The sequence below is a fragment of the Pseudomonas sp. Tri1 genome, from assembly GCF_017968885.1.
GTDB lineage: Bacteria > Pseudomonadota > Gammaproteobacteria > Pseudomonadales > Pseudomonadaceae > Aquipseudomonas.
Genome location: NZ_CP072913.1, coordinates 5093517 through 5207708, shown reverse-complemented (window position 1 = coordinate 5207708; position 114192 = coordinate 5093517). Strand labels below are relative to the sequence as shown.

Sequence of the window (114192 nt, the reverse complement as noted above, 5' to 3'; positions counted from 1 at the left end):
AAACGCTCGCCGGCCTTGACCGACGAGCGCAGCTTGTCGACCGAGTGCAGGGGTTGCAGGCGCGCGCTGACGATCAATCGGCTGTGCACGCAAACCCACAATGTGGAGACATCCGAGGACACCATGTTGCTGAGGTTGAACACGACATCGTTCACCACGGCCAGCAATGCCGAGTCGACATGCTCGATGCGGGTCGAGCGCGAGCCTTCGTGCAGGGCTTCGAAAAACTCATCTGGCAAGGTCAGATGGCTTTTCATCCAGCGCTCGCACGCGGCATGAGCCAGGTTCAGGTGCAGCCAGAGGAACTCATCGGCCTCTTGCGGGTGTTGCAGGCTCCGTAAGGCCTGAGCCGAATCTATCTCCTGCCCGCGCTCGCCGGGTTGGAAACGGAATCCGTAGAGCAGGCCGAACAGGTCCGGATCGCGGTGGCTTTGATCAATGCTGTGGTTCATGAAGTCTCGCTGGCGGGAAGTGCCTGTCGCGGCTACAGGTTCACTTGAGCACCATCTTCGCAAGCTTTCTTGATGGTTTTGTGACAGTTGTGCAGCGCCGCCAAACCGGCAGTTACCGGGAGTTGCAATGTCCATCGATGATGGATGGCGCAGATCGCTGCGCTTTGGTTGTCGCATCGTTTTTTTGAGGTCAGACAACCGATCACTCCCGCTGGCTACCGATGGTCGGGAAGGCTCAAGAACGCCCCTGGCAGGCCGATGGTGTGTACATATTCCCGCGCATTCGGTTGCGACACGGACATGGAGGTCGGGGCGCGTCGTTCCGTGAGTTCGTTTGTTTTTTCTTCTCAAGAGATCCCCTCCATGTTTCTACAAAAATCCCTGAGAGCCCAGATTCTCGCCCTGCTGAGCGGCAGCCTGTTGGCGATGTTGCTGATCGCCCTGGCGTCCTTTCATTTCCTTTCCAACGGTGTCCAGAGCTATCGCAACCTGATCGATGGACCGTTGCGCGCCTCGCAGTTGATCGACGAGGCCAACCTGCAGTTCAAGGTGCAGGTGCAGGAATGGAAAAACGTCCTGCTGCGCGGCAAGCAGTCAGCGGACCTGGATAAATACTGGAAGCAGTTCGAGGAGCGTCAGCGTGATGTCCAGGGCATCCTGGGCGAATTGAGCGGGCGTGAAGGCGTGCCGGCGCCAATCAAGACGGGTATCGAGGCGCTGCGCGATGAGCATCGTCAGTTGGGCGCGGCCTACCAAAAGGGCCGTGATGCCTTTATCGCCTCCGGTGGCGATCCGGCGGCAGGCGATGCGGCGGTCAAGGGTGTGGACCGTGCGGCCAGTGAACAAATGAGTGCGTTGGTGGTGCAGTTGCGCCAGTTGGGCACCGAGCAATCGATGCTGATCAGCGCCGGTGCCGATCGCACGATTATGCTCGGCACCGTGGTCATGCTGGTGTCGGGTGCGCTGATTGGATTGTTCAGCTTGTGGCTGGTCAATCGCAACCTGGTTCAGCCGATCCGTAACCTGATCGAATACGTGACCCGACTGAGTCATGGGCGTTTCGCCGAGCGTGTGACGAGCAACCGTCAGGACGAGTTGGGCAATCTGGCGGTAGCGGCCAACACATTGCGTGATTTCCTGGCCGAAACCTTTACCCGCCTGCAACGCAGTGCCACGGAGCTGGACAGTGCCAGCGGTGAGCTCAATGCCATCGCCAGCCTGATGAGCCAGGGCACCAGCGAGCAATTCGAACGCACCGATCAGGTGGCGACGGCGATGAACGAAATGTCCGCCACGGCCCAAGAAGTGGCCCGTCATGCCGCCGACGCGGCGCGGGCAGCCGATGACGCCGACCAATCGGCGCAACAGGGCGAGAAGGTCATGCAAGGGACTATCCACACCATCACCCGGATGCGTGGCGAAATCGCCAACACAGCCACGGTCATCCGTCAGTTGGAAACCGACAGCGGGCGTATCGGCAAGGTGCTGGAAGTGATCCGCGGGATCGCCGAACAGACCAACCTGCTGGCCCTCAATGCTGCCATTGAAGCAGCGCGGGCCGGGGAGGCGGGGCGCGGTTTCGCGGTGGTCGCCGATGAGGTACGCAGCCTGGCCCAGCGTACGGCCTCGTCGATCATCGAGATCAACCAGATCATCCAGACAGTACAAACGGGTGCGGTGGACGCGGCCCACGCCATTGAGAGCGGGCAGTCCCGCAGCGAAGAAAGTGTGGAGCAAGTGACCCAGGCCGGTGCGATGCTCGAACGCATTACCCAGGCTGTCGAAGCGATTCGCGACATGAACCGCCAGATCGCCACCGCAGCCGAAGAGCAGACCTCCGTGGCCGAAGATATTTCGCGCAACCTGACTGAAATCACCTGCATCGCCAGCACTAACCTGGACAATGTGCAACGCACCGAAGCCGCCAGTCGGGATCTGCACGGCTTGTCGGGGCAGTTGAATGAAGTGACGGCTCGGTTGAGCGCCTGACGGTCGTTTTCGTTAGTTATCGAAAAATGCAAAAGAGCCGCGCAACCCTAAAGTTGCGCGGCTCTTTTTTTCTGACGGATCAAGTATCTTGCTTGTTGCTCAAGACTTTGCCGGTCGTGGCATCGAAATCAACATCGAACTCTTTGCCATCGGCAGTTTTCAATTCGACTTCATACTCATAACCGTTGAAGTGGTTATCCAGGTCGGTGTCGGTGATGGTCGCGCCCGGGTGCAACTTCAGGGCTTCTTCGTTCATCGACTCAAGCGACTTGATCTTGCCTTCCTTGACCAGTTGTGGGATCTGGTCAACTCGCACATCCGCTTGGGCCAGGCCAGCGGTGAGGGTCAGGGCGGCAGCGGTGAACAGGGCAGTCAAAGTTTTCATAAGTTCTTTCCTTGGTGTCATTAAGGGGTGAGTCGTTCAAGTGGGGCCAGATTATCTCTGGCAACTTAATTCACCCTTAATTCGAAAAAACATCTGAAGTGCCGAGTAGGGCCTATGGGGAAAAGTCTTTACCCCATAGGCATGTTTGGGGTGGTCAGTAGCCGTTCTTTTCCAGCAACTGCGCGACGCTGCCAGTCTCGGGGCGCTTGAAGTAGTTGAGCAGTTCACTGGTGCGGTTGGTGAAGATGCCATCGACGCCTGCATCCATGACTTTCTTGAAGTCCACCGCTTCATCCACGGTGTAGACATGCACCAGCAGGCCCTGGTCATGGGTGTACTGGTTCATCCACGGTTGCACCAGGTCCGAGTAGCTCTGGCTGCCGCCATGGGTCAACGCTGCGGATGGTCCGGTACCGATGGCGCCCAGAGCCTTGGCGGACTGTACCCATTTTTCGAATTCAGCCCTGTCCTTGGGCTCCTGCTTGGCGTAATAAACTGCCTTGTCGGTTTCGCCGGACTCGGCAAAAGGCACCTTGGACTTGGGCTCGATGTTGCCTTCGCCCACCCATAGCAGCAGGATCTTCGGCACTTTCGGCATCTCTTTGTGCAGCAACTCGAGGCTGCTCTTTTCGAAGGTCTGCAAGACCACTTTGCCCTTGCCCTGGCCCACTCCGGTGGCGCGCTTGGCCAGTTTTGAGCCGGCCGGGCTCAGCCAGCCGCGGTCTTGCAATTTATCCTTCAGGTCGCGTTCGATGCCGGGGAACAGCTTCGGCTCCTTGGTTTCGATGTACAGCCCGGGTTTTTGCTGAGGGTTGCCCTCGGCGATATTGATCACTTCATCGAGGGTCAGGATTTTCAGGCCCACAAACGAAGGGCGGGCGCGGTCCGGATAGGCCGCGTTGAACCAACTGCCGGCGTCGAGGGTTTTGAGCTCCGCCATGGTGAACTGGTTGGCGGCGCTGTCCTTGCGCTCGGGAAACTTGGTCGCGACATCTGTAGTGCGCAGCAAGCTGTCGTCATGCAGGACGAACAAGACGCCATCCTTGCTGCGTTGCAGGTCCAGTTCCAAGTAGTCGGCGCCCAGGTCGCGGGCCAGTTTGTAGGAGGCTGCGGTGGATTCCGGCGCGTCGAACGAGGCGCCGCGGTGGGCGATCACTGCCGGGTGGGGGATGCCCTGTAGGGCCGCCAAGGCCTTGGGGCTTGGGGCCTCGGAGGCCTGTGTCTGGCCGAAGCCGAGCAACAGGCTCAGCATCAACGCACTGCGGGTGAAGGTGACTGGCATGCTCGAGATCCTTTCGTAGGTTTTGCAAAGACCTATCTTTTAACAACTGAAGGCTATCGGCGCTATCGCTATACCGACATAAATATGTGTAAAGCAGATTTTTCTCACGCATTTTCGGGATGCTTTGCAGTACCCTTAGCCGCACCAGTTTCCCCGGCAGAGGGAAACCTGAAACCATCGTTCACTTGCCTTGTGTGTAAACCATCGATCAGACGTCCTGCGAGACGCATCCGTGAGGTTTACCATGCGCACCACTTCGACATTCATCTGCCAGGCCGCCGACCAGCTCAAGGGTTTTGTCGGCCTGAACCGCAAGACCGGCCAATACATCGTACGTTTCAGCGAAGACGCTTTCGGCATGGACGTGGCCGACGACGGCATCATCCCCACCTGCGAATTTGTCTGGGCCCCTGTGGCGGACGGCACCATGGCCCTCAAGCGCGAGCGGATCCAGTTGCTGCTGGACCAGCACATCGACGACCGAATCAACCTTACCGAACCTTTGCGGGTGTATATGGCGCGCAGCGACCTGCCGGAGATCGTGGCGGTGCGGCAGTTGGTGACAGGCTGAAGCCGGGATCTTGAGTTGAACAAGAAACACTGTGGGAGCAAGCTCAGCTCCCACAGTGGATTGTGGTGAAGGCAGGCTCTGTGAACACCCGAGATTCAGTGTGGGAGCGGGCTTGCTCGCGAAGACGGCGGAACATTCAGCACCGATTCAAGCATCAGGTTTGGCGTTGGAACGCATAATCGCGTTCAACCTTGCATACTCGCGTGTGGCAATGGGCATACCAGGTAGAACGGCCGCGCTCGCGGATTGCGCTATGTTCGGGGTGTTGTTTCCAGGCCAGGATTGCCGCTTCGCTGCTCCAGTAGGACACGGTGATGCCCAAGCCATCTTCGCCACGGGCCGACTCGACGCCGAGGAACCCCGGCTGCTCTCGCGCAAGGGCCAGCATGCGTTCGGCGGCTTCGGCGTAGCCTTGGTCTCCCTCGGTGCGCAGGGAGGTGAAAATCACCGCATAGTAATGGGCGCTCATGGCGTTGTCCTGGCGCAGGCTTCGACAAACGCATTGACCAGCGGTGGTATGCGACCCTCCAGCGCAGCACGTTCCGGCTGAAATAGCGTCGCGACAAAGAAAGGATGGTCACGCAGTTCCAGGGCCCGCAGGTCGCCGGCCGAGTCTCGGGCAACGGCGTGCAGTCGTCCGCCGCTCAACAGATCCTTTTCAAACTGTGGATTGACCCCATAGCTGCAACGATAACCCTCGAAAATCGTCCTCCGACCATAAGCCCTGGCAATCAACGAGTCCCCATCAAGCTGAAGGCTATCGATGGTTTCGACCAGGGCACAACTGAGTGGTGTCAACAGCGCCCGTTCAGCCTCGGGAGCGGTTTCACCGTGGGCGGCATCGGCCCAACCCATCACATTGCGAGCGTATTCCAGCACCGCATGCTGAAAACCACCGCAGGTGCCGAGGAAAGGGCGACGCTGTTCGCGGGCAAAACGAATCGCTTGCACGGCGCCGTCTTCACTTCGGTAAGGACTGCCGGGCACGCACCAGACGCCGTTGAAGTCATTTAGAACGCTTTTGTCAGCGATGGAGCCGGTTGCCAACCATTGGAAACGAATGTCATGGCCGGTCTGCCTGGCAATGAGCTCAAGGGCGAGGGGGATTGCCCGATGAGCCGTTATCTGTGGGTCATAGTCGCCGACCAAAGCAATGTGTAAAGGACGCTGGTTTTCCATGAGAGACTCGCCGCTTGTTGATTCCTGGTGGCCAATATAGATTGGCGTTCACGCAATCAATATTGGCGTTTACCCAAGTGTTCAATGCATCGACGCACTATCGTCTGGACTACCCCGATCTGTCCCTGATCCTGGCGTTAGTCCGTGGCGGCTCGTTGGCCCGAGCCGCGCGACTGCTGCATGTGGACGTGTCCACGGTATTCCGCTCGGTACGCCGGCTCGAGGCAGCGCTAGGCCAACCCTTGTTCGAAAAAAGTCGTTCCGGGTACTTGCCTACGAGTCTGGCCCAGGCGTTGGCTGAGCAGGCCGAGCGTGCCGAGCAGGCCTTGGAAGCAGCGCGGATCGGTGTGGAGCAGGGTGGCGAGGTTGTCAGCGGCACGGTACGACTGACGTGCACCGACTCAGTCCTGCAAGCATTGCTGCTGCCCGCATTGGCGCGGTTCATGCCCGACTACCCGGCATTGACCCTTGAGCTGAGCACCTCGAACGACTTCGCCAACCTGAGTCGCCGTGATGCCGACATTGCGTTGCGCTTGACCCGTACGCCGCCGGAACACTTGGTTGGGCGAAATCTGGGCCGTGTGACTTACCGGGTATGTGCCGGCGCGGCGTATCTGCGCTCGGCGAATCCGGATGATCTGGCCTCCATGACCTGGATCGCGCCGGACGATTTTCTTCCCGATCACCCTACCGTGGCCTGGCGCCGTCAATCGCTACCCGGCGTGGTGCCTGCCTATCGCTGCAACAGCATGCTTTCGGTCACCGAGCTGGTGCGGGCCGGCTTGGGGGTTGCGGCGCTGCCGGACTTTCTGATCGATGAAAGCCAGGGCCTGATGCCTCTTGGCGAACCATTGGAGGGATACGACACGGCACTTTGGCTCCTGACCCGCCCGGACTGCCGAGCCTTGCGTTCGGTGGTGACCTTGTTCGACGAACTGGGGCGAAATCTGCGCAGATGCTGATTTTTAACGAGCAGGGCGTGCTTGACTCAATGGAGGATGATCCCCCAGCGGTTATAGTGCCTTAAGCCCTAGCCCCAGGCGGAGATCATCACGATGACGAAACCCTCGCAACCTCCTACCACCGCTCCAGTTGACCACTTGCGTTTTCATCGCCCTCACGCTCATCTGGCGCCGACCTTTGGCAATGACCGCTTTGCGCTGCGCGCGGAGGCGTTCGCGCGTTTTTTCGGGACGCCGATGTTCCTCGGTGCGCAAACCCTGATCGTGCTGCTATGGATCAGCCTGAACCTGATGGGCGTCTTTCATTTCGATGCCTACCCATTCATTTTGCTGAATCTGGCGTTCAGTCTGCAGTCGGCCTATGCCGCCCCACTGATCCTGCTGGCGCAAACCCGACAGGCTGCTCGGGATAAAGCCCAGGCGGAAGCCGACGCTCAACATCGTGAAGCCTTGGCGATTGCTAACAGTGAGCGTCAGGCCCAGGCCGCGCAGAACACCGCACAGTTGCTCGAGTTGTTGGAGCAGAACACCCGCCTGACGGAAATGACCAAGGCATTGACCGAGCGTATCGACAGCCTGACCACTGAAATGCACCAGAAATTTGTCAGCAAGCCTTCGCTGCAGTAGTCCTTTTCGCAGTCAACTGATGCTCAGGCCTGGTAGCGGGCCAGGAACATGTCGAGGGCCGATTCGATCACCTGTGTCTGTTCATCCTGGGTCAGGCTGGGCTGGCCCATGGAGATCTGCGGCCAGAAGGCGAATGTCTTGAGCAGACCATGCATTTGCTGGGCGGCAAATGCCGGTTCTACGGGTTTCAATCGACCATCAGCCAGAGCCAGACGAATCCAGGCGGTCAAGCCTTCTTCGCGCTGGCCCATGCGCGCGACCATATCCTGCGCCCGCTCAGGGGAGTGAATCGTTGCGGCGATGGCGATGCGTGCCAGGTCGAGGAAGTTATCGTCCGCCAGCATGTGTAATTTGGCTTGCAGCAACGTTCGAAGTTGCTCCCGTAAGGGCTTTTTTGAATTGTAGGGAGTGTCCTGTTCTGCGGTAATGCTGTTCCATAACCGATTCAGAATTTCGGCAAACAGTTCTTCCTTGCTCGGGAAGTGGTTGTACACCGTGCGCTTCGATACGCCGGCCGTCGCCGCGATCTTGTCCATGCTGGTGATCTCGAAACCGCTGCTACGAAATTCAGCAATCGCGGCCTGAAGGATGGCTTCGCGTTTTCGCTCGGTGAGGCGCTGCGGTACGGTCATGGGCATTCGTCGGCAGGGAAGAGGAACTTACACTCGGCAGTTTACTTGCTCCCGGGATTCATGCAATCTAGAAACTACACCGAGCGGTGTAGTTTGTGCCTCGAGCGGCTGAGCGTGCATGCAACGGCCATCCAGCGTCCCACAACGGCGAATCGGAGTTCCGACGATGCCCTTGGAGTTATCGCACCATGACCATCCCTTCTTTTCCCACCGACAATCCGTCTGCCCACCCTTCATCCCGGCAGGAACAGGGTAAGTATCGCAATCACGCTTTCACTCCGCGGCAAGGGTTTGGCACCACCCTGCGCATCATCTGGAACATGACCTTCCACAAGCCGCGCACCACCCGGCCTGCAGGCACCATCGAGGTTCAACCGTTGACGCGCGCCGCCCTGCTGGCCGCGCCGAACAACAGCGTCTGGCGCCTGGGCCATTCCACTGTTCTGCTCAAGCTGCGGGACAAATTCTGGCTGACCGACCCGGTGTTCTCCGATCGCGCCTCCCCCGTGCAATGGGTCGGCCCCAAGCGTTTTCATCAGCCACCCATCAGCCTGGAAGAGCTGCCGCCGATTGAAGCGGTGATCCTTTCTCATGATCACTACGACCACCTCGATTATCAGGCCATTCTCAAACTGGCCGCTAAAACTCGCCACTTCCTCACCCCTCTTGGCGTGGGTGACACGCTGGTCAAATGGGGCATCGACGCCAGCAAGGTACGTCAGTTGGACTGGTGGCAAGGCACCGAAGTGGACGGAATCGAGTTCATTGCCACGCCCTCCCAGCACTTTTCCGGTCGTGGCCTGTTCGACAGTAACGGCACGTTATGGGCCTCGTGGGTGATGATCGACGGCGGCAGCCGGATTTTCTTCAGCGGCGACACTGGTTATTTCGACGGTTTCAAACGCATCGGCGAACAATACGGGCCCTTTGACCTGACGCTGATGGAAACCGGCGCCTATAACGTCGATTGGCCGCATGTCCACATGCAACCGGAGCAAACCCTGCAGGCTCATATCGACCTCAAGGGCCGCTGGCTGCTGCCGATCCACAACGGTACGTTCGACCTGGCGATGCACGCCTGGTACGAACCCTTCGACCGCATCCTGGCCCTGGCCTGGGAGCGCAACATTTGCATCACCACGCCGCAAATGGGCGAAGCATTCACCTTGGCGCAGCCGCAACGCGGCCGAGCCTGGTGGTTGGATGTGGAGCCTTCGGTTTATCAGGATCAGCCCGACATGGCCTGATTATCGATTATTCGATCATTGAGTAGTCTGCCCGTCCCATCGGATCCGGCGTGGCGCCCTTGATATTCATGCCGCGTCCCGGTGCGAACCCGGGGAAGAACACCAGGCCTTCGGCTTCCAGCCGGAAGGCCAGGGCCAGGCGGGTCACGTCGAGCAGTTCGCCGCCGGCCTCGAAGCGCCGGATGGCCTGGACCGAAACACCGGACTGCCGGGACAGCTCCTCGACACTCCAGCCCAGCATGGCTCGGGCCTGTGCGCTGTGGGCGGGGGTGAATTGATAGACAGCGATGCGTTCCAGAGTGGTTTTGATTGCGAGAGAGGCCATGGGAGTTCTCCAAAGCTGTGGATTCAAAAAATACTGTGTTTTTGTACAGTTGTTTTGAACCCGGATCAATCTCATTTTTTTGATCGATGACCAGTGGTATTCGCCAACCAGGCACTTGGGGCGTGGCCCAGTACCCGGCGGAACATGGTGGAGAACGCGGCGGGACTGTCGTAGCCCAGATCCAGAGCGATACGGGTTATCGAATCTCCTACGACCAATCGGGACAATGCCGACATCACACATGCCTGCTGCCGCCATTGGCTGAAACTCAACCCGGTTTGCCGGCTGAACAGGCGATTGAATGAGCGCAAGCTGACAGGTAATTGCGCCGCCCACTGTACGGGCGAGGCGTGGGCGTGCGGGTATTTCAGAAACGCCTGACACAAACCAAGCAGGCGCGGGTCCTTGGGCAGTGGAAGGTGCAGCGGCAAATGAGCGCTGCGCAACAGTTCGTGCAGCAACAGATTGATTAGCGCACCGTCCCGCCCAGCCTCGTCGTAATCAGGCGCAAGTTCCACGGCTTCCAACAGCAACTGGCGCATCAGGGGGGACACGTTGATGACCTGGCAGCGGGCGTCCATGGCCGCTACCGCTGCCGGTTCGATGTACAAACTGCGGGTGCTGACCCCCAGCATCAGCACTTCATGGGCCACCCCTGGTGGAATCCACACCGCCCGTTGCGGTGGCACCACCCAATTGCCATCCTCGGTGCTCACCTGCATCACGCCAGTGGCGCCGTACAGTAACTGCGCCCGGCGATGGTGGTGCAATGGCAATAAATGTCCGTGGGGGTAATCGGTGCCAATCGCGACGACTTCCCTGGGCATCGCATCCAATAAGTCGATCGAAGTGTTGCGCATCGATGAGCCACTCGTGATTGGCGTAAGCGCGAACATTATTGACCTATTTGCTACAGCAGGCCAGGCTTCGCTTACCTATCGTGGGCACCTCCCTTTTCATGGATTCGCCTCGATGTTCTATGTATTGCTCGCGTGTTTCGGCTGCCTGAGTGGCGTGACGGCGGTGCTGTTCGGTTTCGGTGGTGGCTTCGTCGTAGTGCCCTTGATGTATCGCATGCTCACAGCCAGCCACGGTGTTGACGACCCCATCGGCCAATCGGCGATGCACATTGCCGTGGCCACCTCCACCTGCGTGATGGTGGTCAACGGGCTGATTGCCACCGCAAAGCATCACCGCGCCGGTAACCTCATTCGCTATTACCTTTGGCCGTTGGCCGGCTATATCGGCCTGGGCGCAGTCGTAGGAGCCGTGGCAGCGATATGGGTGAGCGGCGAAGTGATTCGCTATGGTTTCATCGTTTATCTGGGAATCACGATTCTGGACTGCCTGTTCAGACGCGGTTTTCTTACACACTCTGACGCTGTAGCCCCACGCCCATTGGGCAGGGCAGAAGTAGGGGGAGGTGGAGTTGTCATCGGCGCCATTGCTACGTTTCTGGGCGTAGGAGGTAGCGTCATGACTGTGCCGTTGCTGCGCCGTCGTGGGCTGAGTATGTCCCAGGCAACATCTATGGCGAACCCATTGAGTTTGCCGGTTGCGGTGGCCGGAACGCTGACTTACATGGCCGTGGCGGGGGTTACCAGGGATTTGGGGCCCTGGCTTGTCGGGTATGTGGATTTGCAGGCGTTCGCGGTTTTGACGATAGGATCGTTAGTGGGGATTCGCCTTGCTACGCCTTGGATCGGGCGCATGTCGGATCGACTTCATGCGCGGGTTTATCTCGGCTTGCTAGTGGTCGTGATGCTGGGCGTATCGGCACAGTAACTCGCTACTCGGCGTTGTTTAAATTCCCACGATGAAGAGTGACATATCGATTCCCGAATGCAGATTCGCCATACTTCGCGCCACTCTTTTCCCGAGCGAACGCTCGCTGCTTTCCAGGAAGATTCTATGTTCAAAGGACTGTTGCTTCTTGCATCCAGTGTCACGTGCCTGCTCGCGCTCTGTTCGACAGCCAGTGCCGAAGGAGGCAGTCGCGTCTTTACCGGCACCTTGGGCAAGATGCCGATTGTGCTGGGGCTCAACACCGCTCAAGAGGACGAAGTCATCGGTCGCTATTTCTATGAGAAATATCATCGTGATTTGGGGTTGAGTGGCTCGCTGAAAGAAAAGACCCTGACGCTGGTCGAGGGCGGTACCCGTTACGACGACGGCCAATCGCTGCCGACCCTGACGCTGCAAAAAACGGCCAACGGCTGGCAGGGTGAATGGAAAAGTCTCAAGGGCAAAGTTCTGCCCGTGCAGTTGACCGAAGCCAGGCTCCCGGCACCTGGGGCCGATCTTCTCCCCGTTATCGCCGAGCTGCAAAAAAGTGACCCTTATGAGTATCTCCGCCTGCAAGGCTTGAAACTCAAACCGGGCAAGAAAGAATCTTTCATGGGCCATGACTTGCAATGGTGGACGGAGCCACAATCCGGTATTTCCATGTTCAGCGTCGAGTCCGGCTACTCGAAAGACGAGCTACAGCGGGTCAATCGACAATTGTTGGGGCGCCTCTGGACCGAAGTCATCAGCTACTACGGTTGTCTGTTGCAGGGTGCCGATAATGCCGAGTTCGACCAAGGCGTCGCGCCCAAATACCTATCGCCCGATGTGATCAGCCTGAACATTTCCACCAGCTATTACTGCGGCGGCGTCCACCCGGATTTTGGCAATTCGCCGCTCACGCTCGACGCGCACACCGGCCACACTCTGTCGCTGGAAGACGTGCTCTGGGCTGGCACAGACAAGCCACCGCTGCACGCCGGCCACGACGACGCGGGTGATGCCTCGTTGACCGATGAAGAGAGCAGGGCGCGATACACTTACCAACGCGAAGTATTCGCGCCATGGCTGATCAAGCAATTCACCACGCTGTACCCCGACGAGATGCTGAAACCAACGGATGAGGACAGCTGCGACTACACCGATGAAGGCGTCTGGGGCTATTCCAATTGGTACTTCACCGAAAAAGGTTTGTACCTGGGACCGTTCTTCGCCCGCGCGCAACGCGTCTGTGATGACCCCGGCTGGTCGGTGCTGCCGTACGCCGTCGTAAAACAACACCCCGGTGCGGTCAAGCTGCAATTGCCCCTGGACTAGCCCTCAGCCAACCCCGGTGCCTCTCGAATAATGAAGTGATCCAGGTTCTCGATATTGGCACTGAACACCCCGAACGTCTGCTCGGGGTTTTTCTTGCTCGGCACCTGTTTCAACTCCGGCGTCACGCCATAAAAGAAGCAATACAAATCCCGCTCACTGTCGACGGCATGCTTGATCTCTTCCAGAAACGCTTTGCGCTTGCGGTAGTTGTCGATCAGCTTCTTGCTCAGGTAAACGTTGACCGAGTATGGCTTTTTCTTCGCCTCGTCCGGTTGCTTGAACCAGACCTTGGCTTCGAAGTCGATTCGAAAGCTTTGCGTGTAATCCTTGATCTCCTTGATCTTGCCCCAGTAAATCAACCCCTTGTTGTCCAGCAGGTAATCGATCTTCTTGAAGAACGAGGCATAGGGCGCCGTGTGCTCGCCAATCTTCAGCGGCATGCGCTTGAGCAGGTCCTTGTTGTCGAAGTTCGATACGAAGCACTCCACTGGATGGGCGAAGACGCTGGTCTTGTCCGGCGACGAGTCGCGGTTCGGGTGCTCGACATGGTTGGCGACCGAGGGCACTCGCTCGTTGCGCAGAACGTCCGCCGCTACCGTCGGGCTGGACGGCTTACGCACATACTCACGCCGAGTCAGCAACAACTCTGACGGGAAATGTTCCTCCCGACTGTCATCCGTTTCCCCTCCATCCGCCTCTAGGCCCGACGCCGGAGTTTTCAGGCTGGCATAAGGACAACCCTCGATATGCCGCGTACTGGGAATATTCTTGAAGTGCGGCGTGCGCACGTAATTTACATTCTTGGCGTTGAACGTCCCCAACACATTCATCGCGTCAAACGCCGTTCGACAGGCATCGTTGGGGCATTGGAACTGTTCTTTCGCGGAGTCGAACGCCATCGTCTCGTCGAAATTCAAATCGCGCACGTCATAGATCGACAGCTTATCGTCGAGGCTGAGGCAGTAGGCGAGGTCGAATTTCATGGTGGGCTCGGGTCCTTGAGTGGGGAAGGGTATTAATAGCGGGAGGCGGAGTGGGTTGCACTGAATGTTTTTGCCACAGCGCAAAACCCGCAGCAATGCATGGGTCAGTGGGCAACAGTCTGAGATGACATCTTGTCTATGTTTGAGAGTTGGCTTTGGGTTAAATGCGACTTTGGTTCTGTAGGATACAAAAAACCCCGTTTTCACGGGGTTTTCAGTCAAGCGTGCAGCCTAGGGTTTTTCTTTCGAATCAATCCCAGCTCAAAGCCCCACCCGTTTGATACTCAATCACTCGCGTCTCAAAGAAGTTCTTCTCTTTCTTCAAGTCCATGATCTCGCTCATCCAAGGGAACGGGTTAGTCGTCCCTGGGTACTCTTCCTTCAGACCAATCTGCGACAGGCGACGGTTAGCGATGAACTTGAGGTAGTCCTCCATCATCGCCGCGTTCATGCCCAGCACGCCGCGAGGCATGGTGTCGCGGGCGTATTCGATCTCCAGCTGGGTCCCTTGCAGGATCATCTGGGTCGCTTCTTCCTTCATCTCGGCATCCCACAAGTGCGGGTTTTCGATTTTGATCTGGTTGATCACGTCGATGCCGAAGTTCAGGTGCATGGATTCGTCGCGCAGGATGTATTGGAACTGCTCGGCGACGCCGGTCATCTTGTTGCGACGGCCCATGGACAGGATCTGGGTGAAGCCGCAGTAGAAGAAGATGCCTTCCAGAACGCAGTAGTAGGCGATCAGGTTGCGCAGCAACTCTTTGTCGGTGTCCGGGGTGCCGGTTTCGAACTTCGGATCGGAGATCGAACGGGTGTATTTCAGGCCCCAGGCGGCTTTTTTCGCGACCGATGGGATCTCGTGGTACATGTTGAAGATCTCGCCTTCATCCATGGCCAGCGATTCGATGCAGTACTGGTAGGCGTGGGTGTGGATCGCCTCTTCGAAGGCCTGGCGCAGGATGTACTGGCGGCACTCCGGGTTGGTGATCAGGCGGTACACGGCCAGGACCAGGTTGTTGGCAACCAGGGAGTCGGCGGTGGAGAAGAAACCCAGGTTGCGCATCACGATGCGGCGTTCGTCGTCGGTCAGGCCTTCCGGGTTTTTCCAGAGGGCGATGTCGGCGGTCATGTTGACTTCTTGCGGCATCCAGTGGTTCGCGCAGCCGTCCAGGTACTTCTGCCAGGCCCAGTCGTATTTGAACGGCACGAGCTGGTTGAGGTCGGCGCGGCAGTTGATCATGCGCTTTTCATCGACGGCGACACGGGCAGAGGCGCCTTCGAGTTCAGCGAGGCCTTCGGCGACGTCGAGTTTGTCGAGGGCGGCCTTGGCGCGAATGATCGCGGCCGAGTCGCTGGCCGTCACGGCCCGGGCTTCGAGGGCGGCGGCACCGCCGGCGCTGTCGAGGCGGTCCATGTTGGCTTCAGAAGCGTGGCCCGCGTTGGCGCCTTTGACAGCGACTTCGCCGTCTTCTTTGTCGAATTCGTCCCAGCTCAGCATGACGTGTCGTCTCCTGCGTGAGGGCCAGATGCCCGATGAAGGCCTACTGGCCGCGGTGGATCTTGAAAAAACGTTTGTTGCAGCAGCTGACGCAGGCAATAAACAGAAAAATGTACGGGTCATTCCGGAGCTGCTGTGAACGCGAGGCGATGATTGGCCCTCGCGTGGGCTCCAGGCTGGCGTGATCCCCTGTAAGGGAATATTGCAGGCCCGTTTGAGGCGGCATTATAAGGACTTTTTTGCCTACGTGCTGCGGCGAAATGGCTCACAGAAGGGGGAGCGACGGGCATATCCGCTTGGGAGCGAGTATTTACAAGGCTTTGGCCGCCGAAGATTTTTTTTGCATGGGTCGGCTGACGGTTTTTTTTGATCAAAAAACCAGCGTTTTTTGCGGTTTTGCACTACATGTTGTGTTTTCGGCGGGTTTTGAGCGCCTCCAGACACAACCAGGCCCGATCGAAATCGGGCCGTGGAAAATGCCAGTAATGATCAATCGGTATGGGCGGAACCGGTGTGATCGCTGCCATCGGAGGCGATGGTGGTTGGTCCCGCGGTGTTGTAGTCGTCAGTGGCGATGCTGGCGGAATCCGCCACGTCGTACCGACTGATCGCGGCGGCGGAGCCGGTGCGATCGAACCCGTCGGCGGCGAAGGTATTGGTGCCCAGTACGGACAAGGTCAGGGCGAGGATCAGTTTGGTTTTCATGGTGGTTGCTCCAAATTCCTTTATGTAGTCAATCAGCCGTTGGAGCAGCCGTTGCCCATGACGCTGTAGCGCAGAATGTGGCGCTGGCCCTTGGAGTCGTCGTATTCCATCTTCGCCGGGACCACTTCGCAGACATTGGGGATTTCGCTCATGGAGATGACTTTGGCGATGTCCAGGTGGGTGGAGTAGGTGTACTCCTCAATGGCCGGTTTTTGCTGTGCGACATCGGTCGGGGCCTCGTCTGCCATCGCGCTGGCGCAGAGGCTGCCGAGGACCAGAACCCATAAAGCTTTCATCTAATTCACCTTTCTTGAGGTCGAGTGGGGTCACGCAACCTTTTGGGGTTGCGTGTGGAGCTTGGTTTTGGAGGTTGGATTAACGGCCTTCGTGGGGGCTGTGTTGCGTTAATCGTGTTTGCCGGTTGGCGAGGTGAATTCTAGGAGGTGGCGTTAATCGCAAAAAGACCGGGTTTTGATAAACACTGTTGGTTGATCTGGTAATAATCGCTGCAGGTGGCGGGGGTTGTCTGTTGCATCTATGTTGGATTTGCCGCCGCCATCGCGAGCGAGCTCGCTCCCGCAGGAGAATGCCCGCAGGCAGGGCCTTGCACGTTAGTACCGACATTTTGTAGGGACTTGTTACTACCATCGTCGAATGGTTCTATAGGCCCGCCCCGGGCTACAACGGGACCATACAAAAACAACTATTGTCACCGAGGTAAGAAAGATGAGTGCGGCTTCTGTGTATCCCGTTCGTCCCGAGGTTGCGGCCAATACGCTGACTGACGAGGCGACCTACAAGGCGATGTACCAGCAGTCGGTGGTCAACCCGGACGGCTTCTGGCGCGAGCAGGCCAAGCGCCTGGACTGGATCAAGCCTTTCACCACGGTGAAGCAAACGTCCTTCGACGATCACCATGTCGATATCAAGTGGTTTGCCGATGGCACCTTGAACGTTTCCTACAACTGCCTCGACCGCCATCTGGCCGAGCGCGGTGATCAGGTTGCGATCATCTGGGAAGGCGACGACCCTGCCGAGAGCCGCAACATCACCTATCGTGAACTGCATGAGGAAGTCTGCAAGTTCGCCAACGCCTTGCGTGGCCAGGACGTGCATCGCGGCGACGTGGTGACGATCTACATGCCGATGATCCCCGAAGCCGTGGTCGCGATGCTGGCCTGTGCCCGGATCGGTGCGATCCACTCGGTGGTGTTCGGCGGTTTCTCGCCTGAAGCGCTGGCTGGTCGGATCATCGACTGCAAATCCAAAGTGGTGATCACTGCCGACGAAGGTGTTCGCGCCGGCAAGAAGATTCCGCTCAAGGCCAACGTCGATGACGCGTTGACCAACCCGGAAACCAGCAGCATCCAGAAAGTCATCGTGTGCAAGCGCACCGCTGGCAACATCAAGTGGAACCAGCACCGCGACATCTGGTACGAAGACCTGATGAAGGTGGCCGGCACCGTTTGCGCGCCGAAGGAAATGGGCGCCGAAGAAGCGCTGTTCATCCTCTACACCTCCGGTTCCACCGGCAAGCCCAAGGGCGTGCAGCACACCACGGCCGGCTATTTGCTGTATGCGGCGCTGACCCATGAGCGGGTGTTCGACTACAAGCCGGGCGAGGTCTACTGGTGCACCGCTGACGTGGGTTGGGTCACCGGCCACAGCTACATCGTCTACGGCCCGCTGGCCAACGGCGCGACCACGCTGCTGTTTGAAGGCGTGCCGAACTACCCGGATATCACTCGGGTGGCCAAGGTCGTCGACAAGCATAAGGTCAGCATCCTCTACACCGCGCCGACTGCCATCCGCGCGATGATGGCCTCGGGCACCGCCGCTGTCGAAGGCGCCGATGGCAGCAGCCTGCGCCTGTTGGGTTCGGTGGGCGAGCCGATCAATCCGGAAGCCTGGGACTGGTACTACAAGAACGTCGGCAAGGAACGTTGCCCGATCGTCGACACCTGGTGGCAGACCGAAACCGGTGGCGTGCTGATCAGCCCGCTGCCGGGCGCCACGGCGTTGAAACCAGGCTCGGCCACCCGTCCATTCTTCGGTGTGGTGCCGGCGCTGGTGGATAACCTTGGCAACCTGATCGAAGGCCCGGCCGAAGGCAACCTGGTGATCCTCGATTCGTGGCCAGGCCAGGCGCGTACCCTGTACGGCGACCACGACCGTTTCGTCGACACTTACTTCAAGACCTTCAGCGGCATGTATTTCACCGGTGACGGTGCGCGTCGTGACGAGGACGGCTACTACTGGATCACCGGTCGGGTGGATGACGTGCTCAACGTGTCCGGTCACCGCATGGGCACCGCCGAGATCGAAAGCGCCATGGTCGCCCACCCGAAAGTCGCCGAAGCGGCGGTGGTGGGTGTGCCGCACGACATCAAGGGGCAGGGCATTTATGTCTATGTCACTCTCAATGCCGGCGAAGAAACCAGCGAGGCCTTGCGCCTGGAACTGAAGAACTGGGTGCGCAAGGAAATCGGTCCGATTGCTTCACCGGATGTTATCCAGTGGGCGCCGGGCTTGCCGAAAACCCGTTCCGGCAAGATCATGCGCCGCATCCTGCGCAAGATCGCCACGGCGGAGTACGACGGGTTGGGTGATATCTCCACCCTGGCCGATCCGAGTGTGGTGGCGCATCTGATCGAGACGCACAAGACCATGAACGTCGCCTGACGGTAGCCAGTAACACCGAAAGCCCCGCCGGGAATTTTCCAGGCGGGGCTTTTTTGTATCCGGCGCAGACCTTTGTGGCGAGGGGGGGTATCCCCTCGCCACAGGTTTTGTGCATGGCTGACATCATCTACGAATAAATATCGATCTTCAAAGTCGGACGCTTCCGAACGTTACCCATGTTTCGAAATGTGTAACCAAAGGCGCCACAACGGGGCAACGGGAAACGCAAAGCCCCGTTTCAGGGCCTTTGCGCACCCCTCATAAAATAAGCCGACACGCTGTGCTTGCCGGATTAGAAGGGTTTGCGAATAATGGGCCCGCTATTTGCAGCATAGATCGGTTTCCCTTCTTTTGCTCTTGCATGAATTTGCGAAGCTGTCAATGAGCTCGATCCGCTTTCTCGGTGCTTCTGTAATTTGTTGTCGCATTGAAGAAATATCGGCTTCGGGCCTGTCGTTAGAATGCCGATCACTCGCTCGTCGTGGCTCGCGTTGAATAAAGCGTGAGCTTCCTAGGACGCAGCACCAAAGTTCGTTTCACCCATTCGCATATTGGGCTGTTGCTCACTCTGCCGTTTTCGCCCTATACCGATGGAGTTCCAAGATGAAGAAACTTGTGCTGCTTGGCGCCCTGGCACTGTCCGTGCTGTCCCTGCCGACCTTCGCCGATGAAAAGCCTCTGAAGATCGGTATCGAAGCGGCCTACCCTCCGTTTGCCTCGAAAGCTCCGGATGGCAGCATCGTCGGTTTCGACTACGACATCGGCAATGCGCTGTGTGAAGAGATGAAGGTCAAGTGCGTGTGGGTCGAGCAGGAGTTCGACGGCCTGATCCCGGCACTCAAGGTGCGCAAGATCGACGCGATCCTGTCGTCCATGTCGATCACTGAAGATCGCAAGAAGTCTGTTGATTTCACCAACAAGTATTACAACACTCCGGCCCGCCTGGTCATGAAGGCGGGTGCCCAGGTCAGCGACGGCCTGACCGAGCTCAAGGGCAAGAACATCGGCGTGCAGCGCGGTTCGATCCACGAGCGTTTCGCCCGTGAAGTCCTGGCCCCGCTGGGTGCCGAGATCAAGCCATACGGTTCGCAGAACGAGATCTACCTGGACGTGTCCGCCGGCCGTCTCGACGGCACCGTGGCCGACGCCACCCTGCTGGATGACGGCTTCCTCAAGACCGACGCCGGCAAGGGTTTTGCCTTCGTGGGCCCGGCCTTCACCGACGTCAAATACTTCGGTGATGGCGTAGGGATCGCGGTTCGCAAGGGTGATGCGCTGAAAGACAAGATCAACAGCGCGATCGCCGCTATTCGCCAGAACGGCAAATACAAGCAAATCCAGGACAAGTACTTCGCCTTCGATATCTACGGCCAGTAACAACGTCCCGCCACTCGTGCGAAATGGCGCAAGCAACAGGGTCTCTGCGGTTTGCGCCATTTTTTCATCCCACTTTCGAGGACCTGAATCATGTTGAAAGGCTACGGGGCTGTCATCCTCGATGGCGCATGGTTGACGCTTCAGCTCGCCTTGTCGTCCATGGCCCTGGCCATCGTCCTGGGGCTGATCGGTGTTGCCTTGCGCCTCTCGCCGGTGCGTTGGCTGGCGTGGCTGGGCGACCTGTATGCCACGGTCATTCGCGGCATTCCCGACCTGGTGCTGATCCTGCTGATTTTCTACGGCGGCCAGGACCTGCTCAATCGCGTGGCTCCAATGCTCGGTTATGACGATTACATCGACCTGAACCCGCTGGCGGCCGGTATCGGTACCCTGGGCTTTATCTTCGGTGCGTATCTGTCGGAAACCTTTCGCGGCGCGTTCATGGCGATCCCCAAGGGGCAGGCCGAGGCGGGCATGGCGTACGGCATGAATGGCTTCCAGGTGTTTTTCCGGGTGTTGGTGCCGCAGATGATTCGCTTGGCCATCCCGGGCTTCACCAACAATTGGCTGGTGTTGACCAAGGCCACCGCGCTGATTTCGGTGGTGGGCCTGCAAGACATGATGTTCAAGGCCAAGCAGGCGGCGGATGCCACGCGCGAGCCTTTCACCTTCTTCCTGGCAGTGGCGGCGATGTACCTGGTGATCACCAGTGTCTCGTTGCTGGCATTGCGTCACCTTGAGAAGCGCTATTCGGTAGGCGTAAGGGCGGCTGATCTATGATCTTCGACTACAACGTCATCTATGAAGCCTTGCCGCTGTACTTCAGTGGCCTGCTGACCACTTTGAAGCTGCTGGCACTGTCGCTGTTCTTCGGTCTGCTGGCGGCGTTGCCCCTGGGGCTGATGCGCGTCTCGAAGCAGCCGCTCGTCAACATGACGGCGTGGCTCTACACCTACGTGATTCGCGGCACGCCGATGCTGGTGCAGCTGTTCTTGATCTATTACGGGTTGGCGCAGTTCGAGTTCGTGCGCGAGAGTTTCCTCTGGCCGTGGCTGTCCAGTGCGACCTTCTGTGCATGCCTGGCGTTCGCTATCAACACCAGTGCCTACACCGCCGAAATCATCGCCGGCAGCCTGCGGGCCACGCCTAACGGTGAGATCGAAGCGGCCAAGGCCATGGGTATGTCGCGCTATAAGTTGTATCGCCGGATCCTGCTGCCGTCGGCCTTGCGCCGGGCGCTGCCACAATACAGCAACGAAGTGATCATGATGCTGCAGACCACCAGCCTGGCGTCCATCGTGACCCTGATCGACATCACCGGTGCCGCGCGCACGGTGAATGCGCAGTACTACTTGCCGTTCGAGGCTTACATCACGGCCGGCGTTTTCTACCTGTGCCTGACCTTCATCCTGGTGCGCCTGTTCAAACTGGCCGAACGCCGCTGGCTGGGTTACCTGGCCCCGCGCAAGCACTGATAACGCATCGATCCGATCGACTGCTCAACGACTGACGTTTTGTGAGAACCGACCGCATGTACAAGCTTGAAGTCCAAGACCTGCATAAACGCTATGGCAGTCACGAAGTGCTCAAGGGCGTGTCCCTGAAAGCCGCCGCCGGCGATGTGATCAGCATCATCGGCTCCAGTGGCTCCGGCAAAAGTACCTTCCTGCGTTGCATCAACCTGCTTGAGCAACCCCACGCCGGCAAGATTCTGCTCAACAATGAAGAGCTGAAGCTGGTGGCCGGCAAGGATGGCGCCTTGAAGGCTGCGGACGCCAAGCAGCTGCAGCGCATGCGTTCGCGGCTGTCGATGGTGTTCCAGCATTTCAACCTGTGGTCCCACATGACCGCGCTGGAAAACATCATGGAAGCGCCGGTGCATGTGTTGGGCGTGGCCAAGGCCGAGGCTCGCGAAAAGGCCGAGTATTACTTGAACAAGGTTGGCGTGGCGCATCGCAAGGACGCTTATCCGGGCCATATGTCCGGCGGCGAACAGCAGCGCGTGGCGATTGCCCGGGCGCTGGCGGTGGAGCCAGAGGTGATGCTGTTCGACGAACCGACCTCGGCCCTTGACCCGGAGCTGGTGGGTGACGTGCTCAAAGTGATGCAGGCCCTGGCCCTGGAAGGCCGGACCATGGTGGTGGTGACCCACGAAATGGGCTTTGCCCGGGAAGTGTCGAACCAGTTGGTGTTCCTGCACAAAGGCCTCGTCGAAGAAAGCGGCAACCCGCGCGAAGTGCTGGTCAATCCGCAATCGGAGCGTCTGCAACAATTTCTTTCGGGCAGCCTCAAGTAATCGCTCCCGTTACGCACCTGATTTGGGTCATGCTGCGCACCGCGCGCCAGATGGTCTAATTTGGTTGCAGCCGCTTTTGGCTTTAACACTGTTTTCGCTTCGGATTGCCCGCCATGACTGCCCATCGAATTGGTTTCCTGATTTGGCCCAGCACTAAAGCCTTGACGCTGGCGCTGGCCGAGGAGGCCTTGCGTGTCGCTCAGTGGGTGCATCCGGACGTGGTCTACGAACTGTCGTTCTTGCAGGCCGAGCCGCCGGTCGACGGCGCCTGGCAACTGCCGGGTGAGCCTTGGGCCGGCAAGCTCGAGGGTTTCCAGAAGCTGTTCCTGCTGGCCGATGAGCCACCGACCGCGCTGGCCTCGTCTCTGAGCAGTGCCCTCAAGCAGTTGGTGCGTGCCGGTTGTGTGATCGGTGGTTTGTCCGCCGGGGTCTATCCCTTGGCCCAGCTGGGTTTGCTCGACGGTTACCGGGCCGCCGTGCATTGGCGCTGGCAGGACGACTTCTCCGAACGCTTCCCCAAGGTCATCGCCACCAGCCATCTGTTCGACTGGGACCGTGATCGCCTGAGCGCTTGCGGCGGCATGTCGGTGCTTGACCTGTTGCTGGCGGTGTTGGCGCGCGATCATGGCGCGGAACTGGCCGGTGCGGTGTCGGAAGAGTTGGTGGTCGAGCGCATCCGTGAGGGTGGCGAGCGCCAGCGCATCCCGCTGCAGAATCGTCTCGGCTCCAGCCATCCGAAGCTCACCCAGGCCGTGTTGCTGATGGAAGCCAACATCGAAGAGCCGCTGACCACCGATGAAATCGCCCAGCATGTGTGCGTGTCCCGTCGGCAATTGGAGCGGATCTTCAAGCAATACCTCAACCGCGTGCCGAGCCAGTACTACCTGGAACTGCGCCTGAACAAGGCCCGGCAGATGCTGATGCAGACCAGTAAGTCCATCATCCAGATCGGTCTGTCCTGCGGTTTCTCCTCGGGGCCACACTTCTCCAGCGCCTACCGCAACTTCTTCGGCGCCACGCCGCGGGAAGATCGGAACCAGCGGCGCAGCAGCAGCCCATTCGAATTGTCGTCGGTGCCGTCCGAGCGCGGCTAGGCGGCAAGACTGCGGATAGGGCGGTCAGCACAAAAAATTGTGGGGGCGAGCTTGCTCGCGATAGGGGTGTATCAGCCACCTACTTTGTAGCTGACCCACTTCTATCGCGAGCAAGCTCGCTCCCACAGGTGTTTTTTGCCTGGCAGCGGAAATGTGGATGCAGGTCCCTCAAATCCCTTGGCAACGTTTAAACTGCGCCTTTGCGACGCTATTTGTCGCATTGCCGTAAACCCGCGAAAAACGTGGGTTGGCGCTATAAGAAGTTGTCGCTTGGCGGCAAGGCCGGGCTGAAAACTGTCCTTACAATCCTCACCAAGCCCGCCAGTTTCAGGCGGGTGTTCCTTTTCAGGAGACTCCGATGTCCGTTGAGCAAGCTGCGGTACAACGCGCCGATTTCGACCAGGTTATGGTTCCCAACTATGCACCTGCTGCCTTCATCCCGGTGCGTGGCGCCGGTTCCCGCGTATGGGACCAGTCCGGCCGCGAGTTGATCGACTTTGCCGGCGGTATTGCAGTCAACGTACTGGGCCACACCCACCCGGTGCTGGTCGCAGCCTTGACCGAGCAGGCCAACAAGCTGTGGCATGTGTCCAACGTATTTACCAACGAACCGGCCCTGCGCCTGGCCCATAAGCTGGTCAACGCAACCTTTGCCGAGCGCGCGTTTTTCTGCAACTCCGGCGCTGAAGCCAACGAGGCCGCCTTCAAGCTGGCCCGTCGTGTCGCGTTCGATCGTTTCGGCAGCGAAAAATACGAAATCATCGCTGCGCTCAACAGCTTCCACGGCCGCACCCTGTTCACCGTCAATGTCGGTGGGCAGTCGAAGTACTCCGACGGTTTCGGTCCTAAAATTACCGGCATCACCCACGTTCCTTACAACGACCTGGCGGCTTTGAAAGCGGCTATCTCGGACAAGACCTGCGCCGTGGTGCTGGAGCCGATCCAGGGTGAGGGCGGCGTGCTGCCGGCCGAGCAGGCTTACCTGCAAGGTGCCCGCGACCTGTGCGATGCCCATGACGCGCTGCTGGTGTTCGACGAAGTGCAGACTGGCATGGGCCGAAGCGGCCACCTGTTCGCCTACATGCATTACGGCGTGGTCCCGGACATCCTCACCAGTGCCAAGAGCCTGGGCGGTGGTTTCCCGATCGCGGCGATGCTCACCACCGAAGCGCTGGCCAAGCATCTGGTCGTCGGCACTCACGGCACGACGTATGGCGGCAACCCGCTGGCCTGCGCGGTGGCCGAAGCGGTGATCGATGTGGTCAATACCCCTGAGGTGCTTGCTGGTGTCAAAGCCAAGCATCACAAGTTCAAGGTTCGCCTGGAGCAGATCGGCGAGAAGTACGGCCTGTTCACCCAGGTGCGTGGTCTGGGCCTGTTGATCGGTTGCGTGCTGAACGATGCCTGGAAAGGCAAGGCCAAGGACATTTTCAACGCCGCCGAACAGGAAGGCCTGATGATTCTGCAAGCCGGCCCGGACGTGATTCGTTTCGCCCCGAGCCTGGTGGTGGAAGACGCCGATATCGATGCCGGCCTGGACCGCTTCGAGCGGGCTGCGGCGAAGCTGACGCAAGCCTGAGGCTCTAAAGGCTGAACCGGATTCCTGTGGGAGCGCGCTTGCTCGCGATGGCGCCGGTTCAGCTTGCACTGAGGTTGAATGTACCGCTGCTATCGCGAGCAAGCTCGCTCCCACAGGGGCCTTGCAGTGACTGAAAAATCGAATACCGCCGCAGATGCAATGCGAGCCTGTGTGTTCGTTTAGTTTTTTCCTGTGTATCGACCCGACGGTCGAACCGTTTATTTCAAGTTAAGGAGTGACACCATGCTGGTGATGCGCCCCGCGCAAATGGCTGATCTGGGCGAGGTACAGCGTCTGGCTGCGGACAGTCCGATCGGTGTCACTTCCTTGCCGGATGACGTGGAACGCCTGAGCGACAAGATCGCCGCAAGCGAAGCTTCGTTTGCTGCCGAAGTCAGCTTCAATGGTGAAGAAAGCTATTTCTTTGTCCTCGAGGACACTGCGACCGGCAAGCTGGCAGGCTGTTCGGCCATCGTCGCTTCGGCCGGCTATTCCGAACCGTTCTACAGCTTTCGTAACGAGACCTTCGTCCACGCCTCCCGTGAGCTGAAGATCCACAACAAGATCCACGTGCTCTCCCAATGTCACGACCTGACCGGCAACAGCCTGTTGACCAGTTTCTATGTGGTGCCCGAGTTGGTCGGCTCGCCATGGTCGGAACTCAATTCCCGCGGGCGCTTGTTGTTCGTCGCCAGCCATCCGGAGCGGTTTGCCGATTCGGTGGTGACCGAGATCGTCGGCTACAGCGATGAGAATGGCGACTCGCCGTTCTGGGATGCCATCGGTCGCAATTTCTTCGACCTCAATTACGCCGCCGCCGAGCGCCTGTGCGGGCTGAAAAGCCGCACCTTCCTCGCCGAGCTGATGCCCCATTACCCGATCTATGTGCCGTTGTTGCCGGACGCCGCCCAGGAAGCCATGGGCCAGGTTCATCCGCGGGCGCAGATCACCTTCGACATCCTGATGCGCGAGGGTTTCGAGACCGATCATTACATCGACATCTTTGACGGTGGCCCGACCTTGCATGCCCGTGTCTCGGGGATCCGCTCGATTGCCCAGAGCCGCGTGGTGCCGGTCAAGATCGGCGAACCGGTCAAGGGCGTTGGCCGGCAATACCTGGTGGCCAATGCTCAGTTGCAGGATTACCGCGCCGTGCTGCTCGAGCTCGACTACGCGCCGGGCAAGCCGGTGACCCTGGACATGGAAGCAGCCGAAGCCCTGGGTGTTGGCGAAGGTGCCAGCGTGCGCCTGGTAGCGGTTTAACGCCAGTTTCGCGGGTGGCGCAAGCGACCCGTTTGAGGAGATAGCATGATCGTTCGTCCCGTACGCAGCAGTGACTTACCCGCTCTAATTGCCCTGGCCCGCAGCACCGGCACCGGCCTGACCACCTTGCCGGCTAACGAAGAGCGCCTGGCCCATCGGGTCGGCTGGGCCGAGAAGACCTTTCGCGGCGAAGCCGGGCGCGGTGACGCGGACTACCTGTTCGTGCTCGAAGACGACGACGGTCGGGTGGTCGGTATTTCCGCCATTGCGGGCGCCGTGGGGCTGCGTGAGCCCTGGTACAACTTCCGGGTCGGCCTGACGGTCAGCGCCTCCCAGGAACTGAATATCTACCGGGAAATTCCGACGCTGTTTTTGGCCAACGACCTGACTGGCAATTCCGAGCTGTGCTCGCTGTTCCTGCACGCCGACTTCCGTACCGGCCTCAATGGCCGGATGCTGGCCAAGGCGCGGCTGTTGTTCATTGCCGAATTCCCACAATTGTTCGGCAACAAGATCATCGCCGAGATGCGCGGCATGTCTGACGACAACGGTCGTTCGCCGTTCTGGGAAAGCCTGGGCCGACACTTCTTCAAGATGGAATTCAGTCAGGCCGATTACCTGACCGGCGTGGGCAACAAGGCGTTCATCGCCGAGCTGATGCCCAAGTTTCCGCTGTACACGTGCTTTCTGTCTGAAGATGCCCGGGCCGTGATCGGCCAGGTTCACCCAGACACCGAGCCCGCGCTGTCGATGCTCAAGAGCGAAGGTTTCAGCTACCAGGGTTACGTCGACATCTTCGACGCCGGCCCGGCGGTGGAATGTGAAACCGGCAAGATCCGCGCGGTTCGCGACAGCCAGGCGCTGGTCCTGGCCATCGGCACGCCGGGCGACGATGCCACGCCGTTCCTGATTCATAACCGCAAGCGCGAAGACTGCCGCATTACCGCCGCACCGGCGCGCCTCGCTGCGGGCACCCTGGTGGTCGACCCGCTGACCGCCAAACGTCTTCAACTCAACGCTGGCGATCAGGTGCGTGCCGTCGCGTTGTCTGCTGCTCGGGAGTCGAAATAATGAATTCGCTGTACATCGCAGGAAGTTGGCTGGAAGGCCAGGGCGACGTATTTGAGTCGTTGAACCCGGTGACCCAGCAGGTGCTGTGGTCTGGCAAGGGGGCCACGGCCGCGCAGGTGGAATCGGCGGTGCAGGCGGCGCGCCAGGCCTTCCCGGATTGGGCCCGGCGTTCTCTGGACGAGCGCATCCAGGTGCTGGAAGCCTTTGCCGCGAGCCTGAAAAAACACGCTGACGAACTGGCCCATTGCATCGGTGAGGAAACCGGCAAGCCGTTGTGGGAAGCGGCCACCGAAGTCACCAGCATGGTCAACAAGGTCGCTATCTCGGTGCAGAGCTATCGCGAGCGTACCGGCGAAAAGAGCGGTCCCCTGGGCGACGCCACCGCCGTGCTGCGCCACAAGCCTCACGGTGTGGTCGCAGTGTTTGGGCCCTACAACTTCCCCGGCCACTTGCCCAACGGGCACATTGTCCCGGCCCTGCTGGCCGGCAATTGCGTGCTGTTCAAACCCAGCGAGCTGACGCCGAAAGTCGCCGAGTTGACGGTCAAGTGCTGGGTCGAGGCCGGTCTGCCGGCGGGCGTGCTGAACCTGCTGCAAGGGGCGCGGGAAACCGGTATCGCCCTGGCGGCCAACCCGGGCATCGACGGGCTGTTTTTCACCGGCTCCAGTCGCACCGGCAATCTGTTGCATCAACAGTTTTCCGGTCGTCCGGACAAGATCCTGGCGCTGGAAATGGGCGGTAACAACCCGTTGGTGGTGGATGAGGTGGCCGATGTCGACGCGGCGGTCTACACCATCATTCAGTCCGCCTTCATTTCCGCCGGCCAGCGTTGCACCTGTGCGCGCCGCCTGCTGGTACCGGAAGGCGCGTGGGGCGATGCCTTGCTGGCGCGCCTGGTGGCGGTCAGCTCGACCATCGAGGTTGGGGCCTTCGACCAGCAACCGGCGCCGTTCATGGGCTCGGTGATTTCCCTGGGCGCCGCGAAAGCCTTGATGGATGCGCAAGACCATTTGCTCGGCCTGGGTGCCGTGCCGCTGTTGGCAATGACCCAACCCCAGGCCCAGGCGGCCTTGCTGACGCCGGGTATCCTCGACGTGACAGCGGTGGCCGAACGTCCTGACGAGGAGCTGTTCGGGCCGTTGCTGCAGGTGATTCGCTACACGGATTTCCCAGCGGCGATCGCCGAGGCCAACAATACTCAATATGGCCTGGCCGCCGGGTTGCTGTCGGACTCCCAGGCGCGTTACCAGCAGTTTTGGCTCGAGAGCCGTGCCGGTATCGTCAACTGGAACAAACAGCTGACGGGGGCTGCCAGCAGCGCACCGTTCGGCGGTGTCGGCGCTTCGGGCAACCATCGCGCCAGCGCTTATTACGCGGCGGATTATTGCGCCTACCCGGTGGCTTCCCTGGAAACCCCGAGCCTTGTCATGCCGGCTGCCCTGACCCCTGGCGTGAGAATGGTGTGAGCCCCAATCGCGAGCAAGCTCGCTCCCACGGGGTTTTGCGCAATCCTTTGTGGGAGCGAGCTTGCTCGCGATGGCCGCACCGCAGTTGTTATTGATGCCTATAAAAAACAGATTCTCGTGGAGCCTCGCTGATGAAATCCTATGAAGTCAACTTTGACGGTCTAGTGGGGCCGACCCATAACTACGGCGGGCTCTCGTACGGCAACGTCGCGTCCCAGAGCAACAGCCAGCAGTCCTCCAACCCCAAGGAAGCGGCGTTGCAGGGCCTGGCAAAAATGAAAGCGCTGATGGACATGGGTTTCCAGCAAGGGGTGCTGGCGCCACAGGAGCGCCCGGACGTAGCAGCCCTGCGTCGGTTGGGCTTTGCCGGCAGCGATGCGCAGGTGATTCAGCAGGCCGCGAAAGAAGCGATGCCGCTGCTGGTCGCCAGTTGCTCGGCCTCCAGCATGTGGGTGGCCAACGCCGCGACCGTCAGCCCGAGCGCCGACACCGCTGACGGTCGCGTGCATTTCACTGCCGCCAACCTGAACTGCAAATACCACCGCAGCATCGAACACCCGACCACCAGCCGCGTGCTGGGAGCGATGTTTGCTGACCAGCAGCACTTCGCCCATCACGCCGCCTTGCCGGCAGTGGCGCAGTTCGGCGACGAAGGCGCGGCTAACCATACCCGTTTCTGTCGCGCCTACGGCGAGGCCGGCGTGGAGTTTTTCGTATTCGGCCGCAGTGCCTTTGACACCCGTTACCCCGCACCGCAGAAATACCCGGCGCGCCAGACCCTGGAAGCCTCCCAGGCTGTCGCGCGTCTGCATGGGCTGAGGGAGGAGGGCGTGGTGTATGCCCAGCAAAACCCGTCGGTGATCGATCAGGGCGTGTTCCACAACGACGTGATCGCGGTGGGCAACGGCGAAGTGTTGTTCTACCACGAGGATGCGTTCCTCGAGACCGACAAGATGCTGGCCGAGTTGAGCCGCAAACTCGCCAAGGTCGGTGGGAAATTCCAGTCGGTGTGTGTGCCACGTTCAGCGGTGACTGTCGATGACGCCGTGCGCTCCTACCTGTTCAATAGCCAGCTGCTGTCGCGTCCCGACGGCTCGATGCTGTTGATCGTGCCGGAAGAGTGCCGCAGCAACGAACGCGTCTGGCAATACCTGCAAGGCCTGACGGGCGCTGGCGGGGTGATTCGCGAGGTCAAGGTCTTCGATCTCAAGCAAAGCATGCAGAACGGTGGCGGCCCAGCCTGCCTGAGGTTACGCGTGGCCCTCAATGAAACCGAGCTGGCGGCCGTCAACCCAGGGGTTATCATGACCGCGCCGTTGTACGATTCGCTGACCCAATGGGTTGAGCGACACTACCGCGACCGCATGACCGAAAACGATCTGGCAGACCCGCAGTTACTGCTCGAATGCCGTGCGGCTCTGGATGAACTGACACAAATCCTTAAACTTGGCGCGGTTTATCCTTTCCAGATCAATTGAAAGCGCGCGCGACCTGACTACAGTCAAAGCAGGGCGCGTTGCCTTATCCCCAGACGAGAACGTTAAAACATGAGCGATACTCTGCAGCTGATCCTTGAAGACACCGACGGCACCCAACTGGAAACCTCCTGCACTCGCGTTGCGGTGATGTGGCAAGGCAAGGAATTGTGGATCCAGCAGGACGGCCGCGGCCAGTTGCTGATCGGCGTCGATGTCGAGGAAGGGGATGAGGAATACGCCAACCTGTTGTTGCGTCCATTGGCGACCAACCTGGTCAGCCTGCAACTGGAAATGGAACCGGCGGACGTCGGCGACGATGACCATGTCCATGGCCCGGATTGCGGCCACGACCATTAAGGAAACCGCGCTATGCTCGCCCTCGGCAAACTGCTTGAACTGACCCTCGCCGGCCGTGAACCGGCGGAGAAGACTCAACTGACTGTCGAAGGCGTACGGATGCGCTGGTTGAGCGAGGGCGCGCTGGAGGTCAAGCCGCCCGAAGCCCGGGATAACGGCTTGGACCTGCTGCTGTCGGCCGGTATCCACGGCAACGAAACCGCGCCCATCGAATTGCTCGACCGTCTACTGCATGACATTGCCCGAGGCCATTTGAAACCGCGGGCACGCATTCTGTTTTTGTTCGGCAACCCCGAGGCCATCCGACGCGGTGAGCGTTTTGTCGAACAGGACGTCAATCGGCTGTTCAACGGCCGCCATGAACTGAGCGGCGGCGCCGAGGCGTTGCGGGCTTGCGAACTGGAGCGACTGGCCGCGAGTTTCTTCAGTCGGCCAGAACGCAGCCGTTTGCATTACGACCTGCACACCGCTATTCGCGGTTCGAAGATCGAGCAGTTCGCCTTGTACCCGTGGAAGGAAGGTCGCCAGCACTCACGCCGTGAGCTGGCGCGCCTGCGTGCTGCGGGCATGGAAGCGGTGTTGCTGCAGAACAAGCCGTCCATTGTGTTCAGCGCCTACACCTACGATCAGCTCGGTGCCGAATCCTTCACCCTGGAACTGGGCAAGGCCCGGCCGTTCGGGCAGAACGACGGCGTCAACGTCAGCCTGCTGGAAACCCGCCTGCAACGGATCATCGAAGGCAACGAGCCTGAGCTGGATGAAGGGCTCGATGGCTTGCAGCTATTCAGCGTGGCGCGGGAAATCATCAAGCACAGCGACAGCTTCCGCTTGAACCTGCCGGCGGACGTCGAGAATTTCTCGGAACTGGGCAAAGGCTATGTGCTGGCCGAAGACATCGCCCAGACGCGTTGGGTGATCGAAGAGGAGGGGGCTCGGATCATCTTTCCCAACCCCAAGGTCAAGAATGGCTTGCGGGCCGGCATCCTGATCGTGCCGGCGACAGACGAAAATCTGATCTGAAGTCCCTACAAAACCAATGTGGGAGCGAGCTTGCTCGCGATAGCGGTGTATCAGTCAATCCTTAAAGTGACTGACACTCCACTATCGCGAGCAAGCTCGCTCCCACAGGTTTTTTGCAACTTTTAGACTGCTACCGCCCGCTGCTCACTACGCCGCAACGCCCGGGTCTTGTGCAACGTATCGGCACAGGTCTTCGCTGCTTCCTGGCCCTTGTGCACGAAATGCTCGAAGAAGAACTTCTGATGCTCTTCCCCGGCATGGAAGTGATGCGGCGTAAGCACGACCGAGAATACCGGCACTTCGGTTTCCAGTTGAACCTGCATCAGGCCGCTGATCACCGATTGGGCGACGAACTCGTGACGGTAGATGCCGCCATCCACCACCAGGCCGGCGGCGACGATGCCAGCGTAACGGCCTGACTTGGCCAGCAGCTTGGCGTGCAGCGGGATCTCGAAGGCGCCGCCGACTTCGAAGAAGTCGATGTCGCTTTCCTGATAACCCTGGACGATCATTTCGGCGACGAAGCCCTTACGGCTCTGGTCGACGATTTCCTTGTGCCAGCAGGCCTGGATGAACGCGACGCGCTCGCCCGGATGACTTTTGCTTTTGCTGTCGATTGCAGTGGGTTGCATGTTCTGGTTCCTGTTTGTGTGAAAAACAGGGCGTCATGAATCGAAGGGGATTCGAGGGTACGTGCGCGCAGACAGCCGCAGACGGCCCTTGGGTGCCAATCCCGTTCTCTCTTCATCCGGACTATGACCGTCGGCCCCGGAATCACACCGGGTCTGCTGACCTTGCCGCTACACCGTGAAAACCATGTATCGCCAAGCGCTCGCGGGCTATGCACGTTGCGTGCAATTACCGCCGGTGGGGAATTACACCCCGCCCTGAGAACGTTTTTGCCGCCATGGTTTGTGGCGGCGGAGGATTTTTAACACATAACCCCTTGTGGGAGCGAGCCTGCTCGCGAGAGCGGAGTGTCAGTCGCCGTCGATGCTGCCTGGAGTTCCGCTATCGCGAGCAGGCTCGCTCCCACAGGTGTTTCGAATAATCTGTTGGCTCGTGTGTCTTTTCCCTCCACCGGTCTTGATTATTTCACGCCATGCCCGCAGTAATTGCCCTTCGAAAGGGATTTCCCGCCACCTGAACCCGAGGCCAGAATCATGAGTGTTATCGATCTTCGCAGCGACACGGTCACCCAGCCCTCCGCCGGCATGCTCGATGCCATGGCCAGTGCGCCGACCGGCGACGATGTGTATGGCGAAGACCCTACCGTCAATCGACTCGAAGCCGAACTGGCCGAGCGCCTGGGGTTCGCGGCGGCGCTGTTCGTGCCGACGGGCACCATGAGCAACCTGCTGGGGTTGATGGCCCATTGCGAGCGCGGCGATGAATACATCGTCGGCCAGCAGGCCCACACCTATAAGTACGAAGGCGGCGGTGCGGCTGTGCTTGGTTCGATCCAGCCTCAGCCTCTTGAGGTGCAAGCGGACGGCTCCCTGGACCTGGCGCAAGTCGCCGCGGCGATCAAACCCGATGATTTCCATTTTGCCCGCACCCGCTTGCTGGCCCTGGAAAACACTATGCAGGGCAAGGTCCTGCCGCTGGATTACCTGGCTCGGGCCCGGCAGTTCACCCGGGAGCATGGCCTGGCCCTGCACCTGGACGGCGCGCGGCTGTACAACGCTGCGGTCAAGTTGAATGTCGATGCTCGGGAGATCACGCAATATTTCGATTCAGTATCGGTGTGCCTGTCCAAAGGCCTTGGCGCGCCCATTGGCTCGGTCCTGTGCGGTAGCGTCGAGTTGATCGGCAAGGCGCGTCGGCTGCGCAAGATGGTCGGCGGCGGTATGCGCCAGGCTGGGATCCTCGCGGCGGCGGGGCTGTATGCCCTGGAGCACCAGGTCCAGCGCTTGGCCGAGGACCACGCCAATGCCCAGCGCCTGGCCGAGGGCTTGCGGGCAGCGGGTTACGAGGTCGAGCCGGTGCAGACCAACATGGTCTACGTGCAAATGGGCGAGCGGGCCGAGGCGATCAAGACCTTTGCCGCTGAGCGTGACGTCAAGCTCAGTGCTGCACCACGCCTGCGCATGGTGACGCACATGGACGTGGACAGGGCGCAAATCGACCAAGTGATCGCCACTTTCGTCGATTTTTCCCGCCACTGACCCGTCAAGCGCGCCAATTGAGCGTTTCTATCGCATAAACACGCTGTACCCCGCGCGAAGGGCCGATATAATGCGGCCCTTTGCCGTTGCTTCGTCTGTTGACGTTTTGCACAGGCCTTTGGCCGCAGCCTCCGTGGAAGAACCTAATGAAAAGCGCAGAAATCCGTGAAGCCTTCCTTCGCTTCTTCGAAGAGCAAGGCCACACCCGAGTAGCCTCCAGCTCTTTGATTCCGGGCAACGACCCGACCCTGCTGTTCACCAACGCGGGGATGAACCAGTTCAAGGATTGCTTCCTGGGCCAGGAAAAACGTGCCTACACCCGTGCGGTAAGCAGCCAGAAATGCGTGCGCGCCGGCGGCAAGCACAACGACCTGGAAAACGTCGGCTATACCGCTCGTCACCACACCTTCTTCGAAATGCTGGGTAACTTCAGCTTTGGTGATTATTTCAAGCGCGACGCCATTACCTTCGCCTGGACCTTCCTGACCTCCGACAAGTGGCTGAACCTGCCCAAGGAGAAGCTTTGGGTAACGGTCTACGCCACCGATGACGAAGCCTATGACATCTGGACCAAAGAGGTCGGTGTCCCGGCAGAGCGCATGGTGCGCATTGGCGACAACAAAGGCGCGCCTTACGCTTCCGATAACTTCTGGACCATGGGCGACACCGGCCCGTGCGGCCCGTGCACCGAGATTTTCTACGATCACGGCGCTGACATCTGGGGCGGCCCACCCGGCTCGCCGGAAGAAGACGGCGACCGCTACATCGAGATCTGGAACAACGTGTTCATGCAGTTCAACCGCACCGCCGATGGCGTGTTGCATCCGTTGCCAGCGCCGTCGGTCGATACCGGCATGGGCCTGGAGCGGATCAGTGCGGTGTTGCAGCACGTCCATTCCAACTACGAAATCGACCTGTTCCAGAGCCTGCTGAGCGCTTCGGCCAAGGCCATCGGTTGCACCAACGACAACCAGGCTTCGCTGAAAGTCGTGGCCGACCACATCCGCTCCTGCGGTTTCCTGATTGCCGACGGTGTGTTGCCGTCCAACGAGGGTCGCGGCTATGTGCTGCGTCGGATCATCCGCCGCGCCTGCCGTCACGGCAACAAACTGGGCGCCAAGGGCAGCTTCTTCTATCAGATCGTCGCGGCGCTGGTGGCCGAGATGGGCGAAGCCTTCCCGGAGCTCAAGTCCCAGCAGGCGCACATCGAGCGTGTGCTCAAGGCTGAAGAAGAGCAATTCGCCAAGACCCTGGAGCAAGGCCTGAAGATCCTCGAGCAGGACCTGGCCGAACTCAAGGGCAACGTGGTTCCGGGCGACGTGGTGTTCAAGTTGTACGACACCTACGGTTTCCCGATGGACCTGACCGGCGACATCGCCCGCGAACGCAACCTGACCCTCGATGAGGAAGGTTTCGAGCGTGAGATGGAAGCCCAGCGGGTGCGTGCGCGTTCCGCCAGCTCCTTCGGCATGGACTACAACAGCCTGGTCAAGGTTGACGTGGCCACCGAGTTCACCGGCTATGCCGGCACCACCGGTTCGGCCAAGATCGTGGCTATCTATAAGGACGGTCAGTCGGTCGACATCCTGAGCGAAGGCCAGGAAGGCGTGATCGTGCTGGACAAGACGCCGTTCTACGCCGAATCCGGCGGCCAGATCGGCGACAGCGGCTATCTGCAGGCCGGCAACTCGCGTTTCGACGTGCGTGACACCACCAAGACCGGCGGCGCGTTCCTGCATCACGGTGTGCTGGCTTCGGGCAGCCTGATGATCGCAGCCCCGGTGGCCGCTCATGTCGATGCCGACGTTCGTCACGCCACGTCGCTGAACCACTCCGCCACGCACTTGCTGCACGCAGCATTGCGCCAGGTGCTGGGTGATCACGTCCAGCAGAAGGGCTCGTTGGTCGACAGTCAGCGCCTGCGCTTTGACTTCAGCCATTTCGAGGCCATCAAGCCTGAGCAACTCAAGGCGCTGGAAGACATCGTCAACGCCGAGATTCGCAAGAACTCTCCGGTAGAAACCGAAGAAACCGACATCGAGACCGCCAAGCGCAAAGGTGCGATGGCGTTGTTCGGCGAGAAGTACGGCGACAGCGTACGTGTACTGAGCATGGGCGACTTCTCTGTTGAGCTGTGCGGTGGCATCCACGCCAATCGGACAGGCGACATCGGCCTGATGAAAATCATCAGCGAAGGCGGCGTGGCGTCCGGCGTGCGCCGCATCGAGGCGGTCACCGGCGCTGCGGCCCTGGCGTACCTCAACGCGGCTGAAGAACAACTCAAGGAAGCGGCGAGCCTGATCAAGGGCAGCCGTGAGAACCTGATCGACAAGCTGTCGGCTGTGCTAGAGCGCAACCGCCTGCTGGAAAAGCAACTCGAGCAGTTGCAAGCCAAGGCTGCCAGCGCCGCAGGCGACGATCTGTCGGCCCAGGCCGTGGATGTCAAGGGCGTGAAAGTACTGGCCGTGCGTCTCGACGGCCAGGATGGCAAGGCCCTGCTGGGGCTGGTCGATCAGTTGAAGAACAAACTCGGTCGCGCAGTGATCCTGCTCGGCAGTGTCCATGAGGAAAAGGTCGTTCTCGTCGCAGGCGTGACCAAAGACCTGACTGGCCAACTCAAAGCCGGTGATTTGATGAAGCAGGCCGCTGCGGCAGTGGGCGGCAAGGGCGGTGGTCGTCCGGACATGGCGCAAGGCGGCGGTACCGACGTCGGCGCACTGGATGCGGCACTGGCCCAGACCGTTGCATTTGTAGAGCAGGGTATTTAAGGCAGCGCTCCGGGCTCGCGGTCTAGTAGCGTGCCCGGCCGTTGTTGAGTGATTATTGGGCGCCCTTCACGGGCAGAGGCGGCTTTGAAATGGCTTTGATCGTACAGAAATTTGGAGGCACCTCGGTCGGCACTGTCGAGAGAATCGAACAGGTCGCCGACAAGGTTAAGAAATTCCGTGATGCGGGCGATGACCTGGTGGTTGTGCTGTCGGCAATGAGCGGCGAGACCAACCGTCTGATCGATCTGGCCAAGCAAATCAGCGGCGATCAGCAACCGGTTCCCCGCGAACTGGACGTGATCGTTTCCACTGGCGAGCAGGTGACCATCGCCTTGCTGGCCATGGCGCTGATCAAGCGTGGCGTGCCGGCAGTGTCCTATACCGGCAATCAGGTTCGTATCCTGACAGACAGCGCGCACAACAAAGCGCGTATTCTGCAAATCGACGATCAGAAAATTCGCGGCGACCTGAAGGCTGGCCGCGTTGTGGTTGTCGCCGGTTTCCAGGGCGTGGACGAGCACGGCAACATTACCACCCTCGGCCGTGGCGGTTCCGACACTACCGGCGTGGCACTGGCGGCGGCCCTCAAGGCTGACGAGTGCCAGATCTACACCGATGTGGATGGTGTCTACACCACTGACCCACGGGTAGTGCCTGTGGCTCAGCGCCTGGACAAGATCACCTTTGAAGAAATGCTGGAAATGGCCAGTCTCGGTTCCAAGGTGTTGCAGATCCGGGCGGTCGAATTCGCCGGCAAGTACAACGTTCCGCTGCGCGTTCTGCACAGCTTCAAAGAGGGTCCGGGCACCCTCATTACTATTGATGAAGAGGAATCCATGGAACAGCCGATCATTTCCGGCATCGCTTTCAACCGCGATGAAGCCAAGCTGACCATCCGTGGCGTGCCAGACACCCCCGGCGTGGCGTTCAAGATTCTCGGCCCGATCAGTGCCGCGAACATCGAAGTCGACATGATCGTGCAGAACGTCGCGCACGATAACACCACCGACTTCACCTTCACCGTGCACCGCAACGACTACCAGGCTGCTGAAGCCGTATTGAAGAAGACCGCCAGCGAGATCGGTGCCCGGGAAGTGGTCGGGGACACCAAGATCGCCAAGGTTTCGATCGTCGGTGTCGGCATGCGCTCCCACGCAGGCGTGGCCAGCCGCATGTTCGAATCCCTGGCCAAGGAAAGCATCAACATCCAGATGATCTCTACCTCGGAAATCAAGGTTTCCGTGGTGATCGAAGAGAAGTACCTGGAACTGGCCGTGCGCGCCCTGCACACGGCTTTCGAACTCGACGCTGCCGCCCGACAGGGCGAGTAAGGCGTTGCCTTGAGGGCGCGGCTTGACCGCGCCCTTTGTTTTTCTGAATGGCGCGTTCCAAAACTGTTCTTTTGCGCGCGCTGGTCAATACTAGGCCTATAGGCTGCGACCGTTTCGGTTGTCGGTCCAATGCCTTTTTTTTGCAGACTGTTGTCCCTTTACTGAATTGTGTGAGGAGAAAGGTATGCTGATTCTGACTCGTCGGTGTGCGGAAAGCCTGATTATTGGTGATGGCGAGATCACCGTGACCGTGCTCGGCGTCAAAGGAAACCAAGTGCGTATTGGCGTCAACGCCCCGAAAGAGGTCGCTGTGCACCGGGAGGAAATTTACCTGCGTATCAAGAAAGAGAAGGACGACGAACCAAGCCATTAATTTTTATCGATTTTTATGTTTGCAAACGGGGATGAAGGTGGTTAATATACGCCCCGTGTTGCGGAGAGCTGGCCGAGTGGCCGAAGGCGCTCCCCTGCTAAGGGAGTACACCTCAAAAGGGTGTCGGGGGTTCGAATCCCCCGTTCTCCGCCATTATTTATTTAGTGCGACGCAATCTGGCTTCTTCGGTAAGTTGTTGAAATTACTGGAAAAAAGCGCTTTACAAAAAGATTCGACGACCTATAATGCGCGGCAACAAATGCACTCGTAGCTCAGCTGGATAGAGTACTCGGCTACGAACCGAGCGGTCACAGGTTCGAATCCTGTCGAGTGCACCATTTAAGAGTTGTTTGCAGCAATGCAAATAACTTGGCTTCAACCAGTTGTGATCTGGTATAAAACCACAACTTGCACTCGTAGCTCAGCTGGATAGAGTACTCGGCTACGAACCGAGCGGTCACAGGTTCGAATCCTGTCGAGTGCACCAAACACCAAAAAGCCCGCGTTAAACGCGGGCTTTTTGCTGTCTACGATTTGCCTTTTACGCATCCTCTTTCATCAAACACGATCTCTGCGCTGCGACCTTTCTTCGCTTTGTAGGTATACCGTGTGCTCGAATTCCTTATTTTGATTGAGTCGGGTTTGCCCAGGGCGCTCTCTACATCCTGCTGGCTCATGCCGGCGATGATGCGCTGGTTCATGATCGCTTCGCGGCGTTGCCTGGCGTCGATCAGATTGGCGCAGCGGTCTTCGAACTGGCCGACAACTGTCAGTTCCTTGCGTGTGGTTTTGTTGCCGGATGTTTGTCGGGATTCTGCTTCGGGCAGTATCGGCTCGGTCATGCCAGGGCTAAACGAATGGATCTGCTGCAGCGACAGGCTTTCTCCCGGACTACAGCTCAACGTTGTGAATGTAACGTGCCCCGCGAGACTTTCGCAGCGATGCACGGTTTGCCCAGCGGCCCACAAAGGCAGGCAGGGCAGGGTGGCGAGCAACAACAGATAGCGGCTGGCAGGCATCCGAGCGTCCTCCTTGACGATGAATCAGGGAAGGGTAGCTGCTGCATTTTTACCAGGGCGTGTGTTTTCTTTTCAGGATAAGTCGTCGTAAAAACATAGGTTCAGCCTGCGTTCAGGTTTGTCTCGCAAGCGCTTGTTCTTGCCATGATTTTTTAACGTTTTAAAGCGTCAAGCGGTGTATGATTGCGCCCGTCAGCCCCGCCGGGGCTTTGGAATATCTCCATGGACTTACCCAGTAGTTACTCAATATCAAGTTTTGCCAATCATGAATTAACTGATTGATCCTTCCGGCGTGCTCCACTGCTGGGAGTGGAGTTCGCCTATGACCCAAGTAGAAGTAAAAAAAACGCAGGAAAGCCTTCAGGACCGCCTCGCTCAAGTCGTTGAGCTGCTGCAGCGCCAGCGAGTCGTAGAAGACCTGACGCATCGCCAGGAAGGCCCGCATCACGACCGGGTCGAGAACCTGGTCCACCGGCAGAATCTCGTCGAGCTGCAACGCAAGCTCGATGATCTGCACTCCGCCGACGTCGCCTACATTCTTGAAGCCTTGCCCCTGGAAGAGCGTCTGACGGTCTGGCAGTTGGTCAAGGCTGATCGTGACGGTGACATCCTGCTCGAAGTGTCCGACTCGGTTCGTGAAACCCTGATCGCCGACATGGATGACCACGAGTTGCTGGCGGCGGCCAAGGAAATGGACGCCGACGAGCTCGCCGACCTTGCGCCCGAACTGCCTCGGGACGTTGTCCACGAACTGATGGAAACCCTCGACGGCCAGCAACGTGAGCGTGTGCGCTCGGCGCTGTCTTATGACGAGGAGCAGGTCGGTGCGCTGATGGACTTCGAGATGGTGACGATCCGTGAGGATGTCAGCCTTGAAGTGGTCTTGCGTTACCTGCGTCGCCTCAAGGAGCTGCCGGGGCATACCGACAAGCTGTTTGTGGTCGATTACGACGGCGTGCTCAAGGGCGTGCTGCCAATCAAGCGATTGCTCGTCAATGACCCGGAAAAGCAAGTGGCCGAGGTCATGGCCAGTGATCCGGTGAGTTTCCACCCGGACGAGGACGCGTATGACGCGGCCCAGGCGTTCGAGCGTTATGACTTGATTTCTGCACCGGTGGTCGACAAGAACGGCAAGCTGATCGGCCGTCTGACCATCGATGAAATGGTCGACTTGATTCGTGAGGAAAGCGAAAGCGAAGTCCTTAACATGGCCGGTCTGCGCGAAGAAGAAGACATCTTCGCTTCGGTCTGGAAATCGCTGCGCAACCGTTGGGCCTGGCTGGCGATCAATCTGATTACGGCTTTTGTCGCCTCTCGGGTGATCGGGTTGTTCGAGGGTTCCATCGAGAAGCTGGTGGCGCTCGCTGCGCTGATGCCGATCGTTGCCGGCATCGGTGGCAACTCCGGCAACCAGACCATCACCATGATCGTCCGTGCCATGGCGCTGGACCAGGTCAGTACCGGCAACACCTCGCGATTGATGCGCAAGGAGCTGGCCGTGTCCTTGATCAACGGCGTGATTTGGGGGGGCGTGATCGGTGTGGTCGCTTATCTGCTCTATGGCAGCTGGTCGTTGGGGGTGGTCATGACTGCCGCGATGACACTCAACTTGCTGTTGGCGGCTTTGATGGGGGTATTGATTCCCATGACCCTGGCCCGAATGGGACGTGACCCGGCCATGGGCGCCAGCGTAATGATTACCGCCGTGACCGACAGCGGCGGGTTCTTTATTTTCCTGGGATTGGCGACGATTTTCCTACTCTGAATCGCTCATCGAAAAGCCCGCCTATCTGGCGGGCTTTTTCATGGGGCTCGAAAATTCAGCTCAAGGCCAAACGCCAGGCAAAAAAAAGCCAGCACAAGGCTGGCTTCAAGATATTGGGTGCGATCAGGACGCGTCTGCGGCCATTTCTACATCATGGGCAATCAGCGAAACGAGGGCGTTTTGCTGGCGATGGGAAAGTTGTCGGAATCGTTGCAGCAGCTCGCGCTCGTGCAGTGACAGCTCCGGGCTGTCCAGACGCATGCTGAGCTCTTCACCCAGCGCGCCTTCCTGAATAAGGCTTTGCTCAAGGCGCGCGATGATTTCAGAGTTCATGCTGCGGTGATGATTGCGAGCCACCTCGGCAATGCGTTCACGCATTCCGTCTGGCAGACGTACGACAAACTTGTCAGCCGTACGGCTGGAATAAACTGCCTGTTTCAATGGGCGCATATATTTAACCGGTTAGTTCAGGGGAGCGGTTCTCGGGATTGGCCGCAGGATGTCGATAGGACAAGGCCCTTAGCCAAATGTTCAACCTGAATTGTTAAGAGGCCCGCATCATGCCTCAAAATTGCCAGATCATTGGCGCCAATTCTGTGACAAATATTGATCCGGGTAAAGGCGTTATGCCAGTACCCTTCATCAAAAAATGCGGACTAGTTTGAAAAATCAACAGGTCTGCATCTGTGACCACTGCATCGTGTCTATGTGCCATACCGTCCGGCGGATAACCGGAGCGGGGCAAAGGCGTTTGCTGTCCTTGGTATGTATAGGATAGTGGCAAATGGCCGATTTACTAGCTTAAGCTCGCCTGGGACAGATGAGCGGCGATCGGTTACTCGGTGTCGTCGACCTCCAGAGCTGGCGAGGGTAGCCTTTGCCTACACTTAAAAAACCATGGACGACATGACAAACCCAGGGCTGACCGTTAACATGCACGCCGTCCTTCGTACCGCGGTTCTCGCGGTCGACTTGTGTCTCAGTAGCTCAATTGGATAGAGCATCCCCCTCCTAAGGGGAAGGTTGGCAGTTCGAACCTGCCCTGGGACACCACATTTCCTCGCCGCAATCCCTTCCCGGCTTCTTCCATGCGATCGGCTTAACGGAACACCATTTTCGGCCGATAACCTGACGAGCCCTGTTTTCTCCGGCGTTTCGGCGTGCAGGAACGGCTCGCAATGTGCGCTATGACACAGCCACGACAAGAGGTTCGCAAAACCCTTGATCGTAAGTAGCTGGTGGCTATTATCTGCGCGCCTTGCTGGGCTATGAGACGGCGTTTCGTTGCTTGCCATTGGGTTATTTTCTTACTTGCCTGGACATCCTCGATGCTGGCGTACCACCAAAAAAGTTTTCTGATCGTCGATGATTTCTCGGATTTCCGCAGCTCCGTCCGGTCCATGCTGCGTGAGCTGGGCGTCAAGGACGTGGACACCGCTGACACCGGTGAAGTGGCGCTGCGCATGTGTTCGCAGAAGCGTTATGACTTCATTTTGCAGGATTATCACCTGGGCGACGGCCGCAAGAACGGCCAGCAGGTGCTTGAAGACCTGATGGTCGAGAAGCTGATCAGCCATGAAAGCGTGTTTCTCATGGTGACCGCTGAAAGCAGCCAGGCGATGGTGCTCAGTGCCTTGGAGCATGAGCCCGATGCGTACCTGACCAAGCCGTTCAATCGCTCTGGCCTGGCTCAGCGGCTGGAACGGTTGGAGCAGCGCAAGACCCTGCTCAAGCCGATCCTGCAGGCCCTTGATCGCGGCAAGCCGATGGAAGTGCTCAATGCCTGCATCGCCCTGTGCAAGCAGGATCCACGTTATGGACCGTTGTGCCTGCGTTATCGGGCCGACGCGCTGCGCGACTTGAATCAGAACGAAGCCCTGGAGCGTCTGTACAACACCATCCTCGCTGACCGCCCGTTGCCGTGGGCCTATGCGGGCCTGGGGAAGCTGCTGTTCAAGCGCGGACAGGTCGGCCAGGCCAAGGACGTCTATGAGAAGGCCCTGAAGGTATTTCCGATGATGCCGGCGTTGTACGACGGCATGGCTGAAGTGCTGGTGGCCGAAGGTGATACGAAACAGGCGCAACACGTACTCGAAGAAGCGGTGCGCCTGTCGCCTCTGGCGGTTCGTCGGCAGTCGCTGCTGGGCAAGCTGGCAATGACCAACGAAGACTACGAAACGGCGTCCAAGGCCTACCGCCAGGCGGTCGGGCAGGGCGCGCAGTCGCGCTTCAAGGATCCGGAAAGCAACCTGGGCCTGGCTCATGCGTTGATCAGCAAGGGCAGCGAGAAGGGTTTGGATACCCGAACCCGACTGGAGATCAATACCACCCTCAGCGCCGTGGCGAAGGAAAACCTCAACGACCCGGGGCTACAGGTTCGGGCACGGTTGATGAAAGCCACGAGCCTGTTGCTCAACGATGCCGAAACCGCAGAAAAGCTCACCGAACAGGCTTTGCAGCGCCTTGACGGCATGGAGCAGTTCATGAGTGCCGAAGCCGCATTGCTGGTGGCCAAGCAGCTGCAAATGCTCGGTCAGGCCAGTGCCGGCGAATCGATGCTCAAGAACTGCGCGGAGATCTACGGTGACGACCCGACGGTGATGCAAGGCATCGCCAAGCTGACCGACGATCCGAACATCCTCAATCAAGGCAATGCTGCCGCCGAGCTGAACCGCGAAGGTGTGCGCGTCTACAAGACTGGCGCGTTGCCCGAGGCGCGAGAGCTGTTCCGTCGCGCCCTGAAGATGCAACCGAAGAACATCAGTATTGCCCTGAACATGGCGCAGTCCCTGCTGCATGGTACCGACACCAGCGCGGAGTCGGAGCTGCTGCAGGAATGCCGCACCTGTCTGAAACTGGTGGGCATGATGCCCGACACCGATGCGCGTTTTGCGCGTTATCAGAAACTGCGAAGCAAGGCATTTGGCGATGAATGACAGCGAACAGGCACTCGATTTCTCCACGGTGATCGCGTCTACCGTGCACGACATGAAAAACTCCCTGACCCTGCTCATGCAGGCGCATACGCAATGGCTCGAGCGTTTGCCCGATCCCGAGCGGCAGACCTCGGAGCAGGGGGTCATGGAGTTCGAGTTCGCCCATCTCAACGGCTTGCTGGTGCAACTGCTGGGGCTGTACAAGCTGGGGGTCAACCAACTGCCGCTGCATCCGGCCTACCATGAGCTGGATGATTTCATCGAGGCGCAACTGGCCAGCCACCAGGACGTGTTCCGCAGTCGCGGGATCATGGCTACCTACGAAGTCGACCCGCTCAGTCCTTTGGGCTTTTTCGATCGCGAGCTGATTGCTTCGGTGCTCGACAACTGCATCAACAATGCCATTCGCCATGCCCGCCAGACATTGTTGGTCAGTGTGAGCGACGAGGCTGGGCAGTTGGTGCTGACCATCAATGATGACGGCGACGGTTATCCGCCCGAGATGATCGAACGTCAGGCCGAGTATGTGCAAGGCATCAACCACAGCAGTGGCAGCACCGGGCTGGGCTTGTACTTTGCCGCGCGGATTGCCGGGTTGCATCAGCGTGGCGGTTTGTGCGGGCGCACCGAGATTGCCAATGGCGGGGTGCTGGGCGGCGGAGTGTTCCGGATTTACCTGCCCTGAGCCTGTCTGCGCAAATAACCCTGCCAACACAAATCCCCCTGTGGGAGCGAGCAAGCCCGCTCCCACAATGTATTCCAAGGTTCGGTGTTTATTCTTTCCGGGTGCTTGATATTCCGAACAGCCGAAGCCTATTTTGTACGGGTTGCCGTTCGCGGCTCGCACATAACAAGGATTGCGTCATGACGACCGATGGCCAGCGTTCACTCGCGCAGCGACTGACGGGCATTGATGAGATTGAATGCGTTACGCCGGATTTGAATGGCGTGCCGCGGGGCAAGGTGATGACCGCCGAGGGTTTTCTCGAAGGGCGGCGGTTGCAGATGGCGCGAGGTGTGCTGCTGCAATGCATCATGGGCGGTTATCCGCCGTCGCGCTTTTACGGCAGCGATGACGGCGACCTGGCACTGGTGGCCGACCCGAAACAGATCCACCGCCTGCCCTGGAGCCAACAGCCCCGGGCCCTGGCGATTTGCGACGCCGATGAATTGACCGGGGAAAGCTCCCGGCTGTCCACGCGCGGCCAGCTCAAGGCCGTCATCGCTCGATATGCCGCCCTTGGCCTGGCGCCGGTCGTGGCCACCGAGCTGGAATTCTTCGTGTTCGCGCCCAACCCGGATCCGACCCGGCCATTCCAGCCGCCGGTGGGCCTGGATGGCCGGCGCGAAGAGGGGCACTCGGCGTTCAGTATCAGCTCCAACAATGGCCTGCGACCGTTCTTCAGTGAAGTCTATGAATGCATGGCGGCGCTGGGCTTGCCCCGCGACACGTTCATGCATGAAATGGGCGTGAGCCAGTTCGAGATCAACCTGCTGCACGGCGACCCTTTGTTGCTGGCCGACCAGACCTTCCTGTTCAAGCATCTGCTCAAGGAAGTGGCGCTCAAGCACGGCCTGACTGTGGTTTGCATGGCCAAACCCTTGGCGCATACGCCGGGCAGTTCGATGCATATTCACCAGAGCGTCGTCGAGTTGGACAGCGGGCGCAACGTGTTCAGCGACGCGGCGGGCGAACCGACTGCAACCTTCAGGCATTTCATCGGTGGACAGCAGGCGGGCATGGCGGATTTTACCGCGCTGTTCGCACCGAACGTGAATTCCTACCAGCGCCTGTGTCATCCGTTCGCGTCACCGAACAATGCCTGTTGGTCCCATGACAATCGGTCGGCCGGGTTGCGGATTCCGGCCAGTTCGCCGGCGGCCCGTCGGGTCGAGAATCGCTTGCCGGGAGCGGATGCCAACCCCTACCTGGCGATTGCCGCCAGCCTGGCAGCCGGGCTCTATGGCATCGAAAATCGCCTGGAGCCAAGCGCCGCGATCCAGGGCGAATTCCAAGTGCCAGATAATCTGTCGCTGCCATGTACCTTGCACGCTGCCCTGGAGCGTCTGAAACGTAGTCATTTGGCGAAGGAACTGTTCGGTACGGAGTTCATCGAAGGCTACGTCGCTTCGAAGTCCATGGAACTGACCAGCTTTTTTGATGAAATCACGCCCTGGGAGCGGCGTGTCCTAGCGGCCCAGGCATAACGAACCGTCGCATTCGGGCTATCTTCAACGGATAGCCCTTACTTACCTCAAGGAGCCGCTCGGAACGCCGATGCGCCAAATCTGGAAACCTTTTCGAGCGCTTTATTTCGCCTCGCTGATGATGTTGATCGGCTCCGGCCTCTTGAGTACTTACCTGGCTTTGCGCCTGGCCGCCGACCACGTGGACAGTCTGTGGGTCGGTGCGCTGATGGCCGCCAACTATTTCGGCCTGGTGCTGGGCGGCAAGATCGGCCATCGGCTGATCGCCCGGGTCGGGCATATCCGTGCCTATTCGGCCTGCGCCGGAATCGTCGGTGCGGCGGTGCTGGGCCATGGCTTGGTGGATTGGCTGCCGGCCTGGATCGTGCTGCGGATGATCGTCGGCTTGGGCATGATGTGCCAGTACATGGTCATCGAGAGCTGGCTCAATGAGCAAGCTGATGCCAAGCAGCGCGGAGTGGTGTTCAGCGGCTACATGATCGCCTCGTACCTGGGGCTGGTGCTTGGGCAACTGATACTGGTCATGCACCCGGCCCTCGGCCTGGAACTGTTGATGCTGGTGGCACTGTGTTTTGCCCTGTGCCTGGTGCCGGTGGCGCTGACTCGGCGAATTCACCCGGCGGCACTGCATCCGGCGCCGATGGAGCCGCGCTTCTTTATCAAGCGTGTGCCGCAGTCGTTGAGCACGGTACTGGGTTCCGGGCTGATCGTCGGCTCGTTCTATGGCCTGGCGCCCCTGTACGCTTCTCAGCAGGGCTTGTCGACCGAGCAGGTCGGTCTGTTCATGGGTAGCTGCATCTTTGCCGGACTGCTCGTGCAGTGGCCGTTGGGCTGGCTGTCCGATCGTTACGACCGGGCCTTGCTGATTCGGTGTTTTGCGCTGGTCCTGGTGGTGTGTGCCCTGCCGCTGGCGATCCTGCCGAAGGTGCCACTGGAAGTGCTGTTTGTCGCGGGATTTTTCTGTTCGTTGGTGCAGTTCTGCCTGTACCCGTTGGCGGTGGCATTTTCCAACGACCATGTCGAGGGGGATCGTCGGGTATCGCTCACGGCGATGTTGTTGGTGACCTACGGTGTCGGTGCCAGTATCGGGCCGCTGGTGGCCGGGGTGCTGATGAAAATGTTCGGTAGCCAGATGCTGTATGGCTTTTTTGCCTTCTTCGCCTTGGTGCTGGTATGGCGGATTCGGCCGAAGGCGGTGACCAACTTGCATCAGGTCGACGACGCACCGCTACATCACGTGGCGATGCCGGACAGCATGTCGAGTTCGCCCCTGGTGGCGTGTCTCGATCCGCGGGTGGATGAGCAGGTGGTGCAGGAGCAGATGCAGGCGCCGGCCAATCCGGACCTTGAGCCTGCGCCAGACCCAGAGCCGGCCACTGAAACCGACACTGCGCCCGACGAGCCGCAGGCACCCAGTTTTACCCAGGCCCGGCCTTGAGCCGGTCATAAAAAAACGGGCAGTCACCGCGAGGGACTGCCCGTTTTTTATGGGCGAAGCAGATCAGAGGTCGTCTTTATCGAACCGACGGGCTTCGCGCTGCAGTTGATAGACGAAACGCTCGACCTGCCGTTGCACCAGGCCACTGATATTGTGGAAGCGCACGCCGGCGAAGGTGGTGTTGATCTTCTCTTCGAAATGCAGGTAACGCAGCTCCACTGGCGCAGTCATGTTGCCAAAGGGCAGGGCCGCGATGAAACGCTCGTAGACCTGACCCAATTGCAGGCGCGCGGTAATGTCGCCTTCGAAGCGCAGCTTGCAACCGGTTGCGGAAATATCCAGCAGCTTGCCGTTTACCGGAGACTTGAGTTTTTCGCCACCCAGTTCTACGTCCACCAGTTGCGCCAGTTTCAGGGCGGCGCGAAAGGCATTGCGGCGTTGGTGGTACACCACTTCTTCGGGCAGGGCACCGCGATAGCAGCGACCGTCACTGGACTCGGCGATGGTCAAGGGGCCGTTGCCTTCCCAGGCGATGCGCACGCCGTCATGGAAACCCTCGACACGAAACGGCTCACCCGCCAGCAAGAAGCGTTCGCCATCGCGCGGGATCATTTCGTCCAGGGCAATGGAGTTGCTCTCGCGATCGACATTCACCAGATAGCTCTGGAAGCGCTGGGTGCGTTCGTGGAACGTGATGATCAAGGGGTCGTGGCTATCTTGCAGCATCCGTAGGTTGCCGGCGATTTCCAGGGGCGTGGTGAGGACCTTGGGTGGCTGCGGAGCATCATCCGCGTTTGAGGCATTGAACACGGTGAGTCAATCTCCAGGCAAAATACGACTACAAAGAGCCGGCATTTTGCCAGCATGTATCGCGCGTTGATAGAGCGTCGGCATCGTTCGCTTCATGCCTGGCTGAGCGGGCGGTGCTTGACCATCTTGGCGGTCGAACCGCGGGCGTCATAAAGCGTCGGGATTTCGCCGCCATTGAGGATGCGCAACTGGTTGGCGGTGGCGGCCTGCTGGAGCTGGATCGACTGGCCGTTGCGCGCATTGGCGTCCTGGCACTGGGCGAGCAGGTCGTTGAGTACTTGGCTTTGCGACAGCAACTGATCGCCGACCGAGGATTGGCTGGCCAGTTGTTCAAGACCGCTACTATTGGCGGGCAGATTGAGGCTGGCGAGAATCTCGCTGCGCTTGCGGCCATGCTGATCGAGCAAAATGATCAATGCCTGTTTTTGCGCCAGAATAGTTTCCAGCAGGGGCATGTCGCGACCGTGCAGTGCCAGGGATTCGGTCTGCAGTAACTCCAGCAATTGTTGTGCGGGAGCGAAGTCGTCGGTAATCAGTTGCAACAAGTTAGTGTCGTGCATGGCTGGCCTTGGGTCTTAAGCGTCCAAAAGCCTGGCGCTGGCCTCGGGCTAGCGCTGGGCTTCGAAGTTGAGCAGTTTGCTGGCTACGCGGTTGCTGTCGACTTTATAGCTGCCATCGGCGATTGCTGCTTTCAACTCGGCCACGCGGGCGTTGTCTACGACAGGTTGATCGCGCAGCTTGTCCGTGACCTTCTGCAACTGCTGAGCCTCATTGCTGAGGTGTACCGACTCCCCATTGCTGACAGTGACGGCCTGTTCGGCTGGCGCGGATTTGTCGGCTTCGACGGTTTCCTTGCTGGCGCTGGTGCGCGTAGTGCCTGTCAACGGTGAAGAACTGTTTAAACGATTGAAATCGATGACCATGGTAAAAAACCTCTGGGTATTTGGACGCTTGCCATGTTTTCGGCCATCCCCCAAAAAACTTTAGGCTCATTTATTCAATGAGCGTGCGCACGTCTGCGCTTGCCTTTGCGTAAGGCACAGTCTAGGGAACACCCGGGTCAAGCGCCAGCTCTCTACCCATTTCTACCCGATCGCTACATCGCCACTTCCACCTGGCCCGGGGCCATGACCTGCGCCTTGATAACCCGTTGGGAATTGAGGTTTTTCACCCGAATCTGTTCACGCATGCCCCCGTTGGACAAGGCTTCGCCTGGCATCCGCACAGCCAGGGTCCCGCTGCGGGCGGTAATGACCACCTGGTCGCCTTTGCGGATCACTTCGGCCTGTTCCAGGTGCACCAGGGTGACGACTTGATCGGCGACCATTGGTCGGACAAGTTTCTGGCCGATCGCCTGGTCGACGGAGGTCAGGAAGCCTTGGCTGATCTGACTGATGTCCCGTTCGCGCAGGATTACGTCCTGAGGCTCGACAATCCCGGCCCGCTTGAGCGGACGGGTGGTGGTGACAATTTCGCGGAACAGGCGCACCTGAGCCGGTACGAACACTGTCCAGGGCGCGGCGCTGTCGCAACGTACCTTCACCGTGACCCGGCCCAGGGGTCTTGCAGGGCTCTCCAGCGAAGCAGTCAATTCCTTGTCGCACATCGGCATGCGCAGGCGCGGGTCGAGTTGGTTGACTTCGATTTCATAGCGACCCTCGGTTTGACTGGTAGCCAGATAGTCTTCTACGGTGAATTCAAGAAAGCCCTGAGTGACGCCGATAAGTAGATCAGGCAAGGTAACCGGTACAGCAGCGAGGGCAGGGCCGCCCGAAGTGAACAGGCAGACAGCCAACAGTGCACCGAGCCAATGGCGGCAGTGAGTGATCAGGCGTCGAGAAAATGTCGTTTGTGCGTTCATGCCGGTTGAATAGCAAGCCCCGTGCCGTTTAGTGATGAATGCGCGTCGGACACATTAGCGTTAGGTAGGAGTCAGGGCATGGCGGGAGTAATGGACTCGGTAAACCAGCGTACACAGCTGGTCGGTCAGAATCGCCTGGAGCTGTTGCTGTTCCGTCTCGACGGCCAGCAATTGTATGGAATTAACGTATTCAAGGTCCGCGAGGTGCTGCAATGTCCTAAGCTGACCCTGATGCCTAAGTCCAGTCCCGTCGTGTGTGGTGTGGCGAATATTCGGGGAGCGACCATCCCGATTCTCGATCTTGCGATGGCGACCGGTTCCGGTCGATTGCTGGATCAGAGCAATCCGTTTGTGATCATTACCGAGTACAACACCAAGACCCAAGGTTTCCTGGTTCGCTCGGTGGAGCGCATCGTCAACATGAACTGGGAAGAGATTCATCCGCCGCCCAAGGGCACTGGCCGCGATCACTACCTGACGGCGGTGACCCGGGTCGATAACCAGTTGGTGGAAATCATCGACGTGGAGAAAATCCTCGCCGAGGTGGCGCCGACCCCGGAGGCGATTTCCGTGGGGGTGGTGGATGCTGAAACCCAGCACAAGGCGATTTCGCTGCGGGTATTGACCGTCGATGATTCTTCGGTTGCACGCAAGCAGGTCACCCGTTGTCTACAAACGGTCGGCGTTGAAGTGGTGGCGTTGAATGATGGACGGCAGGCGCTGGATTACCTGCGCCAGTTGGTCGACGAGGGCAAGAAGCCCGAAGAAGAATTCCTGATGATGATCTCCGACATCGAAATGCCGGAAATGGACGGGTACACCCTGACGTCAGAAATTCGCAGCGACCCGCGTATGCAAAAGCTGCATATCATTTTACATACTTCATTGTCGGGGGTTTTCAACCAGGCGATGGTCAAGAAAGTCGGCGCCGACGACTTCCTGGCCAAGTTTCGGCCCGATGACCTGGCCTCCCGAGTCGTCGATCGTATCAAAGCAGCAGAATAAAGCTCGGGCGCGTTGTGCGCCCGGCAAGCCAACACAATGAAAGAGGCGGTATCTTGTCTACGGGTAATTTGGATTTCGAACAGTTCCGGGTCTTCCTGGAAAAAGCCTGTGGCATTTTGCTTGGTGAAAACAAGCAATACCTGGTGTCGAGCCGTCTCAACAAGTTGATGGAGCAACAGGGCCTTAAATCGTTGGGCGAACTGGTACAGCGTATCCAGACCCAGCCGCGCAGCGGTTTGCGTGAGATGGTGGTGGATGCCATGACCACCAATGAGACCCTGTGGTTTCGTGACACCTATCCGTTCGAGGTGTTGAAGAACAGAGTGCTGCCGGCTGCCATCAAGGCCAGCCCGGGCCAACGCCTGCGGATCTGGTCGGCGGCCTGTTCGTCGGGGCAGGAACCCTATTCGTTGTCGATGTCCATCGATGAGTTCGAGCGGACCAACATCGGCCAGTTGAAAGGTGGTGTGCAAATCGTTGCCACCGACCTGTCCGGGACCATGCTCAATAACTGCAAGACCGGCGAATACGACAGCCTGGCCATCGGCCGCGGTTTGTCGCCCGATCGCCTGCAGCGCTACTTCGACCCAAAAGGGCCGGGACGCTGGGTGGTCAAGGCGCCGATCAAGAACCGGGTGGAGTTTCGCTCGTTCAACCTGCTGGATAGCTATGCCAGCCTGGGCAAGTTCGACATCGTGTTCTGCCGCAACGTGTTGATCTACTTCTCCGCCGAAGTGAAGAAGGACATCCTGTTGCGTATCCACAGCACCCTCAAGCCTGGCGGCTACCTGTTCCTCGGCGCTTCCGAGGCGTTGAACGGTTTGCCGGATCATTACCAGATGGTCCAGTGCAGTCCGGGGATCATCTACCAGGCGAAGTGATTCGCTTTGGGTTGTCAAAAAGCGGGAGTCCTCAGGGCTCCCTTTTTTATGCCCGCCTCCCTCCAATCAGCACCAATCCCTGCGATAGCGTTAGCGGCGACACATGCAAATCGATGTAACGGATAAACCGTCATCGCGAGCCAGCTCGCTTCCACAATTTGACACTCATTGCCCTCGGTAAGCGGCAGAAAAGCGGCAGCCAGCGGAAGCCGATTGCCGCTTTTCTGGCATTGCCGCTTTGCCGATGCCCGCAAAGCCCCGGTTTATGGGCTTTTTTAAAGTGGCACGGCGCTTGCTAAGTTCATCGTACGTACATTCTGGTCACCCAAAGGTTTCCGACATGAGCATCAGCTTCGATAAAGCGCTCGGTATCCACGAACAGGCCCTGAGCTTCCGCGCCCAGCGTGCCGAAGTCCTGGCCAACAACATCGCCAACGCCGATACCCCGAACTACAAGGCTCGGGACCTGGACTTTTCCAAAGTGCTCGCCGAGCAGAACGAGAAGACCAAGAACGGCACCTTCGCGCTGAACATGACCAATAGCCGTCATATTGAAGCCGAGGGCCTGGGCAATGGTGACGAATCGCTGATGTATCGCACGCCGATGCAGCCTTCGATCGATCAGAACACCGTGGACGCTCAACTGGAACAGTCCAACTACGCGGAGAACTCCGTGAACTTCCAGGCCAGTTTCACGCTGCTCAACAGCAAGTTCAAAGGGCTGGTATCGGCCCTTCGCGGAGAGTAAGCCATGTCGATCGCGAGCGTATTCAACATTGCCGGCAGCGCCATGAGTGCCCAGACCACGCGTCTGAACACCGTCGCCAGTAACATCGCCAACGCCGAGACCGTTTCGTCGAGCATCGACCAGACCTACCGTGCTCGTCACCCGGTATTTGCCACCATGTACCAGGGCGGCCAGTCCGGCGGCAGCGACTCGCTGTTCCAGGAGCAGGACGCGGCCGGGCAGGGCGTACAAGTGCTTGGCGTGGTCGAAGACCAGAGCAACCTCGAAGCCCGTTACGAGCCGAACCATCCGGCGGCTGACGCCAAGGGTTACGTCTACTACCCGAACGTCAACGTCGTCGAAGAAATGGCCGACATGATTTCCGCCAGTCGTTCGTTCCAGACCAACGCCGAAATGATGAACACCGCCAAAACCATGATGCAGAAGGTCCTGACCCTCGGTCAGTGATAAGGGGCGAGTCACATGAGCGTTACCAACACTACCAGCGGTTTGAGCCTTAACGAGATCCTGGCCAACTCCTCGGTCAAGACCAGCACCACCAGCGATGGCCTGTCCTCGGCAACGAGCTCGGCCACTGGTTCGCAGTCGCTGGGCAAGGATGCGTTCCTGCAATTGCTGGTCACCCAGCTGAAAAACCAGAACCCGCTGGAGCCGCAGGATAACGGTGAATTCGTTGCCCAGCTGGCGCAGTTCAGCAGCCTGGAAGGCATCACCACCCTTAACGACACCGTGAGCGGTCTCGCCAGTAACTACAACTCGTCCCAGGCCTTGCAGGCTTCATCGCTGGTCGGGCGTTCGGTCATTGCTCCAGGCAACAAGGCCGTGGTCGATACCTCCAAGAGCCTCAACGGCACGGTGGTGGTGCCGACTTCGGTGTCCTCCATTGCGCTCAAGATCGTGGACAAGGATGGCAAGACTGTCCGCACCATCGACATGGGTAGCCAGAATGCCGGCAATGCCGCTTTCATCTGGGACGGCAAGAACGACGCCGGCACGACGGTCGAAGCGGGCACCTACACCTTTACGGCCGCGACCACCATCGACGGCAAGGCGACGTCGCTGATCACCAACCTGCCGGCAACGGTCAGCAGCGTGACGATCAGCCAGACGGGCGGTGAACTGATGCTCAACCTTGCCGGGCTGGGCAGCATTGCCCTGTCCAAAGTACAAACTATTGGTATGTAGAGCCGACTAACCCGGCAAAAGGAGTGGAAAATGTCTTTTAACATCGGCCTTAGCGGTCTCTATGCAGCCAACAAACAGCTGGACGTGACCGGCAACAACATCGCCAACGTGGCGACCACCGGTTTCAAATCGTCCCGCGCGGAATTCGAAGACGTCTACTCGGCCACCAAGCTGGGTTCGGGCAGCAAGACCGTCGGCAACGGCGTGCGCCTGGCCAACGTTTCCCAGCAGTTCGGCCAGGGTGACGTCAATAACACCGGCAACGTGCTCGACATGGGTATCCAGGGGCAGGGCTTCTTCGTCCTGGATAACGACGGTTCCCTGAGCTACACCCGTGCCGGTACCTTCAAGACCGATAAAGAAGGCTACGTCACCAACAGTGATGGCACTGCACGTCTGCAGGGCTACGGCGTGGATGCCAACGGCAATATCCTCAACGGTATTTTGACCGACCTGCGCATCGACACCTCCAACCTGCCGCCGAATGCCACCAGCCTGGTTTCGTCGACGATCAACCTGAACTCGACGGCGACGGCGATCACCGCGGCGTTCAATCCGAGCGACACCGCTACGTTCACCAAGCAATTTACCACTCCGGTCTACGACACCCAGGGCAACCAGCATTCCATGGACCAATATATGGTCAAGACTGCTGGCAACACCTGGAATGTGTATACCTTGATCGATGGTCGTAACCTGAATGGCAGCTTGCCGACCACGACGGGCGCGACCGCGCCGATTCCTTCGACCATGACCTTTGATTCGAACGGCAAGTTGACCCAGGTCAGCACCCCGCCAGCGACTATTAACAGCGACCTGGTATTGACTGGCTGGGTTCCCGGCACCGTAACCAACGGCGTATGGGCCGCCAACGGCGCCGCGAGTGCACCGACCATCACGATCTCCATGGGCAATACCACCCAATTCAACGCCGATACCGCGCGGTCGATCCCGACCCAGAACGGTTACGCCACTGGCCAGATCACCAACCTGACCATCGACGGCAGCGGCGTATTGCTGGCTAACTTCAGCAACAACCAGACCAAGCCGATCGGCCAGATCGCGCTCGCCAGCTTCACCAACGAACAAGGCCTGCAACCTGTAGGTGGCACCAGTTGGAAGGAAACCTTCGCCTCGGGCATCCCAGGCTACGATGCCCCACAGACCGGCACCCTGGGTTCGATCGTCTCCAACTCCCTGGAAGAGTCCAACGTCAACTTGACCAATGAGCTGGTCGAGCTGATCAAGGCCCAGAGCAACTACCAGGCGAACGCCAAGACCATCTCCACCCAGAGCACCATCATGCAGACCATCATTCAGATGACCTGATAGCTGGCTGTTTCAAAAAAACCGACGTCCTGAGGCGTCGGTTTTTTTATGCGTGAAATTCTTCACCGGTAACTACCGTCTGTCGGCTGGCTGGTGCGGAACTTGCACTTCAGTCCAAATCGCTCAACGAGCGTCAAGTTTCCATACGACTGTCATCGAGTCTGTATTGACGACAGGGATGTCACGAAAACCAAGGGACGGATACCAGTTTGAAACCCCATAACGCTGTCAGTGCGCCTATTGTCGCGCCTTCATTGAAATTGGTACTGCGTCGAGGTCTGCTGGGCGCTGCGCTGTTTTCCGGTGTGATCAATATTCTGGCGCTGATCGGCCCGCTGTTCATGCTGGAAGTGTATGACCGGGTCATTCCCAGCCAGAGCGTGCCGACCCTGGTCGCCCTGGGGCTGCTAGCGCTGGGGGTTTATGCGCTTTCAGGCCTGCTGGATGTCATTCGCTCCCGCGTCATGGTGCGAATTGCTTCCTCACTGGATCTGGCGCTGTCCTCCAAGGTCTTCAATGTCATTGCTGGCGCGTCGCTGAAGACCCCCATTACCGGCGATGCCTTGAAACCGGCCCAGGAGCTGGACCAGATTCGCGGTTTTATTGGCGGACCAGGTCTGGTGGCTTTTTTCGATTTGCCCTGGATGCCGGTTTACCTCGCGGTCTGCTTTTATATCCACCCGCTGTTTGGTCTTTTGACCGTCGGCCTGATGAGTGTCCTTATCAGTTTGACCGTAATCACTGATCGGCAAACCCGCAAGCTGATGCAGGCTTCGGCCGATGCGCTGAACAAGCGCAATCATCTAGGCCAGCAAGCCCACCAGAATGCCGAAGCGCTGATGGCCATGGGCATGTTGGCTAACGCGTCGAATATCTGGCAGAAAAATCACAGTGCCTTCATCACCCTGCAACGACGCTCGATCGACATCGGCGGCTTTTACGGCGGCATTTCCAAAACCCTGCGCCAAGTCGTTCAGTCGGCCGCCCTGGCCCTGGGGGCGTGGCTGGTGATCAAAGGCGACTTGAGCGGCGGCACGATGATCGCCGCCTCGATTATTGTGGCACGCACCCTGGCACCGGCGGAGCAGGTCATTGCCACGTGGCGCAGCCTGTTGGGTGCCCAGATCGCCTGGAAAAAGCTGTTGGAAGTGTTCTCTCTGTTCCCGGATGCCCAGAGCAAGACCGAGCTGCCCATTGCCCATCGCAGTTTGCGGGTCGAAAGTGTTTTTGCCGCGCCGCCCGGCACGCAGCGCCTGACTTTGCAAAATATCAACTTCATGGTCGCTGCGGGCACTGCCGTTGGTGTGGTGGGGCCGAGCGCATCGGGCAAGTCGTCATTGGCGCGCGTGCTGGTCAACGCCTGGGCGCCGGCGCGGGGGCATGTCCGGCTCGATGGCGCGCCGCTGGATCTGCTGACCGAACAGGCGCGAGGTACGTTGATCGGTTATCTGCCGCAAAGCGTTGGGCTGTTTACCGGAACCGTCGCCCAGAACATCGCCCGGTTGGACCCCTCGGCACAGGACAGCGCGATTGTCAGCGCTGCGCAGTTAGCCGGGGTCCATGAGCTGATTCTGCAGTTGCCCCAAGGTTATGAGACTCAAGTGGGCGAGGGGGGTATCAACCTCTCGGCCGGCCAACGACAACGGGTGGCCCTGGCCAGGGCATTGTTCGGTGACCCGTTCCTGGTGGTGCTGGACGAGCCAAATTCAAACCTCGATGCCGAAGGCGAACAGGCGCTGGCCAAGGCCATCCTGGCGCTCAAGGCCCGTGGCGCAATCGTGGTGGTGATTGCCCATCGCACCAATATTCTGGCGGTGATCGATCAGGTGCTGATCCTCGAGAACGGCGTGCAAACAGCTTACGGCCCCCGGGATGTCGTCCTGAAGCGACCTCCTGCTGCTACCTCCCGGCCCTCCAATAATGTTGTGGAACTGGGAGTATCCAACTGATGCACACCGATCAAGAAGCCAGCCTGACCGATTCCTTGTCCCGTCATTTGCGCTGGGGGGCGATCTCATTGGTGGTGCTGCTCGGCGGAGGGCTGACCTGGGCGGCGAGCACCAGTCTGTCCGGCGCGGTTATCGCGACGGGCGTGGTGGCCGTGGAAGGCAGCGTCAAGACCCTCCAGCATCCTACCGGTGGCGTAGTGGCCGAACTGTTGGTCAAGGAAGGGCAGACAGTCGCTGCCGGGGATGTGCTGTTGCGCCTCGATGCCACATTGCCCGCCGCCAGCCAAGCCATTGTCAGTAAATCCTTGAATCAGGCCTGGGCCCGTCTGGCTCGCTTGGAGGCCGAGCGGGACAATGCCCGCGAAGTGGCGATACCCAAAGAGTTGCTGACCCGCATGAGCCTGGAGGAGGCCAAGTCGGTCATGGCCATCGAGCAGCAATTGTTTATTGATCGACGTGCTTCCCGCGAAGGCCAGAAGAAACAGCTGCGCGAGCGTGTCCAGCAACTCAACGAAACCATTGCCGGCCACGACATCCAGCAGAAAACCAAGCAGGAAGAAATCGAACTGATCGATAGCGAATACCAGGCCGTCAAGAAACTGTTCGATAAAGGCATGATGACCCTTGACCGGGTCAATGCCCTGGCTCGGGGTATCGCCCGGCTGCGTGGGGAGCGTGGACAACTGATGGCCTCCATTGCCGAGGCGCGGGGCAAGATCGCCGAAACCGAGTTGCAACGACTCCAGGTTGACCAGACTTTCCGCAGTGAAGTGTCCCAAGAGTTGAGAGATTTGCTGGCCCGCCAGGGCGAATTGATCGAGCGGGAAATCACTGCCAGCGATCAGCTCAAACGCATCGACATCACCTCGCCTATTGCCGGACGCGTGCAGCAATTGGCAGTCCACACAATCGGAGGTGTCATCTCACCGGCCGAGGGGCTCATGCAGATCGTACCCGCCGACGATGAACTGCTGGTGGAGGCGAAAATCAGTGCCCAGGACATTGACCAGCTAACGGTCGGGCAATCCGCGACCTTACGCTTGAGCGCGTTCAACCGCAGCACTACACCCGAACTGATCGGCACCGTGGTGCGGTTGTCAGCGGATCTGATTCAGGATGAACGTACCGGAATAGGGTTTTATCGGGCGGGTATCAAGATTCCTCAAAGCGAATTGGCAAAGCTGCAAGGGCTTGCCCTGGTTCCGGGAATGCCCGTGGAGTCGATGATCCAGACCGGCTCCAGGAACGTCATGTCCTATTTGCTTAAACCGATCAGCGACCATGCTCAGCGGGCCTTCCGGGAAGGATGAGGCTCTGCTGATTAGTCGACGCACAACCGATTCATCAATACGGCAAGGAAGAAATAATGGCAGTGATAAATGGGACATCGGGTACGGACACTCTGGTTGGGACTTCGAGCGCGGATGAGCTGTACGGGTTAGCAGGGAATGACTCGCTGAGTGGTGGGGACGGCAACGATTGGCTGGAGGGGGGCGCGGGCGCTGACGTCCTGAATGGAGGAACAGGTGTCGATACGGCGTCCTACGTGAATTCGACTGCAGGAGTGACAGTCAATCTAATCACAGGGACTGGCCTGGGTGGGGATGCTCAGGGCGATACATTGACGGCCATAGAAACCGTGGTCGGCTCGTCCTTCAACGACAGGTTGACCGCCCAAAGCACCGGGCACACCCTCAGGGGCGGTGCCGGTGATGACGTTTACGTCATCGGCGGAACGTCGGTCAACGTCATCGAAGCGGCCGGCGAAGGCGATGACGAAATCCAGACGAACCTCCTCAACCTGACGATGGCGGCCAACGTCGAGCGCCTGACCTACACCGGTACGGGCAACTTCGTCGGTTATGGCAACGCCTCGGACAACATCATCACGGGCGGAGTGGGCAATGATTTCCTGCTCGGTGGTGCGGGTGCGGACCAGTTCATCGGCGGCGCCGGGACTGACACGGTCAGCTACACCGACAGTAACGTGGCGGTGAACATCAACGCCAAGACCGGTGTGAACAGTGGCATTGCTGCCGGCGATACCTACGTGGGCATCGAAACGATCCAGGGTTCGCAGAACCACGATTCGTTTACCGCCAGCGAAGCGGCAGACCAGTTCGATGGCACCGGCGGCATCGATAGCATCGACTACTCCACCTCGGCCAGTGCCGTGACCGTCAGCCTGGTTGCTGGTATAGTAGGTGTCGGCGGTGATGCGCAAGGCGACAAACTGTCGAACTTCGAAACCGTGGTCGGCTCGTCCTTCAACGACAGGCTGACCGCCCAAAGCACCGGGCACACCCTCAGGGGCGGTGCCGGTGATGACGTTTACGTCATCGGCGGAACGTCGGTCAACGTCATCGAAGCGGCCGGCGAAGGCGATGACGAAATCCAGACGAACCTCCTCAACCTGACGATGGCGGCCAACGTCGAGCGCCTGACCTACACCGGTACGGGCAACTTCGTCGGTTATGGCAACGCCTCGGACAACATCATCACGGGCGGAGTGGGCAATGATTTCCTGCTCGGTGGTGCGGGTGCGGACCAGTTCATCGGCGGCGCCGGGACTGACACGGTCAGCTACACCGACAGTAACGTGGCGGTGAACATCAACGCCAAGACCGGTGTGAACAGTGGCATTGCTGCCGGCGATACCTACGTGGGCATCGAAACGATCCAGGGTTCGCAGAACCACGATTCGTTTACCGCCAGCGAAGCGGCAGACCAGTTCGACGGCACCGGCGGCATCGATAGCATCGACTACTCCACCTCGGCCAGTGCCGTGACCGTCAGCCTGATTGCTGGGGTAGTGGGTGTCGGCGGTGATGCGCAAGGCGACAAACTGTCGAACTTCGAAACCGTGGTCGGCTCGTCCTTCAACGACAGGTTGACCGCCCAAAGCACCGGGCACACCCTCAGGGGCGGTGCCGGTGATGACGTTTACGTCATCGGCGGAACGTCGGTCAACGTCATCGAAGCGGCCGGCGAAGGCGATGACGAAATCCAGACGAACCTCCTCAACCTGACGATGGCGGCCAACGTCGAGCGCCTGACCTACACCGGTACGGGCAACTTCGTCGGTTATGGCAACGCCTCGGACAACATCATCACGGGCGGAGTGGGCAATGATTTCCTGCTCGGTGGTGCGGGTGCGGACCAGTTCATCGGCGGCGCCGGGACTGACACGGTCAGCTACACCGACAGTAACGTGGCGGTGAACATCAACGCCAAGACCGGTGTGAACAGTGGCATTGCTGCCGGCGATACCTACGTGGGCATCGAAACGATCCAGGGTTCGCAGAACCACGATTCGTTTACCGCCAGCGAAGCGGCAGACCAGTTCGATGGCACCGGCGGCATCGATAGCATCGACTACTCCACCTCGGCCAGTGCCGTGACCGTCAGCCTGATTGCTGGGGTAGTAGGTGTCGGCGGTGATGCGCAAGGCGACAAACTGTCGAACTTCGAAACCGTGGTCGGCTCGTCCTTCAACGACAGGTTGACCGCCCAAAGCACCGGGCACACCCTCAGGGGCGGTGCCGGTGATGACGTTTACGTCATCGGCGGAACGTCGGTCAACGTCATCGAAGCGGCCGGCGAAGGCGATGACGAAATCCAGACGAACCTCCTCAACCTGACGATGGCGGCCAACGTCGAGCGCCTGACCTACACCGGTACGGGCAACTTCGTCGGTTATGGCAACGCCTCGGACAACATCATCACGGGCGGAGTGGGCAATGATTTCCTGCTCGGTGGTGCGGGTGCGGACCAGTTCATCGGCGGCGCCGGGACTGACACGGTCAGCTACACCGACAGTAACGTGGCGGTGAACATCAACGCCAAGACCGGTGTGAACAGTGGCATTGCTGCCGGCGATACCTACGTGGGCATCGAAACGATCCAGGGTTCGCAGAACCACGATTCGTTTACCGCCAGCGAAGCGGCAGACCAGTTCGATGGCACCGGCGGCATCGATAGCATCGACTACTCCACCTCGGCCAGTGCCGTGACCGTCAGCCTGATTGCTGGGGTAGTAGGTGTCGGCGGTGATGCGCAAGGCGACAAACTGTCGAACTTCGAAACCGTGGTCGGCTCGTCCTTCAACGACAGGTTGACCGCCCAAAGCACCGGGCACACCCTCAGGGGCGGTGCCGGTGATGACGTTTACGTCATCGGCGGAACGTCGGTCAACGTCATCGAAGCGGCCGGCGAAGGCGATGACGAAATCCAGACGAACCTCCTCAACCTGACGATGGCGGCCAACGTCGAGCGCCTGACCTATACCGGTACGGGCAACTTCGTCGGTTATGGCAACGCCTCGGACAACATCATCACGGGCGGAGTGGGCAATGATTTCCTGCTCGGTGGTGCGGGTGCGGACCAGTTCATCGGCGGCGCCGGGACTGACACGGTCAGCTACACCGACAGTAACGTGGCGGTGAACATCAACGCCAAGACCGGTGTGAACAGTGGCATTGCTGCCGGCGATACCTACGTGGGCATCGAAACGATCCAGGGTTCGCAGAACCACGATTCGTTTACCGCCAGCGAAGCGGCAGATCAGTTCGATGGCACCGGCGGCATCGATAGCATCGACTACTCCACCTCGGCCAGTGCCGTGACCGTCAGCCTGGTTGCTGGCGTAGTAGGTGTCGGCGGTGATGCGCAAGGCGACAAACTGTCGAACTTTGAAACCGTGGTCGGCTCGTCCTTCAACGACAGGCTGACCGCCCAAAGCACCGGGCACACCCTCAGGGGCGGTGCCGGTGATGACGTTTACGTCGTCGGCGGAACGTCGGTCAACGTCATCGAAGTGGCCGGCGAAGGCGATGACGAAATCCAGACGAACCTCCTCAACCTGACGATGGCGGCCAACGTCGAGCGCCTGACCTATACCGGCACGGGCAACTTCGTCGGTTATGGCAACGCCTCGGACAACATCATCACGGGCGGAGTGGGCAATGATTTCCTGCTCGGTGGTGCGGGTGCGGATCAGTTCATCGGCGGCGCCGGGACTGACACGGTCAGCTACGCTGACAGCAGCGCGGGCTTGACCATCAACACGCAGACGGGCGTCCATACCGGGATCGCGGCGGGGGATACCTACAGCAGCATCGAAGTGATTACAGGCTCCAATTACAGTGATGTATTTGTCGGTGACGCAGGTGTCAATGTCTTCAATGGCGGCACCGGCATGGACATGCTGAGCTTTTCCAATGAAGGCTCAGGTATCACGCTGGATCTGAGTGCGCCTTTGGTGACGGGTATCGCGGCAGGCGATAGCTACACCTCCATTGAGATTTTCCAAGGCACTGCCCAGGCCGATACTTTCACCGGCAGTACCGCCGCTGCGGAAAACTTTATCGGTGGCGCAGGCGCCGACACGCTCAATGGCTTGGGCCGTGGTGACGGTGCCTGGTACCTGACCAGCAGCGATGCGGTGCAGATTGACCTGCTGGCGGGAACCGCATCGGGTGGTGATGCGCAAGGCGACGTGTTGGCCAATATTGATAATCTGATCGGCTCGCAATTCAACGACACGCTGACGGGCAATGCCTACTCGAACAAGCTGGAAGGCGGGGCGGGTAACGACTTGCTCTATGGCGGCGATGGCGATGATTTTATCTATGGTGGCACCGTTACGGATATCAGTACCCTTGCATTGACGCCTTCCACTGGCGCCCAGGCCGATACGCTTTATGGCGGCAATGGCAATGACACCATGTCCAGCAGCGGCAACGACGCTGGCAGTGTGCTTTACGGCGAGGCCGGCAGTGATACGTTGACTGTCTCCTCCGGTATTGCCTATGGCGGCGATGGCAACGACATTCTGACGGGAACCGGTTATGCCTATGAACTTCATGGTGGCGCGGGTTTTGATACTTTCAATATGAATGCGTCTGGCGATGCCTATGGCGGGGAAGGTGGGGATGCCTACATAGTCAACTCCAAAACCATGGTTGCCATTGAAGACACCGGGACGACAGGTGTCGATACTGTGAGGCTGAAGAATATCCAGAGTCTCAACGATGTGCAGGTTATCAAGACCGATGCAGGTGCCTACATCTTCAACGCGGCCGATTACCAGAGCGGTAACCTGGACTCCGGTGTTTTCCTGAAGGACTGGTACGCAGGAAGCAACACCATCGAGACGTTCTTCACCAACAACGGCGACTCTTTCACCCTTCCGGTCTAAGCGTCATCTGGCCACTGCGGCACCTGTCGATTTTCGGCGGATGTTGCGGTGAGAAAAACATAAACGGCGAGGCCCTCAATAGGCCTCGCCGTTTTTTTGTATCTGGCATATCCCCCACACAAAAGAAAACCCCCGATAAACCAGCGGTCTATCGGGGGTTCCTTTTAGCAGGCGCCTTGCAGCGCCCACTCGCTCAGCTTATTGGCAAGCTTCGCAATCCGGCTCGTCAATCGCACAGGCCTTTGGCACTGGCGCCGGTCCGGCTGGGGCAGCCAGGACCGAATCGTCACCGTGGTTGCCGCCGCTGGAAACAGCGTTCAGCTTGCCAGTGTTGATGGTCGACTTCTCGGTGCTGGTGGCAGCCAGGGCACGGAGGTAGTAGGTGGTTTTCAGGCCACGGTACCAGGCCATGCGGTAGGTCACGTCCAGCTTCTTGCCCGAGGCGCCGGCGATGTACAGGTTCAGCGACTGAGCCTGGTCGATCCACTTCTGGCGACGGCTGGCGGCGTCGACGATCCACTTGGTGTCCACTTCGAACGCGGTGGCATAGAGCGCTTTGAGCTCTTGCGGGATGCGCTCGATCTGCTGCACCGAACCGTCGTAGTACTTCAGGTCGTTGATCATGACCGAGTCCCACAGGCCGCGGGCCTTGAGGTCGCGGACCAGGTACGGGTTGATCACGGTGAATTCGCCCGACAGGTTCGATTTCACATACAGGTTCTGGTAGGTCGGTTCGATCGACTGCGACACGCCGGTGATGTTGGCGATGGTCGCGGTCGGTGCGATGGCCATGATGTTGGAGTTACGGATGCCTTTCTGCACACGGGCGCGAACCGGTGCCCAGTCCAGGGATTCGTTCAGGTCAACATCGATGTACTTCTGGCCACGCTGGGCGATCAGGATCTGTTGCGAATCCAGCGGCAGGATGCCTTTGGACCACAGCGAACCCTGGAACGTCTCGTAGGCGCCGCGCTCGTCGGCCAGGTCGCAGGAAGCCTGGATCGCGTAGTAGCTGACCGCTTCCATGGACTTGTCGGCGAACTCGACGGCAGCGTCCGAACCGTACGGGATGTGCTGCAGGTACAGCGCGTCCTGGAAGCCCATGATGCCCAGGCCGACCGGACGGTGCTTGAAGTTGGAGTTCTTCGCCTGTGGCACCGAGTAGTAGTTGATGTCGATCACGTTGTCGAGCATGCGCACGGCGGTGTTCACGGTGCGTTGCAGCTTGGCGGTGTCCAGCTTGCCGTCGACGATGTGGTTCGGCAGGTTGATCGAGCCCAGGTTGCAGACCGCGATCTCATCCTTGTTGGTGTTCAGGGTGATCTCGGTGCACAGGTTCGAGCTGTGGACCACGCCCACGTGCTGCTGCGGGCTACGCAGGTTGCATGGGTCCTTGAAGGTCAGCCATGGGTGGCCGGTTTCGAACAGCATCGAGAGCATCTTGCGCCACAGGTCTTTGGCCTGGACGACTTTGAACAGCTTGATCTTGTTGTACTCGGTCAGGGCTTCGTAGTACTCGTAGCGCTCTTCGAAAGCCTTGCCGGTCAGGTCGTGCAGGTCCGGTACTTCGGATGGCGAGAACAGGGTCCACTTGCCGTCATCGAAGACGCGCTTCATGAACAGGTCAGGGATCCAGTTGGCGGTGTTCATGTCGTGGGTACGACGACGGTCATCACCGGTGTTCTTGCGCAGCTCGATGAACTCTTCGATGTCCATGTGCCAGGTTTCCAGGTAGGCACAGACCGCGCCTTTGCGCTTGCCGCCCTGGTTGACCGCAACTGCGGTGTCGTTGACCACTTTGAGGAACGGCACGACGCCCTGGGATTTGCCGTTGGTGCCCTTGATGTACGAGCCCAATGCGCGGACCGGGGTCCAGTCGTTGCCCAGGCCACCGGCGAATTTCGACAGCATGGCGTTGTCGTGGATCGCGCCGTAGATGCCCGACAGATCGTCCGGCACGGTGGTCAGGTAGCAGCTCGACAGCTGTGGACGCAGGGTGCCGGCGTTGAACAGGGTTGGAGTCGAGGCCATGTAGTCGAAGGACGACAACAGGTTGTAGAACTCGATGGCGCGGTCTTCACGCTGTTTCTCTTCGATCGCCAGGCCCATGGCCACGCGCATGAAGAAAATCTGCGGCAGTTCGAAACGCACGCCATCCTTGTGGATGAAGTAGCGGTCGTACAGGGTTTGCAGGCCCAGGTAGGTGAACTGCTGGTCGCGCTCGTGGTTGATGGCCTTGCCGAGTTTTTCCAGGTCGAATTCGGCCAGCACCGGGTTCAGCAATTCGTATTCGATACCCTTGGCCACGTAGGCCGGCAGCGCCTTGGCGTACAGGTCGACCATTTCGTGGTGGGTCGCGCTTTCGGCGACTTCCAGGAAGCTCAGGCCTTCGGCACGCAGGGTGTCCATCAGCAGGCGGGCGGTCACGAAGGAGTAGTTCGGCTCGCGTTCCACCAGGGTCCGCGCGGTCATCACCAGCGCGGTATTGACGTCCTTGAGGGCGACGCCGTCATAGAGGTTCTTCAGGGTTTCGCGCTGGATCAGGTCGCCATCGACTTCTTCCAGGCCTTCGCAGGCCTCGGTGACGATGGTGTTCAGGCGACCCATGTCCAGCGGCGCCAGGCTGCCGTCGGCGCGGGCGATGCGGATCGATGGGTGAGCTTGTACCGGCGCGTCGGCAGGCGTGCGGGTGGCGCGCTCCTTGGCCCGGGAGTCACGGTAGATCACGTAGTCGCGGGCGACTTTCTGCTCGCCGGCACGCATCAGGGCCAGTTCGACCTGGTCCTGGATCTCTTCGATGTGGATGGTGCCGCCCGATGGCATGCGACGCTTGAAGGTCGCGGTGACCTGTTCGGTCAGACGGGCCACGGTGTCGTGGATTCGCGACGAAGCGGCTGCGGTGCCACCTTCAACTGCGAGGAACGCTTTGGTGATGGCGACGGTGATCTTGTCATCGGTGTAAGGAACGACAGTGCCGTTACGCTTGATCACGCGCAGTTGGCCCGGCGCGGTGGCGGACAGATCCGGGCTCGAATCGGCGGCCAGCGGCGCGGTGCCCTGCGGGTTCTCGCGAGTTGTGTCGGTGTGCATGGGTGTCTCCACGTTCTTTATGTTTGTTTGGGCACCATCACGGTGCCCACCGTTCCGTCCTGAAGCACTACAACCGACTGGCGCCGGGCATAACAACTTCGGGACAGTAGGAAGCAGGCGTTTAGTGCCGCTTCCATCCGAAGTTCTGGGTTTCGAGCCGGGGCTCGAAACCGGATTGCAGGGTGGCAGCAATGGACTGCAACACCCGTACCGTTTCGGTCACTTTCGACCTTGAAACAGTTGCCATCCGCAGGGGCGGTCTGGGCTTGGGAAAAATGCGTCGTTTCAGGTGGACAGAAGCAAGAAAAGCGCTTGAATTCTCTGTCCAACTTGTGTTTGGTTTTTGGCCTAAAACCCTACATGTAGGGTTTTTTACGCGGCGGGCTACAAGATAATGCGTTTTGGGGGGGAATGCAACGTACTACCTGTGGATAAGCCTGTGCGTAATTTGTGTGCGAAACGTGGAATTGCTCTGTAGGCCGCGACCTAGCTGGAGTGGGCTTTTTTTCATCGTTTTGACGATGCGAAAACAGCCCGGTGATTTTTGCGGGCGCGGACGTTAACACACAAATCCCGCGTGACCGAATGCATTTGTCTGCTTGTTTTCTATGGGGCCGGCGTTTATACAATCGGCCGGTGCGTTGGCATCCTTATCCTCCTTTTACATGACAAAAAGATGGGGGATGGCGCAGGGCCATGCTTGGGAGCGAGCTTGCTCCCGATAGCCCGACCAGCAGCATGAGTGCTGGCTGACACACCGCCATCGCGAGCAAGCTCGCTCCCACAGGGGCGTACTTTGTCCGTGATGTGGGCGGTACGCCTTTCTTATCAGGTACTCAGCGTAAGAGGTCCCTCAGTGGAACAAGAAGCCTGGCAGGTATTGATTGTCGAGGATGACCTGCGTCTTGCCGAGTTGACCCGTGAATACCTTGAGAGCAATGGGCTGCGCGTTGCCATCGAAGGCAATGGCGCGGTGGCGGCGGCGCGAATCATCGCCGAGCAGCCGGACCTGGTGATTCTCGACCTGATGCTGCCCGGCGAAGACGGCCTGAGCATCTGCCGCAAGGTGCGCGGGCATTTCGACGGGCCGATCCTGATGCTCACTGCCCGTACCGACGACACCGATCAGATCCAGGGCCTGGACCTGGGCGCTGACGATTACGTCTGTAAACCGGTGCGCCCGCGTTTGCTATTGGCGCGCATCCAGGCCCTGTTGCGGCGCAGCGAGCCGGAGCCGGCCGCGCCGCAGAGGCAGCGGCGCCTGCAATTCGGCCCGCTGGTGGTGGACAACGCCTTGCGCGAAGCCTGGCTGCAAGGCAACGGTATTGAGCTGACCAGTGCCGAATTCGACCTGCTGTGGCTGCTGGTGGCCAATGCCGGGCGCATCCTGTCCCGGGAAGAGATCTTCACCGCCCTGCGCGGCATCGGCTATGACGGCCAGGACCGTTCCATCGACGTGCGCATTTCGCGCATCCGCCCCAAGATCGGTGACGACCCGGACCATCCGCGGCTGATCAAGACCATCCGCAGCAAAGGCTACCTGTTCGTTCCTGAAGCTTGCGTAGACCCGGCGCCGTGAACTCGATCTTCCTGCGTATTTATGGTGGCATGTGTGCGGCGCTGGTGCTGGTGGCGGTGCTCGGGGTGCTGGCCCTGCATCTGCTCAACCAGACGCGCAGCGAGCAATACCGTGAGCGCCTGGCCCATGGCACGTTTTCCTTGATGGCTGACAACCTGCGGCCGATGAACGACACCGAACGACGGCGGGCGTTGGCGGTGTGGGAGCGCCTGCTGGGCATTCCCCTGGCCCTGCAGACCTTTGCCCAGACCGATCTGGACCTCGGCCAGCGCACTCGTGTGCTGCGTGGCCAGGCCTTGGTGGAGCAGACCGGACCCCATGCGGCGAAGGTCTATCGGCTGGTCAGCGAGGGCGAACAGCTGATGCTGGTGGGGGAAGTCCAGCAGATCAGTGAGCAGCTGGCCCGGGCGACCATTTACCTGCTGGCCGACGAATTGGTGCGCTACCCGGTGGGCGAGCAGCCCGCACGGCTCGCGCAGCTCAAGGAGGAAAAAGGCTTCGGTTTCGACTTGCGACTGATGACCGTCGTACAGGCGGACATGGACGAAGACCAGCGCCGTCGGGTGTCCGAGGGCGACACGGTGATGGCCTTGGGCAAGGGCGGCGACTCGATCCGGGTGTTCGCCGGCATGGTCGGCACGCCGTGGGTGCTGGAGATCGGCCCGCTGTACCAGATGAACCCTTATCCGCCGCAATGGTTGGTGTTGATCGCGGCGCTGGGGTTGAGCCTGATCGGGTTGATCGTTTATCTGTTGGTCCGCCAGTTGGAGCGGCGCCTGCGTGGCCTGGAGTCGGCTGCGACCCTGATTGCCCAGGGCAGCCTGGAGACCCGCGTGCCGGCTCGGGGTGCCGACTCGGTGGGACGACTGGCCGCGGCGTTCAATGGCATGGCCGAGCACTTGCAGCAATTGTTGGCGATCCAGCGTGAGCTGGTGCGTGCGGTGTCCCACGAATTGCGCACCCCGGTGGCGCGCCTGCGTTTTGGCCTGGAAATGCTCGGCAGCGCCACCACGCCACAGGCTCGGGATAAATACCTGGCGGGTATGGACCACGACATCGAGGATCTGGACCGGCTGGTGGACGAGATGCTGACTTACGCGCGACTGGAGCAGGGTTCGCCGGCCCTGAACTTCCAGCGGCTCGATCTGGATGCGTTGGTCAGTCAGGTGATCGAAGAGCTGGGACCGCTGCGGGCCGGGGTCACGGTCGAACGCGGTCTATGCCTGTCCGCCGCCGATTGCGATGGCGCCTGGGTCGAGGCCGAGCCACGTTTCCTGCATCGCGCCCTGCAGAACCTGGTGAGCAATGCCATGCGCCACGCCAGCTCACGGGTGACTGTCAGCTACCAAGTGGGCCAGTTGCGCTGTCGGGTGGACGTCGAAGACGACGGGCCAGGCGTGCCGGAGGCGGCGTGGGAGCGGGTGTTCAAACCGTTCCTGCGCCTGGATGACAGCCGTGCCCGTGCTTCCGGCGGCCATGGGCTGGGGTTGTCGATTGTGCGACGGATCATCCATTGGCATGACGGCCGAGCTTTGGTGGGCAAGAGCAAGAGTCTGGGCGGGGCCTGTTTCAGCTTGAGTTGGCCGAGGCATCAGGACAGGTCTTGAGAGGTGTGGCAGCTGTGCCGGCCCCATCGCGAGCAAGCTCGCACACTACTGGAGTGCGGTCCTTTGTGGGAGCGAGCTTGCTCGCGATGAGGCCCTTCCAGGCACTACAGAGTTCAGGCCTTGATCCCTACCAGACTCAACAACTGCCCATCCTTCACCCCAAACTGCGCTTGCAATTCACTGCCGTGGCGCCACTCGGGTGATAGGTTCGTCAGCAAGCGCAGCCGCACCCGTCCGCTGCGTGTCCATTCCAGCACCTCGGCATGCTCGAAATAAAAGCGTTGCCCGACGATCGGGTACAGCGCCTTGAACAGGCTTTCCTTCACTGAAAAAGTCAGGGTCACCAGCAATGCCCGCTCATCTTGCGCGAGGGTAGCCATGCGCAGCAGCTCGGGCGGGGTGAGGATTTCGCCAGCCAGGCGCTCGGCACGTTCGGCGTCGAGCAGGTTTTCCAGGTCCATGCCCAACCCCCTCCAGTGATTTTTGCTGGCGACGATTGCCGCCGCCCGACCCGCGCTGTGGGTGATCGAGCCGCTGACATGGGCCGGCCATACCGGGGCGCGGTCCTCGCCGATGGCCGGCACGCAGGTCTGGCCGTCCAGCTGCCGCAAGGCCGCCCGAGCACAGACACGTCCGGCGAGAAACTCCGCCTGACGCTTGGCTACTGAACGCTGGATGCTTGCGGGTGGTTCGATGGCACTGTGCAAAAAGTCATTGCCGCTCAGCAGCGATGGATCGAAGCGGGTGCTCAGCAGTACTGTATCGGGCAGAGCCTTGGGCAGGAGCCAGTGTTCATCCAGAGGCGTGCAGCAGGCGGGCAGAGCGGGGAGTGCGTTCATACCAGGCATTTTGCCGGGTTGGTGGGAGGCTGGGTAGTGGGGCCGAGCTTTTGTGGCGAGGGATTTATCCCCTCGCCACAAGGTCTGCGTCAGTTAAAAAGTTTCTTGAAGAACTTTTGCATGTCCGCCCACGATTTCTCATCGGCTTCCTTGTTGTAACCAATGTCCGGCCCGCCATGTTCACCATGGCTCAGGCGGTCGGCGTCGGGGTTGCTGAAGCCGTGCTTGGCGCCCTTGAGGCTGACGAACTTATAGTCAGCACCGGCTTTATCCATCTCGCTCTTGAACGCGGTCACGTTCTCCTCGGTGACCATGCTGTCCAACGCGCCGTGCTCGACAAGAATCTTGGCCTTGACGCTGCCAGGCGTGGCCGGGGTGTTGGTCACCAGGGCGCCGTGGAAACTCACCACGCCCTTGAGCGGTACACCCTGGCGCGCCGCGTCCAGCACCACTTTGCCGCCGAAGCAATAACCGATGGCGGCGATTTTGTCCGGATCGGTCTGGGGTTGTTTCTTCAACAGGTCGAGACCGGCCTGGAATCGCGCACTGGCCGCCGCTCCGTCCTTGAGCGCCGCTTGCATGAACGCCATGGCGTCCTTGGGGTGCTCGGTATTCTTGCCGTCGCCGTACATGTCGATGGCCAGCGCACTGTAGCCCAGGCCGGCAAGGTCACGGGCGCGGCGCTTGGCGTAATCGTTCAGGCCCCACCACTCATGCACCACCACGACGCCCGGGCGCGGGCCTTTGACGGCGTCGTCATAAGCGTAATAACCGATCAGCTTCGTGCCGTCGGCGCTGGTGTAGGGGATTTCCTGGGTCTGGATGGCAGCGTGGCTCGCGCCGCTCAGGGCCAGAAGTACAACAGCAAGCAGCCTGCGCATGATGGATCTCCTTAATAAAGTGGTGAGACAGGACACTCTAGCCGATTCATTCAGCGCAGGTTCAGAGAACGTTCAAGGGGTGTTCAGGGAACGCTGGTTAAGGTGACTGCGACTTCACAAAACACCCACGCTTCAAAGGAGCTTGACCATGACTGCGATGAAAAAACTGCTGCTGGCGTTCACCGTGTTGGGTGCCAGCGCCATGGCCCACGCCGATGACAACTTCGCCAGCCTGACCCTCGGGCAGACCAGCGACAAGGTGAAGAAATCCGACGCCTTGGACACCGCCCTGAACAACCCCAACGCCGACGGCGTCATTGGCAAGGACACCACGTATGGCGTCCGCCTGGGCAAGCAAAACGACCAGGGTCGCTACTACGCCACTTACGACAACGTCTCGGGGACCCACAACGGCATCAAACTGCGTCAGGAAAACCTGCTGGGCAGCTACGATGTGTTTTATCCGGTCACCAGCAGCACCAAGCTGTTCGGCGGTGGCACGGCGGGCCTGACCAAGCTGACCCAGGACTCGCCCGGCTTCAGCCGTGACAGCGACATCGGCTACGCGGTGGGCTTGCAGGGGGGCGTCCTGCAACAAATTTCGCAAAACACCTCGGTGGAACTGGGTTACCGTTACCTGCGCAGCAACGCCAGCACCGAGATGAGCCCGCACGGTGGCGACAAGGTTGGCTCGCTGGACCTGACCAGCAGCGCCCAGACTTACCTGTCCGCCAACTACACGTTCTAAGCGGTCGATGCTGAGCGTATCGCGCCGGATCGGCCCAAGACGATCCGGCGTCTTTCGTTGAGGTGCGCAGCGCTGGATTGTTTGATTTGCCTGGGGAGAGGCTCCATGAAATTACTGGTCGTCGAAGACGAAGCGTTGTTGCGTCATCACCTGCAAACCCGTCTTACCGACAGCGGCCATGTGGTGCAGGCCGTGGCCAATGCCGAGGAGGCTTTGTATCAGGTCCGGGAATTCAACCATGACCTGGCGGTGATCGACCTGGGCTTGCCGGGCATCAGCGGGTTGGAACTGATCCGCCGGCTGCGTTCCCAGGACAAGACGTTTCCGATCCTGATCCTTACCGCCCGGGGCAATTGGCAGGACAAGGTCGAAGGCCTCGCCGCCGGGGCCGATGACTACGTGGTCAAGCCGTTTCAGTTCGAAGAGCTGGAGGCCCGCTTGAACGCTCTGTTGCGCCGCTCCAGTGGTTTTACCCAGTCGACCATCGTCGCCGGTCCGTTGGTGCTGGACCTCAACCGCAAGCAAGCGTCCCTTGGCGAGGAGCCGCTGGCGTTGACTGCCTACGAATACCGCATCCTCGAGTACCTGATGCGCCATCACCAGCAGGTGGTCGCCAAGGACCGCCTGATGGAGCAGCTCTACCCCGATGACGACGAGCGCGATCCCAATGTCATCGAAGTGCTGGTCGGGCGCCTGCGCCGTAAACTGGAAGCGCCGGCCGGCTTCAAACCGATCGATACCGTGCGCGGCCTGGGTTACCTGTTCAACGAGCGCTGCCAGTGATTCGTTCGCTACGCCTGCGCTTGATGCTGGCGGCCATGACCCTGGCGGTGCTGTTCATGCTAGCGTTGTTGCCGGCCATGCAAGGCGCATTCAGCCTGGCGTTGCAGGAGTCCATCGAACAACGCCTGGCTTCGGACGTGACCACGCTGATTTCCGCCGCCCGGGTGGAAAACAAGCAACTGAAGATGCCGGCACAGCTGCCCGATGAGCGCTTCAACCTCGCCGATGCCCGTCTGCTGGGCTACATCTACGACCGCGAGGGGCGGTTGGTCTGGCGATCCAAGGCCACCCGGGAAGAAAACATCAACTACACGCCGCGCTATGACGGCCAGGGCAACCAGTTTGCGCGCATCCGCGAGAACGATGGCCAGGAGTTTTTTGTCTATGACGTCGAGATCAAGCTGCTCGGCGGCCAGAGCGCGGCGTTCAGCATCGTCACCCTGCAGCCGGTGCGCGACTACGAGGTGACGCTGCAAGGGTTGCGGGACAACCTCTACCTGGGCTTTGGCGCTGCCTTGGCGGTGTTGCTGGCCTTGTTGTGGATCGGCCTGACCTGGGGCCTGCGGGCCTTGCGGCGCTTGAGTCAGGAACTGGACGAAATCGAAAGCGGGGCCCGGGAAAGCCTCAGTACCGAGCATCCTCGGGAACTGTTGCGCCTGACCGGCTCCCTCAACCGCCTGTTGTACAGCGAACGAGAACAACGCAGCCGTTATCGCGACTCCCTCGATGACTTGGCCCACAGCCTGAAAACCCCACTGGCGGTGTTGCAGGGCGTCAGCGAAGACATGGCCCGGCGCCCCGAGGACCGCGGGCAGGCCTGGGTGCTGCAAACCCAGATCGAACGCATGAGCCAACAGATCGGCTACCAGTTGCAACGCGCCAGCTTGCGCAAGAGCGGGCTGGTGCGCCATCAGGTGCGCTTGCGCCCGGTGCTGCAAAGCCTGTGCGACACGCTGGACAAGGTTTATCGCGATAAACGAGTCAACGTCAGTTTCGACTTGCCGGAGCACTGCCAGGTGCCGATCGAACAGGGGGCCTTGCTGGAGATGCTCGGCAACTTGCTGGAAAACGCCTATCGACTGTGCCTGGGGCAAGTGCGCGTCAGCGTGCACCAGACCCTCGGCGGCATTGAATTATGCGTCGAGGATGACGGCCCGGGCGTGCCTGCGGATCAGCGCGCGCGGATTCTCCAGCGTGGCGAACGGCTGGATCGCCAGCACCCGGGGCAGGGGATCGGGCTGGCGGTGGTCAAGGACATCATCGAAAGCTACGGCGCCAGGTTGACCCTGGGCGACTCGGAGCTGGGCGGGGCGGCTTTCAGGATTCATTTCCCTGGGGTCTGACGGGAATCCTTGGGATTGTCATTGGCCTCATCGCGAGCAAGTCAGCACACCACAAAAAACAATCAAGAATCAGTTTTCCTGTTCCCGATAAGCCCCCGGCGTCACCCCCGTCCACTTCTTGAATGCCCGGTGAAACGCCGACGGCTCCGAGAACCCCAACTGTTCGGCGATCTGTTGCAACGACAGATCTGCACGCCCCAGGTGGTAGATGGCGATATCCCGCCGCAACTGATCCTTGAGCTCCTGGAAGCTGGTGCCTTCCTCGCGCAGATGCCGGCGCAAGGTCTGGGGGCTGATGTGCAGGTGAGCGGCGACGGTGTCCAGATCGGGCCAACGCGCAGCGTCGCGGCTGAGCAAGCGGCGCAGTTGGCTGCTCAGGCTATGGCCGTCGTCCGGTCGCGATAGCAGGTCGGCGGGGGAGTGCTCGAGGAAATGCTTGAGGGTCCGTTCGTCCTGCAGCAATGGCATGTCCAGGTAGCGACGGTGAAACGACAGGCTGCAGCGTGGTGCTCCGAACACCAACGGACAGGGGAACAACAAGTCGTACTCGGCGCCGTGGGCGGGCTTGGCGTAACCGAAGGTCGCCTGTTCCAGGCCGATCCGCTGGCCGATCAGCCAACTGCCCAGGCGATGCCAGATCACCAGCAGGCTTTCACTCAGGAAATGATCCGGGTCACACAGCGTGGCGTCGTCCAGCACCAGGCGCACCCGTTCTCCTTCGGTCTGCAGTGCCAGGCTCGGCGCATCGGGGAACAGGCTGTAGAACAACAGGCCGCGCTGAAGAGCCTTGCCCAGGGTCCGGCAGTGGATCAACGTGTGACACATCATGGCAAACGTCCCGGGTTTACTCGTAGCCCGGGCCAATCCCAGGTATTCGTCCCCCAATGCCAGCCACAGCGCCTGCAACAGGCGAGCGAACTGCTCCGGCGCGATGCGCGCCCGCGGTTCATCCAACAGCTCAGGGCTGATGCCCAGTTGTTGCAGCACAGGAAAATAGTCGAAGCCTTGCCGACGTGCGCCACCCAGGGCTGCGCGGGCGAAGTGGCTGGCGATCGTGCGTTGGCGCATGGCAGAAGTCCGTCCGTTAAGCGGGCGATGGTAGCAGGGCACTGGGGCTCGACAAGGCGGATATCCGCCAAATCCCGGAACGATAAACATCCTGTGGGCGGAAATCCGCCACATTCGAGCCCTGTGTTTAACCCATGAATAAACCCAGGGCCCTTCTGCAATAACGCTTGTAGGGCTTTTCTGAAAAATGGCACGAGCCTTGCGATACAGCACGCAGGTCTGCCGCGTGCAGCCGACAAAAAACAAATCCCTCCAGTGCAGGAGGGTTCGCAATTGAGGTGCCGTGGATGACAGGTGGATGTCGTCCCACGGGACTCTTGAGGAAGGTTTGCCATGACGACTCGTCAGCCACTGTACAAATCCCTGTATTTCCAGGTGATCGTAGCCATTGCCATCGGCATTTTGCTCGGTCACTTCTACCCTCAGACCGGTGTTGCCCTCAAGCCGTTTGGTGACGGGTTCATCAAACTGATCAAAATGGTCATCGCTCCCATCATCTTCTGCACCGTCGTCAGCGGTATCGCGGGCATGCAGAACATGAAGTCGGTCGGCAAGACCGGTGGCTACGCGCTGCTGTATTTCGAAATCGTCTCCACCATCGCCCTGCTGATCGGCCTGGTCGTGGTCAACGTCGTGCAACCGGGCGTCGGCATGCACATTGACGTATCGACCCTGGATACCAGCAAGATCGCCGGTTTCATCTCGGCCGGTAAAGACCAGAGCATCGTTGCCTTTATCCTCAACGTGATCCCGAACACCATCGTCGGCGCGTTCGCCAACGGCGATATCCTGCAAGTGCTGATGTTCTCGGTGATCTTCGGTTTCGCCCTGCATCGCCTGGGTGCCTACGGCAAGCCGGTACTGGACTTCATCGATCGCTTCGCCCACGTGATGTTCATCATCATCAACATGATCATGAAGCTGGCTCCCCTCGGTGCCTTCGGTGCCATGGCGTTCACCATCGGTGCCTATGGTGTCGGTTCGCTGGTGCAACTGGGCCAGCTGATGATCTGCTTCTACATCACCTGCGTGGTGTTCGTGCTGGTAGTACTGGGTGCCATCTGCCGCGCCCATGGCTTCAGCGTCGTCAAGCTGATCCGCTACATCCGTGAAGAACTGCTGATCGTGCTGGGCACTTCCTCGTCGGAATCGGCCCTGCCACGCATGCTGATCAAGATGGAGCGCCTGGGTGCCAAGAAGTCCGTGGTAGGCCTGGTGATCCCGACTGGCTACTCGTTCAACCTCGACGGTACGTCGATCTACCTGACCATGGCCGCGGTGTTCATCGCCCAGGCCACCGACACCCCGATGGACCTGACTCACCAGATCACCCTGCTGCTGGTGCTGCTGCTGTCCTCCAAAGGTGCTGCTGGCGTGACCGGTAGCGGCTTCATCGTACTGGCGGCCACCCTGTCGGCCGTGGGTACCTTGCCGGTGGCCGGCCTGGCACTGATCCTGGGTATCGACCGCTTCATGTCCGAAGCCCGCGCCCTGACCAACCTGGTGGGCAACGCCGTTGCCACGATCGTGGTTGCCAAGTGGGTCAAGGAGCTGGACGAAGACCAGTTGCATACCGAACTGGCTTCCGGTGGTCGTGGTATCTCCGACGTCCGTGAAGATGACGAGCAGATCGCGGCGGCGCAGATTGTCGCGGCTGAATCCTCTGCTCCAGGCGCTGTGAAGTAATCTTCAGGCTGCAACAGGAAACCCGCTTCGGCGGGTTTTTTATTGGAAGAACTCTTCAGTCGAGAAGGCTCCCTCGCCACCAGAGCTCTCACGCTGAGCGCAATGGTCATCCAGACTGACACCTGCGGTAATTGCTCCGCCGCCAACCCCTGCCTAGTCTTCAGTCATCATCCATCGGAGATCGCCTATGCAAGGCCCACTGGCATCGCTCAAGGTTCTGGACTTCTCGACGCTGCTGCCAGGCCCGTTCGCCTCGCTGTTGTTGGCGGACATGGGCGCCGAGGTGTTGCGTATCGAGTCGCCGACCCGTTCGGACCTGTTGCGGATATTGCCGCCCCATGACCAGGGCGTCTCCGCCAGCCATGCCTACCTCAACCGCAACAAGCGCAGCCTCGCGTTGGACCTCAAGCAGCCGCAGGCGCTGGAGGTGATCAAGCTATTGCTGGCGGACTACGACATCCTGCTGGAACAGTTCCGCCCCGGTGTGATGGAGCGACTGGGCCTGGGTTACGAGGCCTTGAGGGCAATCAATCCGCGGCTGATCTACGTGTCGATCACCGGCTACGGTCAGACCGGGCCCTACAAGGATCGCGCCGGGCACGACATCAACTACCTGGCCCTGGCCGGGCTGGCCAGTCACACCGGCCGTGCCGACAGCGGTCCACTGCCGCTGGGCATCCAGGCGGCGGATATTGCCGGTGGGTCGCTGCACGGCGTGATCGGGCTGTTGGCGGCGGTGATCGCCCGCCAGCAGACCGGGCAAGGCCAACACCTGGATGTGAGCATGACCGACTGTGTGTTCAGTCTGAACGCCATGGCCGGTGCCGGTTATCTGGCCTGCGGTATCGAGCCGGGTTGGGAAAACCAGCTGCTCAACGGTGGCAGTTTCTATGACTATTACCGCACCCGCGATGGTCGCTGGATGTCGGTGGGCAGCCTGGAGCCGGCCTTCATGCAGGCGCTGTGCGTGGCCCTGGGGCGACCGGAACTGGCGGCCCAGGGACTGTCGTCCCGGCCCGAGCAACAGCGCATGCTCAAGCAGGAGCTGCAAGCCGCGTTCGAGAAACATGATTTCGCCGAACTTTGCAGCTTGTTCGCCGGGATTGATGCCTGCGTCGAGCCGATGTTGAGCCTGGAGGAAGCTATCAGGCATCCACAGTTGCAGGCTCGGGAACTGGTGACACAGGTGCCCCGTGGTGATGGTTCGAATCAAGCACAGATGGCTTGTCCGTTGAGGTTTTCACAAGGACTGCCCGAGCCTCGGCATATTGGCGCGGAGCTGGGCGCGCATACGGATCAGGTGTTGGGGGAGTTGGGGTTCAGTGTTGAGCGGATAGCTGAATTGCGTCGCAGCGGGGTGGTTTTGTAGCGCTTGTCAGGCAGCCATCGCGAGCAAGCTCGCTCCCACAGGAGTTTTGTGAACGCCATAGATCCAGTGTGGGAGCGAGCTCGCTCGCGATGGGGCCGGCCCAAACAACACGAAATTTACTCCACCCGCGTCTCGCCACTGAACACCAAGGTGCTGCGGCAACTACGGCACAAATACCGCCGCCCTTGGCGCACCAGGCTGTGGCGTTGGGCCGAGAACGGGAAGTCGCTGCCGTCGCAAGGGCATTTATAGATGTAGCGGGTGACGCTGCGGCGCTTGATTTCGTAAGTGTGGCAGCGGTTGGGCGGCAGTTCGTACACCCCGCGCATGATCAGTTGCCACTCTTCGCCGTGGGGCTGGATGCGTTCGCCAAACAGCTGATGGGCGATCAGGTGCGCGACTTCGTGGGCGACGGTCTGCTTGAGGAAGTCTTCGGCGTTTTCCCGATACAACTGTGGATTGAAGCGCAGCAGGTTTTCATGCAGGTGCGCGACACCGGCCTTCTGGCCTCGCAATTTAAAGCTGACCACCGGGCGTTTGAAAGGACGTTTGAAAAAGGATTCGGCTTGTTGATAACACTCTTCGACGCGGGTATTGAGTTGCTCGAGCATGCTTTACGGGTCTCCAGAAACTTGAGTATGCCGCAAGCGTCAGCCGTTGCGAATCGCTCAGGCGCCCAATGGTCGTTTCGCCAGCGCCAAACGCAGGAAGGCCGCCTTGCGGCGGCCTGAGTTGGCAGATCCAGCTTCTTATTGGAGAGCCCTATCGTTTAATTGGTATACACCGGGCCGACGCCCAGCCCCCAGACGATCACCGTGAACGCCATGATTGCAACCAGCACCACCAGGCCGACGGCAAGCACCGAACTGGAGAACAGGAAGCCTTCGTCCTGGGGAATGCTCATGAAGGTCGGCAGGCCCACATAGAGCAGGTAGACCGTGTAGCAGATCGCCGCCGTGCCGACGATCATCCCCAGCCACATGTGTGGGTAGAGCGCCGCCAGGCCGCCAATGAACAACGGAGTCGCGGTGTAGGTGGCGAACGCGACGCAACGGGCCAGGCTCGGGCTGGCGTCATAGGTGCGGGCCATCCAATGGATGAAGGCACCCATGACCGCTACGCCGCCCAGCATCGCCAGGTACGACATGACGGTCATCCACAGCGCGCTTTCCTGGGTCAGCATCACCGGCGGACGATTGCCGATGACCCATCCCACCTGCGTGGTGCCAATAAACGCCGATACTGCGGGAATAGCCGCCAGGATCAGCGTATGGGTGAGGTACATGTGGCTGATGCTTTCCTCCTGATCGCCACGGATTTCTTTCCATTCTTGATCAGGGTGGGTAAAGAGCCCCACGACATGATGGATCATAGTCAGTCACTCCTTTGTTATTGCCATCGCCCCCCAACGGAGCGCCTACGGGCCAATAGGGCCAAGTAAGTAAAGGTCTGAATATGTGTGCGACCTTATGTCGCAGTATAGAAAGGAGTTATCGCCAGGGGGATGGGGGGCTTAGAGCAAATCGCGCTGTAGGCGACGGTGTTAATCGCCGATGGGTCTGTGCGTACATCTCGGCCACAAAAGCGCACGTCATCAGCCTTCGCCGACGGCGGATTTTTTGCGTAAAATGCCGGCCTTTCGTCACACCTCACGGATTTCGCGTCATGGGCACTCTTACGGTCAACCAGAACAAACTGCAAAAGCGCCTGCGCCGCCAGGCCGGTGAGGCGGTCGCCGATTTCAACATGATCGAGGACGGCGACAAGGTCATGGTCTGCCTGTCCGGCGGCAAGGACAGCTACACCCTGCTCGATGTGCTGATGCATTTGCAGAAGGTTGCACCGATCAAGTTCGACATCGTCGCGGTGAACATGGACCAGAAGCAGCCCGGGTTCCCCGAGCATGTGCTGCCGGCCTACCTTGAGTCGCTGGGTGTGGAATACCACATCGTCGAGAAAGACACCTATTCGGTGGTCAAGGAACTGATTCCCGAAGGCAAGACCACCTGTTCGCTGTGCTCACGCCTGCGGCGCGGCACGCTCTACACCTTCGCCGATGAGATCGGTGCGACCAAGATGGCCCTGGGGCACCACCGCGACGACATCGTCGAGACGTTCTTTTTGAACATGTTCTACAACGGTTCGCTCAAGGCCATGCCGCCCAAGCTGCGCGCCGATGACGGGCGCAACGTGGTGATCCGCCCGCTGGCCTATTGCAGCGAAAAAGACATCCAGGCCTATTCGGATTTCAAGCAATTCCCGATCATCCCCTGCAACCTCTGCGGCTCCCAGGAAAACCTGCAACGCCAGGTGGTCAAGGAGATGCTCCAGGAATGGGAACGCAAGACCCCGGGTCGTACCGAGAGCATCTTCCGCGGCTTGCAGAATGTCGTCCCATCGCAACTGGCCGACCGTAACCTGTTCGACTTCACCAGCCTGCGCATCGACGAAAACGCCACGCCGCGGTTCGTCAATGTGGTGAACCTCTGACGAGGGCAAGGGCTCCTATTCACGGCGCTCGCGAGCGCCGTTTTCAGTTCCGACCCCAGGAGGGGGCATGCGCGATTACAAGTGGCTGCACGAGTATTGTCTGAACCGCTTCGGTTCGGCGGCTGAACTGGAAGCCCGTCTGCCGGTTCCCAAGACCCCGGCGCAACTGCGCAAGATCAGCGACGACCGCTACCTCTCGACCATGGCGCTGCGAGTCTTCCGCGCCGGGCTCAAGCACAGCCTGGTGGACGCCAAGTGGCCGGCGTTCGAGGAAGTGTTCTTCAAGTTCGACCCGGAAAAAGTCGTGCTGATGGGCGCTGAGCATCTGGAGCGATTGATGCAGGATACGCGGATCATCCGCCACTTGGGCAAGCTCAAGAGCGTGCCGCGCAACGCGCAACTGATATTGGATGTGGCCCATGAAAAGGGCAGCTTTGGCGCGCTGATCGCCGACTGGCCGGTGACCGACATCGTCGGCCTGTGGACCTACCTGAAAAAACACGGTCATCAGTTGGGCGGCCTGTCGGCACCGCGCTTCCTGCGAATGATGGGCAAGGACACCTTCACGCCCAGTTATGACGTCGTGGCGGCGCTCAATGCCCAGGACATCATCGACAAAGTCCCCACCAGCCAGCGGGACCTGGCGACGGTGCAGAATGCCTTCAACCAGTGGCATGAAGAGAGTGGGGGACGGCCAATGAGTCAGATTTCGATGATGCTGGCTTATACCGTGAATCATTGAGACCGCGTCGCGGCCATCGCGAGCAAGCTCGCTCCCACAGGGGAATGCATTTCAAATGTGGGAGCGAGCTTGCTCGCGATAGCGGTGTATCAGACGACGGAAGATTCGCCTTCGCCAGCCAACCGCCGGTTCAACTGAAACCGCCAACGCACATACAGCAGGGCCGAGCAGAACACCGCCACGCTCGCCGCCATCTCCAGCGCGCCGAACAGCTGCCGGTTGGGGTCATAGACCGCCAACGCGCCCTTGATGAAATACAGGTTCACCACGAAACACATCCACGAATGCCCGCGGGCGCTGCCGGTGAGCATGCCTGGCGCCAGGATCAACAGCGGCACCAATTCGATCAGCAAGATCACCCAGGGGCGCGCGCCATGCAGGTCGGCAACCAGCAGGTAATACCCGCTGAGCAACCCCACCAGGCCGAAAAAGCACAGTAGGCTGAGGGTCCGGGCGATGCGCACGCGCGGTTCCAGCCACTGGATGGGAGGCAGGATCTTCGGCTTCTTAGCCACGGCCGTTCTCCAGCAGTTGTGCGGTTTTCGCCAGGCGCGAGCCCAGGGCCCGGCACAGCGCGATTTCATGTTCGTTCAAGCCACTTTTACCGTCGGCCCCGGCGTGATGGCTCGGGCCGTAAGGTGTGCCGCCACCCAGGGTGTCGATCAAGGCCGATTCGCTGTAGGGCAGGCCGGTGATCAGCATGCCGTGGTGCAGCAGGGGCAGCATCATCGACAGTAACGTGGTTTCCTGGCCGCCGTGCAGACTGGCCGTTGAGGTGAACACCCCGGCCGGTTTGCCTACCAGGGCGCCGGTCAGCCACAGGTTGCTGGTGCCGTCGAGAAAGTACTTGAGCGGCGCGGCCATGTTGCCGAAGCGGGTCGGGCTGCCCAGGGCCAGGCCGGCGCAGTTCTTCAGGTCGTCGAGGCTGGCGTACAGCGGGCCTTGCTCGGGGATGTCCGGTGCCACCGCTTCGCACTCGGTGGAGATGGCCGGCACCGTACGCAGCCTGGCTTCCATCCCGGCCTGCTCGACACCCCGTGCGATCTGCCGGGCCATTTCGTTGGTGGAGCCACTGCGGCTGTAATACAACACCAGGATGTACGGTGTGCTCACGGCAGGATCTCCAGGATCTTCTCCGGCGGACGACCGATCACGGCTTTGTCTGCGGTTTCAAGAATCGGCCGCTCCATGAGTTTCGGGTGGGCAGCGATGGCAGCGATCAACTGGGCCTGGCTCAGGCTGTCATCGGCCAGGTTCAGGTCTTTGTATTCGTCTTCGCCGGCGCGTAGCAGCTGCCGGGCGGTGATGCCGAGCTTGTCCAGCAGCCGCTCGAGTTGAGTGGCGTCGAGCGGGGTTTCCAGGTAGCGGACCACGGTAGGCGTCAGGCCACGGGCCTCCAGCAGTTCCAGCGCACCGCGGGATTTCGAGCAGCGCGGGTTGTGATAAAGCGTCAGATCGGTCATGAGCGGGTCGCATCTTGCGTAAGGTGGCGGCTATTCTACTGTGCCGCGAGGCCCCTAGCACGTTAGAGAGGCGAGGGGGCGCGGCAGCGTTCACATTCAGACAAGGATTGGCACATGGCAAGGCGATTGACGGCGGCACTGACATTCATCGGCATCTTGTTGCTCGCCGGCTGCGGGAACGACTACGGGGTGGACCAGAACGGCCAGGCCATTGCCTCGCAGCGGCTGGACAAACAGTGGGTGGTGCTCAACTACTGGGCCGAGTGGTGCGCGCCGTGTCGTACCGAAATCCCGGAATTCAATGCCTTGGCCGAACAGCTCAAGGGCCGCAATGTTGGCGTGTTCGGAGTCAACTTCGACCAGGTGCAGGGCGAGGAGCTCAAGAGCGCCAGCGACAAGATGGGTATTCGTTTCACCGTGCTGGCCCGGGATCCGGCCGAAATCTTCGACCTTCCGCGCAGCGAAGGACTGCCGGTGACCTACATCATCGACAACCAGGGCAAGGTGCGTGAGCAATTGCTGGGGGAGCAGACGGCGGCGGGGGTGATGGCCAAGCTTGAGGCGTTGCAGGCGCTTAAATAGCCCCGTGCCGGTGATCGTTCCCACGCAGAGCAGGGGAACGATCAAGTGGGGCCAGTGTTCAGCCTTCTTCCGGCCACCACCGCAACGGCTTGCCCTGGGCTGGCCAGAAGCGCATTTGCTCGATGGGCGAGATGTCCCAGCGCTCGACCTTTTCCAGCGCCTGCAAAAAGCGCGTTTCTTGCTCCATCAGGGCTGGGGCGCAGAGTTTGCGCGTGCTGCCGATCTTGCCGAAGCTCAAACGGTGGCCTTGCTGGGTGTAGGGCGCGAACCAGTGGTTGCAGCCACCGTTGCCATAAGCCCGGCCGTCATCCCCGAGGGTGATGGTCAGGTGGCTGTAGTCCATCAATGGCCGTTCGCCGATCCATTCCAGGATGTAGCTGCGGTTGTGTTGCAGTTGCACCGGCTCGGCGGCACAACCCATCAGGCCGGCGCTTATCAGCGCGGCCAGGGCAAGGCGTTTCATCAAGCGGCTTCCTGGCATTTCGGACACAGGTGCTTTTCACCGACGGTGGTCCAGCCCAGCTCGGCGATCCGCGCGGTGGCGGCCGGTTTCTGGGCCTTGACGCCGAGCTTGGCATCGACGGCAAATTCGAAGCTCAGTTCCTTGGCGCAACTGTCGCAATTGACCTGCCAGGTGTGGATCGCCAGCTCGCCGAACACCGGACCGGTGGTCATCGCGGTCCATTGACCCATGGGCTTGAGCAGATGGCGAACGGTGTCCACGGTCAGGCGCATGGACAAGTCCTTGCTGCCCTTGAGGGTGACGAGCAGTACATCGTTGGCCTGGATCGAACCGCCGTTGCCGGTGACCTGGTAACGGCCTGGCGCCAGGGCGCGGACCTCGGTCAAGGTGTGCTGTGGGTTCATCAGGGTGTAGCGGAAATCGTGTTCGGCCATGGGTCCTCCAAATAGGCGCGATATGCTAGCACGGGGCATGGCTTGGGATGGTCTCGATGGCGGGCATCTGGAGATCAGGCCGACGAAACTCCATCCCCTGTGGGAGCGAGCTTGCTCGCGATGGCAGTGTGTCAGTCAACACCGAGGCTGGCTGATGCACCGCTATCGCGAGCAAGCTCGCTCCCACAGGGTTTGTGCTGGCTCAAGGTTTAGCTATCTACCAGGTTTTGTGGCGTGCCTTTCGCCCAGGCAGCGATGTTGTCCAGGGTGGTCATGGCAATCGCCGCCAATGCTTCATGGGTCAGGAACGCCTGGTGGGCAGTGACGATCACGTTGGGGAAGGTCAGCAGCCGTGCCAGCACGTCATCCTGCAGGGGCAGGTCGGAACGGTCCTTGAAGAACAACTGGGCCTCTTCTTCATAGACATCCAACCCTAAATAGCCGAGCTGGCCGCTTTTCAAGGCTTCGATCAGGGCCGGCGTGTCCACCAGGCCACCACGCCCGGTGTTGATCAACATCGCGCCGCGCTGCATGGTCGCCAGCGAGTCGGCGTTGATCAGGTGCCGGCTTTGTTCATTGAGCGGGCAGTGCAGGCTGATGATCTGCGCTTGCGCCAGCAGATCGGGCAGGGGCAAGTAGCGCGCCCCCAAGGCTTCGACCTGCGGGTTGGGGTACGGGTCATAGGCCAGCAACTGGCAGCCGAAGCCGGCCATGATCCGTGCGAATGTCGCGCCGATCTGCCCGGTGCCGATCACACCGACGGTCTTGCCCACCAGATCGAAACCGGTCAGCCCATGGAGACTGAAGTTGCCATCCCGAGTGCGGTTGTAGGCGCGATGCAGGCAGCGATTGAGGGCCATGATCAACGCTACGGCGTGTTCGGCCACGGCGTGGGGCGAGTAGGCCGGCACCCGGACAATGTCCAACCCCAGGCGTTTGGCGGCGAGCAGATCGACATGGTTGTAACCGGCCGACCGCAGGGCGATCAGCCGGGTGCCGCCGTTCGCCAGCCGTTCCAGCACCGGGGCGCTGAGGTCATCGTTGATAAAGGCACACACCACTTCATGGCGTTCGGCCAGGGCCACGGTGTCCAGGCTCAGGCGTGCCTGTTGGAATTGCAGTTGAAGGCCGGCGGGCGCCGGGGTATGGCTGAAACTGTCGCGGTCGTAGGTCTGGCTGCTGAAAAGAATCACGCGCATGGCGGCCTCCTGGCATTGGAATGGACCCAGCATAACCGCCATTGCCCCAGCTGCCATTGCCCTGGATCAGACGCTGATACGCGCCTCGCTGGCCAGCCGATTGATGGCTCGCTCCAGTTCTTCCAGGGCGGCGGTGGCCTTGGGGTCCTGTTGCTTGAGCAGCGTTTCGCTGCGCTGGCAGGCGGCGCGCAATTGCGGTACGCCGCAGTAGCGTGTCGCGCCGTGCAGGCGGTGGACCCGCTCGATCAGGGCGTTGTGATCGTTGGCTTCGCTGGCCTGGCGGATCGCTTCGCGGTCGGCTTCCAGGGACGCCAGCAGCATCGCCAGCATATCCGCTGCCAGGTCGGCCTTGCCGGCGGCCAGGCGCAGGCCTTCTTCGTGATCGAGTACCAGCAGTTCACTGCCGCCGTGGGCGTCGCCGTTGCGTTCCGGCGACTGATTGCGCAGGGCCAGGCCAGTCCACTTGAGCACCACCTGGGCCAGTTGCCGTTCGCTGATGGGTTTGGTCAGGTAGTCATCCATGCCACTTTGCAGCAAGGCGCGCTTTTCGTTGGCCATGGCATGGGCGGTGAGGGCGACGATCGGCAGTGGCGTGCAGTGCCGCTCGCTTTCCCACTGGCGGATTGCCTCAGTGCTCTGGCGACCGTCCATGCCGGGCATCTGCACGTCCATCAAGACCAGGTCGAAGGTTTCCTTCTGCACGGCCTTGACCGCCGCATAGCCGCTCTCCACGGCCAGCACCTTGGCGCCCATGTCTTCGAGCAGGGTTTGCACCAGCAGCAGGTTGGCCGGGTTGTCGTCCACGCACAGCACTTTCGGCGCGCGGCTGGCCACCGGTTCGTGGGGTTCGCTGCGGGTTGGTCGCGGGTTGACCAGGTCGGAGAGCGAGCGGCGCAACTTGCGGGTACAAGCCGGCTTGGCCTGCAACTGGCTGTGAGGGTTGGGCACCGAGAGGTGGTACAGCGTCTGTTCGGTGGTGGGGCATAGCACTAGCACTTTGCAGCCCAGGTGCTCAAGGTCCCAAATATGCTGGTTGAGGCGTTCCGGCGGCATGTCGTTACTGGTGATGCCCAGCACGGCCAGATCGATTGCCTGCTCGGTCTGGTGGGCGACGGTCACGCCATTGGTCAGGTTTTCCAAGGTATTGAACGGCGTCACTTGCAGGCCGCAGTCTTCAAGCTGGTGCTGCAAGGCCTGGCGGGCCAGTTCATGGTTCTCCAGCACCGCCACGCGTCGGCCTAGCAACGGCGGGCCGGGCAGGTCCTCGGCATCGTCGCGGGTCTTGGGCAGGCGCAGGCTGATCCAGAACTCCGAGCCTTCGCCCGGTGTGCTGTCGACGCCAATCTCACCGCCCATCTGCTCCACCAGGCGCTTGGAGATCACCAGGCCCAGCCCGGTGCCACCCGGTTGCCGGGACAGCGAGTTGTCGGCCTGGCTGAACGCCTGGAACAGCGCCCGCACGTCCTGGTTGGACAGGCCGATGCCGGTGTCCTGGATGCTGATGCGCAACTGCACGCTGTCTTCGTGTTCGTCCTCGAGCATGGCCCGGGCGACGATGGTGCCCTCGCGGGTGAACTTGATGGCGTTGCTCACCAGGTTGGTGAGGATTTGCTTGAGGCGTAGCGGATCGCCCACCAACGACAGCGGCGTGTCCCGGTACACCAGGCTCACCAGCTCCAGTTGCTTGGCGTGGGCGGCAGGGGCGAGGATGGTCAGGGTGTCCTGCAACAGGTCCCGCAGGTTGAACGGGATGTTGTCGAGCACCAGCTTGCCGGCCTCGATCTTCGAAAAGTCGAGGATCTCGTTGATGATGCCCAGCAGGCTGTCGGCGGATTTTTCAATGGTGCCCAGGTAGTCGAGTTGGCGCGGGGTCAGTTCGCTTTTCTGCAACAGATGGGTGAAACCGAGGATGCCATTGAGCGGCGTGCGGATTTCATGGCTCATGTTCGCCAGGAACTCGGATTTGATCCGGCTCGCTTCCAGGGCCTCCTTGCGGGCCAGGTCCAGTTCGATGTTCTGGATCTCGATGGTCTCCAGGTTCTGGCGCACGTCTTCGGTGGCCTGGTCGATGCTGTGCTGCAATTCTTCCTGGGCGTTCTGCAAGGTGCCGGCCATGCGATTGATGCCCGAGGCCAGTTCATCCAGTTCCTGGCTGCCCAGTGGCGGCAGGCGGGTTTCCAGGTGGCCGTCCTTGAGTTGCGCCACGGCCTGCTTGATCTGGCTCAGCGGGCGGTTGATCGTGCGGCCCATGCGCAAGGCCAGCAACGCGGTCAGGCACAGGCCGGCGCCGATCAGCAGCAGGCTGGCGAACAGGCTGCGGTAACCGCGCAGCAACATGCCGCTGTGGGACAACTCCAGCTCGACCCAGCCCAGCAGGCGATCGGCTTCTTCGGGGATCAGTTCGCCGGCCAGGTTGCGGTGCTTGCCGAATACCGGCAGCAGGTAGCGCGTGGCGTCGTTGCCCGTGCGTTGCAGCAGTTGCGCACTGTTGCCCTCCGGGGCCCGGTTGAGCATGGTCGGGCCGGCGTGGGCCAGCGGTGTGCGGTCGGGGGCGAGGAAGGTTACGGCGCGCACGTCCGCCTGTTCGAGGGACTGGGTAGCGATACGCTCCAGTAGATCGGTGTCCTGGCGGCTCATGGCTGGAGCGACCAGCGGTGCCAGTTGTTCGGCGATCATCTCGCCGCGTTGCAGCAACTGGGCGTGCAGGTCCGCTTGCTGCATCCAGGTGAAATAGCCGCCCAGCACCAGCGCCATCAGGCTGGTCGGCAACAGGGTCAGCAACAACACGCGGCCTTTGATTCCCAGTTTCTTGAGCACACTTGTCTCCTGCATCCAGCGGTCTGATTGAGCTCTGCGAGCATCCGGCACGCAGTACCTGCGCAGTGTAGCGATTTGCAGGCGGGCAATCTTCGTAAAATTCATGTCGCCATGTCGTTGCCATGACCAAGCGCGGTGGTTGCCTCTGTGGAGCCGATCTCGAACAATCGCTCAACTGAAAGTTTTTTGCTGATGCCCATGAATCCCACTTCCGCCGGCCACCCGCGCATTCTGTCCACCGGAGACGATCCCGTGCTGGGTGCTTATGCGCGTGAGCACCTGGGCAGCAGCGGCTTTGACGTGACCTGATACCAGAACGGCCATAATGCGGTGGCGCGTCAGGCAGGGTAGATGTGGGCTCTTGGCTCGCTTATTCCTATAAGCCATAACCACCACACTTTGCGTGATATGGCCTGGCGGGGTTTGCCGGTATGATAGGCGCCCCCGCAGTCCGGATTGCGAATACGCCATGACTCTGCAGTACCCAACCATCGCCGATTGCGTCGGCAACACCCCGCTGGTCCGTTTGCAGCGCCTGCCCGGCGTGACCAGCAACACGCTTTTGCTCAAGCTCGAAGGGAATAACCCGGCGGGTTCGGTCAAGGACCGGCCGGCGCTGTCGATGATCACCCGTGGCGAATTGCGCGGGCAGATCCGGCCCGGCGATACGCTGATCGAGGCGACCTCCGGCAACACCGGCATAGCCCTGGCCATGGCGGCGGCGATCAAGGGCTACAAGATGATCCTGATCATGCCCGACAACTCCAGTGCCGAGCGCAAGGCGGCGATGACGGCCTATGGTGCCGAGTTGATCCTGGTGACGCAGGAGGAGGGTATGGAAGGTGCCCGGGATTTGGCCGAGCGCATGCAGGCCGAAGGCCGTGGCAAGGTGCTGGATCAGTTCGCCAACGGCGACAATCCCGAAGCCCACTACACCACCACCGGCCCTGAGATCTGGCGCCAGACCGACGGCACGATCACTCATTTCGTCAGCTCGATGGGCACCACCGGTACCATCATGGGCACCTCGCGCTACCTGAAAGAACAGAACCCGAACGTGCAGATCATCGGCCTGCAACCGATGGAAGGCTCGGCGATCCCCGGCATCCGTCGCTGGCCCGAGGAGTATCTGCCGAAGATCTACCAGGCCGAGCGCGTGGACCGCATCATCGACATGGCCCAGAGTGAAGCCGAGGACGTGACCCGTCGCCTGGCGCGCGAAGAAGGTATCTTCTGTGGCGTGTCCTCGGGCGGTGCCGTGGCGGGCATGTTGCGTCTGTCCAGGGAAGTTGAGAATGCGGTGATCGTCGCGATCATCTGCGACCGTGGCGACCGATACCTGTCGACCGGCATTTTCGACGCGCCTAACTGATGGCCAAGCAAGAGAGAGGCCTGCGCTTCCAGCCCAGCGGCGGAAGCCGGGCCCCGCAAGTGCCCACCGGTAAAAAGCAGCGCTTGACCATCGAGCGCCTGGCCAATGATGGCCGGGGCATTGCCTTTGTCGACGGGCGCACCTGGTTTGTCATCGGTGCCCTGGCCGGTGAGGAGGTCGAGGCACGGGTGTTGGGCGCCCATGGCAAAGTGGTCGAGGCCCGCACCGAGCGGGTGTTTCTGTCCAGTGAACTGCGGCGAGCGGCACCCTGCGTCCATGCCGGTCGTTGCGGCGGTTGCAGCGTCCAGCATTTGCCCCACGACGAACAACTTGCCCTGAAACAGCGCATGCTCGCCGAGCAATTGTCGCGGGTGGCCGCGGTGGAGCCGGATGAATGGGCCGCGCCATTGAGCGGAGCGGAATTCGGTTACCGGCGTCGCGCCCGTGTGGCGGTGCGCTGGGACCAGAAGGCGAAAAAACTCGAAGTGGGCTTCCGTGCCGTTGGCAGCCAGGACATCGTCGCCATCGGCGACTGCCCGGTGCTGGTACAGCCCTTGCAGCCGATCATGAGCCGCTTGCCGGACATGCTCCGGCGCTTGAGCAAACCCCAGGCGCTGGGACATGTGGAGTTGTTCGCCGGTTCGTCCCTCGCAGTATTGCTGCGCCATATGGCGCCGTTGTCGGAGGCCGACCTGACGATCCTCAAGGACTTCTGTGCGTTTCATGAGGCCCAGTTGTGGCTGCATGGCGAAGGCGAACCGCAACCGGTCGATCCAGCGCAAACCCTGGGTTATCGCCTGGAAACCTGGGGCCTGGAGCTGGCTTATCGGCCCGGGGATTTCATCCAGGTGAACGCCGAGGTCAACGAGGCGATGATTGCCCAGGCGCTGCAATGGCTCGCGCCGCAAGCCGAGGAGCGGGTGTTGGATCTGTTCTGTGGCCTGGGCAACTTTGCCTTGCCGCTGGCCAGGAGCGTGCGCCAGGTGGTGGCCGTCGAAGGCGTGCAAACCATGGTGGACCGTGCGGCGGCGAATGCCCTCAGCAACAATTTGAATAACACCGCCTTTTTTCAGGCCGATTTATCCCTGCCACTGGCAGGTGCGCAATGGATCGGCGAAGGCTTTTCTGCGGTACTCTTGGACCCACCCCGTGACGGTGCTTTCGAGGTGGTGCGCAAGCTGGCGTCCCTGGGCGCCAGACGGTTGGTGTATGTATCGTGCAACCCGGCAACTTTGGCCCGGGACACGGTCGAATTGATCAAGCAGGGCTACCGGTTAAAACGTGCCGGGATTCTCGATATGTTTCCTCAAACGGCGCATGTCGAGGCCATGGCGTTATTTGAAGCGAGCCAGGATGGCTTGTCCGACTGACCCGTTCGTGCAAACCCGCCACAGTCCTGGGCGCAAACACGAACACCGAAGGGCAGCGATGTTGACGCATTGAATCTGCGTCGTAGGGAAGGTAGGTAAAGATGGTACAGGTGAGAGCACACCAGCCGATCAACACTGACGGCAGTATCAATCTCGAGGCTTGGCTCGATCATGCGGTCAGTATCGACACGGCACTGGATCGCGAAGCCTTGAAGGCCGCCTGCGAGTTCGCTCGTGAGGCCGAGCAGCAACACAACGCGGCGAAGAACCTGTGGTCCGAAGGCACCTCGAGTTTCCAGACGGGCCTGGAGATCGCTGAGATTCTCGCCGACCTCAAGCTCGACCAGGATTCGCTGGTGGCCGCGGTGCTGTACCGTGGCGTGCGCGAAGGCCAGATCCAGCTTCCGGTGGTCAGCCAGCGCTTCGGCACGGTGGTCGCCAAGCTGATCGACGGCGTGCTGCGCATGGCCGCCATCAGTGCCAGCCTCAGTCCGCGCCAGTCCATGGTCCTGGGCACCCAGGGCCAGGTGGAAAACCTGCGCAAGATGCTGGTGGCCATGGTCGACGACGTGCGCGTCGCGCTCATCAAGTTGGCCGAGCGAACCTGCGCGATCCGTGCGGTGAAAGCCGCCGATGACGAAAAGCGCAACCGCGTCGCCCGCGAGGTGTTCGACATCTACGCGCCCCTGGCCCATCGTCTGGGTATCGGCCATATCAAGTGGGAGCTGGAGGACCTGTCCTTCCGCTACCTGGAGCCCGACCAGTACAAACAGATCGCCAAGCTGTTGCATGAGCGGCGCCTGGATCGCGAGCGTTTCATCACCGATGTGATGACCCAGTTGCGCGAAGAGTTGCAGGCCACCGGCGTGGAAGCCGACATCAGTGGCCGGGCCAAGCACATCTACTCGATCTGGCGCAAAATGCAGCGCAAAGGCCTGGAGTTCAGCCAGATCTACGACGTTCGCGCCGTTCGCGTGCTGGTCCCGGAAATGCGTGATTGCTACACCGCGCTGGGGATCGTCCACACCTTGTGGCGGCACATTCCCAAGGAGTTCGACGATTACATCGCCAACCCCAAGGAAAACGGCTATCGCTCGCTGCACACCGCAGTGATCGGCCCCGAGGGCAAGGTGCTGGAGGTGCAGATCCGTACCCACGCCATGCACGAGGAGGCCGAGCTGGGTGTCTGCGCGCACTGGAAATACAAGGGCACCGACGTCAAGTCCGGCTCGAACCACTACGAAGAGAAAATCTCCTGGTTGCGCCAGGTGTTGGAGTGGCACGAAGAACTGGGCGATATCGGCGGCCTGGCCGAACAGCTGCGAGTCGATATCGAGCCGGACCGGGTCTACATCTTCACCCCTGACGGCCACGCCATCGACCTGCCCAAGGGCGCGACGCCGCTGGACTTCGCCTATCGGGTCCACACCGAGATCGGTCACAACTGCCGAGGCGCCAAGATCAACGGGCGGATCGTGCCGCTCAACTACAGCCTGCAGACCGGTGAACAGGTCGAGATCATCACCAGCAAGCACGGCACGCCGAGCCGCGACTGGCTGAACCCGAACCTGGGCTACATCACCACGTCCCGGGCGCGGGCGAAGATCGTCCACTGGTTCAAGTTGCAGGCGCGTGACCAGAACGTCGCCGCCGGCAAGACCCTGATCGAGCGCGAACTCAGTCGCCTGGGCCTGCCGCAGGTGGATTTCGACAAGCTGGCCGAAAAGGCCAACATGAAGACCGCCGAAGACATGTTCGCCGCCCTCGGTGCCGGTGATCTGCGTCTGGCGCAACTGGTCAACCTGGCCCAGCAACTGGTGGAGCCGGAACGCGGCAACGAACAACTGGAACTGATCCCACGCAAGGCCACCGGCTACAAGCCAGGCAAGCGTGGAGACATCCAGATCCAGGGCGTAGGCAACCTGATGACCCAGATGGCCGGCTGCTGCCAGCCGTTGCCAGGGGATGCGATCGTCGGCTACATCACCCAGGGCCGTGGCGTGAGCATTCACCGCCAGGACTGCGCCTCGGTGCTGCAACTGGCCGGTCGCGAACCGGAGCGGATCATCCAGGTCAGTTGGGGCCCGGTGCCGGTGCTCACCTACCCGGTGGATATCGTCATTCGTGCCTACGACCGCTCCGGCCTGCTGCGCGACGTGTCCCAGGTGTTGCTGAACGAGCGGATCAACGTGCTGGCGGTCAACACCCGTTCGAACAAGGAAGACAACACCGCGCTGATGTCCCTGACCATCGAGATTCCGGGGCTGGATGCGCTGGGGCGGTTGCTGGGGCGGATTTCCCAGTTGCCGAACATCATCGAGACCCGACGCAATCGGACACCGGGTTAAGCGCATTCCAAAAATGTGGGAGCGAGCTCGCTCCCACAGGTTTTTTTGTGATGGGATGGATTGATGTACAGCCTTGAAGACCTGCTCCACCTGATGAACCGCCTGCGTGACCCGCAGTACGGCTGCCCATGGGACATCAAGCAAACCTACGCGACCATCGTTCCCCATACCCTGGAAGAAGCCTACGAAGTGGCCGATGCCATCGAGCGCGGCGACTTCGATCACTTGCAGGGCGAGTTGGGCGACCTGTTGTTCCAGGTGGTGTATTACAGCCAATTGGCCCGGGAAGAAAACCGCTTCGAATTCGCTGGTGTGGTCGACAGCATCACCCGCAAGCTGATCCGCCGCCATCCCCATGTATTTCCTACCGGTGACCTGTACGCGCCTGTGGATATCCCGCGCCTGAGCGAAGAACAGGTCAAGCAGCGCTGGGAAGAAATCAAGGCCGATGAGCGGGCCGAGAAAGCCTCGGCGCCGGAGCAGTTGTCGTTGCTCGACGATGTGCCGGCGGCCTTGCCGGCTTTATCCCGCTCGGCGAAGTTGCAGAAGCGTGCCGGTCAGGTCGGTTTCGACTGGCCAGGCCCGTTGCCGGTGCTCGACAAAGTCCGCGAGGAACTGGACGAAGTGCTCGAAGCCATGGCCGACAATGACCCGGAGGCCGTCAGCGATGAGATCGGCGATCTGCTGTTCAGTGTGGTGAACCTGGCTCGCCACCTCAAAGTTGACCCGGAAACGGCCCTGCGTGGGGCCAACGGGAAATTCGAACGACGTTTCCGATTTATCGAACAGGCATTGCGCGATACCCACCGTCCCATGGAAGATTGCACCCTCGAAGAGTTGGACGCCTTGTGGGGCGAAGCCAAACGTCAGGAAAAGAATTTGCCCAGCTGTGGCTGAGGCCGTTGCCTAAGTGAGTAAGCACCATGAGCCTTTCCCTTCGCGACCAGTTGCTCAAAGCAGGGCTGGTCAACCAAAAGCAGGCCAAGCAGGTCAGCAAAGAAAAACAGAAGCAGCAGCGCCTGGCCCACAAGGGCCAGATCGAGCTGGATGACTCCCAGCAGCGCGCGGCCCAGGAGGCCATGGCCGAGAAGGTCAAGCGCGACCAGGAACTCAACCGCCAGCAGCAGGAAAAGGCCGAGCAGAAGGCCCGGGCCGCACAGATCAAGCAATTGATCGAAGCTTCGCGCCTGCCGAAGCTGACCACCGAGGACTATTACAACTTCGTCGACGACAAGAAGGTCAAGCGCCTCTCGGTCAACACCCTGATGCGCAACAAGCTGAGCAGCGGCTCGCTGGCGATCGTCCATCATGCCGGCGGCTACGAAGTGATCCCTCGCGAAGCGGCCCTGAAAATCCAGGAACGCGATCCCAAGCGCATCGTCCAGCTCAACACCCAGACCGAAGAAGTGGATGCGGATGATCCGTACGCGGCGTATCAGATTCCGGATGATTTGATGTGGTAAGCAGGGCGCAATGCCATTGAGCTGAAACACAAAACCTGTGGGAGCGAGCTTGCTCGCGATAGCGTCGTATCAGTCAACATCTCTGTCACTGATAGACCGCTATCGCGAGCAAGCTCGCTCCCACAGGATTTTCATCGCCAATTCTTACGATTCCGCCATCTCCCGCGAGCGCAGCCTTTCCTCGCGTTCCAGCTCAGCCTTGTAGCTATGGGCATCGGTCTCGGAGTGGAACATCCCCACCAGCAAATCCTGTTGATGCACATCCCAGATCCGGATACCGGCGGCAATACCTTCGTGGGACATGTGGGCGTCGTCGCGTTCAGTTACTTTCACAGTCATCTTGCAAGCTCCAATCTCTGTTATCTGCAGCAAGGCGTGTGCAGGACTTTGTTATAGATTTGGATAGCCTGCTAAGTAAATGCTTCGGCGCGTTAAGAAGTTTTCATTAAAATCGCAGCAATCCTGCAGGCCACGTAGTGCGCGGCATTCGGTCGCAGGGGGCGTTCATGAAGAAATTTTCATGTTGGAGGTAACTCTTCGGTAAATGCAAAAACCTGTGGGAGCGAGCTTGCTCGCGATAGCGGTGTATCAGTCAACATCTCTGCTGGCTGGCCTACCGCTATCGCGAGCAAGCTCGCTCCCACAGGTTCATTGCCCGCAGGTTCATTTGGGTGATCAGGAAGCCCAGGCAAAAAGAAGCCCCGCATCTGCGGGGCTTCTTGTTATCAACTTGGTTCAGCTGCCTTTCACAGCCTTGCCGTTGACCGTGCCGTCCAGGAGCATGATGTTGTACTCCTTGCCATCGGTCTCGACCTGTTGCAGGCGCACCAGCAGGTAGTCCCAGTCCTTGGCGAACCAGAGCACGGTGATGCGTTTGCTTTGTGTCGGGTCGCGCACGCGCTCGACCTTGATCGCGTCGATCTGGCCAGCCTTGGTGTCGACCTTTTCCGAGCCCAGCACGCGGAAGTCATAGGTATCGACTTCGCCGTCATCGACGACCTGGTAGCTCATGCTTTTCTTGCCGGCCGCCACGTCGTGCTGCAGGGCCAACTGATAAGTGGATTTATCGACCATGCCACGGTTGAGCGGCAGTTTGACCGCATCGCCGCGATCGGTGCCGGTGACCATCTTGGTGTTCCAGTCGAAGTCCAGGTCGGCCTTCTTGGCTTTGCCCAGGCCACCGCGTTCGAAGTGGTAGGACTGTGGCAGCAGGGTGTCCTTGTCCAGGGTCAGCGTGCTTTCTTCGGTCAGGCTGGCGATCATCATCGAAGCCTTGAAGCTCAGCTTCCAGGTGCCGTTGGCCTCCTTGGTCAGGTTGCGCTCGGCGGTGCCGCTCATGGGCAACTGTTTCCAGTCGGCGGTGTAGCTGGCGGAGAACGGTTGAAGTTCTGCAGCCTGTGCCAGGGGCAAGGCCAGCAGAGCGCAAGCGAAGAGCAGGGCGCGACGCATAAAATCTCCTAGTATCGAATCAAATGGCCGCTGGCGGCGAGTAACTGGCCGTCCAGTGAGGCACCGCGATCGTCGAGGGTCAGCCGTCCTTCGGCAAACCAACGCACGGCCATCGGGTAGATCTGGTGCTCGCGGGCGTGAACCCGTTGCGCCAGGCTTTGTGGCGTGTCGTGCAACTCTACCGGTATTACTGCCTGTACGACCAGTGGTCCGCCATCGAGTTCCTCGGTGACAAAGTGCACCGAGCAGCCATGCTCCGTGTCTCCGGCCTCCAGCGCCCGCTGGTGAGTATGTAACCCTTTGTATTTGGGCAACAGCGAGGGGTGGATATTGAACAGGCGGCCCTGGTAGTGACGCACGAAACCGGCGCTGAGGATGCGCATGAAGCCGGCCAGTACCACCAGGTGCGGATTGAAGGTGTCGATCTGTTCGATCAGTGCGGCGTCGAAGGCTTCGCGGCCCTCGAACGCCTTGTGATCCAGGACGCGGGTGTCGATCCCCGCGTCCTTGGCGCGTTGCAGGCCATAGGCATCGGCGCGGTTGGAAATCACCGCGCGGATACGGACCGGGCTGTCACCGATCCGTGTGCTGTCGATCAAGGCCTGCAAGTTGCTGCCGGTGCCAGACAGCAGCACCACCACGTCACAGGTTGCGGACATCAGTGCGCCTTAAGGTTTTTCAGCTCTACCTGGGCAGCGCCTTCGGCGGCGGTGGCGATCTGGCCGATGACCCAAGGCTGCTCGCCGGCTTCACGCAGTACGTTCAGGGCCGTTTCGACGTGCTCCTGGGCCACGCAGATGACCATGCCCACGCCGCAGTTCAGCACGCGGTGCATTTCGGTTTCATCGACGTTGCCTTTCTCTTGCAGCCAGTCGAACACCGCCGGGCGGGTCCAGCTTGCCACGTCGACCACGGCCTGGGCGCCTTTTGGCAGTACGCGGGGGATGTTGTCCAGCAGGCCGCCACCGGTGATGTGGGCCATGGCCTTGACGGCACCGGTGTCCTTGATCAGCTTGAGCAGCGGCTTGACGTAGATGCGGGTCGGGGCCATCAGCAGGTCGGCCAGCGGCTTGCCGTCGAGCTGCGTGTTCTCGATGTCGGCACCCGAGACTTCGATGATCTTGCGGATCAGCGAGTAGCCGTTGGAGTGCGGGCCGGAGGACGGCAGGGCGAGCAGGGCGTCGCCAGCGGCGACTTTCGAGCCGTCGATGATCTCGGCCTTCTCCACGACGCCGACGCAGAAACCGGCCAGGTCGTAGTCTTCGCCTTCGTACATGCCCGGCATTTCAGCGGTTTCGCCGCCGACCAGGGAGCAGCCGGACAATTCGCAGCCAGCGCCGATGCCGGTCACTACCTGGGCGGCAGTGTCGACATTGAGTTTGCCGGTGGCGTAGTAGTCGAGGAAGAACAGCGGCTCGGCACCGCAGACCACCAGGTCGTTCACGCACATGGCCACCAGGTCGATGCCGATGCTGTCGTGCTTGTTCAGGTTCAGTGCCAGGCGCAGCTTGGTGCCGACGCCGTCGGTGCCCGAGACCAGCACCGGTTGCTTGTAGCCGGCCGGGATCTCGCAGAGGGCGCCGAAACCGCCCAGGCCGCCCATGACTTCCGGACGCGCAGTGCGCTTGGCGACGCTCTTGATGCGTTCGACCAATGCTTCACCGGCGTCGATGTCTACACCGGCGTCCTTGTAGCTCAGGGAGGGTTGCTTGCTCATGATCCAGGCCTTTAGGGGGGATTTCTGGGTAACGACCGACGCCGGGGCCATTGAATAACCGTTGTACGAATTATTCCGGGTGCCCAGCCATTGCCGGTCTGCGAAGGCGCGCGATTTTATCAGGCTTGAGGGGCAGCGGCCATCCTCGCGCCGACGGGCAGGGACATATCCACGGAAAAAAACCGATATTTCTTATATTGGTACTGTGTAGCGCGTCTGTATAAGGTGTAGCGGTAACCGGTTATGGTGATGACAGGGCGAAACTTCCATCGGGCGTGTGAATGTTTTGCCGGGTGCTGTGGTCACAGCCATGCTCAATCTTCTTCACACGGCCTGTTCCAGCCGTTATGTCCGGGAATCTTCCATGCGTTTGTTCAAATTCTTGTCTGTGGGCTGCTTGTCGCTGATCAGCCTGGCGAGCCATGCCGAAACCCTCAATGGCCTTTATCAAGTGCTCGAGCCGGTCAGCAACCAGACCCCGGAGGAGCGTAACCAGGCGACCCTGCGCGCCCTGGACACCTTGGGGCTGCGCCTGACCGGCGACGCCAAGGCCGCGCAGAATCCTGGCCTGGCGGCGGTCCGCAAGGACCCGCAACAGATCATTCTTCAATATGGCTACGATGCCGGGCCGCCGGAAAGCCTCAAGGTCGACTTCGATCCGGTGAGCACGGACCGGGCCTTGCGTACGGCGGGATTGTCGCTGTGGGGCGCGAACCGGCCGTCGATCCTGGGTTGGTGGTTGAACGACTCGACCGAGGGTTCCAGCCTGGTGGGCGACGCCCAGGCCAGTGCCGCACCGCTGCGCCGCGCCGCCCAGCACCGAGGCCTGCCGCTGCGCCTGCCGTTGGCTGACCTGAGCGAACAGATCGTCGCCACCGCGCCGAACCTGGAGGGCAACGATCCTGCTCCGCTGCGTGAGGCCTCGGAGCGCTACGCGGCGGACGCCTTGCTGGCGGTCCACGCCAAGGAAGAGGGCGGCCAGTGGCATGGGACCTGGCGCCTGTGGCTGGGGGATCAGCGCGAGCAGGGCACAGCCCAGGGCGCCGACCCTACCGCCCTGGCCGATGCGGTGATGTTGGCGGTGAGCCAGCGCCTGGCGCCGCGTTTCGTCGCCAAGCCGGGCGTGGCCACCGAACAATTGTTGGAAGTGCAGGGCATGAACCTTGAGCGTTATGCGGCGCTTGGGCGTTTGCTCGAACCGTTTGGTGGGCAATTGCAGCGGGTTGACGGTGACCGGATCGTCTATCGGGTCAATGGCAGCGCCGAACAGTTGAAAGCGCAACTGGCCCTGGCGAAATTGCAGGAAATTCCGCCCGGTGAGGCCGTCGCGCCGGAGCCTGTGGCCCAGCCAGCCGTCGATGGTTCGGCGCCGGTCGCGGCACCAACCCCTGCACCGACTGCCAGCTTGCGCTTTCGCTGGTAGGTTTTCTTTCTTTATATAGCTAGGAGTGGTTCATGGGCGATACGCGGCGTTGGTTCTGGTTGGGTGGGGTCGCCCTGCTGATTGCGCTTATCTATTTGCTGCATCCGATCCTCACGCCGTTCCTGGTTGCGTTGCTGTTGGCCTACCTGTTCGATCCGGTGGTGGATCGCCTGGAAAAACTCGGCCTGTCGCGGACCTGGGGCGTGGTGGCGGTGTTTGCGCTGTTCACGCTGATTGTGAGCGCCCTGTTGCTGGTGCTGATACCGATGCTCGCCAAACAATTGGTGCGTCTGTACGAACTGGCGCCGCAGATGCTCGACTGGTTGCAGCACAGCGCGGTGCCGTGGGTGCAATCGAAGCTGGGGTTGGCGGACGGTTTCTGGAAGTTCGACAAGGTCAAGGCGGCCATCAGCGAGCACATGGGGCAGACCACTGACATCGTTGGCGTGGTGTTGAGCCAGGCCACGGCCTCGGGTCTGGCCTTGATCGGTTGGTTGGCGAACCTTGTGCTGATTCCGGTGGTGGCGTTCTATCTGCTGCGGGATTGGGACCTGATGATGGCCAAGATCCGCAGCCTGCTGCCACGGCACCGTGAAGAACGCATCATGACCCTGACCGGCGAATGTCACGAAGTGCTCGGGGCGTTCGTGCGCGGGCAGTTGCTGGTGATGGTGGCGCTGGGCTTCATCTACGCGGCCGGGTTGATGCTGGTGGGGCTGGAGTTGGGCCTGCTGATCGGCATGATCGCCGGGCTGGCGGCCATCGTGCCGTACATGGGGTTTGTGATCGGGATTGGCGCGGCGTTGGTCGCCGGGTTGTTCCAGTTTGGCGGCGACTTGTACCCGATGATCGGCATCATTGCGGTGTTCATGGTCGGCCAGGCCCTGGAGGGCATGGTGCTGACGCCGTTGCTGGTGGGCGATCGCATCGGCCTGCACCCGGTGGCGGTGATCTTCGCGATCCTGGCCGGTGGCGAGTTGTTCGGTTTCACCGGGATCCTGCTGGCGCTGCCGGTGGCGGCGGTGATCATGGTGCTGGTGCGCCATATGCACGATTTGTACAAGGATTCGGACATCTATAGTGGCGCCGAAGACCCTGATCTGTAGGGCGAATGGCGGGCGTGACGGCCGTCCTGGCGTCAGGGAAACCGTCGCGTCGCTGTCCTGGCGTTGCAAACCTTTGATTTTGCTCGTGGTCCGGCGCATTGTGCGGTCCGCGCCACGGGTATAAACTTTGCGCACTTCACACAGAGGCCACTAACGGTTCCTTGGGAACTGTTCAGTCCGCATGAAACCGATTCAGCTGCCCCTAGGTGTGCGTCTGCGTGATGACGCCACCTTTATCAACTACTACCCAGGCGCCAATGCCGCTGCACTCGGCTATGTCGAGCGGCTTTGCGAAGCCGACGCCGGCTGGACCGAGAGCCTGATTTACCTGTGGGGCAAGGATGGGGTAGGGCGCACGCACTTGTTGCAGGCGGCTTGCCTGCGCTTCGAGCAGTTGGGCGAGCCGGCGGTGTATCTGCCGTTGGCGGAGTTGCTGGATCGCGGCGTTGAAATCCTCGACAACCTGGAACAGTACGAACTGGTCTGCCTGGATGATCTCCAGGCGGTGGCTGGTAAGGCCGATTGGGAAGAGGCGCTGTTTCATCTGTTCAATCGGTTACGCGACAGCGGTCGGCGCCTGCTGATTGCCGCCTCGACCTCGCCGCGCGAGCTGCCGGTAAAACTGGCGGACCTCAAGTCCCGTCTCACCCTGGCGCTGATTTTCCAGATGCGCCCGCTGTCCGATGAAGACAAACTCCGCGCCTTGCAGCTGCGCGCTTCCCGGCGTGGCCTGCACCTGACCGATGAAGTCGGGCATTTCATTCTCACCCGTGGCACCCGCAGCATGAGCGCCTTGTTCGAATTGCTCGAACGTCTCGACCAGGCCTCCCTCCAGGCTCAACGCAAGCTGACTATTCCTTTTTTGAAAGAAACCCTGGGCTGGTAGAACCGTTGCAAATAGTGGCTCATAGCCTTGTTTTGGCGCGACGAAACCCGCGGCCCTGCTGGGCTGCAGGCTGCATGACGGTCAAAACGGGCTTAAGCGCTTAGATGTAAACGTAAAACCGAGAAGTCACATTTGCATCGATTGAATTTGCAAATGAGGTTGATAGAAGGCATAGTCTCGCCATCTTTACTACTTCAGCCACGGTCGTGCCCATGCTAAATCGCTTCGCACCCCTCGTGCCTCTCGCACTCGTTACCCTGTTGTTCGGTTGCGCTGCCCACTCTCCAGTGTCCCAGCAAGCGCCACAACCACAGGTCAAGAACTCCGTTACCGCCCAGTCTTCCTCCGTTGCGTTCCAGGAAGAAATGGCCTCCGATAAAGAGCTGGCGGCCTTCGCCGGCAGCAAGCCGTATCAGCTTCCAGTGCTGGCCGACAGCATCCTGGAACGCGGCATGTCATTGATCGGTACCCGCTACCGTTTTGGCGGTACCTCTGAAGCCGGCTTCGATTGCAGTGGTTTCATCGGTTACCTGTTCCGCGAAGAGGCTGGCATGAACCTGCCGCGCTCCACTCGCGAAATGATCAACGTGAATGCCCCCCTGGTGGCTCGCAATCAACTGGAACCCGGTGATTTGCTGTTCTTCAGCACCAACGGTCGTCGTGGTCGCGTCAGCCATGCCGGGATCTACCTGGGTGACAACCAGTTCATCCATTCCAGCAGCCGCCGCAGCGGTGGCGTGCGCATCGACAGCCTGGGCGACAGCTACTGGAACAAGACTTTCATCGAAGCCAAGCGCGCCCTCGCCATGGCACCGACTGTGATGACTGCTCGCAAGTAAGCACACGGTTTGTAAGGCAAACTTAAAGTCTTACTTGAAGTTTGCCGCATAGTCGCTAGAATCCTTGATCATTGATTGATGGCAATCCGCCTGCGTATTACGCAGGCGGATTTGTTTTCATGCCCACGGCAGAAAAGCCGCATCCAGATCAGGATTGTTCTGCATATGTCGACGTCGGCCCGCCTCGCTCTCATGTGTTTCGCCGCGCTACTCAGCGCCTGCGCTAGCCGCACTCCGCCGCCGCCAGCCCCCGTACGGGCACCGGTGGTCTTTGCTCCCTCGCAAGCCTTTTCCCCGGCCGCCGAAGACGTGCTCTTCCGCGCCCTGGGCCTGGTGGGCACGCCGTATCGCTGGGGCGGCAACACACCGGACTCGGGTTTCGATTGCAGTGGCCTGATCGGCTATGTCTACCGCGACGCTGCTGGCATTTCCCTGCCGCGTTCCACTCGAGAAATGATCGGCATGCGCGCTCCCGATGTCGGCAAGGACGCGTTGCAGACCGGCGACCTGATCTTCTTCGCCACCAACGGCGGCTCCCAGGTCAGCCACGCCGGCATCTATGTCGGCGAGGGCCGTTTCGTCCACGCGCCGGCCACTGGCGGTACAGTCAAGCTCGACAGCCTGTCCAAGGCCTATTGGCAGAAAGCCTATCTGAGCGCCAAGCGGGTGTTGCAGCCGGAGCATCTGGCGCGTAATCCCTGAGTTGTTGCTCCCACAGATCCCCGCGCCACAAGGGTGTGTAGGCGTTACTTAGCCGACACCCGCCAGATCTTGTTCCCCACATCATCGGCCACCAACAACCCGCCCTGTTTATCGATCACCACGCCCACCGGCCGGCCCTGGGCTTTTTCGTCGGCGTTCAGGAACCCAGTCAGTACATCCACGGGTTGGCCCACCGGCTTGCCGCCGTTGAACGGTACGAAAATCACTTTATAACCACTGTGGGGCTTGCGGTTCCATGACCCGTGCTGCCCGATGAAAGCCCCTTCGGTGAACGGCGCGGGCAAGGCGCTGCCTTCGGCGAAGGTCAAGCCCAGTGAGGCGGTATGGGGGCCGACGGCGTAGTCCGGGGCGATGGCCTTGGCCACCAGCGCCGGGTTCTGCGGTTCGACGCGGGCATCGACATGTTGCCCGTAATAGCTATAGGGCCAGCCATAGAACGCGCCGTCCTTGACCGAGGTTATGTAGTCCGGGACCAGGTCGCTGCCGATCTCATCCCGCTCGTTCACCGCTGTCCACAGCGCCCCACTGCGTGGTTCCCAGGCCAGGCCGTTGGGGTTGCGCAGGCCCGTGGCGAAGATGCGGTGATTGCCGCTGGCACGGTCCACTTCCCAGATGGCGGCGCGGCCTTCTTCAGCTTCCATGCCATTTTCCGCGACGTTGCTGTTGGAGCCGGTGGTGACGTACAGCTTGCTGCCGTCGCGGCTGGCGATGACGTTTTTGGTCCAGTGGTGATTGATGGTGCCGCCCGGCAAATCGACGACCTTGGTGGGCTGCGCCTTGATTTGCGTGTCCCCGTCCTTGTAGGGGAAGCGGATCAGCCGGTCGGTGTCGGCCACGTACAGGTCATTGCCCACCAGGGTCATGCCGAACGGCGAGTTGAGGTTCTCCAGGAACACCGTTCGGGTTTCAGCGACGCCGTCGTGATTGGTGTCGCGCAGTAGCGTGATGCGGTTGGGGCTGGGTACGCCGGCACCGGCGCGGCCCATGACTTTTTTCATCACCCAGCCACGGATACCCTTGGCATCGTCGGGCTTGGGCGGGGCATTGGTTTCGGCCACCAGCACATCGCCGTTGGGTAATACGTAGAGCCAGCGCGGATGATCCAGGCCCTCGGCAAATGCGCCCACCTGCAGGCCCTGAGCCGGGGTGGGCTTGGCGCCGTCGGGCCAGCCGACCGCTTCGGCGATGTTGACGGTCGGGACCAGGGTCTTGTTCGGTTCGGGCAGTTTCGGCGCCGGACCGGTGCCGTCGGAGACTTGCAGCGTGGACGACTCGCCACAAGCGACGAGCCCTGTGGCAAGGGCGACGATCAGGAGGTGCGGTGGCTTGAGCATGCTGGCTTCCCTATGAATGCATGTAGTTATTCATAGAGAAGCGTAGGCATGCGATGGTTCAACTGCAGGCGCGTGTCAGCAGGTAAGCGACCTGTGGGGGCGAGCTTGCTCGCGATAGCGGTCCGTCAGATGCATTGTTATTGACTGGCCCGCCGCTATCGCAAGCAAGCGCGCTCCCACAGTTTCTCCCGCGGTTCTAGCGTGGATTGAGTCAACCGTGGGCCTGTTTGAACAGCATGGCGATGCCAGGATGGTATTGACCGGCCTCGTTTCGCAACTTGCGGTAGGCATAGGGAAAGTACCAGGCCACGGCGCAGGTGTTTTCCTTCTGCAAGTCGTCGATCATGTCCTGCAGTTCTTCGGGCGTGGCGCTCTGCTGGGCTTTTTGCGGCGCGACGAACAGGCAGCCCAGCTTCAGGTCGCTGGAATAGCTGATGCGCTTGGCATCGCTGGCGGCCTCGGACAGGGGTTGGGTCAGGTTCAGGTTGTTGACCTTGGGCCAGCGTTGCGTGGCCTGGATGAAGGCGCGCTCATCGGTGCTGGCGATGAACAAATCGGCGCTGACGTTGCGTTCGCCTTCTTCATTCTGCTTGCGGGTCGGGGTGTTTTGCAGCGTGACCATCTCCGCCATCCAGGCGGCAGCCGACAGCAAGCCGAGGTTGGCTTTTTCATCGAACCAGTAAGGCGTGTCGTTATCGCCCCGCACGGCGTTGTAGCGATCGATGCAGTCAAACCAACGTTCCAGCACCGGGCGCAGGAATTCCAGTTTTGGATTGCTGATGATCATCCCTTGCATGCTTTGCCCTCTTGTTTTTGTGATATCGGGTCGTAGTGTCGCTTTGATATCACTTGCCGCAGAATCACACAAGATTGGCGTCACTTTATTGATGGGCGCCAATGATTGCCCCGACAGGCGGCTTTAATTGACGCTCCACCCCCAACCCTCTAACCTTCGCCGCTTGTTTCAGGTGCTCTGTGACCACGGTCGACAGAGTGAAACAGGGAAGCCGGTGAGTGCACACGAACCCGGCGCTGCCCCCGCAACGGTAAATGAGTCAACGCTGTGCCTAAGCCACTGTGTCGCCGACATGGGAAGGCGCACAGCCCGGCATTGCGCCGCTCATGAGCCCGGAGACCGGCCTGATCCATCCAACGGCATCACGGTGGGCGATGCCAGGCTCGCTGCCGTCCTTTTTATGCCCGCCCGCCGTTATCCAATCTCAACGGAGAGCTTCCATGACCGACACCCCCGATCGCGACGAACGCCACCTGGCGCGCATGCTGCGCAAGAAAGCCGTGATCGACGAGCGCATCGCCAACTCGCCGAACGAATGCGGCCTGCTGCTGGTGCTGACCGGCAACGGCAAGGGCAAGAGCAGCTCGGCGTTTGGCATGCTGGCGCGGTCCATGGGGCACGGCATGCAATGCGGCGTGGTGCAGTTCATCAAGGGCCGCAGCAGCACCGGTGAGGAGCTGTTTTTCCGCCGCTTCCCGGAGCAGGTGCGCTTTCACGTCATGGGCGAAGGCTTCACTTGGGAAACCCAGGATCGCCAGCGCGACATCGCCGCCGCCGAGGCCGCCTGGGCTGTATCGCGGCAATTGCTCAGCGATCCGTCCATCGGCCTGGTGGTGCTCGACGAATTGAATATCGCCCTCAAGCACGGCTACCTCGACCTCGATCAAGTCCTCAGTGATCTGCAAGCCCGCCCACCGATGCAGCATGTGGTGGTGACCGGGCGTGGTGCCAAGCCGGAGATGATCGAGCTGGCCGACACCGTCACCGAAATGGGCATGATCAAGCACGCGTTCCAGGCCGGCATCAAGGCGCAGAAAGGCGTCGAACTGTGAGTGATGCTCGCCACTGCCCGGCGGTGCTGATCGCCGCCCCGGCCTCGGGGCAGGGCAAGACCACCGTCACCGCGGCCCTGGCGCGTTTGCATCGCAACCAGGGGCGTAAGGTGCGCGTCTTCAAGTGCGGCCCGGACTTCCTCGACCCGATGATCCTGGAGCGGGCCAGCGGCGCGCCGGTCTATCAATTGGATATGTGGATGGTCGGCGAGCAGGAAAGCCGCCGGCTGTTGTGGGAAGCCGCCGCCGAGGCGGACCTGATCCTGATCGAAGGGGTGATGGGGTTGTTCGACGGCACGCCGTCCAGCGCCGATCTGGCGCGGCATTTTGGCGTGCCGGTGCTGGCGGTGATCGATGGCACGGCCATGGCCCAGACCTTCGGCGCCCTGGCCTTGGGCCTGGCCCATTATCAGCCGGACTTGCCGTTCGCCGGGGTCTTGGCCAACCGCGTCGGCACCTTGCGCCACGCGCAATTGCTCGAAGGCAGCCTCACCGAAGGCCTGCGTTGGTACGGCGCGCTGTCCCGGGAAACCGGTATCGAATTACCCAGCCGTCACCTCGGGTTGGTCCAGGCCAGCGAATTGAATGACCTCGACCTGCGCCTCGACGCGGCAGCCGAGGCCTTGGCCGGCAGTTGTGAAGTGGCGCTGCCGCCGGCGGTGGCGTTCGCCGCGCCTGAGCTGATTACCCCGCAGCCGTGGCTCGACGGTGTGCGTATCGCCGTGGCCCGGGACGAAGCGTTTGCCTTCACCTATGGCGCCAGCCTTGATCTGCTGCGGGCCATGGGTGCGCAACTGAGCTTCTTTTCGCCGATCCATGACACCGAACTGCCCGAGGCGGACAGCCTCTATCTGCCCGGCGGTTATCCGGAATTGCACCACGTTGCGTTGGCCCGGAACACGCCGATGCTGGCGGCGATCCGGGCTCATCACGCTGCCGACAAACCGTTACTCGCCGAATGTGGCGGCATGTTGTATCTGCTCGATTCATTGACCGACGTCGACGGCACCCGTGCTGAACTGCTGGGTTTGCTCGCCGGTGATGCGCAGATGCAAAAGCGTCTGGCGGCCCTGGCGCTGCAAGCGGTGGATTTGCCGGAAGGTTCCCTGCGTGGGCACACCTATCATCATTCCTTGACCAGCACCGAGCTTGAACCGATTGCCCGTGGCCATAGCCCGAATGGCGGGCGAGGAGCGGAGGCGGTTTTCCGGCAGGGGCGGATGACGGCTTCTTATGTGCATTTTTATTTTCCGTCCAATCCCAGGGCGATTGCCGCGTTGTTTGCGCCCGGACTTGAGCCCGCTATCGCGAGCAAGCTCGCCCCCGCAGGGGACCCAGTGATCTCAAGTGCAGCGCCAGCCAGTGTGGGAGCGAGCTTGCTCGCGAAGAGGCCATGACAGATACCGCTTTTTCCCAGGCCGAACGCGATGCGATCTACCGCGCCATCGCCGAGCGCCGTGACATGCGCCACTTCACCGGCGGTACGGTCGAACCGGCCTTGCTGCGTCGTCTGCTGGAAGCCGCGCACCAGGCCCCCAGCGTCGGCCTGATGCAACCCTGGCGGTTCATCCGCATCAGCGACCGCGCCTTGCGCGGGCAGATCCGTGAACAGGTGGAACAGGAACGCATCCGCACCGCCGAGGCCCTGGGTGAGCGCAGCGATGAATTCATGAAGCTCAAGGTCGAAGGCATCGACGATTGCGCCGAGGTGCTGGTGGCGGCGTTGATGGAGGATCGCGAGCGGCACATCTTCGGTCGGCGGACCTTGCCGGAAATGGACCTGGCTTCGCTGTCCTGCGCGATCCAGAACCTTTGGCTGGCTTCCCGCGCCGAAGGGTTGGGGATGGGCTGGGTGTCGTTGTTCGAACCCCAGGCCCTGGCCGATCTGCTGGGCCTGCCGGCGGGCGCCAAGCCACTGGCGATCCTCTGCCTGGGCCCGGTCGAGGCTTTTTACCCGGCGCCGATGCTTGCCCTGGAAGGCTGGGCGCAACCGCGTTCGCTGAATGAACTGCTGTATGAAAACCATTGGGGAGTGAGCCCATGAGTGTGGCGTTGCTCAGTGCCGCCGCAGTGGCGCTGGATGCGCTGCTGGGCGAGCCCCGGCGCTGGCATCCGTTGGTGGCATTCGGCGGCTTTGCCGACCGTATCGAACAACGCTTCAATTCCGGCGGCCGTGGCTGGCGCAGCCACGGAGTGACGGCGTGGATCATCGCTGTGGTGCCGTTGACCTTGCTGGTCACAGCCCTGTCCTGGGCACCGATGGTGGGCTGGCTGGTGGACATCCTCGCATTGTATTGCGCCCTCGGCCTGCGCAGCCTCGGTGAACATGTCGAGCCGGTGGCCCGGGCGCTGCGCAGCGGCGATCTGGACGAGGCGCGCAAGCGTGTTGGCTATCTGGTCAGCCGCGAAACCGCTGAACTGGATGAAACCGCTGTGGCCCGCGCCGCCACCGAGTCGGTGCTGGAAAACGGCAGCGACGCGGTGTTTGCCGCGCTGTTCTGGTTCGCCGTGGCCGGTGCGCCCGGCGTGGTGCTCTACCGGCTGAGCAATACCCTCGACGCTATGTGGGGCTATCGCAACGAACGCTTCGAGCGCTTCGGCTGGGCAGCGGCGAAAATCGACGACGTGCTCAACTACATTCCCGCACGTCTGGTGGCTTTGACCTACGCCGTGCTCGGTCAAACTCGCTTGGCGCTCAAATGCTGGCGCAGCCAGGGCCCGACCTGGGACAGCCCCAATGCCGGGCCGGTGATGGCCGCCGGTGCTGGCGCATTGGGCGTCGAGCTGGGCGGCGCGGCGGTGTATCACGGCGAACTGCACCAACGTCCACCGCTGGGCGAGGGCGAGGGCGTGCCGGCGAATGCCGATTCCATTGATCGCGGCTGGCAATTGGTCCAGCGCGGGGTATGGTTGTGGTTGCTGATTCTCTGCCTGGGAGCTGAGTTTTATGCTTGAGCACGGTGGACGCCTGCGCAACGCGGCCCGGCAATACGGGATTGCCGAGGCCGACTGGCTCGACTTGTCCAGCGGCCTGGCGCCTTGGCCATTCGAGGTCCCGGCGATTCCCCTGCGAGCCTGGGCGCGCCTGCCGGAAACCGATGACGGCTTGGAGCAGGCCGCCTGCGATTACTACGGTGCGTTGGATGTGCTGCCGGTGGCCGGTTCGCAGATGGCCATCCAGCTGTTGCCGCGTCTGCGTCGGGCCGGCAAGGTCGGCGTGCTCTCGCCGTGCTACGCCGAGCACGCCGAAGCCTGGCGCCGCAGCGGCTACATCGTGCGCGAAGTGCTGGAGTCGGAAGTGGATTTCTTCCTCGACAGCCTCGACGTGCTGGTGGTGGTCAACCCGAACAACCCCACCGGCCTGAGTCTGGACCCTGAGCGCTTGCTCGACTGGCACGCCCGCCTGGCCCAGCGCGGTGGCTGGCTGGTGGTGGACGAGGCCTTTATGGACATCACGCCGCCGCTGAGCCTGGCCGCTCATACCCATCAGGTCGGGCTGATCGTGCTGCGTTCGTTCGGCAAGTTCTTTGGCTTGGCTGGGGTCCGCCTGGGGTTTGTCTTGGCCGAGCGGCGGTTGCTCAAGTTGCTCGCCGAACAAGTCGGGCCGTGGGCCGTCAGCGGGCCGACCCGGGTGTTGGGCCAGGCGTGCCTGCTGGACACCGCCGCCCACGCGCGCCAGCGGCAACGCTGCGAAGCCACCAGCCAACGCCTGGCGCTGACTCTGGAACGCCACGGCTTCAAACCCCAGGGCGGCTGCGGATTGTTCCAATGGCTGGTCACCGAACATGCCGTGGGCCTTCACGATTTCATGGCCCATCGCGGCATTCTCCTGCGCTTGTTTGCCAACAACAGCAGCCTGCGCTTCGGGCTTCCGGCGGATGACGCCGAGTTCTTGCGTCTGGAACAGGCGCTCGAAGCCTACGCCAAGGAGATTCAATGACCACTGTGATGGTGCAGGGCACCACCTCCGATGCCGGCAAAAGTACTCTGGTCACGGCGCTGTGCCGCTGGGTCAGGCGCCAAGGTGTGAGCGTGGTGCCGTTCAAGCCGCAGAACATGGCCCTCAACAGCGCCGTGACCGCCGACGGCGGCGAAATCGGTCGCGCCCAAGCCGTGCAGGCCCAGGCCGCCGGGCTCGAACCGCACACCGACATGAACCCGGTGCTGCTCAAGCCCAACAGCGACACCGGCGCCCAGGTGATCATCCATGGTCGCGCCGTCACCACCATGAACGCCGTGGCTTATCACGATTACAAAGCCGTCGCCATGCAAGCGGTGCTGGCCTCCCACGCGCGCTTGAGCGCGGCGTATCCGGTGGTAATGGTGGAAGGCGCCGGCTCGCCGGCCGAGATCAACCTGCGCGCCGGTGACATCGCCAACATGGGCTTTGCCGAGGCGGTGGACTGCCCGGTGCTGTTGATCGCCGATATCAATCGCGGCGGGGTGTTCGCCCATCTGGTGGGCACGCTGGAGTTGCTTTCCCCCAGCGAACAGGCGCGGGTCAAGGGCTTCATCATCAACCGTTTTCGTGGCGACATCGCTTTGCTGCAACCGGGCCTGGACTGGCTGGAGGCGCGCACCGGCAAACCGGTGATCGGCGTATTGCCCTACGTGATGGACCTGCACCTGGAAGCCGAGGACGGCCTCGACCAACGTCAGATCGACAAGGCCGAGCAAGTGCTGAAAGTGGTGGTGCCGGTCTTGCCGCGCATCAGCAACCACACCGATTTCGATCCGCTGCGCCTGCACCCGCAGGTCGACCTGCAATTCATCGGCCCCGGCCAAACCATCCCGCCGGCCGACCTGATCATCCTGCCCGGTTCGAAAAGCGTGCGCAGCGACCTGGCCTACCTGCGCGCCAACGGTTGGGACACGGCGATCCAGCGTCACTTGCGCTACGGCGGCAAGTTGCTGGGCATCTGCGGCGGTTTGCAGATGCTCGGCCAGCAGGTCCACGATCCGCTGGGGCTCGAAGGTGCGGCGGGTTCCAGTGCCGGGCTGGGCCTGCTGGCCTTCGAAACGACCCTGGAACATGAGAAACAACTGCGCAATGTGCGCGGGCGATTGGCCTTGGAAGAGGCTGAGGTTAGCGGCTACGAAATTCACGCGGGCGTGACCACCGGCCCGGCCCTTGAACACCCGGCGGTGCATCTGGAGGACGGCCGTTGCGACGGCGCCCAGAGCCTCGACGGACAGGTGTTCGGCACCTACCTGCATGGGCTGTTCGAGTCGCCCCAGGCCAGCAGCGCGTTGTTGCGGTGGGCCGGGTTGCAGGACGTGCAAACAGTGGATTACCACGGCTTGCGCGAGCGGGACATCGAGCGGTTGGCGGATCTGGTGGAGCGGCATTTGGATACCGGGGTGTTGCGTGAGCTCTGTGGGATTTAGGTCGATTCGGCTGGCGCCATCGCGAGCAAGCTCGCTCCCACATTGGATCTGCGGTGTACATAAGTCCCCTGTGGGAGCGAGCTTGCTCGCGATGGGGCCTGCAGCAACACTGTCATTTGAAAGGTAAACAACATGCTGCAACTCATCCTCGGCGGCGCCCGCTCCGGCAAGAGTCGCCTGGCGGAAAAACTCGCCACGGACAGCCGATTGCCAGTGACCTACATCGCCACCAGCCAACCCCTGGACGGTGAGATGAACGAGCGGGTCGCCCAGCATCGCGCCCGCCGTCCGGCCGAATGGGCGCTGGTGGAAGAGCCCTTGGCCCTGGCCCGCGTGCTGCGGGAAAACGCCGCTCCCGGGCAATGCCTGTTGGTGGACTGCCTGACCCTCTGGCTGACCAACCTGCTGATGCTCGACGATCCCGAACAACTGAATACCGAGCGCCAAGCGCTGCTGGACTGCCTGGCCGCGCTGCCCGGTGAAATCATTTTTGTCAGCAACGAGACCGGAATGGGTGTCGTGCCGCTGGGCGAGTTGACTCGCCGTTACGTCGATGAAGCCGGTTGGCTGCATCAAGCCTTGGCCGAACGTTGTCAGCGCGTCGTGCTGACCGTCGCCGGCCTGCCCCTGACTCTCAAAGGTACTGCGTTATGACTCACCGCTGGTGGCTGGACCCATGCAAGCCCCTCGATACCCAGGCTCTGGAGCAGGCCGCGGCCCGTCAGCAACAGCTGACCAAACCTGCCGGTTCATTGGGCCGACTGGAATCGGTGGCGGTGCAACTGGCGGGCCTGCAAGGGCAGCTCAAGCCGAGCCTGGATCGGCTGTGGATCGCGATTTTCGCCGGCGACCACGGCGTGGTGGCTGAAGGCGTATCGGCCTATCCCCAGGAAGTCACCGGGCAGATGCTGCTCAACTTCGTCAGTGGCGGTGCGGCGATCAGCGTCCTGGCGCGGCAACTGGGCGCCTCCCTGGAAGTGGTTGACCTGGGCACCGTCACGCCTGCACTGGACCTGCCCGGTGTGCGGCACCTGAACCTCGGGTCGGGCACGGCGAATTTTGCCCAGGGCCCGGCCATGACGGTGAGCCAGGGCGAGCAGGCCTTGCGAGCCGGGCGCGACAGTGTGCTGCGTGCCGTCGCGGTCGGGACGCAATTGTTCATCGGCGGCGAGATGGGCATTGGCAACACCACCGCCGCCAGCGCCTTGGCCTGCGCCTTGCTCGAATGCCCGGTGGCGCATCTGGTGGGGCCGGGCACGGGGTTGGACGCCGCGGGTGTCAGCCACAAGGCCCAGGTGATCGAACGGGCCCTGGCGTTGCACGCTGCCCAAGGCAACGACCCGTTGCAGACCCTGTTCAACCTCGGCGGTTTTGAAATCGCAGCCTTGGTCGGTGCGTACCTGGCCTGCGCCCAGCAGGGCGTCGCCGTGCTGGTGGATGGCTTCATCTGCAGCGTCGCGGCCCTGGTGGCCGTACGGCTCAATCCCGCGTGCCAGCCGTGGCTGCTGTTCGCCCATCGCGGCGCCGAACCGGGCCATCGCCACGTGCTGGAAACCCTCGGTGCCGAACCGCTGCTGGAGCTCGGCCTGCGCCTGGGTGAGGGCAGTGGTGCGGCGTTGGCAGTGCCGCTGTTGCGCCTGGCGTGTGATCTTCACGGGCAGATGGCGACGTTTGCCGAAGCGGCCGTGGCGGACCGCCCGGCATGACCTTACGCCTGGACCTGCTGCGTCACGGCGAAACCGAACTGGGCGGCGGACTGCGCGGCAGCCTCGACGACGCCTTGACCGCCAAGGGCTGGGAGCAGATGCACGCAGCGGTGGAGCAGGGCGGGCCGTGGGATCGCTTGGTCAGTTCACCGTTGCAGCGTTGCGCGCGGTTCGCTGAGCAGCTCGGCGCCCGACTCGGCCTGCCGCTGCACCTGGACGACGACTTGCAAGAACTGCACTTCGGCGCCTGGGAAGGCCATAGCGCAGCGGCGTTGATGGACACCGACGCCGATGCCTTGGGTCGATTCTGGGCCGACCCCTACAGCTTTACGCCACCCGATGGCGAGCCGGTATTGGCGTTTTCCAACCGCGTCCTGGCGGCGGTCGAACGCCTGCACGCGGCCTATGCCGGCCAGCGGGTTTTGCTGATCAGCCATGGCGG

The 114192-nt window shown here is 60.6% G+C and carries 105 protein-coding genes, 4 tRNA genes, 2 pseudogenes and 2 riboswitches (2 of these 113 running past the window's edge); of the genes and pseudogenes, 73 read left to right on the top strand and 38 right to left on the bottom strand.

All coding sequences use genetic code 11. The features are described 5' to 3' along the window. Positions 1–452, bottom strand: the 5' portion of a protein-coding gene (locus tag J9870_RS22525) for a transporter (protein ID WP_210640232.1). The gene continues 571 nt to the left of window position 1, outside the view; the window shows 452 of its 1023 coding nt (coding positions 1–452); it begins with the start codon at positions 450–452; its stop codon lies off the left edge, out of view. 363 nt (positions 453–815) lie between these two features. Here J9870_RS22525 and J9870_RS22520 point away from each other — a divergent pair, with 363 nt between their 5' ends. Beyond that, positions 816–2441: a methyl-accepting chemotaxis protein gene (locus J9870_RS22520; protein ID WP_210640230.1), complete on the top strand. Its 1626-nt coding sequence runs from the start codon at positions 816–818 to the stop codon at positions 2439–2441. A gap of 79 nt (positions 2442–2520) precedes the next feature. Here the strand turns inward: J9870_RS22520 and J9870_RS22515 are convergent, their stop codons facing one another. Together J9870_RS22515 and J9870_RS22510 are read right to left on the bottom strand one after the other, a co-directional pair. Beyond that, the gene (locus J9870_RS22515; protein WP_018604552.1) at positions 2521–2826 is read right to left on the bottom strand and encodes a PepSY domain-containing protein; all 306 of its coding nucleotides are present in this window, start codon (positions 2824–2826) and stop codon (positions 2521–2523) included. Between the two features lie 154 nt (positions 2827–2980). Continuing rightward, positions 2981–4108 carry a glycerophosphodiester phosphodiesterase gene (locus tag J9870_RS22510; protein ID WP_210640229.1) on the bottom strand — a complete coding sequence of 376 codons (1128 nt, stop codon included), beginning with the start codon at positions 4106–4108 and terminating at the stop codon, positions 2981–2983. A 244-nt stretch (positions 4109–4352) separates the two neighbouring features. Between J9870_RS22510 and J9870_RS22505 the strand changes: the two genes are divergently transcribed. After that, on the top strand, positions 4353–4679 hold the full coding sequence (locus J9870_RS22505; protein ID WP_210640220.1) for a DUF2025 family protein: 327 nt from the start codon (positions 4353–4355) through the stop codon (positions 4677–4679). A 154-nt stretch (positions 4680–4833) separates the two neighbouring features. Here J9870_RS22505 and J9870_RS22500 read toward each other — a convergent pair whose 3' ends face one another. Both J9870_RS22500 and J9870_RS22495 read right to left on the bottom strand, forming a co-directional pair. Further along, positions 4834–5148, bottom strand: a complete 315-nt coding sequence (locus J9870_RS22500) for an antibiotic biosynthesis monooxygenase (RefSeq protein ID WP_210640217.1) — start codon at positions 5146–5148, stop codon at positions 4834–4836. After that, positions 5145–5858, bottom strand: a complete 714-nt coding sequence (locus J9870_RS22495; RefSeq protein WP_210640215.1) for a CTP synthase — start codon at positions 5856–5858, stop codon at positions 5145–5147. Before J9870_RS22495 ends, J9870_RS22500 begins: the two co-directional genes overlap by 4 nt. 14 nt (positions 5859–5872) lie before the next feature. Here J9870_RS22495 and J9870_RS22490 point away from each other — a divergent pair, with 14 nt between their 5' ends. Next, positions 5873–6820 carry a LysR family transcriptional regulator gene (locus J9870_RS22490; RefSeq protein WP_210640213.1) on the top strand — a complete coding sequence of 316 codons (948 nt, stop codon included), beginning with the start codon at positions 5873–5875 and terminating at the stop codon, positions 6818–6820. A gap of 93 nt (positions 6821–6913) precedes the next feature. Then, positions 6914–7447, top strand: coding sequence for a DUF1003 domain-containing protein (locus J9870_RS22485; RefSeq protein WP_210640212.1), 534 nt, complete (start codon positions 6914–6916; stop codon positions 7445–7447). Positions 7448–7470: 23 nt separating this feature from the next. Here the strand turns inward: J9870_RS22485 and J9870_RS22480 are convergent, their stop codons facing one another. Then, a complete protein-coding gene (locus J9870_RS22480) occupies positions 7471–8079 on the bottom strand; it encodes a TetR/AcrR family transcriptional regulator (RefSeq protein WP_210640210.1) in 609 nt (202 codons plus the stop codon). 188 nt (positions 8080–8267) lie between these two features. On the opposite strand from J9870_RS22480, the gene J9870_RS22475 reads away from it, so the two are divergent. After that, on the top strand, positions 8268–9326 hold the full coding sequence (locus J9870_RS22475; RefSeq protein WP_210640208.1) for an MBL fold metallo-hydrolase: 1059 nt from the start codon (positions 8268–8270) through the stop codon (positions 9324–9326). A 7-nt stretch (positions 9327–9333) separates the two neighbouring features. Here J9870_RS22475 and J9870_RS22470 read toward each other — a convergent pair whose 3' ends face one another. Next, complete coding sequence (locus J9870_RS22470) at positions 9334–9651, bottom strand: helix-turn-helix transcriptional regulator (protein ID WP_210640207.1); 318 nt, start codon at positions 9649–9651, stop codon at positions 9334–9336. Between the two features lie 71 nt (positions 9652–9722). Beyond that, the gene (locus J9870_RS22465) at positions 9723–10511 is read right to left on the bottom strand and encodes a helix-turn-helix transcriptional regulator (RefSeq protein ID WP_210640205.1); all 789 of its coding nucleotides are present in this window, start codon (positions 10509–10511) and stop codon (positions 9723–9725) included. A gap of 112 nt (positions 10512–10623) precedes the next feature. Here J9870_RS22465 and J9870_RS22460 point away from each other — a divergent pair, with 112 nt between their 5' ends. After that, complete coding sequence (locus J9870_RS22460) at positions 10624–11436, top strand: sulfite exporter TauE/SafE family protein (protein WP_134925488.1); 813 nt, start codon at positions 10624–10626, stop codon at positions 11434–11436. 126 nt (positions 11437–11562) lie between these two features. Next, positions 11563–12753 (top strand): DUF3298 domain-containing protein, encoded by a 1191-nt coding sequence (locus J9870_RS22455; protein ID WP_210640204.1) that lies wholly within the window; start codon positions 11563–11565, stop codon positions 12751–12753. Here the strand turns inward: J9870_RS22455 and J9870_RS22450 are convergent. The 4 genes from J9870_RS22450 to J9870_RS22435 all read right to left on the bottom strand — a co-directional run bounded on the left by J9870_RS22450 (position 12750) and on the right by J9870_RS22435 (position 16235). Continuing rightward, positions 12750–13736, bottom strand: a complete 987-nt coding sequence (locus J9870_RS22450; protein WP_210640202.1) for a hypothetical protein — start codon at positions 13734–13736, stop codon at positions 12750–12752. The two genes, J9870_RS22455 and J9870_RS22450, sit on opposite strands and share 4 nt — an antisense overlap. Positions 13737–13986: 250 nt before the next feature. Continuing rightward, positions 13987–15234, bottom strand: coding sequence for a ribonucleotide-diphosphate reductase subunit beta (locus J9870_RS22445; RefSeq protein WP_003204812.1), 1248 nt, complete (start codon positions 15232–15234; stop codon positions 13987–13989). A gap of 489 nt (positions 15235–15723) precedes the next feature. After that, positions 15724–15939 carry a hypothetical protein gene (locus J9870_RS22440; protein ID WP_210640201.1) on the bottom strand — a complete coding sequence of 72 codons (216 nt, stop codon included), beginning with the start codon at positions 15937–15939 and terminating at the stop codon, positions 15724–15726. 32 nt (positions 15940–15971) lie between these two features. Further along, complete coding sequence (locus J9870_RS22435) at positions 15972–16235, bottom strand: DUF2790 domain-containing protein (protein WP_210640199.1); 264 nt, start codon at positions 16233–16235, stop codon at positions 15972–15974. A gap of 430 nt (positions 16236–16665) precedes the next feature. Between J9870_RS22435 and acs the strand changes: the two genes are divergently transcribed. The 13 genes from acs (at position 16666) to astE (ending at position 31622) form a co-directional block, all read left to right on the top strand. Continuing rightward, positions 16666–18621 (top strand): acetate--CoA ligase, encoded by a 1956-nt coding sequence (gene acs, locus J9870_RS22430; protein ID WP_210640197.1) that lies wholly within the window; start codon positions 16666–16668, stop codon positions 18619–18621. Positions 18622–19224: 603 nt separating this feature from the next. Further along, positions 19225–19998, top strand: coding sequence for an ABC transporter substrate-binding protein (locus J9870_RS22425; protein ID WP_210640196.1), 774 nt, complete (start codon positions 19225–19227; stop codon positions 19996–19998). 90 nt (positions 19999–20088) lie between these two features. Further along, a complete protein-coding gene (locus J9870_RS22420; protein WP_134925476.1) occupies positions 20089–20778 on the top strand; it encodes an ABC transporter permease in 690 nt (229 codons plus the stop codon). After that, positions 20775–21473, top strand: a complete 699-nt coding sequence (locus tag J9870_RS22415; protein WP_134925475.1) for an ABC transporter permease — start codon at positions 20775–20777, stop codon at positions 21471–21473. Before J9870_RS22420 ends, J9870_RS22415 begins: the two co-directional genes overlap by 4 nt. 56 nt (positions 21474–21529) lie before the next feature. Further along, complete coding sequence (locus J9870_RS22410) at positions 21530–22294, top strand: ATP-binding cassette domain-containing protein (RefSeq protein ID WP_109753908.1); 765 nt, start codon at positions 21530–21532, stop codon at positions 22292–22294. Positions 22295–22407: 113 nt separating this feature from the next. Next, on the top strand, positions 22408–23388 hold the full coding sequence (locus tag J9870_RS22405; RefSeq protein ID WP_210640189.1) for a GlxA family transcriptional regulator: 981 nt from the start codon (positions 22408–22410) through the stop codon (positions 23386–23388). A 358-nt stretch (positions 23389–23746) separates the two neighbouring features. Then, on the top strand, positions 23747–24967 hold the full coding sequence (locus J9870_RS22400; RefSeq protein WP_210640187.1) for an aspartate aminotransferase family protein: 1221 nt from the start codon (positions 23747–23749) through the stop codon (positions 24965–24967). Positions 24968–25210: 243 nt separating this feature from the next. Next, a complete protein-coding gene (gene aruF / locus J9870_RS22395; RefSeq protein WP_092201660.1) occupies positions 25211–26230 on the top strand; it encodes an arginine/ornithine succinyltransferase subunit alpha in 1020 nt (339 codons plus the stop codon). Between the two features lie 45 nt (positions 26231–26275). Then, positions 26276–27301, top strand: a complete 1026-nt coding sequence (gene astA / locus J9870_RS22390; RefSeq protein WP_210640186.1) for an arginine N-succinyltransferase — start codon at positions 26276–26278, stop codon at positions 27299–27301. After that, a complete protein-coding gene (gene astD / locus J9870_RS22385) occupies positions 27298–28767 on the top strand; it encodes a succinylglutamate-semialdehyde dehydrogenase (protein WP_210645383.1) in 1470 nt (489 codons plus the stop codon). Before astA ends, astD begins: the two co-directional genes overlap by 4 nt. Positions 28768–28898: 131 nt before the next feature. Beyond that, entirely contained in the window at positions 28899–30245 is a 1347-nt protein-coding gene (gene astB / locus J9870_RS22380) for an N-succinylarginine dihydrolase (protein WP_210640184.1), read from the top strand. Between the two features lie 69 nt (positions 30246–30314). Further along, a complete protein-coding gene (locus tag J9870_RS22375) occupies positions 30315–30602 on the top strand; it encodes a hypothetical protein (RefSeq protein ID WP_003178862.1) in 288 nt (95 codons plus the stop codon). Between the two features lie 12 nt (positions 30603–30614). After that, positions 30615–31622 carry a succinylglutamate desuccinylase gene (gene astE / locus J9870_RS22370; protein WP_210640182.1) on the top strand — a complete coding sequence of 336 codons (1008 nt, stop codon included), beginning with the start codon at positions 30615–30617 and terminating at the stop codon, positions 31620–31622. Positions 31623–31744: 122 nt separating this feature from the next. Here astE and J9870_RS22365 read toward each other — a convergent pair whose 3' ends face one another. Beyond that, positions 31745–32254: a 6,7-dimethyl-8-ribityllumazine synthase gene (locus tag J9870_RS22365; protein WP_210640180.1), complete on the bottom strand. Its 510-nt coding sequence runs from the start codon at positions 32252–32254 to the stop codon at positions 31745–31747. 99 nt (positions 32255–32353) lie between these two features. After that, positions 32354–32521, bottom strand: a riboswitch (FMN riboswitch). Between the two features lie 264 nt (positions 32522–32785). Between J9870_RS22365 and ltaE the strand changes: the two genes are divergently transcribed. The 7 genes from ltaE (at position 32786) to J9870_RS22330 (ending at position 38749) form a co-directional block, all read left to right on the top strand. Then, entirely contained in the window at positions 32786–33790 is a 1005-nt protein-coding gene (gene ltaE / locus J9870_RS22360; RefSeq protein WP_210640179.1) for a low-specificity L-threonine aldolase, read from the top strand. A gap of 146 nt (positions 33791–33936) precedes the next feature. After that, complete coding sequence (alaS, locus tag J9870_RS22355) at positions 33937–36558, top strand: alanine--tRNA ligase (protein WP_210640177.1); 2622 nt, start codon at positions 33937–33939, stop codon at positions 36556–36558. A gap of 89 nt (positions 36559–36647) precedes the next feature. Further along, entirely contained in the window at positions 36648–37889 is a 1242-nt protein-coding gene (locus tag J9870_RS22350) for an aspartate kinase (protein ID WP_210640175.1), read from the top strand. A gap of 184 nt (positions 37890–38073) precedes the next feature. Next, positions 38074–38262 carry a carbon storage regulator CsrA gene (gene csrA, locus J9870_RS22345; RefSeq protein ID WP_003178872.1) on the top strand — a complete coding sequence of 63 codons (189 nt, stop codon included), beginning with the start codon at positions 38074–38076 and terminating at the stop codon, positions 38260–38262. A gap of 62 nt (positions 38263–38324) precedes the next feature. Continuing rightward, positions 38325–38415, top strand: a tRNA-Ser gene (locus J9870_RS22340). A gap of 108 nt (positions 38416–38523) precedes the next feature. Next, positions 38524–38600 (top strand) — tRNA-Arg (locus J9870_RS22335). A 72-nt stretch (positions 38601–38672) separates the two neighbouring features. Next, positions 38673–38749: transfer RNA gene (locus J9870_RS22330), tRNA-Arg, on the top strand. Positions 38750–38789: 40 nt separating this feature from the next. On the opposite strand, the gene J9870_RS22325 is transcribed toward J9870_RS22330, so the two are convergent. Beyond that, positions 38790–39281, bottom strand: coding sequence for a cell envelope protein SmpA (locus J9870_RS22325; protein WP_210640173.1), 492 nt, complete (start codon positions 39279–39281; stop codon positions 38790–38792). Between the two features lie 322 nt (positions 39282–39603). On the opposite strand from J9870_RS22325, the gene mgtE reads away from it, so the two are divergent. Beyond that, entirely contained in the window at positions 39604–41046 is a 1443-nt protein-coding gene (gene mgtE, locus J9870_RS22320; protein WP_210640171.1) for a magnesium transporter, read from the top strand. A gap of 123 nt (positions 41047–41169) precedes the next feature. On the opposite strand, the gene J9870_RS22315 is transcribed toward mgtE, so the two are convergent. Next, positions 41170–41496 (bottom strand): Arc family DNA-binding protein, encoded by a 327-nt coding sequence (locus J9870_RS22315; RefSeq protein ID WP_025215095.1) that lies wholly within the window; start codon positions 41494–41496, stop codon positions 41170–41172. Positions 41497–42022: 526 nt separating this feature from the next. Here J9870_RS22315 and J9870_RS22310 point away from each other — a divergent pair. The 5 genes from J9870_RS22310 to J9870_RS22290 all read left to right on the top strand — a co-directional run bounded on the left by J9870_RS22310 (position 42023) and on the right by J9870_RS22290 (position 47628). Beyond that, positions 42023–42099, top strand: a tRNA-Arg gene (locus J9870_RS22310). Between the two features lie 275 nt (positions 42100–42374). Continuing rightward, the gene (locus J9870_RS22305; RefSeq protein ID WP_210640169.1) at positions 42375–43982 is read left to right on the top strand and encodes a tetratricopeptide repeat-containing response regulator; all 1608 of its coding nucleotides are present in this window, start codon (positions 42375–42377) and stop codon (positions 43980–43982) included. After that, complete coding sequence (locus J9870_RS22300; RefSeq protein ID WP_210640168.1) at positions 43975–44667, top strand: HAMP domain-containing sensor histidine kinase; 693 nt, start codon at positions 43975–43977, stop codon at positions 44665–44667. Before J9870_RS22305 ends, J9870_RS22300 begins: the two co-directional genes overlap by 8 nt. Before the next feature lie 281 nt (positions 44668–44948). Further along, a complete protein-coding gene (locus J9870_RS22295; RefSeq protein WP_210645381.1) occupies positions 44949–46190 on the top strand; it encodes a glutamine synthetase family protein in 1242 nt (413 codons plus the stop codon). 70 nt (positions 46191–46260) lie between these two features. Next, a complete protein-coding gene (locus J9870_RS22290) occupies positions 46261–47628 on the top strand; it encodes an MFS transporter (protein WP_210640166.1) in 1368 nt (455 codons plus the stop codon). Between the two features lie 63 nt (positions 47629–47691). Here the strand turns inward: J9870_RS22290 and J9870_RS22285 are convergent, their stop codons facing one another. The 4 genes from J9870_RS22285 to flgA all read right to left on the bottom strand — a co-directional run bounded on the left by J9870_RS22285 (position 47692) and on the right by flgA (position 50299). Next, on the bottom strand, positions 47692–48438 hold the full coding sequence (locus J9870_RS22285) for a flagellar brake protein (protein WP_210640164.1): 747 nt from the start codon (positions 48436–48438) through the stop codon (positions 47692–47694). 92 nt (positions 48439–48530) lie between these two features. Then, positions 48531–48998, bottom strand: coding sequence for a flagellar protein FlgN (locus tag J9870_RS22280; RefSeq protein WP_210640162.1), 468 nt, complete (start codon positions 48996–48998; stop codon positions 48531–48533). Between the two features lie 48 nt (positions 48999–49046). Then, positions 49047–49361, bottom strand: a complete 315-nt coding sequence (gene flgM, locus J9870_RS22275) for a flagellar biosynthesis anti-sigma factor FlgM (protein WP_210640160.1) — start codon at positions 49359–49361, stop codon at positions 49047–49049. A gap of 173 nt (positions 49362–49534) precedes the next feature. After that, positions 49535–50299: a flagellar basal body P-ring formation chaperone FlgA gene (gene flgA, locus J9870_RS22270; RefSeq protein ID WP_210640159.1), complete on the bottom strand. Its 765-nt coding sequence runs from the start codon at positions 50297–50299 to the stop codon at positions 49535–49537. 78 nt (positions 50300–50377) lie between these two features. Here flgA and J9870_RS22265 point away from each other — a divergent pair, with 78 nt between their 5' ends. The 10 genes and pseudogenes from J9870_RS22265 to J9870_RS22225 all read left to right on the top strand — a co-directional run bounded on the left by J9870_RS22265 (position 50378) and on the right by J9870_RS22225 (position 63595). Beyond that, on the top strand, positions 50378–51304 hold the full coding sequence (locus J9870_RS22265; RefSeq protein WP_210640157.1) for a chemotaxis protein CheV: 927 nt from the start codon (positions 50378–50380) through the stop codon (positions 51302–51304). Between the two features lie 53 nt (positions 51305–51357). After that, positions 51358–52185, top strand: coding sequence for a protein-glutamate O-methyltransferase CheR (cheR, locus tag J9870_RS22260; protein WP_210640156.1), 828 nt, complete (start codon positions 51358–51360; stop codon positions 52183–52185). 340 nt (positions 52186–52525) lie between these two features. After that, on the top strand, positions 52526–52933 hold the full coding sequence (gene flgB / locus J9870_RS22255; RefSeq protein WP_210640154.1) for a flagellar basal body rod protein FlgB: 408 nt from the start codon (positions 52526–52528) through the stop codon (positions 52931–52933). 3 nt (positions 52934–52936) lie between these two features. Next, entirely contained in the window at positions 52937–53380 is a 444-nt protein-coding gene (gene flgC, locus J9870_RS22250; RefSeq protein WP_210640152.1) for a flagellar basal body rod protein FlgC, read from the top strand. 15 nt (positions 53381–53395) lie between these two features. After that, on the top strand, positions 53396–54118 hold the full coding sequence (flgD, locus tag J9870_RS22245; RefSeq protein WP_210640150.1) for a flagellar hook assembly protein FlgD: 723 nt from the start codon (positions 53396–53398) through the stop codon (positions 54116–54118). A gap of 30 nt (positions 54119–54148) precedes the next feature. Next, positions 54149–55447 (top strand): flagellar hook protein FlgE, encoded by a 1299-nt coding sequence (gene flgE / locus J9870_RS22240; protein WP_210640148.1) that lies wholly within the window; start codon positions 54149–54151, stop codon positions 55445–55447. 209 nt (positions 55448–55656) lie between these two features. Next, on the top strand, positions 55657–57396 hold the full coding sequence (locus J9870_RS22235) for a type I secretion system permease/ATPase (RefSeq protein WP_210640146.1): 1740 nt from the start codon (positions 55657–55659) through the stop codon (positions 57394–57396). Further along, a complete protein-coding gene (locus tag J9870_RS22230) occupies positions 57396–58706 on the top strand; it encodes an HlyD family type I secretion periplasmic adaptor subunit (RefSeq protein WP_210640144.1) in 1311 nt (436 codons plus the stop codon). The genes J9870_RS22235 and J9870_RS22230 overlap by 1 nt, the downstream gene beginning before the upstream one ends. Before the next feature lie 56 nt (positions 58707–58762). Beyond that, a pseudogene (locus tag J9870_RS29755) lies at positions 58763–58884 on the top strand (hypothetical protein); the annotation flags it as partial. Positions 58885–59017: 133 nt separating this feature from the next. Further along, on the top strand, positions 59018–63595 hold the full coding sequence (locus J9870_RS22225; protein ID WP_348772633.1) for a calcium-binding protein: 4578 nt from the start codon (positions 59018–59020) through the stop codon (positions 63593–63595). Between the two features lie 198 nt (positions 63596–63793). On the opposite strand, the gene J9870_RS22220 is transcribed toward J9870_RS22225, so the two are convergent. Next, positions 63794–66685 (bottom strand): ribonucleoside-diphosphate reductase subunit alpha, encoded by a 2892-nt coding sequence (locus J9870_RS22220; protein WP_210640141.1) that lies wholly within the window; start codon positions 66683–66685, stop codon positions 63794–63796. Positions 66686–67541: 856 nt separating this feature from the next. On the opposite strand from J9870_RS22220, the gene J9870_RS22215 reads away from it, so the two are divergent. Together J9870_RS22215 and J9870_RS22210 are read left to right on the top strand one after the other, a co-directional pair. Next, on the top strand, positions 67542–68264 hold the full coding sequence (locus J9870_RS22215; protein WP_210640139.1) for a response regulator: 723 nt from the start codon (positions 67542–67544) through the stop codon (positions 68262–68264). Then, entirely contained in the window at positions 68261–69871 is a 1611-nt protein-coding gene (locus J9870_RS22210; protein ID WP_210640136.1) for an ATP-binding protein, read from the top strand. Before J9870_RS22215 ends, J9870_RS22210 begins: the two co-directional genes overlap by 4 nt. Positions 69872–69984: 113 nt before the next feature. Here the strand turns inward: J9870_RS22210 and J9870_RS22205 are convergent, their stop codons facing one another. Further along, entirely contained in the window at positions 69985–70710 is a 726-nt protein-coding gene (locus J9870_RS22205; RefSeq protein WP_210640134.1) for a 4'-phosphopantetheinyl transferase, read from the bottom strand. An 89-nt stretch (positions 70711–70799) separates the two neighbouring features. Further along, complete coding sequence (locus J9870_RS22200; protein WP_210640132.1) at positions 70800–71591, bottom strand: dienelactone hydrolase family protein; 792 nt, start codon at positions 71589–71591, stop codon at positions 70800–70802. Positions 71592–71739: 148 nt separating this feature from the next. Between J9870_RS22200 and J9870_RS22195 the strand changes: the two genes are divergently transcribed. From J9870_RS22195 to J9870_RS22185, 3 genes are all read left to right on the top strand, one after another. After that, positions 71740–72339 (top strand): hypothetical protein, encoded by a 600-nt coding sequence (locus tag J9870_RS22195; RefSeq protein WP_210640129.1) that lies wholly within the window; start codon positions 71740–71742, stop codon positions 72337–72339. Between the two features lie 105 nt (positions 72340–72444). Beyond that, positions 72445–73122 (top strand): response regulator, encoded by a 678-nt coding sequence (locus tag J9870_RS22190; RefSeq protein ID WP_210640128.1) that lies wholly within the window; start codon positions 72445–72447, stop codon positions 73120–73122. Beyond that, positions 73119–74465 (top strand): ATP-binding protein, encoded by a 1347-nt coding sequence (locus J9870_RS22185; RefSeq protein ID WP_210640126.1) that lies wholly within the window; start codon positions 73119–73121, stop codon positions 74463–74465. Before J9870_RS22190 ends, J9870_RS22185 begins: the two co-directional genes overlap by 4 nt. A gap of 69 nt (positions 74466–74534) precedes the next feature. Here J9870_RS22185 and J9870_RS22180 read toward each other — a convergent pair whose 3' ends face one another. After that, on the bottom strand, positions 74535–75533 hold the full coding sequence (locus J9870_RS22180) for an AraC family transcriptional regulator (protein ID WP_210640124.1): 999 nt from the start codon (positions 75531–75533) through the stop codon (positions 74535–74537). A gap of 333 nt (positions 75534–75866) precedes the next feature. Here J9870_RS22180 and J9870_RS22175 point away from each other — a divergent pair, with 333 nt between their 5' ends. Next, positions 75867–77219 carry a dicarboxylate/amino acid:cation symporter gene (locus J9870_RS22175; RefSeq protein ID WP_210640122.1) on the top strand — a complete coding sequence of 451 codons (1353 nt, stop codon included), beginning with the start codon at positions 75867–75869 and terminating at the stop codon, positions 77217–77219. 187 nt (positions 77220–77406) lie between these two features. Continuing rightward, positions 77407–78588, top strand: coding sequence for a CaiB/BaiF CoA-transferase family protein (locus J9870_RS22170; RefSeq protein ID WP_210640120.1), 1182 nt, complete (start codon positions 77407–77409; stop codon positions 78586–78588). A 116-nt stretch (positions 78589–78704) separates the two neighbouring features. Here J9870_RS22170 and J9870_RS22165 read toward each other — a convergent pair whose 3' ends face one another. Together J9870_RS22165 and J9870_RS22160 are read right to left on the bottom strand one after the other, a co-directional pair. Further along, positions 78705–79199, bottom strand: a complete 495-nt coding sequence (locus J9870_RS22165) for a SprT family zinc-dependent metalloprotease (RefSeq protein WP_210640118.1) — start codon at positions 79197–79199, stop codon at positions 78705–78707. A 158-nt stretch (positions 79200–79357) separates the two neighbouring features. Then, positions 79358–79960 (bottom strand): Yip1 family protein, encoded by a 603-nt coding sequence (locus J9870_RS22160; RefSeq protein WP_210640116.1) that lies wholly within the window; start codon positions 79958–79960, stop codon positions 79358–79360. Positions 79961–80253: 293 nt separating this feature from the next. On the opposite strand from J9870_RS22160, the gene ttcA reads away from it, so the two are divergent. Then, the gene (gene ttcA / locus J9870_RS22155) at positions 80254–81078 is read left to right on the top strand and encodes a tRNA 2-thiocytidine(32) synthetase TtcA (protein WP_058542563.1); all 825 of its coding nucleotides are present in this window, start codon (positions 80254–80256) and stop codon (positions 81076–81078) included. Between the two features lie 67 nt (positions 81079–81145). After that, entirely contained in the window at positions 81146–81820 is a 675-nt protein-coding gene (locus J9870_RS22150; RefSeq protein ID WP_210640114.1) for a DNA-3-methyladenine glycosylase I, read from the top strand. Positions 81821–81909: 89 nt separating this feature from the next. Here J9870_RS22150 and J9870_RS22145 read toward each other — a convergent pair whose 3' ends face one another. The 3 genes from J9870_RS22145 to arsC are packed head-to-tail and all read right to left on the bottom strand — an operon-like array spanning position 81910 to position 83283. Further along, the gene (locus J9870_RS22145) at positions 81910–82335 is read right to left on the bottom strand and encodes a DUF2069 domain-containing protein (protein ID WP_210640113.1); all 426 of its coding nucleotides are present in this window, start codon (positions 82333–82335) and stop codon (positions 81910–81912) included. Then, complete coding sequence (gene wrbA, locus J9870_RS22140; RefSeq protein ID WP_210640111.1) at positions 82328–82933, bottom strand: NAD(P)H:quinone oxidoreductase; 606 nt, start codon at positions 82931–82933, stop codon at positions 82328–82330. The genes J9870_RS22145 and wrbA overlap by 8 nt, the downstream gene beginning before the upstream one ends. Then, complete coding sequence (gene arsC, locus J9870_RS22135; protein ID WP_210640109.1) at positions 82930–83283, bottom strand: arsenate reductase (glutaredoxin); 354 nt, start codon at positions 83281–83283, stop codon at positions 82930–82932. Before arsC ends, wrbA begins: the two co-directional genes overlap by 4 nt. Before the next feature lie 114 nt (positions 83284–83397). Here arsC and J9870_RS22130 point away from each other — a divergent pair, with 114 nt between their 5' ends. Then, positions 83398–83865, top strand: a complete 468-nt coding sequence (locus tag J9870_RS22130) for a TlpA disulfide reductase family protein (RefSeq protein WP_210640107.1) — start codon at positions 83398–83400, stop codon at positions 83863–83865. Between the two features lie 58 nt (positions 83866–83923). Here J9870_RS22130 and J9870_RS22125 read toward each other — a convergent pair whose 3' ends face one another. From J9870_RS22125 to J9870_RS22110, 4 genes are all read right to left on the bottom strand, one after another. Next, positions 83924–84328 carry an META domain-containing protein gene (locus J9870_RS22125; RefSeq protein ID WP_210640106.1) on the bottom strand — a complete coding sequence of 135 codons (405 nt, stop codon included), beginning with the start codon at positions 84326–84328 and terminating at the stop codon, positions 83924–83926. Beyond that, positions 84328–84762: a hypothetical protein gene (locus J9870_RS22120; protein WP_024619740.1), complete on the bottom strand. Its 435-nt coding sequence runs from the start codon at positions 84760–84762 to the stop codon at positions 84328–84330. Before J9870_RS22120 ends, J9870_RS22125 begins: the two co-directional genes overlap by 1 nt. A gap of 209 nt (positions 84763–84971) precedes the next feature. Next, the gene (locus tag J9870_RS22115; protein WP_210640104.1) at positions 84972–85961 is read right to left on the bottom strand and encodes a 2-hydroxyacid dehydrogenase; all 990 of its coding nucleotides are present in this window, start codon (positions 85959–85961) and stop codon (positions 84972–84974) included. A 66-nt stretch (positions 85962–86027) separates the two neighbouring features. Beyond that, a complete protein-coding gene (locus J9870_RS22110; protein WP_210640102.1) occupies positions 86028–88778 on the bottom strand; it encodes a response regulator in 2751 nt (916 codons plus the stop codon). A gap of 198 nt (positions 88779–88976) precedes the next feature. Between J9870_RS22110 and J9870_RS22105 the strand changes: the two are divergent. The 6 genes and pseudogenes from J9870_RS22105 to J9870_RS22080 form a co-directional block, all read left to right on the top strand. Next, positions 88977–89084, top strand: a pseudogene (locus J9870_RS22105) (DNA-binding response regulator); the annotation flags it as partial. 163 nt (positions 89085–89247) lie between these two features. Then, a complete protein-coding gene (gene cysM, locus J9870_RS22100; protein WP_210640100.1) occupies positions 89248–90150 on the top strand; it encodes a cysteine synthase CysM in 903 nt (300 codons plus the stop codon). After that, positions 90150–91520, top strand: coding sequence for a 23S rRNA (uracil(1939)-C(5))-methyltransferase RlmD (rlmD, locus tag J9870_RS22095; protein ID WP_210640098.1), 1371 nt, complete (start codon positions 90150–90152; stop codon positions 91518–91520). The genes cysM and rlmD overlap by 1 nt, the downstream gene beginning before the upstream one ends. A gap of 101 nt (positions 91521–91621) precedes the next feature. Then, on the top strand, positions 91622–93868 hold the full coding sequence (relA, locus tag J9870_RS22090; RefSeq protein WP_135846755.1) for a GTP diphosphokinase: 2247 nt from the start codon (positions 91622–91624) through the stop codon (positions 93866–93868). A gap of 63 nt (positions 93869–93931) precedes the next feature. Continuing rightward, complete coding sequence (gene mazG, locus J9870_RS22085; protein WP_210640090.1) at positions 93932–94765, top strand: nucleoside triphosphate pyrophosphohydrolase; 834 nt, start codon at positions 93932–93934, stop codon at positions 94763–94765. A 26-nt stretch (positions 94766–94791) separates the two neighbouring features. Beyond that, a complete protein-coding gene (locus J9870_RS22080) occupies positions 94792–95331 on the top strand; it encodes a DUF2058 domain-containing protein (RefSeq protein ID WP_210640088.1) in 540 nt (179 codons plus the stop codon). Between the two features lie 144 nt (positions 95332–95475). Here J9870_RS22080 and J9870_RS22075 read toward each other — a convergent pair whose 3' ends face one another. The 4 genes from J9870_RS22075 to purM all read right to left on the bottom strand — a co-directional run bounded on the left by J9870_RS22075 (position 95476) and on the right by purM (position 98497). Further along, on the bottom strand, positions 95476–95670 hold the full coding sequence (locus J9870_RS22075; protein WP_025215049.1) for a hypothetical protein: 195 nt from the start codon (positions 95668–95670) through the stop codon (positions 95476–95478). 396 nt (positions 95671–96066) lie between these two features. Next, positions 96067–96780 carry a DUF3108 domain-containing protein gene (locus J9870_RS22070; RefSeq protein WP_134925419.1) on the bottom strand — a complete coding sequence of 238 codons (714 nt, stop codon included), beginning with the start codon at positions 96778–96780 and terminating at the stop codon, positions 96067–96069. An 8-nt stretch (positions 96781–96788) separates the two neighbouring features. Continuing rightward, a complete protein-coding gene (gene purN, locus J9870_RS22065; protein WP_210640086.1) occupies positions 96789–97439 on the bottom strand; it encodes a phosphoribosylglycinamide formyltransferase in 651 nt (216 codons plus the stop codon). Beyond that, positions 97439–98497 carry a phosphoribosylformylglycinamidine cyclo-ligase gene (purM, locus tag J9870_RS22060; RefSeq protein WP_003204658.1) on the bottom strand — a complete coding sequence of 353 codons (1059 nt, stop codon included), beginning with the start codon at positions 98495–98497 and terminating at the stop codon, positions 97439–97441. The genes purN and purM overlap by 1 nt, the downstream gene beginning before the upstream one ends. 364 nt (positions 98498–98861) lie before the next feature. On the opposite strand from purM, the gene J9870_RS22055 reads away from it, so the two are divergent. The 5 genes from J9870_RS22055 (at position 98862) to J9870_RS22035 (ending at position 103453) form a co-directional block, all read left to right on the top strand. Next, the gene (locus J9870_RS22055; protein ID WP_210640084.1) at positions 98862–99920 is read left to right on the top strand and encodes a DUF2066 domain-containing protein; all 1059 of its coding nucleotides are present in this window, start codon (positions 98862–98864) and stop codon (positions 99918–99920) included. A gap of 32 nt (positions 99921–99952) precedes the next feature. Next, a complete protein-coding gene (locus J9870_RS22050; RefSeq protein ID WP_210640082.1) occupies positions 99953–101026 on the top strand; it encodes an AI-2E family transporter in 1074 nt (357 codons plus the stop codon). Between the two features lie 181 nt (positions 101027–101207). After that, entirely contained in the window at positions 101208–101912 is a 705-nt protein-coding gene (hda, locus tag J9870_RS22045) for a DnaA regulatory inactivator Hda (RefSeq protein ID WP_003178999.1), read from the top strand. Positions 101913–102124: 212 nt separating this feature from the next. After that, a complete protein-coding gene (locus J9870_RS22040; protein ID WP_210640081.1) occupies positions 102125–102751 on the top strand; it encodes an NlpC/P60 family protein in 627 nt (208 codons plus the stop codon). A 165-nt stretch (positions 102752–102916) separates the two neighbouring features. Next, positions 102917–103453 (top strand): C40 family peptidase, encoded by a 537-nt coding sequence (locus J9870_RS22035; protein WP_210640079.1) that lies wholly within the window; start codon positions 102917–102919, stop codon positions 103451–103453. Between the two features lie 44 nt (positions 103454–103497). Here the strand turns inward: J9870_RS22035 and J9870_RS22030 are convergent, their stop codons facing one another. Both J9870_RS22030 and J9870_RS22025 read right to left on the bottom strand, forming a co-directional pair. Then, positions 103498–104808 carry a sorbosone dehydrogenase family protein gene (locus tag J9870_RS22030; protein WP_210640077.1) on the bottom strand — a complete coding sequence of 437 codons (1311 nt, stop codon included), beginning with the start codon at positions 104806–104808 and terminating at the stop codon, positions 103498–103500. Between the two features lie 211 nt (positions 104809–105019). After that, a complete protein-coding gene (locus J9870_RS22025; protein ID WP_210640076.1) occupies positions 105020–105604 on the bottom strand; it encodes a hypothetical protein in 585 nt (194 codons plus the stop codon). Between the two features lie 153 nt (positions 105605–105757). Further along, positions 105758–105967: riboswitch (cobalamin riboswitch) on the top strand. 77 nt (positions 105968–106044) lie between these two features. Here J9870_RS22025 and cobO point away from each other — a divergent pair. From cobO to cobC, 9 genes are all read left to right on the top strand, one after another. Further along, positions 106045–106656 (top strand): cob(I)yrinic acid a,c-diamide adenosyltransferase, encoded by a 612-nt coding sequence (gene cobO, locus J9870_RS22020; RefSeq protein WP_210640073.1) that lies wholly within the window; start codon positions 106045–106047, stop codon positions 106654–106656. Continuing rightward, positions 106653–108053 (top strand): cobyrinate a,c-diamide synthase, encoded by a 1401-nt coding sequence (locus J9870_RS22015; protein ID WP_210640071.1) that lies wholly within the window; start codon positions 106653–106655, stop codon positions 108051–108053. The genes cobO and J9870_RS22015 overlap by 4 nt, the downstream gene beginning before the upstream one ends. Further along, positions 108050–108700 carry a 5,6-dimethylbenzimidazole synthase gene (bluB, locus tag J9870_RS22010; RefSeq protein ID WP_210640064.1) on the top strand — a complete coding sequence of 217 codons (651 nt, stop codon included), beginning with the start codon at positions 108050–108052 and terminating at the stop codon, positions 108698–108700. The genes J9870_RS22015 and bluB overlap by 4 nt, the downstream gene beginning before the upstream one ends. Then, positions 108697–109611, top strand: coding sequence for an adenosylcobinamide-phosphate synthase CbiB (gene cbiB, locus J9870_RS22005; protein ID WP_210640062.1), 915 nt, complete (start codon positions 108697–108699; stop codon positions 109609–109611). Before bluB ends, cbiB begins: the two co-directional genes overlap by 4 nt. Further along, positions 109604–110596, top strand: a complete 993-nt coding sequence (gene cobD, locus J9870_RS22000) for a threonine-phosphate decarboxylase CobD (RefSeq protein ID WP_210640060.1) — start codon at positions 109604–109606, stop codon at positions 110594–110596. The genes cbiB and cobD overlap by 8 nt, the downstream gene beginning before the upstream one ends. After that, the gene (locus J9870_RS21995) at positions 110593–112044 is read left to right on the top strand and encodes a cobyric acid synthase (RefSeq protein ID WP_210640058.1); all 1452 of its coding nucleotides are present in this window, start codon (positions 110593–110595) and stop codon (positions 112042–112044) included. The genes cobD and J9870_RS21995 overlap by 4 nt, the downstream gene beginning before the upstream one ends. 132 nt (positions 112045–112176) lie before the next feature. After that, a complete protein-coding gene (gene cobU / locus J9870_RS21990; protein ID WP_210640056.1) occupies positions 112177–112698 on the top strand; it encodes a bifunctional adenosylcobinamide kinase/adenosylcobinamide-phosphate guanylyltransferase in 522 nt (173 codons plus the stop codon). Further along, entirely contained in the window at positions 112695–113750 is a 1056-nt protein-coding gene (gene cobT / locus J9870_RS21985) for a nicotinate-nucleotide--dimethylbenzimidazole phosphoribosyltransferase (RefSeq protein WP_210640049.1), read from the top strand. Before cobU ends, cobT begins: the two co-directional genes overlap by 4 nt. After that, positions 113747–114192: the 5' portion of an alpha-ribazole phosphatase family protein gene (gene cobC / locus J9870_RS21980; protein WP_210640047.1), read on the top strand. 130 nt of this gene lie beyond the right edge of the window; the window shows 446 of its 576 coding nt (coding positions 1–446); its start codon is at positions 113747–113749; its stop codon lies beyond the right edge, outside the window. Before cobT ends, cobC begins: the two co-directional genes overlap by 4 nt.

Bases quoted from the DNA above. Each gene is read 5' to 3' on its own strand.
- J9870_RS22520 (WP_210640230.1), top strand. From the start codon at position 816: ATGTTTCTACAAAAATCCCTGAGAGCCCAGATTCTCGCCCTGCTGAGC.
- J9870_RS22515 (WP_018604552.1), bottom strand. From the start codon at position 2,826: ATGAAAACTTTGACTGCCCTGTTCACCGCTGCCGCCCTGACCCTCACC.
- J9870_RS22510 (WP_210640229.1), bottom strand. From the start codon at position 4,108: ATGCCAGTCACCTTCACCCGCAGTGCGTTGATGCTGAGCCTGTTGCTC.
- J9870_RS22505 (WP_210640220.1), top strand. From the start codon at position 4,353: ATGCGCACCACTTCGACATTCATCTGCCAGGCCGCCGACCAGCTCAAG.
- J9870_RS22500 (WP_210640217.1), bottom strand. From the start codon at position 5,148: ATGAGCGCCCATTACTATGCGGTGATTTTCACCTCCCTGCGCACCGAG.
- J9870_RS22495 (WP_210640215.1), bottom strand. From the start codon at position 5,858: ATGGAAAACCAGCGTCCTTTACACATTGCTTTGGTCGGCGACTATGAC.
- J9870_RS22485 (WP_210640212.1), top strand. From the start codon at position 6,914: ATGACGAAACCCTCGCAACCTCCTACCACCGCTCCAGTTGACCACTTG.
- J9870_RS22480 (WP_210640210.1), bottom strand. From the start codon at position 8,079: ATGACCGTACCGCAGCGCCTCACCGAGCGAAAACGCGAAGCCATCCTT.
- J9870_RS22475 (WP_210640208.1), top strand. From the start codon at position 8,268: ATGACCATCCCTTCTTTTCCCACCGACAATCCGTCTGCCCACCCTTCA.
- J9870_RS22470 (WP_210640207.1), bottom strand. From the start codon at position 9,651: ATGGCCTCTCTCGCAATCAAAACCACTCTGGAACGCATCGCTGTCTAT.
- J9870_RS22465 (WP_210640205.1), bottom strand. From the start codon at position 10,511: ATGCGCAACACTTCGATCGACTTATTGGATGCGATGCCCAGGGAAGTC.
- J9870_RS22460 (WP_134925488.1), top strand. From the start codon at position 10,624: ATGTTCTATGTATTGCTCGCGTGTTTCGGCTGCCTGAGTGGCGTGACG.
- J9870_RS22455 (WP_210640204.1), top strand. From the start codon at position 11,563: ATGTTCAAAGGACTGTTGCTTCTTGCATCCAGTGTCACGTGCCTGCTC.
- J9870_RS22450 (WP_210640202.1), bottom strand. From the start codon at position 13,736: ATGAAATTCGACCTCGCCTACTGCCTCAGCCTCGACGATAAGCTGTCG.
- J9870_RS22445 (WP_003204812.1), bottom strand. From the start codon at position 15,234: ATGCTGAGCTGGGACGAATTCGACAAAGAAGACGGCGAAGTCGCTGTC.
- J9870_RS22440 (WP_210640201.1), bottom strand. From the start codon at position 15,939: ATGAAAACCAAACTGATCCTCGCCCTGACCTTGTCCGTACTGGGCACC.
- J9870_RS22435 (WP_210640199.1), bottom strand. From the start codon at position 16,235: ATGAAAGCTTTATGGGTTCTGGTCCTCGGCAGCCTCTGCGCCAGCGCG.
- acs (WP_210640197.1), top strand. From the start codon at position 16,666: ATGAGTGCGGCTTCTGTGTATCCCGTTCGTCCCGAGGTTGCGGCCAAT.
- J9870_RS22425 (WP_210640196.1), top strand. From the start codon at position 19,225: ATGAAGAAACTTGTGCTGCTTGGCGCCCTGGCACTGTCCGTGCTGTCC.
- J9870_RS22420 (WP_134925476.1), top strand. From the start codon at position 20,089: ATGTTGAAAGGCTACGGGGCTGTCATCCTCGATGGCGCATGGTTGACG.
- J9870_RS22415 (WP_134925475.1), top strand. From the start codon at position 20,775: ATGATCTTCGACTACAACGTCATCTATGAAGCCTTGCCGCTGTACTTC.
- J9870_RS22410 (WP_109753908.1), top strand. From the start codon at position 21,530: ATGTACAAGCTTGAAGTCCAAGACCTGCATAAACGCTATGGCAGTCAC.
- J9870_RS22405 (WP_210640189.1), top strand. From the start codon at position 22,408: ATGACTGCCCATCGAATTGGTTTCCTGATTTGGCCCAGCACTAAAGCC.
- J9870_RS22400 (WP_210640187.1), top strand. From the start codon at position 23,747: ATGTCCGTTGAGCAAGCTGCGGTACAACGCGCCGATTTCGACCAGGTT.
- aruF (WP_092201660.1), top strand. From the start codon at position 25,211: ATGCTGGTGATGCGCCCCGCGCAAATGGCTGATCTGGGCGAGGTACAG.
- astA (WP_210640186.1), top strand. From the start codon at position 26,276: ATGATCGTTCGTCCCGTACGCAGCAGTGACTTACCCGCTCTAATTGCC.
- astB (WP_210640184.1), top strand. From the start codon at position 28,899: ATGAAATCCTATGAAGTCAACTTTGACGGTCTAGTGGGGCCGACCCAT.
- J9870_RS22375 (WP_003178862.1), top strand. From the start codon at position 30,315: ATGAGCGATACTCTGCAGCTGATCCTTGAAGACACCGACGGCACCCAA.
- astE (WP_210640182.1), top strand. From the start codon at position 30,615: ATGCTCGCCCTCGGCAAACTGCTTGAACTGACCCTCGCCGGCCGTGAA.
- J9870_RS22365 (WP_210640180.1), bottom strand. From the start codon at position 32,254: ATGCAACCCACTGCAATCGACAGCAAAAGCAAAAGTCATCCGGGCGAG.
- ltaE (WP_210640179.1), top strand. From the start codon at position 32,786: ATGAGTGTTATCGATCTTCGCAGCGACACGGTCACCCAGCCCTCCGCC.
- alaS (WP_210640177.1), top strand. From the start codon at position 33,937: ATGAAAAGCGCAGAAATCCGTGAAGCCTTCCTTCGCTTCTTCGAAGAG.
- J9870_RS22350 (WP_210640175.1), top strand. From the start codon at position 36,648: ATGGCTTTGATCGTACAGAAATTTGGAGGCACCTCGGTCGGCACTGTC.
- csrA (WP_003178872.1), top strand. From the start codon at position 38,074: ATGCTGATTCTGACTCGTCGGTGTGCGGAAAGCCTGATTATTGGTGAT.
- J9870_RS22325 (WP_210640173.1), bottom strand. From the start codon at position 39,281: ATGCCTGCCAGCCGCTATCTGTTGTTGCTCGCCACCCTGCCCTGCCTG.
- mgtE (WP_210640171.1), top strand. From the start codon at position 39,604: ATGACCCAAGTAGAAGTAAAAAAAACGCAGGAAAGCCTTCAGGACCGC.
- J9870_RS22315 (WP_025215095.1), bottom strand. From the start codon at position 41,496: ATGCGCCCATTGAAACAGGCAGTTTATTCCAGCCGTACGGCTGACAAG.
- J9870_RS22305 (WP_210640169.1), top strand. From the start codon at position 42,375: ATGCTGGCGTACCACCAAAAAAGTTTTCTGATCGTCGATGATTTCTCG.
- J9870_RS22300 (WP_210640168.1), top strand. From the start codon at position 43,975: ATGAATGACAGCGAACAGGCACTCGATTTCTCCACGGTGATCGCGTCT.
- J9870_RS22295 (WP_210645381.1), top strand. From the start codon at position 44,949: ATGACCGCCGAGGGTTTTCTCGAAGGGCGGCGGTTGCAGATGGCGCGA.
- J9870_RS22290 (WP_210640166.1), top strand. From the start codon at position 46,261: ATGCGCCAAATCTGGAAACCTTTTCGAGCGCTTTATTTCGCCTCGCTG.
- J9870_RS22280 (WP_210640162.1), bottom strand. From the start codon at position 48,998: ATGCACGACACTAACTTGTTGCAACTGATTACCGACGACTTCGCTCCC.
- flgM (WP_210640160.1), bottom strand. From the start codon at position 49,361: ATGGTCATCGATTTCAATCGTTTAAACAGTTCTTCACCGTTGACAGGC.
- flgA (WP_210640159.1), bottom strand. From the start codon at position 50,299: ATGAACGCACAAACGACATTTTCTCGACGCCTGATCACTCACTGCCGC.
- J9870_RS22265 (WP_210640157.1), top strand. From the start codon at position 50,378: ATGGCGGGAGTAATGGACTCGGTAAACCAGCGTACACAGCTGGTCGGT.
- flgB (WP_210640154.1), top strand. From the start codon at position 52,526: ATGAGCATCAGCTTCGATAAAGCGCTCGGTATCCACGAACAGGCCCTG.
- flgC (WP_210640152.1), top strand. From the start codon at position 52,937: ATGTCGATCGCGAGCGTATTCAACATTGCCGGCAGCGCCATGAGTGCC.
- flgD (WP_210640150.1), top strand. From the start codon at position 53,396: ATGAGCGTTACCAACACTACCAGCGGTTTGAGCCTTAACGAGATCCTG.
- flgE (WP_210640148.1), top strand. From the start codon at position 54,149: ATGTCTTTTAACATCGGCCTTAGCGGTCTCTATGCAGCCAACAAACAG.
- J9870_RS22230 (WP_210640144.1), top strand. From the start codon at position 57,396: ATGCACACCGATCAAGAAGCCAGCCTGACCGATTCCTTGTCCCGTCAT.
- J9870_RS22220 (WP_210640141.1), bottom strand. From the start codon at position 66,685: ATGCACACCGACACAACTCGCGAGAACCCGCAGGGCACCGCGCCGCTG.
- J9870_RS22205 (WP_210640134.1), bottom strand. From the start codon at position 70,710: ATGAACGCACTCCCCGCTCTGCCCGCCTGCTGCACGCCTCTGGATGAA.
- J9870_RS22200 (WP_210640132.1), bottom strand. From the start codon at position 71,591: ATGCGCAGGCTGCTTGCTGTTGTACTTCTGGCCCTGAGCGGCGCGAGC.
- J9870_RS22195 (WP_210640129.1), top strand. From the start codon at position 71,740: ATGACTGCGATGAAAAAACTGCTGCTGGCGTTCACCGTGTTGGGTGCC.
- J9870_RS22190 (WP_210640128.1), top strand. From the start codon at position 72,445: ATGAAATTACTGGTCGTCGAAGACGAAGCGTTGTTGCGTCATCACCTG.
- J9870_RS22180 (WP_210640124.1), bottom strand. From the start codon at position 75,533: ATGCGCCAACGCACGATCGCCAGCCACTTCGCCCGCGCAGCCCTGGGT.
- J9870_RS22175 (WP_210640122.1), top strand. From the start codon at position 75,867: ATGACGACTCGTCAGCCACTGTACAAATCCCTGTATTTCCAGGTGATC.
- J9870_RS22170 (WP_210640120.1), top strand. From the start codon at position 77,407: ATGCAAGGCCCACTGGCATCGCTCAAGGTTCTGGACTTCTCGACGCTG.
- J9870_RS22165 (WP_210640118.1), bottom strand. From the start codon at position 79,199: ATGCTCGAGCAACTCAATACCCGCGTCGAAGAGTGTTATCAACAAGCC.
- J9870_RS22160 (WP_210640116.1), bottom strand. From the start codon at position 79,960: ATGATCCATCATGTCGTGGGGCTCTTTACCCACCCTGATCAAGAATGG.
- ttcA (WP_058542563.1), top strand. From the start codon at position 80,254: ATGGGCACTCTTACGGTCAACCAGAACAAACTGCAAAAGCGCCTGCGC.
- J9870_RS22150 (WP_210640114.1), top strand. From the start codon at position 81,146: ATGCGCGATTACAAGTGGCTGCACGAGTATTGTCTGAACCGCTTCGGT.
- arsC (WP_210640109.1), bottom strand. From the start codon at position 83,283: ATGACCGATCTGACGCTTTATCACAACCCGCGCTGCTCGAAATCCCGC.
- J9870_RS22130 (WP_210640107.1), top strand. From the start codon at position 83,398: ATGGCAAGGCGATTGACGGCGGCACTGACATTCATCGGCATCTTGTTG.
- J9870_RS22125 (WP_210640106.1), bottom strand. From the start codon at position 84,328: ATGAAACGCCTTGCCCTGGCCGCGCTGATAAGCGCCGGCCTGATGGGT.
- J9870_RS22120 (WP_024619740.1), bottom strand. From the start codon at position 84,762: ATGGCCGAACACGATTTCCGCTACACCCTGATGAACCCACAGCACACC.
- J9870_RS22115 (WP_210640104.1), bottom strand. From the start codon at position 85,961: ATGCGCGTGATTCTTTTCAGCAGCCAGACCTACGACCGCGACAGTTTC.
- cysM (WP_210640100.1), top strand. From the start codon at position 89,248: ATGACTCTGCAGTACCCAACCATCGCCGATTGCGTCGGCAACACCCCG.
- rlmD (WP_210640098.1), top strand. From the start codon at position 90,150: ATGGCCAAGCAAGAGAGAGGCCTGCGCTTCCAGCCCAGCGGCGGAAGC.
- relA (WP_135846755.1), top strand. From the start codon at position 91,622: ATGGTACAGGTGAGAGCACACCAGCCGATCAACACTGACGGCAGTATC.
- mazG (WP_210640090.1), top strand. From the start codon at position 93,932: ATGTACAGCCTTGAAGACCTGCTCCACCTGATGAACCGCCTGCGTGAC.
- J9870_RS22080 (WP_210640088.1), top strand. From the start codon at position 94,792: ATGAGCCTTTCCCTTCGCGACCAGTTGCTCAAAGCAGGGCTGGTCAAC.
- J9870_RS22075 (WP_025215049.1), bottom strand. From the start codon at position 95,670: ATGACTGTGAAAGTAACTGAACGCGACGACGCCCACATGTCCCACGAA.
- J9870_RS22070 (WP_134925419.1), bottom strand. From the start codon at position 96,780: ATGCGTCGCGCCCTGCTCTTCGCTTGCGCTCTGCTGGCCTTGCCCCTG.
- purN (WP_210640086.1), bottom strand. From the start codon at position 97,439: ATGTCCGCAACCTGTGACGTGGTGGTGCTGCTGTCTGGCACCGGCAGC.
- purM (WP_003204658.1), bottom strand. From the start codon at position 98,497: ATGAGCAAGCAACCCTCCCTGAGCTACAAGGACGCCGGTGTAGACATC.
- J9870_RS22055 (WP_210640084.1), top strand. From the start codon at position 98,862: ATGCGTTTGTTCAAATTCTTGTCTGTGGGCTGCTTGTCGCTGATCAGC.
- J9870_RS22050 (WP_210640082.1), top strand. From the start codon at position 99,953: ATGGGCGATACGCGGCGTTGGTTCTGGTTGGGTGGGGTCGCCCTGCTG.
- hda (WP_003178999.1), top strand. From the start codon at position 101,208: ATGAAACCGATTCAGCTGCCCCTAGGTGTGCGTCTGCGTGATGACGCC.
- J9870_RS22040 (WP_210640081.1), top strand. From the start codon at position 102,125: ATGCTAAATCGCTTCGCACCCCTCGTGCCTCTCGCACTCGTTACCCTG.
- J9870_RS22035 (WP_210640079.1), top strand. From the start codon at position 102,917: ATGTCGACGTCGGCCCGCCTCGCTCTCATGTGTTTCGCCGCGCTACTC.
- J9870_RS22030 (WP_210640077.1), bottom strand. From the start codon at position 104,808: ATGCTCAAGCCACCGCACCTCCTGATCGTCGCCCTTGCCACAGGGCTC.
- J9870_RS22025 (WP_210640076.1), bottom strand. From the start codon at position 105,604: ATGCAAGGGATGATCATCAGCAATCCAAAACTGGAATTCCTGCGCCCG.
- cobO (WP_210640073.1), top strand. From the start codon at position 106,045: ATGACCGACACCCCCGATCGCGACGAACGCCACCTGGCGCGCATGCTG.
- bluB (WP_210640064.1), top strand. From the start codon at position 108,050: ATGACAGATACCGCTTTTTCCCAGGCCGAACGCGATGCGATCTACCGC.
- cbiB (WP_210640062.1), top strand. From the start codon at position 108,697: ATGAGTGTGGCGTTGCTCAGTGCCGCCGCAGTGGCGCTGGATGCGCTG.
- cobD (WP_210640060.1), top strand. From the start codon at position 109,604: ATGCTTGAGCACGGTGGACGCCTGCGCAACGCGGCCCGGCAATACGGG.
- J9870_RS21995 (WP_210640058.1), top strand. From the start codon at position 110,593: ATGACCACTGTGATGGTGCAGGGCACCACCTCCGATGCCGGCAAAAGT.
- cobU (WP_210640056.1), top strand. From the start codon at position 112,177: ATGCTGCAACTCATCCTCGGCGGCGCCCGCTCCGGCAAGAGTCGCCTG.
- cobT (WP_210640049.1), top strand. From the start codon at position 112,695: ATGACTCACCGCTGGTGGCTGGACCCATGCAAGCCCCTCGATACCCAG.